Here is a 115,343-nt window from a genome sequence, read left to right as displayed (position 1 = left end):
CTTCGGCCGGCATTTCCCGGAGGAATTTGTTGAAGTTGTCTTGCATGACGGGCTTCGTCAGGTTTGTCCACATATCGCCTCCTTCAGCGGTTCGTTTGGACTCGTCTGAGGTATAGTAGTCCAGCATCGTACCCTGGAATGCGATACCCAAGAATAAACACAATTGTCTAATCGTTTGTTCGGGATGTGTAATAAGCTGTTCATAATTGAGCATGAAGAAGCGTTCAGGGGGTACCCGATCGCGGAGTTTCAGGCAAGTTTGCTGGTCATTATGCCACTGCTTGGCAATATGATAAGCATGTTTCTCCCCGACAATAGCCTTCTGAAACGATAACGCCACGTCCCGCCCATCACGATAAAGATAAATATACTTAAGGCCGTCCGATACTTTTTCTAATTCGTCTGAGAAGTACATGTTGCCCATGCTTTTGCAACACCAATGGGAAGCCCCGCATTGGCGGGCAAGAAATTCATAAATGTTTTTATTCAATTCAAAAAGGCTGAATTGTGTTGCCATCCGATAGATTTCCTCTTTGTCCAAACGGATACCCCAGTCCACAGGGTTGACGTGAATATAATCCACTGCGTCATCTACGAGCCGCTTGTAGGAAAGTACATCAAGCGGATGGTAATAAGGCAATAACGGAGCGAAATTGGTCAATAGGTGGGCTGGATGAGGAGAAACCAACTGGTCGGACTGGTTGAGAATCACCCGTAGTAAATTAGAGCCCGACCGTTGGGTACCGATAATTTGTATGCCTTGTATCTTCATCATCAAAAAATAAAATCTATAAAAAATCCTATTAAAATAAGATAGATCGGATTCAGCCTCCCGAAGGATAGCCAAGCAAACCCAATCAATCCAAATAAAACGGCAGGTAATGAAAAACCTGGCGTTGCCATCAATAGCTGTATGCCTGCTGCCATGATCATCCCGATCACTACGGGCCGGATACCCCTGAATACTGCTTTGATACGGCCATGCTGGTAATTGATATATTGGGCAAGAATGATCATAAGGCTAGCCGAAGGGAGAAAAATCGCCAATGTAGCCAATACCGCACCAAGGATACCAGCCACTTTGTAACCAATAAACGTGACACTCACGAGTATGGGGCCTGGTGTAATCTGCCCAAATGCAATGGCATCTACATACTCTTTTGTTTGCAACCAGCTCAGTTCGTCGACCAAAATCGCTTGCATATACGGTATAATGACCATACCCCCGCCAAAAAGCGTGAGGCTCATGCCGCTGAAAACAGAAACGATTTGCCAGGGTCCGTGGGGAGCAAACCGATAGCCACCAAATAAATACCCAAGGAAGACGACAGCCAGCAACAGGATAATAAGCAGGTTTACACCTAATTTGGGGACGATGTATTGTTCGGCAACGTGCGCGTCTGATGACGTTCGATAAACGGAATAACCAATGATTGCTCCTGCCAGAATTAGCGCGATGGATACGACAAAACCGCTGAAAACCAATGTGCTTACAAACGCCAATAAGCATAGCGCCAGCCCGGCGGCATCCCTATGAATCTGTTTTTTATACAACGTGAGTCCAGTAGACAGGATCACAGCTGCGACGGTAAGCAACACAAATGTATTGGAGCCACCCGTACCGAATTGCCCCCCTGCTTGATAGTACCAAGCGGCGATGATGACCATTAAGATGGTGGGTGGTGCCGCAATCGCAACAAAAAAAACACCTGCACCCAACCAGCCGTTTAGCCGGTAGCCTAAATAACACACTACATTGACGGCCATTGGCCCCGGCAAAAGTGTCGCCAAACTCATGGCATCCAAGATATCTTCGCTACTGAACAACTTTTTCTGAACAACCAAATAGCGCTCTACCATGACGACCAAGGCGGCATGGCCCCCGAAAGCCAGGGCACCCACTTTAAAAATACCCCACGAAAGTCGCAGGAGTGAATAGGTGGCTGCCTGTGCGCGATTATGAGTCATCAAATGGCTATTCATCCTTCATGCTTGTTAGTAAGGGCACTTCTTCAATGCGATAGGGATCCCCGCCTACACTGACTTTCCAAAGGAGGTTGCCTGCATAGTCGGAAAGCAAGAACAAGCGTGGGTCGGTCAAACAAGTCAACACCTTATCTTCGCCGAGAAGGGCCGAATTGCCTTTTACTGACGAGAAGAATGCAGGTGGATAGTTGATTTCCAGCATACGGCGATATTGCTTGGTTGATTCATTCAGCTTAAAAGACAACGTTCTTGATTGTTTGCGCTTTATCCCATTATCCAACAACATGAGCTCGCCATTGCGGTTCATGTGGGTATAATGCTGGGCGAAGAAAAAATCTGCTTCCTGCATGGGGAAATCCCCTTGCTGGCCGAATTTCCACACCACTTCCCCGGTCGTCTTATTGATTTTCCAAACCTGGTTCAAATCCCGGAATGACAGCAGGAAATACCCCTTTCCATCGTCATATAACGCATTGGCATGTACAAGGTCGTCTTTGTCTTTCAATATCGTAGGGTAATGCAATACATCAAGATGATCCAGTACCGACCATTCCCAGATTTTCTTACCCTGTGGGTTGAATACGACAATGCCATCTGCCTTGACTGTATCGCTGTGGCCGCCACCCACGGCGCTCAGGTCAAACACTTTGCGGTCAAAGGTAATGGCGTAAATATTACCTTCGGTATCTTTACGTACCTCATGATGCACCAGCTTGTCCATATCGCCCTCTCCTACCTTGAAATGCTTCAAGTATTCACCCTTTAGGTTTACTTCGACGATTTCGTCCCCACCTGATGACGGTATATCTTCCGATCCCACAATGCATAGTACAGTACGGTCTGGCGTCCACGAAGACACCTTTACACCTTTCGCAAAGGGCTCATACCACACCATGTCGCCAAGCCCATTGATGATAACCGCGGCACCGGGTTCGGTAAGTATTTGTGTGAGGAAATGCCGGGATTGCATGTCTTCCCTTAGCGAGTCGGCAATACTGTCCAATGTAAAATACGGCGTGGTATGGTAGATAGACTTGGTCTTAATGGCATATACCTTGCTCCAGTCTGTATGGGATCCCCGCTGCGCTTTCACCTGATAAGCATACTGGCGATCAGGCAATAGGTTGTACAAAATGATGGTTTGCTCAGCGCCATCGGGATAGCGATCCGACCATAAGGTATCCCTGCCGCCATCGAGCCAATACTTAACCTGCACGGCAGATGACTTGTTTGTCGAGACGTCAACCCGTACACGCAACCGATTTTCAGGTAGGTAGTGCAACGCTATCTTTTCGATATTCAATGGCTGCAATGCCTTGTAAAGGATTATGGTGCCGACAGCAATCAGCACCATAACAATAATATATACAACGGCAGGGATTTGTTTCATTCCATTATTGTCTTACCCTGCCTTGGTTAATGCCGACATTCAGTGACGTATTTGCCTGTATCTCCTGAATGGGATAGGGAAACAACGCATAATTAACTGCATCGGAATAGGTATTCTGATCCCGTAACAGCGGCCTGACACGCTCCTTGAACTTCAACAAGGGATCCGCACCGTTTGTCGCGCTGCGCCCCCAGCGGATCAAATCGTCCCGTCGGCGTCCTTCCATAAATAATTCCAGCCCACGTTCTTCAAAAATAAAATCCCGCAAAGCTTCCGTGGAAGAAAAATTCGACACATCTACCGATGAGGCATTGCTTCGTTCCCGGATCTCGTTGATCAAGGAGATAGACTCGTTATTGGGGCCATTTAACTCGTTAAGTGCTTCTGCCCTCATCAGCAGGATATCCGAGTAGCGGATGATGCTGACATTGTTGTATCCCGCATAGTTGTAATTGTTTGTATGGGGATATTTAAGGCCGTAGGTATATTGGGCTTGTATCGTATCGGGCAGGCTACCACCTTCACCGCCAAATTCTTTCGGCAGTGTGACGATCTGCCCATACAATGCTTTATAGGTACCCAGCAAGAGTTGCCGACGCTGATCCTGCGGGCTGAACTCTGCATAGAACTCCCGGTGTATGGGGAAATTGCCCCACCCCCGATTATAATCCCATGGCACCGATTGGATACCGAAGCTATTGGACAAAATACCATAAGATCCCGGCTCGCTGGAAGATTTCATCACAAAGATAAACTCATTGTCTGATCGGTTCATGTTATCAAACAAGGCAACCACGCCACCTTCGCTGGAAGCGCGTAGGTCGTAAATGCCGCCCGTGATAATCGTTGCACATTTATCGGCTGCTTTCTGCCACTCCCCCTGTCTCATGTACAACCTGGCCAATAGCCCTTGCGCTGCGCCTTGCGTGGCCCGACCATTCTGTTCCACCGGATAACTTGACGGGAGGTATTGTTCGGCAAATTCCAGATCGATGATAATCTGTTCTTCAATGGTGGACTGTGCTACCAATGGTGGATTCTCATCGGCTTCAACAAACTCCGCTGACGATTTGAGGTTCAGCGGCACGTCGCCCCATAGGGATGTTGCATCATAATAAGCCAGCGCCCGTAAAAACCGTACTTCCGCCAGGTGCTGCATTTTGACCTCGTCCGATTCGCCATTGCCTACGTAGTCGATTTTTCCAATGAGGTATTCCGATTCGTTGGCTCTGGAGATCAACCTGAAAATACTTGTCCATACATCATTGATGATGGAATTGCTGGCATCGTAGGTCAGCTGATCCAATTGGATACCTTGCCGGCTATCCGGTTTTGTGGTCACGATATCGGACGGATATTCAGTCAATTGGTGCAAGTAACCGGCATAGTACCCATTTCCCCCATTATCCCGAAGTGCGGAGTACACCCCGCGCACACCTTGCAGGCCGTTTTCAGGCTTGGTCAATGTCGTCTCGTCAAAAACAGAATAGGATTCCTCTTGCAAGCCGTTCTCACAGGCCACCGGCATGAGTGAGCAGAGCAAGAGTGCATATAAGGTTGGTTTTTTGTAGTGTTTCATTACTGTTAAATTTATAGGAGTTAAAAAGTCAACCTCAAACCAAAGATATACATTTTGGCAAGCGGATAGGCATTAAAATCAAGGCCTCTTCCCACATTTCTATTTTGTTGGTCATTGGTTGCCAAATTGCCAATTTCCGGATCCAAGCCCGTATAGGAAGTCCATGTATGGAGGTTTTGCGCATTGGCATAGACCTGTAATTGCGAAACACGGATTTTGGATAGCAGCTTGGATGGAATTTGATAAGCCAATGTTACGTTTTTCAAGCGCAAGAAATCAGAACTTTCTACAAACCGGGAATTCACCCATCCACCGTGGCTCGTACCATAAAAACCCCGTTGGGGTAGGGTACCACCTGGATTATCCGGCGTCCAGGTATCCGTTTCCGTTTCAGCTAGTACATTTCCAGTGGTCAGTGGATTCATCATGTCCAGGTTTTGCACATTGACCAGCTTACCTCCGGCCTGGCCCTGGAGTACCACGGTCAGGTCAAACCCTTTGTAACGCAAACTATTAGTCATGCCAAAAAAGGAAGTGGGCACACCCGTTCCCAGTATCACCCGGTCTTCCGTGTTGAGTATTCCATCACCGTTGACATCCACATATTTCGGATCGCCGACCTCGGCATTGGGGTGTGTAGTCGTCAATGCTGGATCATCAGGTAGCAGAATGCCATCATAAAGGTATCCATTTATGGATCCGATCGGCTCCCCTACCCGGATAATGAAGGGATCTTCGAAATTAGCAGCACCGTCAGGTTTTACCGACCCAACATAAATGTCGGCATCATTGCTGCCCAACTCGCGGACGCGATTGCGGTTATTGGAATAATTGAAGGATGTGCTCCATTCAATATGCTCATTCCGCACATTGACGGTTTGCAGTGAAAATTCCCACCCTTTATTGGACACCGCTCCGGCATTGCCCGTCCGGAATATAAATCCCGTAGAAGGCGATATGTTTCTATCCAACAAAAGATTATCCGTATACTTATCGTAATAGTCGGCCACCAAAACAATCCGGTCATTGACAAACCCGAGTTCGACACCCAAATCCAACGCCTTGGTGCTTTCCCATTTCAGATCGGGATTGGATAGCCTAACTACCGCTATCCCGTTGACCGAGGTGAGGCCATCTTCCGTATACCGGGTGGAATTGTTGCTCGCATAGGTAGCCAAGGAGATACCCGGACTGATCCGGTCGTTGCCGGTGAGGCCGTAGCTGGCCCGTAGCTTGGCTTGCGACAACCACGTTAGATCGGTTGCAAAGCTTTCATGTTTCACGTTCCACGCGGCAGCGACCGATGGAAAATAGCCCAACTTATTCGACCTGCCAAACACCGAAGAACCATCGATGCGATAGGTCGCCGTCAGACTGTAACGCGTATCGTAGTCATAGTCGACACGGCCAAACCAGCTCGCACGATTGGTACGGTTACGGGCTGAGTAGCTGCTAAAATTCTGGGCCGTACCCAGGTTGTTGTACCCCAGGTTGTCGCTGCTGAAGTTTGTAGCAGTAGTACCGTATTCAAAATACAGATAGGTCTGGTAATTATAACCAGCCAATAAACCGATATTGTGTTTTGCAAAGGTGCGGTTATAGCGCGCTGTAGGGTTGAAAATAAGTTCCTTGGAATCAAAAGAAATGATAGAACCCCTTCCGTTGGTTGCCGATGCATTGGGTACAGTGGAAGGTGCGAAATAAAATTGTTCTGTTTTATTGATGTCGGCCCCGAAATCCGCCTGCAAAAAGAGGTTGTGGATGGGCTCATATTTCATGGAAAAATACCCATTGGTACGGTAGCTGGTATTCTCCCGGTCTTCCGCTTCTATAAAATGTAATGGATTCTGTGCATCGAGGCGTGCGGATACTCCCGAGTCAAATGTGGATGCCGGATTGGCATGCAGCACCTGCTTCAGAAAACCGTTGATGGTTGAAGGTGCCAATGGAAGATCGTTTTGTATCCCATAGTTTCCAAATACACGGCCTGAAAGCGTGAACTGATCGCTGACACGATGGTCCACATTGATACGCGCCCCAATCCGGGAGTACTTGGAATGGGTGACGACTCCTTCTTGATTGAGGTAATCAAAAGAGGTATATACGCCGGTTCTGTCGGTTCCACCGATAAAATTGAGCGAATGGTCATTGACATGGCCAACCTGAAAAACTTCGTTTTGCCAATCGGTACCTAATATCCCTGCCTGCAATGAATCCAATCGACCTTCCGAATAAGGCGGTATTACGCCGTTTTGTTCGGATATCCGGTTACGCCGCAATGCATAGTCATATGAACCTAACAAATTGTAGCGATCAATGATACGCTGGTATCCGACGGAGCTGTTGATGTTCAAACTGCTTCTTTTATCGGTACCCTTTTTGGTCGTGATCAACACCACACCGTTTGCACCACGCGCACCATAGATGGATGTCGAAGCTGCGTCTTTCAGGATGGTAATACTTTCGATATCTTCCGGTTTTATCGTCATTCCGATGCCTTCCGACGACGGGAAGCCATCGATGACATATAGCGGCTCACTGTCTGCGTTAATCGAGTTTGTACCCCGGATACGGATAGATAAGCTAGCGCCTGGTGTACCATTATTCTGGCTTACCTGCACACCCGCGGCCCTTCCCTGAAGCATGTTTGCCACGGAGATGGAAGACCTATTTAAATCTTCTGCGTCTAACGAAACCGCAGCACCCGCAAAAAGGCTCCTGTCACGCGTACCATAGCCCACCACCACGACTTCATCTAATGTCTCTTGTTCGCTTTGCAGCGTGATGGTAAGTGCGTTGACTGAGGCGTCACCGGTTTGATACGTTTGCCGGGCATAGCCCACCCGCGAAAACACCAGCGAACTGTTTGCCGGAACCACGAGCGTGAACGTACCCGTTTCTGTTGATTTGGTTAGCGTCGACCCACCTGTTACGCCTACATTGACGTCACTAAGCAAGGTTCCGTTTTCATCGATGACAGTGCCGGAAATGTTGATTTGTGTCTGGGCGCTTACCAATAAGCTATTTCCCATCCATAGCAACAATAGTAGGCTTGTCAATCGGATAAACTTGGGTTTACAATTTACCATAGTTGTTCAATTTACATTAAGTACATTTGGAATTTAGGATTTTGTTGGTTCCATACCAACAATGAAGTACAAATTTATCGACCTAAGTCTCAAGTAAAATTCCTATAGTCCGTATTTTTTGTCCATTTATCCGAAAACCAAGGTGGACTACAGGCCAATTTTTCAGGAATATGGAAAAAAGGCTTTCAAAACGGTCAATTAACTTTGCCTCCAATATGAAAACAAACGCACCGATTATCCTATTCATCTTTACCGTTATTTTTTTTGGCTGTACGACAAAAGAACGAGCACAGCACGGCTTGACGTACAACGTAGAAATTCGCACGGATGCCAGCCAACAGTTGGTACCGGTTTGTTATGTCAGCTTCCACCTTTCGCGGGAACATGATTTAAACAAGAAAAATTGGAAACTCTATTTCAATTCATATAAAAAACCCCAGGTAGACAGCACGGATGCTGACCAGTTCAATATTGTCCATGTCAATGGAGACTTAAACTACATAGAACCTACTGCCCATTTCAGCCTGCAGCAGGATGCGGATAGCCTCACCATACCCATCCGGCAAGCACGGCTGCGGAATATCTCCGATTTTCCTACCGGCTTCTACTTGGTTTATGACGATAAACCGGATCAATATTATCCGTTCATCAACGAAAACCCGCTTTATGACCATATCGTTTTGCCTGAAAATGCGCTGGCTGAGGAAATTTACGAAAGCAACCAACGGCTGGCAGCCAATATACCAATCAAACCGGAAGATCAGCTCTTACCTTCTCCAAAGGCGATTAAATCCAATGAGCAATACTATACACTTACGGACGGTCTTTATATCATTGCAGACAATCCATTCATGGGGCAAGCCAGCTACTTGATTGATGAAATAAAGAAATATACCAATCTTAATCTTCACGTGATCAGCGACCCAACCAAGGGTGGCATCAAGCTGAAGTACTGGAATCTGGAAGAAGAAGCCTACCAGCTCCGAATCGAAAATACCGGTATCGAAATCACTGCGGGTACTGCTTCGGGAATGTTTTACGGCATACAGACACTGAAGCGATTGATTCTGGATCATTATCGTGATGGTAAATGCGTGCTGCCTGGCCTGGAAGTGGATGACAAACCCCGCTTTAAGCATCGATCAGTGATGCTGGATGTTGCGCGCAATTATTTACCGAAAGAAAAACTGCTGGAAGTGTTGGATATGATGGCGGCCTATAAAATCAACACCTTGCACTTTCATTTCAACGACGATGAAGGATGGCGGCTGGCGATCCCTGGATTGCCGGAGCTCACCGATTTTGGTGGATATCGGGGGCATACCACCGCACAGCAAGATTACCTCCCACCGTCGCACGGATCGGGGCCGGATTCGGCCTCAACGCGAGGCAGCGGGTTTTATACCCGGAAGGATTTCATCGATATCCTCACCTACGCAAAAGACCGCTTTATCACCGTCATCCCAGAATTGGAAACACCGGGGCACGCACGTGCTGCTATCAAATCGATGGAGCACCGATACCGCAAATACCTAAATTCGGATACCAGCAAAGCAATGGAATACCTGCTTAACGATGTAGGGGATCAGTCGGTATACCGCACCGTACAAGGCTGGAATGACGACGCCATCAATCCGGCACTGGAGTCCAGCTATCATTTTGTCGAGAAGGTAATAACGGAATTAGCATTGATGTACCAGGATGCCGGAGCGGAGCTCCGGATTATCCACATGGGCGGAGACGAAGTACCCGCAGGTGTATGGGAACGGTCAGCAGCTGTACGACGTTTTCTGGCCGACAACCGTTCATTTGACACCGCAGACGATCTTTGGGAATATTTCTATGGCCGCGTAGGCGGGATTCTGGCCAAGAAAGATATCCGGATGCAAGGATGGGAAGAAATCGGCATGAAACGCATAGATGTCAATGGGCGTAAGAAAATGGAAATTGTACCTGCACTCCGGAAAAACGGATACCTGCTGGATGTGTGGAACAATGTATACGGCACAGGGGCGGAGGATCTTGCTTATCGGCTGGCGAATCAAGGATTTGACATCGTATTGTCAAATGTGACTCACATGTATCTTGATTTGGCATCGACCAGAAGTTTTTATGAACCGGGCATGTATTGGGGTGGATATGTCAGCCCTGAAAAAATATTCGGATTTGTTCCGGAGAATTATTACCGTACGTTCTTGCGTGATGATATGGATCATCCCATCGATTCCGCCTCCCTGCGCGATAAGATAAGACTGAATTCGGAAGGACTAAAGCACATCAACGGATTGCAGTGTGCGCTGTGGTCGGAGACCCTCATCAATAAAGACAATTTTGATTATATGCTGTATCCAAAACTGATTGCGTTTGCCGAGCGGGCGTGGGCTCCGCAGCCTGCATGGGCTACGGCCCCGAACGAAGCATTCGAAACGCAATACAACGATGCCTGGAGCCGGTTTAATGCTATTTTATGGCACGATGAGTTGCCCCGTTTTGATCGGTATTGGAAAGCGATTCTTTATCGCATACCTGCGCCGGGCATCAAAATCGACAACAACCACATTCACGCAAATACGGAATCTGAAGCGTTGACGATACATTATACTGTCAACGGAGGTATTCCGTCAATCACAGATAAGGAAGTCAAAGGGCCATTGAAGGAAAAAGGAATCTACCGGTTTAAGGCATTCCACAAGAAGACAGCCCGTTCCAGTAGGATGATAGTAGTCAATAATTTATAAACGGCCGGTTAATTGGAGCGATATCTTTAAAAAACGCCTCCAATCCATGCAAAAAACAATTTAACATTTTTTAACGATGGATATTTAAATTTTATTGTATGTTTGCATCAACGGTCAACCGATAAAATAAAGAGGTTTCCCATCACAGACCCTGAAGATTCAGCATATCCTTGATGGAAACTGCGTACGACATAAAAATTGATGTTTTGACGATATATAGGTCTTGATAGATCGATAAGATTTTGGTTTGTTTTAATAGGTAGGAAGATGCCGATTACCGCCCTGGTAATCGGCTCTTCCATTTTTATGTCTTGTGGTGCCGTTAGATGATGGCTGTTTTATCGGCCAGCCATAGTCGTTCCTGTTCATCCAAATAAGGTGCAAGCCTTTCATATACCGTTGCGTGGTAGCTATTCAACCAATTGACATGCTTGGCATCAAGCAATGACTTGTCAATGAGCTGCGTATCGATGTAGCATAATGTCATCGTCTCGAAAGCCATAAAGGAACCAAACAAGGTATTCTGATGAGTGATGCTCAACACGAGATTTTCAATGCGGATGCCATACTCGCCTTCACGGTACAACCCCGGTTCGATGGAAGTGATCATGCCCGACTCGATTGGCACATCGATGGCTGCCGCATTAAACGTGTGCGGCCCTTCATGTACATTCAGGAAAAAACCAACGCCATGCCCAGTGCCATGCCCATAATTGCGCAGATGATCCCATAATGGTTTGCGTGTGATAGCGTCGATTTGGTATCCGCGTGTACCTTTGGGGAATAAGGTCGCCGCCCCTTCAATCATGCCCCGCAGCACCAACGTATAATCCGTCCGCTCCGCGTCTGTAACATGACCCAACGATATGACGCGGGTGATATCTGTGGTGCCTGTACGGTATTGCCCGCCGGAGTCGACCAGCAACAAGCCATCCGGTTGTAACGTGCTGTTGCTTGTAGGCGTAGCCTTGTAGTGTGGCAACGCACCGTGTGCCTTATATCCTGCTATGGTATCAAAACTCTCCCCGACGAACCCTTCCTGTGCTGCACGAAACTGGCGCAACTGCATAGCCAGGGAAATCTCCGAGATAGGCTCCCGGCCAATGGTTTCTTCCAGCCATTTGAAAAACCGGGTGAGGGCCACACCATCGTGAATCATTGTCTCGCGAGTATGGGCGATTTCAACCTCATTTTTTATCGCCTTGAACGAGGTAGTAGGATTCGTCTGCGCGATGACGGTGACCGCATCCGGCACCCGGCTACGCATGGCAAAGCAGGTGCGTTTGGTGTCGATGAGCAACGCATTGCCTCCGTCCAGATTGCGCAATGCAGTTTCCACCGATTCATAGTCCGCCAGCACTACGCCTGCAGCCTCCAATGCGGCCCGGTCGGCGGCCATTAGCTTCGTATTGTCGATAAACAACGTGGCCGCAGTGGCCGTTATCAGCGCAAAGCCCAAAACCACGGGATTACATGACACATCACTACCCCGGATGTTGAAAAGCCAAGCCAGATCGTCCAGCGATGAAATCAGGTGGGCATTCACCCGCAGCCGCGCCATCTCCTGGCGCAGGCGTTGCAGCTTGGTTATGGTTGATTCGCCGGTCACGGCCACATCCAATAGGTAGGCCGGCGCAGTAGGCAATGCCGGACGATCCTCCCAAAGCGGTGTCAGCAGATCCACCTCTCCTTTCACGAGTATCCCTGCGGGCATCAATTTATCTTGCACGGTGTTGGCCAACGCTACCGAGGCCAGCATACCATCGAATGCCACCACGGCTCCTTTTGGAAGCTGTTCGGCCAGCCAATCGGCATATTCGGGGGCATGCTGCACGACCAGTTTGACCAATTCGTATCCGCTGCCCGACAATTGTTCAGCAGCCTGAACGAAATACCGGGAGTCCGTCCATAATCCGGCAAATTCCTGCGTAATGGCCAGTGTGCCAGCAGAACCTGTAAACCCCGAGGCCCAAGCCATGCACTTGTAGCGATCGGGCAGGTACTCACTGATGTGCGGGTCGGACGAGGGAATGATATACGCATCGATATGTTGCTGTCTCATCAGGCCGCGGATAGCGGCCAGTTTTTCCATATGGGTCATGTTCCTTTACATTTTGAGGGATGCAAGTTACAAAACTTTCCGGTACGCAGATCCCGGGTGGGGTATTCGCTTAGCAACAGTATTTTATACGGAATGTTACATCCTTGTTGCAAACCTTTATATCGGCTGCACGTTCTTAACATATGAGTTTTATATTATTTGCACTACTTTCTACACCTTTTACCCAGCATATTATTCAAAAGGAATTGCTCGCCTACAAATGCAATAAGGTAATCCCCGCTGTTATTGAAAAGCAGGTATTGATTGCTTTATCCCATTATCCGGAATTGAAAGGCACCCAGATCCGCTTTACCTTCACCCGAAAACTGAAAGGCTCAATCATGGCAGCCCGGCCTGTACCGGGATCGTTGTTCAAAAAGCGTAAAAACCGCATATATGACATTTTGATCAATCCGGTTTTCAAACTTGAGCACAGTTTTGAAACTATCCGTCAAATTCCTGACAGTGTGATGGTCGGCTGGATAGGCCATGAACTCGGCCACATTATGGATTACGAAGGTAAGAGTACATGGAGAATCATGGGATTCGGACTTTCGTATTGGCTATCAAAAAAATACATCCGCAAAGCCGAACGTATAGCAGATGCTTTTGCAGTCAACCGTGGAATGGGCAGATACCTGCTGGCCACCAAATCGTTTATTCTGGACCACACGGAATTGCCTCAAGCCTATAAAGACAAAATTGCAAGCTTATACCTCTCGCCCGACGACATTGTTGAGCTGGTAGCCGAACTGGAAAAAGAAAATGAACACAAAAAAGAAGAAATACTTCAGGAAGAGGAAGAAGTGGTGCGCGAAGCCGATATGGAGTTGCGAAGCGGGGGTTAAACACGGGATAAGTTTTCAACAAAGGCTTCAAACTCCCTGAACTCTTCTTCTTTCATCACACGAGGTATCTTCGCCTGCCCACCCATCTTTTTTGTCGCCTTACTCCATTGATAGAAGACATCCGCCGGCACGATCTCAACCTCCACCCCTTTCAAGGCTTTGTTGCGAGCTACCTGATAGTTTTTATTGTTTCCTGCCAGTTCGCGGTCCAAAAAAGAGGTAACGGTTGCCGGTTCCATGGCTTTGTTTGTTCCAAGATACCATTTATTGATATAGTTTTCCCCTTTTCGGACAGCTGCCACGGTAAACTCCAGCACTTCCGCATCAAATTGCTCGCCCAGTCTTTTCATGGCGGTATTCATCTGATGTACTGAAAGTTGTTCGCCCACCACATTCAAAAAATGTTTGGTTCGGCCCGTAATGATGATCTCCGCCCTATCGATATCCGTGATCATCACCGTATCCCCTATCATGTATCGCCACGCACCCGCCACGGTAGAAATCAGCAGTACATACTGGACATTAGGCTGCGCATCTTCAAGCGTCAGTACCTCGGCGTCTTGTCTCACACATCCCTGTTCGTCCATGTTTTCTTCCGTAAACGGGACAAACTCAAAAAATACACCGTTGTCTACAATCAATGCCATGGACTGGGTATCCGGTCGTTTTTGTGTAGCCAAGTACCCTTCTGAAGCGAGGTACGTATCGATGTAGGTAAGCGGCTTGGCCACCAAGGTTTCGAAACTTTTCCTATAAGGTTCGAATGCCACGCCGCCGGAGGTATATACTTGGAGGTTGGGCCAAATATCGTGTATCGTGTCGGCTTTATTGTAGCGGATGATTTCCTTAAGCAACAATTCCGACCAGGAAGGGATGCCGGTCATGCTGCCGATGTCCCACCTCGGCGCATATTTGGCAATTTTTCGCACCCGTTCATCCCAGTTTTTCGTAGCAGCGATACGCGCACCGGGCTTATAAAATTGCCTGAACCAAAGCGGAATATTCGCTGCGCTGATTCCGCTGATTTCGCCTTCGAGAAATTCACCATTGGACGTCAATGCCGTACTGCTGCCCAGCATCATGATTTGCCTTTCAAAGAAATCGCCCGGCAAATCAAAATTCTTGAGGCTCATGATCTGTTGGATGCCTGATCGCTTAACTGCATCCAACATGTCATCTGTCACCGGGATAGCCTTGCTATTGGTCGTGGTACCGCTGCTCAATGCAAAATAACGTTGTCCGCCGGGCCATGTCACATTCTGGTGGCCTTCACGTAGGTAATGCCACCATGCTGCATATAATTTGTCATAGTCATAAATCGGGACAGCCTGCTGAAAGGCCTTGACTGGATCATCGCTAGCAAGAATCGCTTCAAAGTGATACACCTTACCAAATGCCGTGTGTTTGGCGTTATCCAGCAAGTGCAACAATACATTCCGCTGTGCTTTTGCTGGTAATGGGTCGTTACTTATGTAACCCGTCACGTCAATTGCTCGCTTAATTAATTCACCAATGATAGCCATTGTCATTTTCCTCCGCTTGTTGTAAGAAAACAGTACAACTGACTTTTTGTTGGCTCATTTATTTTCATGCATTTTTTGGCTATTTTAGCGCTGAAAATTGACTGCTGCTGATGAAACGAACATTACTCACATCCTTTGTTGCTTTTATACTCGCACTCCACGCCCACGCCCAAACGTTGCCCGCTAAAATTGCTGCCGCTTTCCGTGCATTTGAAACGCATGAAAGCCTGGCTAATGGCGTGGCCTCGTTCACCGTCATCAATGCCAAGACCGGCCAAGTGATCTTTGCTAAAAACGAACAAGTGGGCATGGCCCCCGCGTCTACACTCAAAACCCTCACCTCCGCGGCAGCGTATCATGTCCTCGGCCCAGCTTACACCTTCGAGACGACCTTGTCGTATACCGGCCAAATCGATGCCTCCGGCACCCTGAAAGGTGATATCATCATCCATGGTAGCGGCGATCCCTCACTTGGCAGCGACCGTTTTCCCCAAACAACAGACACCCTCTTGCTATCCGCATGGATACGGGCTATACAAGCCGCGGGTATCCGTAGTATCGATGGCATGATCATCGCCGATGACCGGCAATACAATGGCCATACGGCGCCGGGCGGCTGGACGTGGCAGGATATGGGTAATTACTATGGCGCAGGCATATCCGCACTCAACTGGCGTGAAAACGCAGTGGGTATTAATTTCATCGCCGGCCCCACACCCGATGCCCTTACCCGCATTGCCAATACGACCGCCGACATTGCCTATCTGCAACTCATCAATGAAACCACTACCGGAAACCGGGGAACAGGCGACCATGTATATGCGTTTTCCGCTCCGTATTCATCCCGCATATACCTCCGGGGTTCATATGGTATTGACCTCAAAAAGACGATTTATATCGCCCTCCCCGATGGCGCTTATGATGCTGCCTATCAGCTGCACCGCAAATTGGAACAGGCAGGTATCCAGCAGACCAGCACACCTGCTACCACACATTTACTGCTCCTTGCCGGGAGTGAAGTCCCCAGCGGCGGTTCCATACTGCATAGTCATCGATCACCTGCGCTTGGTGAATTGGTCTATTGGTTTAACCAAAAAAGCATCAACCTTTATGGCGAGGCGCTATTAAAAGCTGTGGCTGCCAAGACAGACGGCAAGACCGATACCCGTGACGCCGCGGAAATGCTACAGAAATTCTGGACAGCCAAATTGGGTATCCCGGCCGGGGAACTTAAAATCATGGATGGCAGCGGCCTTTCCCCTGAAAATCGTGTGACCACCCATGCTTTGGTTCGTATCCTTGCATTTGCAAAACAGGAACCCTGGTTCGCCAGTTTTTTTGAAAGCCTTCCCGTGTACAATGGCATGAAAATGAAAAGCGGCACCATTGGTGGCGTATTGGGTTATGTAGGTTATCAGACATCCAAAGACGGCACCCCTTTGGTTTTCGCGCTCCTCGTCAATAATTACCAGGGCACCGCAACCCCGATGCGGCAACGGATGTTTAAGTTGTTGGATACACTTAAATGAGCGCTTTTTCTTTTCATCCTTGTTCTTTGTTCTTTTTATCTTTCTTCTTCCATAAAGTATTACCTTTGCACTGGATTGCTGCTGCATAAACCAAAATAAGAAATGAGCAAAACGAATCGAAAGCAAGATGCCTTGGACTATCATTCAAAAGGAAGGCCAGGCAAAATCGCCGTTGTACCCACAAAACCGACGCAATCACAACGTGATTTATCATTAGCTTACTCTCCGGGCGTGGCTGAGCCCTGCCTGCGAATAGCTGAAAACAAGGAAGATGCATACAAGTACACAGCAAAGGGTAATCTGGTAGCGGTCATCAGCAACGGCACAGCCGTACTGGGGCTTGGAGACATCGGTCCTGAAGCCGGCAAGCCCGTCATGGAAGGCAAGGGATTGCTATTTAAGATTTTTGCAGACATCGACGTGTTTGACATCGAACTGGATACCAAAGATGTCGATGAATTTGTGCGCATTGTCAAGTGCTTGGAACCTACCTTCGGCGGTGTCAACCTGGAAGACATCAAAGCTCCTGAATGTTTTGAAATCGAACGCAGGCTCAAGGCAGAGATGAGCATTCCTGTCATGCATGACGATCAACATGGTACAGCCATCATCTCTGGTGCGGCACTCCTCAATGCATGCATCTTGCAGAAAAAGAAACTCGAAAAGGTCAAAATCGTAGTCAACGGTGCCGGTGCGGCAGCAATCTCCTGCACACGTATGTACGTAGCGTTAGGCGCCCGCAAGGAAAACATCGTGATGCTTGATAGCAAGGGATGTATCCGTCACGACCGCCCAAACCTGGATGCAACGAAGGCTGAATTTGCTACCGTACAAAGTATCGATACGCTGGAAGAGGCCCTCAAAGGTGCCGATGTATTCATCGGCCTATCTGTGGCTGATGTGGTGACGCCCGAGATGCTCAAAAGCATGGCTAAAAATCCCATCGTATTCGCCATGGCCAATCCCGATCCGGAAATCGAATATCCCCTGGCCATCGAAACCCGCAAAGATGTCATTATGGCCACCGGTCGCTCCGACTATCCCAATCAGGTGAACAACGTCCTGGGATTCCCCTATATTTTCCGGGGCGCATTGGATGTGCGGGCAACCACCATCAATGAGGAAATGAAAATAGCCGCAGTAAGGGCAATTGCCGAATTGGCCAAAAGACCCGTACCCGAAGCGGTAAACCAAGCATACAATACGCAAAACCTAAAGTTCGGACCAGAATACATCATCCCTAAACCTACAGATCCACGGCTCATTACCGAGGTGGCCCCGGCGGTAGCCAAGGCAGCCATGGATTCAGGTGTCGCACGGAACCCAATTACCGATTGGGACAAATATGCCGAAGAATTGCGCCAACGCTTAGGACAGGATGATCGCATCATGCGTAACCTCAGCGAAGCCGCCAAACGCAACCCCAAACGGGTAGTCTTTGCCGAAGCCGATAACTACAAGACACTCCGTGCCGCCCAGATTGTAAAAGACGAAGGCATCGCCATTCCTATCCTATTGGGCAATAGGCAAAAAATACAACAACTTATCAACGAAAACCTGCTGGAATTGGGAGAGGTCACTATCATCGATCCCCTGGAAGAGAAAGCAAATCCTCGCTTCCTGAAATACGTAGACTTTCTGTATACCAAACGCCAGCGCAGGGGCGTCTCCTACCTGGATGCCCAAAAACTCATGTTGGACAGGAACTACTTCGGTGCCAGCATGGTGCAATTTGGAGAAGCCGACACCCTCATATCGGGGCTTACCAAAAATTACGGGAACACCATCAGACCAGCGCTCCACGTCATCGGCAACCAGCCGGGCAGCAAGATTGCAGGCATGTATATGATGCTTACAGCAAAAGGGCCTGTATTTTTTGGTGATACCACCGTCAATGCTAATCCTTCTGCCGAAGAACTGGTCGCTATCACCTTGTTGCTCCATGACGCTGTCAAGAAGATGAATATATCGCCCCGCATCGCGTTGCTTTCTTACTCCAACTTCGGCTCGAACGACGGAGACGTGCCCCTCAAGGTACGTGAAGCGGTACGCATCCTGCATGAGCAATACCCCGATGTTTTGGTGGATGGTGAGATGCAGGCCAACTTTGCCGTGAACAGCGACCTGCTCGCTTCCAACTTCCCGTTCAGTGCATTAAATGGCAGTCCAGCTAATACACTGGTATTCCCCAACCTGGAATCGGGTAATATTGCTTATAAATTGCTTCAGGAAATCGGCAGTGCGGAGGCCGTAGGCCCCATCTTGCTGGGCATGAATAAACCTGTGCATGTGTTGCAATTGGATAGCTCGGTGCGCGAGATCGTCAACATGGTGACCATCGCCGTGGTTGATGTGCAATCACGGGAGCCCATTTCCCGCAAAAAGAAATAATATTGCGGCATGTACGAATACCTAAACGGCAAATTGGCTTACAAAGCGCCAACACACGTGATACTCGATGTCGGCGGAATCGGGTATCACGTGCATATTTCCTTGCATACCTATTCGCAAATCAAAGACCAGGAACAATGCAAGCTCTATATCAGCTTCCAAGTGCGTGAAGACGCCCATACGCTTTACGGATTTGCGGAAGAGCGCGAACGACGCTTGTTTGAACACCTCATCTCCGTCTCCGGTATCGGCCCCAACACGGGTAGGATGATTCTTTCATCCATTACGCCGGAAGAAATTCAAGCTGCCATCATCCACGGCAACGTGCCGCTCATTCAACGCATCAAAGGGATAGGGCCTAAAACAGCTCAGCGCATGGTATTGGAGTTGCAGGACAAGCTCAAAAAGCAGGGACCCGACGCACTGACTACGACGTATAGCCAACAAAGTGTACCCGATGAAGCGCTCAGCGCGCTGGTCATGCTCGGATTTGTGCGCACGCAGGCAGAAAAAATATTGACAGGCATCTTGCGGGAAAATCCCGACCTGACCGTGGAGGCACTTATCAAGGAAGCACTGAAAAAATTATAAGGAATTTTATATAAATTGGCAACGGAAAAGAACATCATCTCAGCTATTTAAAAGAATCTTACTTGAAAAGAACGATACCGCCTCGCTTTTTTTTGATGCTTTTGCTGTCTTTGTTGGCCATCGTGGGAAATATCACCGCGCAGACGCCTGTTGATTCATTGAAGCAGGATAGCATCAAACTCCGGTATCCGCTCCGCGATCTTCCTTTCCTCAATCTGTATCAAAAAAAAAGGCCGCTTGATCTCGGTGTGCCTTCCAACATCAGCCGCGAAATTATTTTCGATCCGGTAACCCGCCAGTACATCGTCCGTGAAAAATTGGGAAGCCGCCTCTACCGTCCCCCACAATACCTCACCATAGACGAATACCAGCAATATGAAAGCCAACTGCTGAAACGCAGCTACTGGCGTGAGCTATCGGATAAGCAGCTGACGGATTACCGCCAGGATCGTCTTATACCGACGATTTATGTGCAAAGCGAGGCGTTCGAGAAGATTTTCGGAGGCAACACCATCGATATCATCCCACGCGGCAGCGCCGATATCAGTATCATGGCGCAGCACAATAAGAATGCTAACCCGATGTTCAACGAACGGCAGCGTAGGCAATGGGGGTTTGACTTCGACCAGCGTATCCAGATGAACCTCACCGGACAAATCGGGGATCGCCTGAAGCTGACCACCAATTACAATACCGAGGCGCAATTTGATTTTGAAAACCAGATTCGCCTGGATTACACGGGAAAGGACGACGACATCATCAAGCGGATAGAACTGGGCAACGTGAGCATGCCGCTCAATACCACCTTAATTAGTGGCACACAGGCGCTGTTCGGACTCAAAACCCAATTGCAATTCGGGCGGCTGAACGTGACGGGTATCTTCTCCCAACAGCGGTCGCAACAGCGGGAAATCACTATCAAAAACGGCGCGCAGGAAAGTGAGTTTGCACTGAAAGCCGACGAATACGAGGACAATCAGCACTATTTCCTCGCACATTATTTCAGGGACAATTTTAACCGGGCGATGGCCCTGGCTCCCATCCTCACTACGGATGTCAATATCACGCAGATCGAAGTCTGGATAAGCAACCGCAGCAATTCCGTAGACGATTCCCGAGATGTGTTGGCACTGATGGACTTGGGCGAATACCAACCGTATAATACGATGCTCGTCAGCCAGGGCAACACGCGCTACCCTTCCACCGGCATTCCGGGCGAGCCTGCCCAATTTTATTCCAACACGCTGTTGCAGGTGCTACCTGATGGTGCGCGCTACACGCAGTCCAATGAAGTGCAACAGTTTTTCCAGGGCAGCGGTGCCAATGACAACTACGCCAAGCTCACTTATGCCCGCAAGCTACGCGAGGGCACCGAATACACCGTAAACCGACGGTTGGGTTTCATCTCGCTCAATATGCCCCTCAACAACGACCAGATACTCGCCGTGTCTTACCGCTACACCGCTGGGGGACGGGAATACCAAGTGGGCGAATTTTCAACAGACGTGCCGGTAAGTCCTTCGCAACCGCAGATGCTGGTAGCTAAGCTATTGAAGAATGAAATTCTGAAGACCAACCTGCCGATATGGGATCTCATGATGAAAAACATCTATTCCATCGGTGCATATGGTGTAGGTCAAACCAACTTCAGGTTCAATATCTTCCGCATCGAAGATGAAAGCGGTGTTGAGCGCCCCGTCATGTATGAAGGGCAAAACACCCAAAACAAACTATGGATACAGCTCACCGGGCTCGATAGGCTCAACCCGCAGAATGCTCAGCAGCCGGATGGCTTCTTTGATTTTCTTTCCGGCATCACCATCGATCCCGAGCGGGGCCGCGTCATGTTTCCGCTGGTAGAACCTTTCGGCAGCGATCTGGCCAGCCAATTTACCCCCGGCGCCGAACAGGTATTGATCGACAAGTATACCTACCAAGCCCTGTATGACTCCACCAAAGTACTCGCTCAGCAGTATTTTCCCAATCAAAACCGATACCTCATCAAGGGGTCCTACGAATCGGAGGTAGGCACTGAATTTCAACTCGGTGCCATCAACGTACCCCGCGGATCCGTGCAGGTATTCGCAGGTCCGGCGCCACTTCAGGAAGGGGTGGATTTCATCGTCGACTATGACATCGGAAGGGTACGTATCCTCAACCAGGCCTTGCTGCAATCGGGCCAGCCTATCCGCATCAAGATGGAAAACAATCAGCTATTCGGCCTGCAACAGCGCACGATGGTGGGCGGTAGGCTTGACTACCTGGTCAATGACAACTTGCAACTTGGCGGTACCATCATGAACCTAACCGAAAGGCCGCTCACCCAAAAGGTAAACATCGGTGAGGAACCCATCTCCAATACCATGTGGGGATTGGATGTCACGTACAATTCGCCCTCACGCTGGCTCACCCGTATGGTCGATAAAATTCCTTTTTTGGATACCAAGGAACCTTCGTCTATCTCATTCTATGGCGAATTTGCCCAGTTGCTACCCGGACATCCACGGGCATTGAACTTTGCCGGTACGCAGAGCGGTATCACCTATATTGATGATTTTGAAAACAGCCGTTCGTTTGTCGACCTCAAAGGGGCTTATAACTGGCAGCTTTCGGGCACGCCACAGCTTTTTCCGGAGTCCCAGCAACTAGACGATTTGCAATACGGTTTCAACCGTGCACGGTTGGCTTTCTACAACATCGATCCGATATTTTACCGCAACATCAACCTCACGCCCAGCAACATCAATAGCACCGAACTATCGCAGCATCGCGTGCGGGAAGTGCTCGAACAGGAAGTATTTCCCTACCGGGAGTCTACCACGGGCTTGCCGCTTTTCCTGTCAACGTTGGACCTCGCCTTCTACCCCACTATCCGTGGTCCTTATAATTATGCCCGGACGGGTCTCAATCCGGATGGCACGCTCGCCAATCCGCGCAGCCGTTGGGGCGGGATGTTCCGCAGGATAGATGCGCCCGACTTCGAGGCACAGAATATCGAATTCATCGAGTTGTGGATGATGGATCCCTTTCTCACCAATCCAGAATCGAGGGGAGGGGATCTGTATTTCAACCTCGGCAATATTTCTGAAGATATCCTGAAAGATGGGCGTAAGGCAATGGAAAACGGCATGTCGCCTTCGGGAGACCTCTCGCAGATTGACGAAACCAATTGGGGAAGGGTACCCCGCAATCAGCCAGTCATCCAAGCTTTTGATAATGATCCCGTAGCGCGTGCCCGTCAGGATATCGGACTGGACGGCCTCGATGATGTGGACGAACGCGGTTTCCATGGCGATTTCCTATCCCAAATGCAAGGCCTGCTCAATCCTACAGCCTCCCAAGAACTGGCCAATGATCCTTCGGGCGACAACTTCCAATATTTCCGGGGCCCCGAGCTCGACAACCAGAATGCTGGTATCCTGAAACGTTATGAGCGCTTCAATGGCCCCGAAGGAAATTCACGGACACCCGAGCAATCAGTTGGCGTAGAGACCTCCGCATCTACGCTCCTTCCAGACGGTGAAGATATCAACCGGGACAACAACATGAACGAAGCGGAAGAATACTATCAATACCGGATATCGCTCCGGCCACAGGATATGCAGGTAGGCCAAAATTACATTGCTGACATGCATACCACCGAAGTGGTGCTGGCCAACGGTCGCACGGAACAAGTAAGATGGTATCAATTCCGTATACCACTCGCCCAATACCAAGAACGTGTGGGCAATGTACGGGATTTCAAATCCATCCGTTTCGTCCGCATGTTTATGACCGATTTTGCCGATACTGCAGTGGTGCGCCTTGCACAAGTGCAATTGGTAAGGGGTGAATGGCGCAGGTACAATGCAGAAAATAATAATGCTAAGGTCATTGCAGACCCCAGCATGGGCAATGTACCCTTGGACAACTCAACCGTTGAAGTGGCGGCATTTAACATTGAGCAGAATGGCAACCGGCAACCCATCCCCTACGTGGTGCCGCCCGGCATCGAACGCCAGCTAGACTGGGGCAACCTCAACAATAATGTACAGCTCAATGAGCAGTCGTTATCGCTGGATGTCAAAAACCTCCGGGATGGCTACGGCCGTGCCGCATACCGCACAGCGACCAATGACTTCCGGGCATATGGCCGTTTGGAAATGTTTATCCATGCTGAGGGACAATACCTGCGCGATGGCGATTTCAGGGCTTTTATACGGGTAGGTACCGACGATCAGTACAATTACTATCAATATGACGCCCCGCTGAAAATCACCCCACCCGGCACCAATGATGCCGAGCTTATATGGCCCCAGGAAAACCGGATGAATATCCGTATCAGCATCTTCCAGGATGCCAAACAAGCTCGTAACCGGGCTACGCTTAATGGCCAGCCTTGGCCTGTGGACGTACCCTTTACCTTCTTCGACGGTGAAAACCGTGTGACCATCATCGGACAACCCGATATCAGCAAAGTGCGCTTCTATATGCTTGGCGTGATGAATCCCCTGCGTGGCACGGATGTGAGTACAGGCAATGACGACGGACTCGACAAATCGGGATTATTCTGGTTTAACGAAATGCGGCTTACAGACTTTGACAATAAAGGCGGCTGGGCGGCCACCGCCAGAATGAACGCGCAATTGGCCGATTTTGCGAATATTACGGTATCCGGAAGTAAGAGTACTGTTGGCTTCGGCTCCATTGAACAGCGGATTGGCGAACGTAGCCGTAGTGATGATGTGTACCTCGACCTGGTCACCAATGCCGAACTTGGCAAGTTTTTTCCCGTAGACTATGGCATACGTATTCCGCTCTTTTTCAGCTATACCCGGCAGGTGGGCACACCGGAATATAACCCGTTGATGCCCGATATCGAGCTCAATAGCGCGCTGGCCAATCTTTCACGCAACCAGCGCGATTCGTTGCTCCGTGTAACCCAGGACTTTACCACCCGCAGAAGTTTTAACCTCACCAACGTACGCAAGGTACGCACCGACATCGACAAGCCCGTACGTCCATGGAATATCGAAAATTTCAGCGCTACCTACGCATATTCGCAAAATTACCACCGCGATTACCTGACGGAAGTAGCCCTTCAGAAAAACTACCGTGCCGCACTGGATTATACCTTCAACGCCAACGACGATCTGACATTCGAGCCTTTTAAGAAATTCATCAAGAATAGGCACTTGGGCATCCTCAGCGATTTCAACTTCAATCTGATGCCGTCGCTGCTCAACTTCCGTATCGATGTCAACCGGATATACAACGAAAATACCTTACGGGTAAACAATTCGGCAGACAATTTCCTGCCAGCCATGGGCACCTTATACAACAAGAATTTCACGATGAATCGCATCTATGGCATCAGTTGGAACCTCTCCAAATCGTTGAAACTTGACTTCAATGCCACCAACTATGCCATCGTAGACGAGCCGGATGGGCGCCTGAATGGGTTAAAGCGCGATACCCTCTGGGAGAACTTCTGGCGACTAGGCCGTACCACGGACTACAGCCACATGATGAACATTACCTATACGCTGCCTATCAATAAGCTGCCGGGACTGGATTGGGTAAATGTGGATGCACGTTATGGTACACAGTTCAACTGGCAGACAGAGCCCCTTCTATCGATGCGGAGTGCGGATATCAGCATGGGCAACAGCATCCAAAACTCACGGAATATCCAGGTAAACCCCACACTCAATATGGCGGGACTCTACAACAAGTTTGGCTTTATCCGCAACAATAGCGGGCTGGATGCCAGCGGTGCGGCAGCATTTTTCACCGGCCTGCTTACCAGTATCAAAAACGTGAACGCGGCTTATACAAGGGTACAAAACACCTTCCTGCCCGGATACCTGCCGAAGACCAATATGCTGGGGTACGACTTTGATCACAATGCTCCCGGATGGGGCTTTCTCTTCGGTAGCCAGCGCGACATCCGCGAACGGGCCGCCGTAAACGGATGGATTACGACGGATACGCTGCAAACCCAGCTTTACATGACGTCATTGACGGAAGATATCTCCATACGGGCCATACTCGAACCGCTCCGCGATCTGAATATCGAGCTGACGGCCGTAAAGCTCAATAACCGGAATTACACCACCTCGTTCCAGTATTCGGCACAAGACAATGCCTTCCAAAGCCTGACCCCGGTCACTACCGGCAATTACAGCATCTCCTACCTGGCCATAGGCACCGCTTTCAAAGACCACGAAGCACTCTTCCGGGAGTTTGAACGCAACCGTCAGGCGGTATCACAGCGGCTTGGCCAGTTGAACCCCAACTCTTCCGGTGAAAACGATGGTTTTGCCGATGGCTACGGCAACACGGCCCAAGATGTCGTGGTCAATGCATTCCTTGCAGCATACCGCGGCCAAGATGCCGGGCGCGTGAAGCTGGGAAGTTTTCCCGAAATTCCGATTCCCAACTGGAATGTCACTTATAACGGATTGGGCAAGCTTCCGCTGTTCAGTGAAGTGCTTACCTCACTCACGCTTCGCCATGGCTATAATACGCGCTATTCAATCAATGGATATAACTCCTTGATACGGTACAATGAAACCAATGGTTTCCCTTCCGAACGGGATGTCAATGACAATTTCCTGCCCGAATTCCAGTTTCAGCAGGTATCTATTTTCGAACAGTTTGTACCCTTACTCGGCCTTGACGCACGGTTTAGAAACAACCTCACCGCCAACGCCGAATATCGCAGAGCCCGTACACTGAACCTCAGCCTGCAAAACAGCCAACTCGCCATGCTGAGCGACCAGTCCTTCATATTGGGCGCAGGCTACCGGGCCACTGGTTTCCAGATGCCCTTCGGATGGTTCAACAACTTCAAAATGAATAATGACCTGAATTTCCGGTTGGATGTTGCTATTAACGACCTCAAAACATTGGTGTACCGATCGGATGTCAACGAATCGGAAGTATCCGCCGGCAACAAAAGCATCTCCTACCGCCCGTCAGTGGATTATGTGATCAACCAGCGGTTCAATATCCGGGTATTCTTTGACAGCAACGCTGTACGCCCCTATACTTCCCAGACGTTCGCTACGTCGTATACCAATTTTGGCTTTAACCTGCGGTTGATGTTGCAGTAATCTCCCGTTCAATCATCATACTCACCCTGCAGTGCATACCATCCGAATATGCAGAGCCCGCCCGTGATGATTGGCATCAAGATAAACGTATAGATAATAGCAGGTACTAAGTCTTCCGACTTACCGCTGGTAAATTGTGGGATAGCTTGGCTTCCAATCAAATAATAACCAGCGGCTAATCCAAGGATGATCCAAACTACACCTAAAACTCGTTTGACCGTATTCATAGCTTATTGGACATTTTGGTTTTTATTCTTGAGGTAGCACAATCCAATCACAAAGCTAACGCCAGCAATGATAATAGGATACCATAGCCCTGCCAGGTAAGGTCTGTCGTGCGGGATTGCTGCCGATGTTTGCACAACTGCTGCATTGGCCACTTGCGCTTTCGTCACGAGGTAGGTGGCCACCGCAGGAAGCAAGCCGCCGAATATCCCATTGCCGATGTGGTAAGGCAGCGACATGGATGTGTAGCGAATCCGTACGGGAAACATCTCTACCAGAAAGGCCGCTATCGGGCCGTAGACCATCGTCACATAGAGCACCTGAATAAACACCAACAATGCTATCGAAAAAAATGTCCCTGCTCCCACGCGTACGGTTTGCTTGATGGTATCACCGGTCTTAGTCAATGTGGCCGTACTGCCATCGTCATACATTTTGACGACAGTTTCTTCCGCTATCCGCTGTTGGTCTACCAGTTCGTGCTTGTTCGTCACATCGGTGAGCTGGTAAATCCGGTCATAGATGGGCCGATAAGTCAGGATAGCCAGCAGCATACCCGCTAACATGATCGGTTTGCGTCCGATTTTGTCAGAAAGCCATCCGAATACGACAAAAAATCCCGTGCCTGCCAAAAGCGCGGCGCCGATGATGAAGTTTGTCTGGTCAAAGTCCACATGGCAAACATTCTGCAGGAAAGACAGGGCATAGAATTGTCCGGTATACCAAATGACTCCCTGTCCCATGGTTGCCCCGAATAGGGCAAGCAGCACAAATTTGAAATTATACTTTTTGCCAAAGGACTCCTTGAGCGGATTGCTGGACGTTTTTCCCTCGTTCTTGGCCTTCTTGAATAGCGGGGATTCGTCCATATTCCGGCGAATGAAATAGGACACCACCACCATAAGCGATGAAATCAGGAAAGGCACCCGCCAGCCCCAATCGTCAAATGCCTCGGCAGACATGCTGCTTTTGGTCAGCATAATGACAGCCAAGGAGATGAACAACCCAAACGTGGCGGTTGTCTGTATCCACGAGGTACGGAAGCCCCGCTTATGCGGTTCCGAATGCTCAGCCACATAGGTAGCCGCGCCACCGTATTCACCCCCGAGGGCCAACCCCTGCAATAGCCGCAGTACCAGCACCAGAATGGGGGCGGCAAACCCGATGGTCTCATACCCCGGTACCAGCCCGATGGCACACGTAGCCAGCCCCATGACCAATAGGGTGACCATAAAGGTGTACTTACGGCCAATGATATCGCCCAATCTTCCAAAAAACAAGGCCCCAAACGGCCGTACCACAAATCCCGCAGCAAATGTGGCTAGCGTGGAAAGAAAAGCTGCCGTGGGGTTGTCCGGCGGAAAAAACTTGGTGGAGATGACGATGGCCAAACTACCGAAAATATAAAAATCATACCATTCGATCAACGTGCCCAAGGAAGATGCGCCAATAACTTTCCATAGGTTTTTCTTGTCGGAAGACGCAACAACAGTTATCGTTTCTTGCATAAATTAGCAGTATTTCCAAATTGGTTAATAGCGCCCACTGCCGGGTCGACTGTGGCACTAAAGTAATCACTATTGTTGAATTTCCATTTAGAAATACCAAAAACTTTGCGTCACAGTGCTGACGCACTGTCGGCATCAAGAAACAATACAGCCCTCGGGTGTTCTCTTAAAACAGTAGCTGGGTGTGCGGCTGTGATTTCCTCATTTAAGGTATGGTATACTGCCGGGGCCTTATTGATACCGGGCACCATGCAATAGACATACTGCGCGGCCATTAATGCCGGCACCGTCAGCGTCAAGGCATACGTTGGCACCTCCTCCAATGCCTTGAAACAGCCATCATTTACCTGCTGTTGCCGACACGCCAAATCCAGGTCAACAATCTTGACCCAAGCTGGGTCATTAAAATCCGCAATATGCGGATCATTAAAAGCAATATGGCCATTTTCCCCGATTCCCATGCAGGCGATGTCGGTCGGGTATTGCTTCAGCAAATCGGTATACCGCTGGCATTCCCTTTGGGGATCGGTAGCATTTCCATCCAGGTAATTGACTGACCGGAAAGGCAGTTTCGCAAACAGCCGTTCTTTCAGAAAGTTGCCGAAGCGCTGGGATGCAGCTATCGGCAGACCGATGTATTCGTCCATATGAAAAGCATTCACACGGCTCCAATCCACCCTTTTATCCAGAACAAGGGCTGCCAAAAATTCGTTTTGGGAAGGAGCCGCGGCAAAAACGACGTTTACAGACTCCCGCCGCTGATCGAGGAGCTCATGCATATTGGCGGCCACAGCAGCAGCGGCTGCCCTTCCCAGTGACGGGCGGTCGTCAAACCTCGCGATGGTCAACGAATCAATTTTATTTATTGTCATTTCGTTCAAATGGTAATCTTTTCCTTAGTAATATCTGTGCTGGTACGTTCATCCCTATCATAAACGATACGGCCTTTGATAAGGGTCATCATGATATTGACGCCCTGATCAAAAATCACAATGTCTGCATCATTCCCGGGAACTAACGAGCCCATGTAACTATCCACACCGAGGATACGTGCCGGAGTTGCAGTCATCATACGTACGGCGTCGATGAGCGGGATGTCCGCAACCTCCGTAATGGTGCGTACTAATCGATCCGCCGTGGCTGTACTGCCTGCAAATGCACTCCGGTCAGGCAATTTAGCCACACCATCTTCCACCAGTACATCCATGCCATTGGTGGCGCTTCCAAGGATACTGCGCCCTTCGGGCATGGCAGCGGCACGCATCGCGTCCGTGATCAGCGCCGTGCGGTCAGCACCCTTGATTTTGTACACCAGCTTGAGTAATTCGGGCGGCAGATGGCGGCCGTCGGCGATGATTTCCACATCCATTTCATCAATAAGATAAGCACTTTCAATAATTCCACCATACCGAAAAGCATTTCGCCTCGTAACACCAGACATGGCGGAATACAGGTGTGTAACCAGCGAATAACCATTTTCGAACGCATGGACAACATCGTTGTACAATGCATCAGAATGTGCAATTGAGGGCAAAATACCACGCTCACGCAGCAATTGCCCAAATGGTAATGCCCCTTCTTTCTCGGGTGCCACACTCCACCGTTTGATTGACGGCGAACTTTCCAATATCTCGAAATATTCAGCTGGATCCGGATCCCGTATATACCGCGGATCCTGTGCGCCCCGTTGCTGCATGGAGAAATATGGTCCTTCGATATGCACCCCCAAGAACCTCGAACCGCGTACCGTGCTTGCCACAACCTGATCATACAGTGCCAGGGATCGGATAATTTCCGCTTTGGTACTCGTCAGTATGGTAGGCAGCATCGCTGTAGTGCCATACCGAGCATGGGTCTCTGCAACCTGCACAAAAGCATCCGTGCTACCATCCATGAAATCGGATCCTCCTCCACCATGCACATGGATATCGATAAATCCAGGTGCGATATAGTGGCCATTCGCATCGATGATCTGGGCATCTTCCATGTCAGCTTTGCCTTCACATACGGCCTCAATCTTGCCATTCCGTATGAATAGCTCCCCATTTTTAATCACACGGTAAGGGGTGATGATATGACCGTTTATAATCTTTATATCGTTTTTTGACATCAGTATTTTAACTATTGTTGTGCAATAGGACTTTTGCTTTTACCACTTTTTAAGCTTATGCCCCCACATTGCATAATAAATCAAGTACAGGTAACACGGCAACAGTATCCAATAGGCTTCCCGTAGACCGAACTTATCCGCGAAATAGCCATATACCAACGGCAGTATCGCATTGCCGCATAGCCCCATGATCATCAAGGAAGCACCCACCTTGGTAAAGCGACCCAAGCCATCCATGGCCAACGGCCAGATGCCTGCCCACGTCAGCGAATTCGGGATTCCGAGCATCACGATGAACCAAATGGAGACGTCTGTCTGATGCCCGAACAGCCTCACCTGCCCATGAGTAAAAACAATCAGCAACGAAAGTACCGCTCCCATAAAGGTCACGAGGCGCAGCATGTTTTTCTGGCTGATCCATCGGGGGATAACCGAAATACCGAGGAAATAACCCACAATGGCCATCCCCAACGTGTACGACGGGAAGACTTTCGCCTCAATCAGGGATATGCCCATTGAACCGGCATAGTTGATGACCGTATCAATGGAGATGACCTGTGCGCCCACGTGGATAAAAATAGCCACCGCCCCAAGCACCAGATGCGGAAACTGGAAAACGCTCGTTTTCCCGGTATTAGCCCGGGCAACGTCGTCTTGTTCCTCGGCCGTATCAATTTCGGGCAATGGGGAGTAACGCACGCCAATGCCGACCAGCAGCAATATACTACCTACAACGGAATAAGGTACGATCACCCGCCTAATCAGTTCATCGAGCGTAGCCGCACGCACCTCATCCGCCATGGATGCCAGGCTATCGAACAGCGCCTGGTCCGTGGGCCGCAAAACTGCCGCCGCAAACAGCAGCGGCGCGACGATTCCTGCAAACTTGTTGCAGATGCCCATGATGCTGATCCGCTGCGCCGCCCGCTCCTTCGGGCCAAGGATAGTGATGTAAGGGTTGGCAGCCGTCTGAAGGATTGCCAGCCCTACCCCGATGGTAAAGAGCCCCAGGAGGAATACCCCGTAAGTGCGTGTCATTGCGGCAGGCACAAAGATAAAGGCTCCCAGGCTCAATGCGAAAAATCCCACCATCATCCCCTGTTTGAACCCCACGGCTTTCAGCAGGTAGGATGCGGGTACTGACATGACAAAGTAAGCGATATAAAACGCAAAGGCCACGAGGTAAGACTGGAAATGGGTAAGTTCGCACGCTATCTTGAAATACGGAATGAGGATGGCATTTATCCAAGAGAGGAACCCGAAGATAAAAAACATTCCTGCAATGATGATGATCGATACCACGGTATCGCGACGCGACAGTGATGCTACACTTACCGCTGCCTGTGATGCTGCCATTTGTATGCGGTATTTTTCATTAAATCTTAGGCTCCCATCCCTTTTCGTATTCGCGGCTCCATAGCGCCTGGGCTTCCAGGTTGTCAAGGATATAGCCGTTTGACGGGTCAATATCCAATAGTCCACCACTGCGTTGAGCGATATTGCCCAATTGTACCAGCAACGTGCTAATATGCCCGCTTTCGATGTCTGAAGCGAGTTTTTGGCCATTTTTTATACCCTTGAAAAAATCCTGGATATGGATGGCATCCAGCGATTGCGACGGATTGGTACGGTTGCGGGGATCGATGGTTACTTCATTCTTGACATCTTTGACCAGCTTGTTTTCTAAATCATAGACTTGATAGGCATTGCCACCACCAATTTGAACCGATCCCTTTTCACCGTAGAAGACTACGCCTGTCGACTCACCTTCGTTCACACGGCCATTGCAGCTCCGGCCTTCCCATGCAATCATACCCCGCTGACCAAAATCCAGGGTAATCAGTTGTGTATCGGGTGCCTCCCAATCGTCTTGATAGCGATATCGGCCCCCGGTGGAAGTCACCCGCTCGGGGTAAGCTACTTGCAGCCCCCAGCGCGCAAGATCCACCATGTGGGTACCATTATTAAGCGCCTCGCCAGTCCCCCAGTGCCAAAACCAATGCCAGTTGTAGTGAATGAGGTTATCTTGGAATTCCCGGCGTGGGGCAGGTCCTTGCCATAGGTCAAAATCCAACCAATCAGGAACAGGCGCGGGCTTGCCGACACCGATAGAGGCTCTATTGTTTGTGTACCAGGTTTTGGCATAATAGGGTTGGCCGATAATCCCTCCATGAAGCGCTTCGATGGCCTGCTTGACATTGGGCCATGAGCGCCGTTGGTTGCCCATTTGGATGACATTACCGTATTTTTTGCTTGCAGCCATCAACAACTCTCCTTCGGCGGGATTGTGGCTGCATGGCTTCTCAAGGTATACATGTTTACCCGCTTTGGAAGCCAGGATAGCTGCCGGCGCGTGCCAATGGTCGGGCGCAGCGACGACGAGCACGTCTACGTCCTTATCGTCAAGTGCCTTACGGAAATCCGGTTGCAACTTAGGCTGGCGGGATTGGTTTTTGACGACATCCCTCAGGCATTTTTCAGCAGCACGGCGATCCACATCACAAATGTAGGTAACCTCACTATTTGGCTGGGAGGAAAAATTATTGGCCAGTGCAAATCCCCTGGAATTGACCCCCATCATCGCTACCTGGATCCGCTCATTGGCTCCGACGATACGTCGATAGCTGGTGGCAGATATGCCGTTGAAAATGCTACCGGCAGATAATGCCGCTACACCAAATGAGGCTTTCTTAAGAAATTCCCTCCTTGTATTATTTGTTTGTTCTTTCATTAGCTATGTAGTTATATATGCCTGTTTTCTGAAGTTTTTCCCGCAGCCAGTCCTCAGTCTACCTCCGACAGGGCAACCACTGCACCGCCTCGGGACTTGCTCACATCAGCCGCAGCCATAAACCGGTAAATTTCCAATGTTTCTTTCGCCGCTACCGGAGATTGGCCAGTGTCAAAAAAACGGATAATCTCACTCAATAAGCTATCATATCCCTTATAGGGCCCCAAAGTCAGATCCCCGTTTTCACCATATGCTGTACCACCATAGGTATGTTTACCCGTGCGATTGCCTCGGAATGTACCGATGCGGCCATCCGACCACGTACCAACTACCACATCAGTCCCTTCGGTATGCGTGCGCGTCACCTCTTTGCAACCGACACCCATTAGTGCGACTAAGGATTCCACGCCGTGGATGCCGTACCAAAAAAAATCGGAATGATGCGGTTCAAACGTTGCTGGGCTGTATGTATCGGCCCCCAAAATCTTTCCGATTTTGCCGTTGATGGCATCTTGGATGGTATCCATATAGCGCAAAGAAGATGCGGAAAATATCGGGACTCGCCGTGCCTCAGCCAGTGCATAGATTTTCCGGACATCTGCCAAGGATGCTGCGATAGGTTTATCTATAAAAACGGGCTTACCAGCCTCAATGACTTCCGTTGCCTGCGCCAGTCTTGGGTTGCCATCATTAGTCTCCAACAGCACATAGTCCACCTCCGCCAACAATGCGCTGACAGATTCAACGATTTTTACCCCATACGGCTGGATGTCCTTGATGTAGCCGGGAATACGGCTCGTACTGATCGCGATCGTACTCCCGTATGGGTAAGCGGCGGTGACCCGATAGCCGGAAGTACTTAATGCACTCGACGGATCGTTTAATCCCTCCGCGAAAGCCAAGCTATGCGATGTGTCCAAACCAATGATCCCAACACGCTTCGCCGACCCCAAAGGCTGCCTGCCGCCAGCCATCGCCGCGTCGATCCCCGCTCCGATACCGACCATCGCCAAAGATGTATTCGTAATAAATTTTCTTCTATTCATATACCCAATTTTTAATAGCCAGCCCTTTTCGGGTACGTACCCGAAAAACGGTAACGTACCCGCTAATTACGTAATTTCGTATTTCACTTCCAAATGATCTGAAAAATTTAATGTTAATTCTTATAAAACTCGAAATTCTCCTTGGTAATGATATCGATTGGCATATATTGGTTCTTAATGACCGTACTACCAGCCACGACATGCTGAAACAAAGCCATGAGACCTGCATATCCCTGTTCTTCCGGTTTTTGGCCTATCAAGAAATCAATCGTACCATCTTTCAGGTATTTTATATTCTCTCCCGATAAATCATAACCGATGAGGATCCGATGCGGTGATGCGTGCGTTCGAAGGTATGTGGCGACGCTCCGTACCCTCGAATTGGTCACAAAAAAGGCATCGATATCTGTATGGTTTTTCAGAAACGTATCAAGCGCAACGCTCACCGATTCATCCGTTGTGTTGGTAATATCCATCTTTTCAATCGCGATATGGTTCGCTGCGGTATTGCTATCCTCAATATAGTGGCGAAAACCATCTTCCTTCCTCAACAAGTGATGGTAGCTGTCTATTTCCCTGGAAATATTGATAATGAGTACTTTCCCCCGCTTCAATCCGAAACGAACCAATTGGCCCGCCTGGCACCCGCTTTGGTATAAATGGGGGCCTATGTAAGCAATGTTGTTCTTTCCCGGTATATCCGAATTGATAAACACATAGGGAATTTTCCGGCTTTGGCAGCGCGCCGCCAATTCAGTCGCCTCCTCGATGAATGAAGGAGCCATGACGATACCGTCATAGTCACCTTTGGCTATTTCATTCACGTTCTTGGTAAATGTCGCTTTGTCATTCAGATCGAACAGGTATTTGTCGAGCTGGATTCCATATTGTTTAATCTCCTGATGGGCGCGTTCTATGCCTTTCAACGAAGCATCCCAATAGTCGGTTTCGTTGGCATTAGGGATTAGAAACGCAAAGCGGTTTGTTTTTTTTGACGCAAGACGGCTGGCGAGGATGTTGGGTTGAAACCCAATCTCCTTGATAATCCCATTGATCTTTTCCTTTGTCGCTTCCGACACGCCCTTTCTGTTATGAATCACGCGGTCTACGGTAGCAATGGATACATTTGCTCGCCTGGCTATTTCCTTTACACCGGAAAGTTGGCTAACGCTAGGTTTTTCTTTCATTCAAAAATCGCTAAACTCCCAAAATAGTTGACCTAAATAATGCTCGCCGCATCGGCACTACAGCAACAAGCTGTACAGCGGTTGCTTTTTGAACCTCAATTATACATCAAAATTCGTAAATATACCTTTTTAAAATTAGTTTACTGCTCTCACAGCTATTGCGTCAAGATGACAAACACCAACGGTTTTCTCCGTAGTTTTGCACTCCATTTGTATGGATTTCAGTTCTCGTTAAGATTTGATTTATGGCAGAGGAATTATATATTGCCACAGGCAGCAAGGAGGAACAGTATCGATCACTGCTTCCACAGCTCGAAGCATTAGTTTCAGGAGAAACGGATCTTATTGCCAATATGGCCAATGTATCTGCCGTGCTCAAAACGCAATTCGATTTTTTCTGGGTAGGCTTCTATATCGTGCGGGACGCATCATTGGTGCTTGGCCCATTCCAAGGACCATTGGCCTGCACCCGGATCGCCAAAGGAAAAGGCGTATGTGGTACGGCTTGGGAACGCAAGGAAATAATCACAGTACCCGATGTGGACGCTTTTCCCGGTCACATAGCATGCAGTTCGCTTTCGAAATCTGAGATTGTTGTGCCACTCCTAAAAGAGGGTCAAGTGGTAGCCGTTCTGGATGTTGATAGTGAGTACCTTAATCACTTCGACGAGATCGATGCTGCATACTTGGCGCAAATTGTAGGCTTGCTTTCAAGCGAGGTTACTACGCTTGGTCTTAGAGCGTAATATCCCAAACCATCGCTTGCTTATCATCACTGACAGACACAAGCTGGTTTTTATAACCATTCCATGCCACGTCATTAATGGACAAGAGATGGCTATCAAACCCACGTTCAATACTGATCACCCGCAGTAACCGGAAATCCGTTCCCGACCAGACCTTGATGCTTTTGTCCCGGCTACCTGTCGCAAAAATAGGCAATGTAGGGTGGTATTTGATGGCGTAGACGGTAAAGAGGTGCGGTGTAAATGCCTTGGCAAGCGAAAATCCCCCGGTAGCGTCCAACACGTTCAACTGCGCATCGCGGCCGCCCGTAAGCAAATATTGCCCATCTGGCGAAAAGCAAAGCGACGTAACGGGCATGGTATGGCCAGGTAGCGCTTCCACCAACGAATAATCAAGCGCATTGTACAATTTGACGTTACCCTCCTTTGTTCCAAAGACCACCCATTGTTCGTCATTGCTGATGGCAATGGTTCGTACAGTCTGCTCGGCTACTTTAAAATGATACAAAAGGTTAAAGGTGTCCGTATTCCAAATAGAGACTGTACCATCTTCCGATGAAACTATCATTTCGGGTTTGGTTGTAAAAGTTTTGATATCGAAAACAGGCCGTTGGTGATATTGAAGCTTGGCCGCTAACCGCTGTGAGGCAGTGTCTACGATCAGGACGTTGCCATCCCGCATCCCGATAGCCAACAGCGGCGTATGCGCAATTAAATGAAGTACGTATACGGAAAACTGCACAGGGTACAAGATGCGATCGAACGCCATTTTCTCTAAATCCCACTGTACCACCCCCTTGTCATTGCCCGCTGTGAAAATGACATGAGGTTCACGGCCATTCTCCACGGCAAAAATCGGATTTTGGTGCCCCGACAACGTACCTGCTTTATGAATCTGAAGCTTATTCATGATGAACAAGGATACAGCAGCTGATTGGGCTTAAAATTATTGATGCCTGCTTTCCAGGTTTTTGGTAATGGTCTCCAGGGATACCGCCTTTTCCCGCAGCAATACCAGCAGGTGAAACAGCAGGTCAGATGCTTCATTGACGAAATCCACCTCCCTTTCAGCTAGCGCAGCTATCACCGTTTCCACCGCTTCTTCGCCAACTTTTTGGGCGATCTTATTCAACCCGCGTTCGCGCAACCGATTGACGTAAGAGTCTGCTGTCGGAAATTCGTAGCGGTTATTGATAATATTTACCAGTTCGAAGATAAAATTTTGGTTGTAATCCGTATTAAAGCAGCTTCGGCTTCCTGTATGGCAGGTCGGACCCTTGGGTTGCACCTTGATTAATAGCGTATCCCGATCGCAATCGATATGTGTGCCCACCACTTCGAGGAAATGACCGCTCTCTTCGCCTTTTGTCCACAACCGGTTCTTACTCCTTGAAAAAAAAGTAACGCGTCCATCGGTCTGTGTTTTCTCCCAAGCTTCTTGATTCATGTAGCCCAACATCAGTACCTCCAAGGTCTGCGCATCCTGTATGATGGCCGGGATGAGGCCTCCGCTTTTTTCAAAATCCAACATATCCAAAGAAATTACCTTACTTCAATCCCATGCCGCCGCAGTTCGTCCTTCAAGTCGGGAATCAGTATCTCGCCATAATGGAATACAGAAGCTGCCAGCGCTGCATCCACATTGCTTTGCTGGAACACATCCACAAAATGCTGCTTGCTGCCTGCCCCGCCCGAAGCAATCAGCGGTATGGACAAGTTATCATTAATTTTTTTCAAGAACACACAATCGAATCCATTTTTGGTGCCATCGTGATCCATGGAGGTCAGCAAAATCTCCCCTGCCCCCCGATCCTCGGCTTCCTTGATCCAATCTTCGGTTTCGATGTCGGTTTTCAAACGGCCACCATTGAGATGGACAAAGTTTTTGCCATCCACATGCCGCGTATCCACTGCGACCACCACAAACTGTATACCGAAAGCATCAGCCAATTGATTAATTAATGCGGGATTCCGTACAGCAGCCGAATTGATGGATATTTTATCCGCACCAGCGTGCAATAACACATCCGCATCGGCCAGTTCATTAATGCCGCCGCCGATGGTAAAGGGGATATTCAGTTGCCGCGCCACAGCCTTGACGAGTTCTGCCGTGGTTTTGCGCCGTTCGTGCGTAGCCGTAATATCCAGAAACACCAATTCGTCAGCCCCTTGCCTCGAATATTGCCAAGCCAGTTCCACCGGATCACCCGCATCGCGCAGGTCAACAAAGTTGACGCCTTTCACCGTCCGCCCATCTTTGACATCCAAGCAGGGAATGATGCGTTTGGCCAGCATGATTAGTTAAAAACGGATAAGGGATTTCAGGTTCCACTCCTTAATTTGCTCAATGGTAATGCGGTTCTCGTAGATAGCTTTACCTACTACGCATGCCTCCACCTTGATGGCATCCAACGCATAGATATCCTCCATTGAGCTGATGCCGCCCGATGCAATGAGTTTAATAATGGGCGAATGGTCCAGTAATTTCTGATACAGGTCTACCCCTGCTCCCCCCAGTTTACCATCTTTATTGATATCGGTACACAGAAAGCGGAAAAAGCCCAAAGAGAGGCATCTGTCAATATAATCCAGCAATTTCACGGGAGAGCTTTCCATCCAACCGGAATATTTGATCACTTCATCCAGCACATCAATGGCAATGACTACATGGTCGGCATATTTACGCTTGCCTTGGTTAAGTTTGCTGAGCTCATCCAAAAATTCGGGATTTGTGATCGCTTGCGTACCAATGACCACCCGATGTATCCCCGCATCCACCAATTCTTTCACCTTATCTATACTGCGTACACCGCCGCCATATTGCACCTTCATATCGGTATGACGGACAATATCCAACAGGTAGGTTTGATTGGAAAGATCACCTTTCGCACCATTGAGATCCACAATATGGACAAATTCGGTACCGTTGGATTGGTACTTTTCAATCATTTCTTCAAGGCTTACGCCATATATAGTGGCATCGTCGTAATTGCCTTCACGTAAGCGGACGACCTTTTTGTCCAATACATCTATTGCTGGAATGATATACATACTTTTTTTAAGGTTGATCGTTAATATAAGTTTGAAAAATTCAACAATAACTGTTCACCCGCTTCCCCGGATTTTTCAGGATGGAATTGTACCCCATAAAAATTCCTATCCTGTATGGCAGCTGAAAACTTCAGTCCATATTGAGCGGAAGCGGCTGTAAAAGTAGCATTATATTCAATAAAATAAGAGTGTACAAAGTAAAAGTAGGCATCTTTTTTTATATTGTCGAATATCGGACATCCATTTTCATGAAACACCTTATTCCAGCCCATGTGAGGCACCTTTTCAGCAATACGCTTGTCAAAATGCAACGTATTCAAGGAAATAATATCCAACAAGGGACTATCACCCTCCTCCGAATAGGCCGTCAGCAATTGCATGCCCACACATATCCCCAAAACGGGTTTCGTCAGCTGGCCAATCGAAGCCGCAAGGCCCGAAGCTGCTAATTTCCGCATCGCTGCCCCTGCGTGTCCTACTCCCGGGATGATGATACGGTCGTAGCCCGCCAATTCATCTACCTTATTGACCATTCCATAGGGGATATTCAAACGGTTTAAAGCAGCCGTAAGTGAAAAAATATTCCCCGCTCCGTAATTGATGATGCCTATCATTTTAGTATCATAAAACGCCTTTTGTACTGGGCAACTCCATGTGTTCCGCATCGCGCCTTACGGCCTTTTTGATGGATTTGGCGAACGCTTTAAAAATTGCCTCTATTTTATGGTGTTCATTTTCACCCTCGGCCTTGATATTGAGGTTACATTTGGCCGCATCGGAGAATGATTTGAAAAAATGGAAAAACATTTCCGTGGGCATATCCCCTATTTTTTCCCGCTTGAATTCAGCATCCCATACCATCCAGCTTCTCCCACCGAAATCGATGGCTACCTGTGCCAAGCAATCGTCCATGGGTAGCGTAAAGGCATAGCGTTCGATGCCTCGCTTATCACCCAGCGTCTTGGCAAAGGCCTCGCCCAAGGCGATGCCGGTATCCTCAATGGTATGATGCTCATCAATATGCAGATCACCCTTGGCATGTAGGGTCAGGTCGATCTGACCATGGCGGGCAATTTGATCAAGCATATGATCAAAAAAGGGCAACCCGGTATGGATATCAGCTTTCCCCTTTCCATCGAGATTTAGCTTGACATAAATGTCCGTTTCGTTGGTTTTGCGGTGGTGTTCGCCTACCCGGACGCCCAATTTCAAAAACTCGTAAATGGTTTTCCAATCCGGGGATTCCAATGCCACCACGGATTCATCAATTTGGAGAGCTTCCGAAGCACCAAGTGCATCGTTATTACGCAACCAGATGGCTTTAGCCCCAAGATTCTGGGCCAGCTTGACGTCATTGATGCGATCGCCAATCACAAAGGAATGGGCGAGGTCATACTTTTCCCTATCGAAATAGGCCGTCAGTAAAGCAGTACCCGGCTTGCGTGTAGGTGCATTTTCGTGGGGGAATGTACGGTCGATATGCTGTGCCGCAAACACGACGCCTTCACCGGCAAAAGTATCGATGACAAACTGGTGCACGGGCCAGAAATTTTCTTCGGGGTGCGAAGCCGTCCCCAATCCATCCTGGTTGGTCACCAACACCAATTCAAACCCCAGTTCGCTCGCAATGCGTGGCAAATAGTGCAACGCTCCCGGATAGAACTTCAATTTGGCGAAGGAATCAACCTGCTCGTCTTCCGGTTCGGTAATCAGCGTACCGTCCCGGTCTATAAAAAGTAGTCGTTTAATTGTATCAGGCATCGATTTATTATTTGCCTCTATCTATACCAAGGTCGTGTTGAACCTGCCAAACTTAGGAAAAATTGTTAATGCAATAAAACAATTTTATTCCTTTCGGCATGTACTTCCCTAACGATTCAGTTTTCCGGGTGATAGTGCGCCAGCGCTTCCACCAACAGGCTATTTTCTTCCGGCGTCCCCACGGTAATGCGCAGGCAGCCCGCGCACAACTCCACCTTCGAACGGTCGCGTATTATGATGCTCTTTTCCACCAAATACGTATATAAATGCCGTGGTTCGACCGTTTTCACCAATATAAAGTTAGCATCTGAAGGATAAACATGCACGACAAACTTCATTTGGCGCAATACCTCCGATAGCCGTTCCCGCTCAGCCACAGCTTCCCTAATCCATGCATTCACCGTTTCCACGTTATCCAAAGCCTTCAATGCCAATTCCTGTGTAGCCTGATTGATGTTGTAAGGCGGTTTTATTTTATTGAATACCTCAATAATTTCCTCACTTGCAAATGCCATCCCCAGGCGCAAGCCCGCCAAGCCCCAGGCCTTAGACAGGGTTTGCAGCACGACCAAGTTGCTATATTCCGTCAGCTCTTGGATAAATGTTTTCTGCCTGGAATAGTTGATATACGCTTCATCAATGACTACCAGTCCACCGAAATTCGCCAAGATGGTCTCCACATCTTCCCGATGCAAGGAATTGCCCGTCGGGTTATTGGGCGAACACAGGAAAATCATCCGTGTATTGGCATCAATGGTCTCTGCAATGCCCTCCAAATCGAGTTGGAAGTCTGCTGTAAGGTTTACCTTCTTGATCGCTACATCGTTGATATGGGCAGACACCTCATACATGCCATACGTAGGGGGTACCAGCAAGACATTGTCTATACCCGGGCGGCAAAACGCCCGGTATAGGATGTCTATCGCCTCATCGCTCCCGTTGCCGAGGAAGATGTTTCGGGCGGGGACACCCTTGATTTTGCTCAGTTTCAGCTTCAGCTGTTGTTGCAGGGGATCGGGATAGCGGTTATAATTTCGTTCCAACGGAGAGCCATATGCATTCTCATTGGCATCCAATAAAACAGAAGCCTCACCTTTAAATTCGTCCCGTGCAGAGGAATAAGGGATCAATTTCCGGATATTCTCCCTCAATAAATTCGTTAAATCAAATGAATTTGCCATTTATAACTTTCAACCTGAATTTTATACGCTATACCAATTGCCTTCCTGCGCTAATTGCGTAGCCTCAAATGCCGTTTTGCTTTCTTCCAATAAGGGATTCAGATCCTTATATCTCGCTGAATAATGTCCGATAAGCAATTTTTTGGCTTGTACCTGAGCCGCTATTTCCCCGGCCTGCAATGCCGTCGTATGAAACGTCTCCAGCGCCCTATCAAGCATATTATGCATAAACGTAGCTTCGTGATAGAGCAGATCTGTCTGCTGGATATAAGGGAGATAGCTTGCTGTCCTTACGGTATCCGAGCAGTAGGCATAGCTTCGCGGAATAGGCGATGCAAAAGTCAAGTCCTCCCAGCGGTATACCGTTCCATTGGGAGCCACGTAGTCATGCCCGCGTTTAATAAGGGGCAGATAATCATTGGGAATACCAAGCGCTTCCGTCTTTTCCCGATCAATTGCAGGCAGGCGCTTTTTTTCATCAAACCGGAAGCCCGTGCATGCGATACGGTGATCGAGTGGAAAGCTGCTCACCTGCACATGTTCATTCTCAAAAATCATTTCCATCGTTTGATCTTGTGTGGCATGCACATATAACGGATACCTCAATACGGTTTGGGAATGCAGAAAATTCAAGTCAATGATTTCCTTCAATGCAGGAGGACCATAGACATGTACCGCTTCCTTGCGCCCGATCAGGTGCATCGAAGAAAGGAGGCCAATCAGCCCCAGGTAATGGTCGCCATGTAAGTGACTAATGAAAATATGTTTAATGCGGTTGCTCCTGATGCCATACTTAATCAATTGTACCTGCGTACCTTCGCCGCAATCGACCAAGTACAATTGTTCATTGATATTGATGAGTTGCGCTGTCGGGTGGCGCCCGTATATTGGCGTGGCAGAGCTACTTCCTAAAATCAATACATCAAACCTCATCCCTCTTCTACGGCGCCCCTCAAATCCTTCTCCAGTTCTTTTGAAAATATGAGGTCTTCAGCATCAGCTGTATTTGGCGCCACCGTCAACACTTCGTCCAATTTACACATTGAAATCAGATTTTTGATTTGTTGGTTTGCACAGGCCAGGATAAATACGCCGCCCGCCGCTTTGCATAGCCGATGGGCCAGCAGCCCGGTACGCAAGCCCGATGAGTCGGCCTCCTTTACTTGGGACAAATCAAATACAATATTGCGTTGCCCACCTGTATTGCGCAGGAGAAATTCAGCTTTAATTTTTGGTGCCGAGTCGCCATCCAATACTTCCACGTGTGGCTGGATGACTACATATTTTTCGTGTTTATCAATTGTAAATTTCATGACGGCAATAACTTTTTTATAATACCCCTAATTACCTAACTGTTGGAGGGCAGCTGCGGTATTGCGTTCCACCCTTTCCAATACATCAATACCATCCGGGTATACAAATCGTTCCCCCGTAATGTGTTCGAAGAGCTCGATATACCTTTCAGCTATCGAAGATACAACTTCATCTGTCATTTCAGGAACTTTTTGATCTTCTTTTCCTTGAAAACCGTTTTCAATCAACCATTTCCGCACAAACTCTTTAGACAATTGCCGTTGCGGTTCTCCGTCTTGTTGCAGCTGTTCGTAACTATCCGCATAGAAATAGCGCGATGAATCCGGCGTATGGATTTCATCGATGAGGTATATTTTTCCATCCAGCTTACCAAATTCATATTTGGTATCCACTAAGATTAGCCCACGTTCGGCGGCTAATGCTGTACCGCGTTTAAAAAGCAGTTGGGTGTATTGTTCCAGTTGGGTGTAATCCGCCTCCGATACGATACCCTGTTTTAAGATATCCGCTCGCGAGATATCCTCATCGTGGCCGACGGCCGCTTTTGTAGTTGGTGTGATGATAGGCGCTGGCAAGCGATCATTTTCCCGGAGTCCATCGGGAAGCAATTCGCCGCAAATTTCGCGTTTGCCTGCCTGGTATTCCCGCCAAGCGTGGCCGGACAGGTAACCCCGGATGACCATTTCCACTTTAAACGGCTGGCATAAGCGACCAATGGCCACACAGGGATCAGGTACTGCCATGATCCAATTAGGCACAATGTCTTCCGTAGCCTTAAGGAATTTTGCTGCAACCTGGTTGAGTACCTGGCCCTTGTAAGGAATAGCCCGTGGAAGCACCACATCAAACGCCGAAATACGGTCTGTCGCGACCATTGCTAAGTATTTGTTGGCGATGGTGTATACATCCCGCACTTTACCCCGGTAAAAGGCTGTCTGGCCCTCAAAATGGAAATTTGTTTCTTTTATGGTATTCATTTTTCTGCTTTCGACTTTTCGGCGTCCAACTATCCGTTTTCGGACGCCCGACTTCTGACTCCTTTCAGACTCCCGACTAAATATCCCCGTACGCCTCCAAGATACGTCTCACGAGTTTGTGCCGCACGACATCCCCGCCGCTCAGGTAAATGATATCTATCCCTTCAACGTCATCCAGTAATCTCAGTGCAGTCTGCAATCCCGATTGTTGCTTTTTGGGAAGATCAATCTGTGTAACGTCTCCGGTAACAATAAACTTGGCCGTAGGTCCCATCCGGGTCAGGAACATTTTCATCTGCATATCGGTGGCATTCTGAGCTTCATCTAAGATAACGAAACAATTGTCCAGCGTACGGCCCCGCATGAAAGCCAGGGGAGCGACTTCTATCGTCCGGTTTTCCAAAAAAATCTTCAATTTTTCAGCCGGAATCATATCATCCAACGCATCGTAAAGTGGCCGTAAGTAGGGATCTACCTTTTCCTTGAGGTCGCCGGGCAGGAATCCCAGGTTTTCACCCGCCTCCACCGCAGGCCTCGTCAGGATGATGCGCCGTATTTCCTTATTACGCAATGCCCGTACAGCCAATGCCACTGCGGTATATGTTTTACCTGTTCCAGCTGGGCCAATGGCAAATAAGATATCATTCTTAATGATACTTTCCACCATCCGCCGTTGGTTCGCCGTCCGCGCTTTGACAACAATACCGTTGGGCCCGAAGACAATGGGCTCCCCACCGACATGGCTGCTTGCCACAGGATGATCCATTTTTTTGGATATATCCGACGATACCGGAGCCCCAAGAATCGTCTCCACATCGTTAGCGGTCAAGCTATTATATTGCTCAATATGGGCAATTACTTTGTCAAAACTTTCCTTGAACAAGGAGATTTCACGCCCATCCCCTAATAGTTTCACCTCGTTGCCCCTGGCGACAATCCGCAATTTCGGAAACTGCTTTTTGAACACCTCGAAGTGTTCGTTTTGCGCCCCCCATAACACGGCGGGGTTCACATATTCTAAGGTAATGTTTAATTCGCTCAAATTCTTCAGTTAGCTATCTGCTGCCAGCCATCGGCCACCAGCATTTCCCTTTTCTTCTATTTTATATCCAACTCCTGCTAGCATTCCCCTCATTCCGCTTCTTACTGCCCTCAAATATAGCGATAAATTGCAATTCGTATCGGCGAAATAAAAAATCTACTTTACGGACAATTTTTAAATGATGCCAAGTTTATCTAAGTTTGCATCGATTGCAATCAAGGCGGGTATGGGTGTCATTACCTTAACAACAGATTTAGGGAATAAAGATTTTTATCAAGCTGCACTTAAGGGCAGTATCATTAGCCAATTCCCTGCTGTGCAGTTGGTGGACATATCCCATGAAATCCCTCCCTTTGACATTCAGTATGCGGCATTCGTCTTAAAAAATGCGTATAGGTATTTTCCGGAAAACACCGTCCATCTCATTGGTATCGATTCCGTATTCAACCAGGACACCCGTTATCTTGCTTTACAGTACAATGGCCATTTTTTTATCGGTGCAGACAATGGTATTTTTTCATTGATATTGGAAGGGCCGCCTACAGACGCTGTAGAACTGAATATCATCCAGGATTTGAAGTACCTGCATTTTCCGCTGACCGATATTTTTGCCAAGGCGGCATGTCACCTTGCAAAAGGCGGCAGACTTACCGACATCGGAGATCCGGTAAATGCAGTAGTGGATCGCACCTTGGTACAGCCCGTAGTAGAAAAAGACAGCTTGCGAGGCAATGTTGTATTCATCGATTCATTTGGCAATGTAATTAGCAACATCAGCAAAGAACTATTTAACAAAGTACAGCGCGGCCGTAATTTTGTCTTATATTTCAGACGCAACGAGACGATTGACCAAATGAGCTGGCATTACAATGAAGTGCCTGAAGGCGAAAAACTTTGCCTCTTCGGCATCAGCAATTACCTGGAGATAGCCATCAATAAAGGCAATGCGAGCGGGCTGCTCGGGCTTCACAAAGGAGATATCATCCGCGTGGAATTTCGTAAATGAACACATATGATGAAGTTTTCCCCCATACGCCTCCTGTTAGCAAGTTGTGCCTTGCTGCTCACCTTTACCCCATCCATGGCCCAGCGCCAAGCGGCTGACACTTTGGGCTATGAAAACCAACGCCAAAAGGTAAACGAACTGTTGACCCAGCGCAGCCAGCGCTTTGGTCAATTTGACGAAAGCCTCAAAAGGCGCACCGGCATCTTTGGCCTGAAAACAAAAAAAGACATGCAGGCATCCATTGACATCCTCAAGCAAATTGTATTGATGGACAATGACATCTTCCGCGAAACAAAAATGCTGTTAGACTATAAGGACTTTGAAAAGTCGCAGATAGCCGATCAGGCGTCCGAATTTGATGGCCGTATCAATGGCTATATAAAGACCATCAGCAAGCTACAGCTTCAGCAGGAACAATTGGCCAGCGAAATCAATGGCCTCGAAAAAACCAATCAAATTTATGAGGGCATTGCCGTATTGCTGGGGCTAATACTATTGGGCGGTATCACGTATGTGTTTATCAACCGTCAAAAATTGACGAAAACGTGATATGCTAACGCATTATTGTCTATACTTTTGCCCTTATAGTTTTTAGTTATAGGACATGGCAAGACAACGGTTAAATAGTGGGGATACGCCATCGGAGGATCTACCCAAACCAAAGCTCACCAAGACAACGCTTAGGAAGGCTGCCAAGTTGCTGGCCTACCTCAAACCATACCGGATGAAATTCATCATCGGCATGGTCTTTTTGTTTTTATCCAGCTTGACAGCGCTCACCTTTCCCGCACTGTTGGGTGCCATGATCGATGCCGCCCAAGGCAAACAAGGTTATGCATGGATTCCGGCAGACATCCGCACCATCGGAATAATTGCATTCCTCATCCTATTTGCCCAATCGGTTGTGTCGTTTTTCCGGATACGCCTCTTTGTGGAGGTAGCCGAAAAATCCCTCGCAGATATCCGCCGTGATTCGTACTATACACTGATCACGCTGCCACTTGATTTCTTTGCCAACAGAAGAGTAGGTGAATTAAACAGCCGCCTTTCCGCCGACTTGGCACAGATACAGGACACCATGACGACGACGTTAGCGGAAATCATCAGGCAGGTTGTCCTGCTCAACGGCGGCGTATGCTTACTATTCATTGTTTCAGGCAAGCTCACCTTACTCAATCTAAGTATTTTACCTATACTGGTGGTGGTAGCCGTTGTCTTCGGCCGATTTATCCGCAAGCTATCGCGCAAAGCACAGGACAAGTTGGCCGAGTCAAACACCGTAGTACAGGAAACGCTTCAGGGCATCAGCAATGTGAAAGCATTCGTCAATGAAGCCTACGAAGCAGCACGCTATTCCAAGACACTCCAAGCTGTGGTCGATATCGCCGTCAAGGGGGCTACATACCGCGGCATCTTTGCGTCTTTTATTATATTCTGCCTCTTCGGCGCAGTAGTAGCTGTTATCTGGTATGGCTCGGCATTGGTGGCTTCGGGTGACATATCCGTCGGCGATCTGACCACTTATATCCTTTACTCCATATTTGTGGCAGGATCGATGGGCAGCTTTCCGGAGCTATACGCCAACATTCAAAAAGCGATAGGTGCCAGTGAGCGCGTCATCGAGATTTTGGATGAGCCGCAGGAGGATATCGGTTTATTACAGGAAGATAAAACCATCAAAAACCTGATAACTGGGCATATTGCATTTGAAAATGTTACGTTTACCTACCCGTCCCGGCGCGAAATCACCGTCTTGAAAAACGTATCATTCGAGGTACAGGCAGGCAAAAAGATCGCCATTGTGGGGCCAAGCGGTACAGGCAAATCTACCATCGCTGCCCTGATCTTGCAATTTTACAAGCCCGGTAGCGGCCGCATTTTATTTGATGGCCATGAAGCGGGCAGTTACCCATTGACTGATATTCGTCACCAAGTGGCCATTGTACCACAAGATGTATTGCTCTTTGGGGGTACTATTCGTGAAAATATAGCCTACGGAAGGCTGGATGCCGATGCGGGTGAAATCATTACTGCCGCCCAACGGGCCAATGCGCACGACTTTATCATGGATTTTCCCGAGGGATATGACACCGTGGTTGGCGAACGTGGCGTAAAATTGTCCGGCGGCCAGCGCCAGCGTATCGCCATTGCCCGGGCTTTACTCAAAGATCCCGCTATTTTAATTCTTGATGAGGCCACCTCTTCATTAGACTCCGAGTCCGAACGGCAAGTACAGCAAGCGCTGGAGGAATTGATGAAGAATCGCACGTCCATCATCATCGCCCATCGGCTTTCTACCATCCGGGAAGCCGATCAAATCGTCGTCGTCGAATGCGGCCAGGTGGTCGCTTCAGGCACCCATGAAGAACTTATGGACAAAGGCGAAGGATTATATCATCATCTCTATAAGCTCCAGCTGGCGGATAAATGGGCCACGTAAGAAAACTTTTTTTGCATGCCGTTGTTCTTAAGGTATAAAAAGTGAAAGCGAAACATAATTAAAAGGACAACAAGATGAACACAAAAAACAGTATCGTTACGTATGCGTTGGTAGGATTGGCAGCCGGTACCGTAGCTTGGCTACTGTTGGGCACAAAGGAAGGCCGCAAACAATTGGACCGCGCAAGTGATGGCATACGTGAGCTCTCCAGTTCCATCCGGAAAAGTACAAAAAAGAGCATACGCGAAGCCTCTAAATTAGCCAACCGCGCTGCCCATGAACTCGACGATTTACGTGCGCAGGCACGGAGCAAAGGCCAAGCAGCCATCCATAAGGCCGATCGATTGGCCAAGGATGGCATCGATAATGCAAGCAAAGCCGTCAAAACAGCGAAGCAGAAGGTCGAAGAGGAAATTTAGATTTCGCTTCTCCCACAAAAATGCCTTGCGAATCGTATCTTTGCGGGAATGAGTTTGCTCAAAGAGGTCAAATCCCTCGTCCACAAAGACGTCGTATTGGAATGGCGTTCCAAGTATGCCATCAATAGCATTTTACTTTATGTAGTATCCACGGTTTTTGTATGCTATCAAGCATTCAAATCCGTGGATCCTACAACATGGAATGCGTTGTTTTGGATTATCCTCTTATTTGCGTCAGTCAATGCCATCAACAAAAGCTTTGTGCAAGAGAGCCACAGCCGCCAGTTGTATTATTATACCTTAGCAAGCGCAAAGGCCGTTATCCTTTCGAAAATCATTTACAATATGCTTGTCATGCTATTGCTTTCAGCGATAGCCTATTTGGTATATTCCGTAATCTTCCAGAATCCCCTTGGTGATCCTACACTCTATTTGCTCACTGTCTTTTTGGGGAGCACGGGGTTCGCCTCCGTCTTCACCATGGTTTCAGGAATAAGCGCAAAAGCAGGCAACAACAGCACGCTGATGGCCGTGCTAAGCTTCCCTATCATTATCCCCCTGCTTCTTGTGCTTATCAAGGTTTCCAAGAACGCAATGGACGGCTTGGATCGCAGTGTCAGCTATGACGAATTGGTTGTACTTCTTGCCATCAACATGATCACCATTGCTATTTCTTTATTGTTATTTCCTTACCTTTGGCGAGACTGATTGGTGAGAGGGAGGAACAAGGATATTAGGAACAAAGACTTTAACGTTCATTTCCTATCTTTGCTCCTTAATCATTATATCGTTGTTCAATATCACTTTCAATGAAACACTATTGGTGGAAAATCCTGGGTATTTTGTTGCTGCTGTACAGCATTATCATGGGTATATTGGGCCCAGTACCGGCTCTTCCCATCGTGCACGAAACCATCCGCAATGTGTATTTCCACGTACCCATGTGGTTTACCATGTTTACCCTCTATTTCATATCGGTTGTCTACAGCATTAAATACTTAGCTGCTGGCAATCCACAACATGATTTAGTAGCCGTTGAAAGTGTCAATGTAGGCATCGTATTCTGCATATTTGGACTGGCCAGCGGTATGTTATGGGCCAATTTCACATGGGGCGATCCCTGGCCCAATGACCCCAAGCTTAATGGATCCGCCATTGCCACCCTAATGTACTTAGCCTATTTGGTGCTTCGCAATGCCCTGGAAGAAGAACAAAAGCGTGCGAAAATATCCGCTGTTTATAATGTCTTTGCCTTTCCCATCATGATTGTACTGATGTATATCCTGCCCAAGACGACCGATTCGCTCCATCCGGGCAGCGGTGGGAATGCTGGGTTTGGACAATTTGATCTCGATGGTTCAATGAAAGCGGTCTTATACCCCGCATCGTTGGGCTGGATACTCATCGGCACCTGGCTGATGACCTTACGGTTTCGCATCCGCAAATTGGAATACCAACATCAAGCCACAGCGGCATAAACTTTGGTATAATGACAATTGTAAAACGATTAAACAACAAAAATTGACAACGTTTATTGCAAAACACTATGAAAAAGATAATTCTTTCTTTGCTATTAGTTATCAATGGGTTAATATGTAGTTTTGCGCAATCAAACACCGGGGTCGAAATGGCCACGGGTTTACGCAGCTCAGGCAAAATTTATGTAGTGGTGACCGTATTGGTGGTACTCTTTTTAGGACTCGCCATCTACCTGTTTACCATCGACAAGAAACTTGCTCGCTTGGAAAAACAGCAAAAACACTAGTACATTCGTGAAACACCGTTAAGCTGCTTGTTCATTTAAAATTACCGATTATCTAATAATAACTATTGTTATGGCTAAGTCAATAGCAAAAACAGCGCAGGAACCCCATTTTTTTGACGATGTATCCGCATTTTTTGATCATGCAGCGCAATTCACGAAGCATTCCCAAGGCTTGCTCAACCAAATTAAGGTGTGTAATAGCGTTTATCGTTTTAGTTTCCCTTTCCGAAGAGGCGACACGTTAGAAGTAATCAACGCTTGGCGGGTTGAGCATTCGCAACACATGTCACCCACCAAGGGGGGTATCCGGTACAGCGAAATGGTCAATGAAGATGAGGTGATGGCGCTCGCTGCCTTAATGACGTACAAATGTGCCATTGTCAACGTACCATTTGGGGGCGCCAAGGGCGGAATTGCCATAAACCCGAAAAACTACTCCGTTGCCGAGTTAGAGAATATTACCCGGCGATACACTGTTGAATTGATCAAGAAGAATTTTATCGGCCCTGCTATTGATGTACCTGCTCCCGATTACGGCACCGGAGAACGGGAAATGAGCTGGATAGCCGACACCTATACGACAATGAATCCGGGGCAGTTGGATGCTTTCGGATGCGTGACGGGCAAACCGATTTCATTGCATGGCATCAATGGGCGCAAAGCCGCCACCGGACGCGGTGTGGCCATCGCCATACGCGAATGCGTGGATGTCACCGAAGACATGAAGGAAATCGGCCTTACGCCCGGCATCACAGGAAAAAAGGTAATTGTACAAGGGCTGGGTAATGTTGGATACAATACGGCAAAGGTACTGATGGAGTTTGGTGCTGTCATCGTGGGGATATGCGAGTACGATGGCGCACTGTACAATCCGGATGGCTTAGACCCGGATGCCATCCTCGAACACCGTAAAAATACGGGTTCGATATTGGGCTACAAAAAAGCTTCCAAAGAATTTAAGACATCGGCAGAAGGGTTGGAACAGCCTTGTGACATCTTGGTTCCCGCAGCATTGGAAAACCAATTGACCGAAGAAAATATCGGCCGCATCCAAGCTAAAATTATCGCCGAAGGTGCCAACGGCCCCACTACTCCCGGCGCCGAAGCTGCATTCGTCAAAAAGGGAGGGATTATTATCCCTGATATGTATTGCAATGCAGGAGGTGTGACGGTATCTTACTTTGAATGGCTGAAAAACCTGTCGCACGTGGCCTTTGGCCGCATGGATAAACGGTATGAAGAAATGGCCAACCTCAATTTAGTAAACACTGTAGAGGCCATCACGGGCAAGTCACTTACCCCAGCCCAACGGATGACCATTGTAAAGGGCGCAGACGAATTGGAGCTGGTCAACTCCGGGCTGGAAGATACCATGATACGCGCTTACCACGAAATCAGGGAAATTAAAAACTCAAACAAAGCCATCGATACGCTGCGGACTGCCGCTTTCGTAGGTGCCATTGATAAAATCGCCGGCTCTTACCAAAACCTGGGTATTTGGCCGTAATATTTTCAAGCTTAACGGGGTATCCAAAAAAACAAGTGCTTTTTTGGATACCCCGATAGCTTCATTTCGCTGTCCATTCCAGTATTCCACCACTAAACCTTCATGAATATTTTATCTGTTGCCGCCTGTTCGATAGCATGCATGCCTCGTCCTGATCCTTCGCCTATCTACTGCGACAAGTTTATAGCTGAAAAGTTAGGATTTTAATAAAAAAGGCATTAACTTTATTTCCGTAATCGTAAGATTGCTCAATTAAGGTCTTTCTACTCGTTCAAAAATAGTGTAATATTAGTTCACAGCTATGATAAGCGAAAAGCATTATTCAGCGATGTTTGAGGCTTTGCCTACACCATGCTTGATTCTGCTTCCAAATGCCCCCGTATTTACCATCATCAATGCGAGCAATACCTATTTGGCGCTGAGTGGTACTATCGAACGGGAAAAAATCGTTGGCAAAGGCTTTTTTGACGTATTCCCCCGCAACCCTTACGTGAACCAACACCAATGGCAGGCTACTTTTGACCAAGTCCTTCACGAAAAAAAAACCGATAAAGTAATAACACAAAAATATCCCTTTCCGTTGCCGGGATTATCCAATGGCGTCGATATCAAATACTTCGACGTACTGAATACCCCTGTGCTCGATGAACAGGGAGCAATCATGTTTATCATCCGATCGATGACGGATGTCACCGAGACTATACGGCATGAGCGCCTTCTCGAACAAACCCAGCAGATGGCCCGGTCTGGTAATTGGGAAGTAAGCATGGTGCATAGGACTGTTACTTGGTCACAACGGTTAAAAACGATCTTACAAGTGGATTCGGCATTCCAGCCCGATTTTGAATCCGCCTTGTCCTTTTTTGATACCATAAGCCGCAAGAGCATGTTGCGGGCTTTTCAGAAGGCTAATCGGCACGGCACTTCTTTCCGCCTTACGCTCCCTGTCATTACCGCCAAAGGCCGTGAACGCTGGTTGTCCACTGTAGGCAAAGCCGACATGGTAGACGGTGTATGCGTCCGGATTTACGGGATTTCAAAGGACATCACCGATAAACGGAACACTGAAAACGCATTGGTTTCATCTGACCGAAATTTTCAGAACCTCATCCAAACGATAGACGGGATTGTTTGGGAAGCAAGTGTAGAACCTTACGAGTTGACATTTATCAGTAAAAAAGTTGAACGGATGCTGGGCTACACCGCTAAGGAGTGGTTTTCCGAACCCGATTTCTGGATGAAACACATCCACGAATCCGACAGGGAGCGTGCGACCAAGTACCATCGCCAGCAGACAAAAAAACTAGCCAACCATACCTTTGATTACCGGGCAATCAAAAAAAACGGGGACACCGTCTGGATCAAGAATGTAGTATCTGTCATCTCAAAATCCGGCAAGCCAAGATGGCTGCGTGGTATCATGGTAGACATTACTGAAACCAAGCGCCTTGCCGACCTAGACCACCTCGAAAAAAATATATTAGAATTGACCACCCACCGGAATACGCCTGTCAAGTTGATTTTATCGGAATACCTGCTTGGTATCGAGGCGCTTTTTCCAGGCTTATACTGTTCTATACATCGGGTTCACGACGGCCGATTGTTCAACTGGGCGGCACCTTCGCTTCCACAGGCCTATTCAGCGGCCATTCACAATCGGCAAATAGGTGATAACACCGGATCATGCGGTACAGCAGCCTACCTGAAAATTCCGATCATCGTCAGCGATATCGCCACAGATCCGAAATGGTACGGTATCTCACAGGCGCCGCTCTCGCATGGCCTCAAGGCCTGTTGGTCGTATCCCATCATCGATTCCGAAGGCAGTGTAATGGCTGTCCTTGGCCTTTACTACAAGCAAATAAAAGCCCCAAACGCGGAGGAATTAGCAATCGTTGAGCGTACAGCCACCCTGTTGAAAATGATACTGGAAAACCGCCGGAATGCCGATTTGGCGCAGGAGGTTTCCGCCATGATTGATCAAGCGCAAGAATTGGCCCGTTTTGGCAACTGGCAGTGGGATGCCGAAACAAACCGTGTGCGTTGGTCAAGTGTCCTTCGTGATATTTACGGATTTGCCAATACCGATTATCATCCTACCTTTCAGGGATATTTGGCGGCCTTGCATAACGATGACAAGGCGCGGAGCATCGAAATCTTAAAACAAGTACGCAAAACCGGCAACGACAGTGTATTTGAAGAACGCATCGTACGTCCGGATGGTGAGACGAGGTATTTAAAAACGTGGGTAAGGTGTATGTTTGACGAAGAAGGGATACCGATAAAAATGATAGGTGCCTGTCTGGACATCACCGAAATGAAGCATAACGAGCTAAAACTAAAACAAATGCACCGGCAGCTGGAGAAACACCTTAGGGAAGTGGAAGAATCCGAAGCCAAATATAGCAACCTATTTCACCTCAGTCCACAACCCATGTGGGTATATGATTTGGAAACCTACCGTTTTTTGGATGTCAATGTTGCAGCCATCAAACATTACGGGTACACGCGAGAAGAGTTTTTCTCCATGACCATCAAGGATATCAAACCTTCCCAAAAGCGGCTGAAATTAGGGGGGAGCTATGAGTTTTCCAAAGAACACGACGAGCTCTTTAATCAAGACGTTTATATCCACCGCAAAAAGAACGGGGAAATCATCCATGTGGAAGTACAGAGTGTCATCATCAACTTCCACGGCCGGACAGCGGCGCTTATTTTGGCGCAGGACATCACCGAAAAGCTGAATCATATCGAAGCTATTGAAACACAGAACAGGAAACTGCAAGAGATTGCCTGGATGCAATCGCACGTTGTGCGGGCACCTTTGGCCCGTATTATGGGACTTGTCGATCTCATCCAGAATTTCCCCGAGTCCGGCGTCGAAAATGGCGAACTATTAGACTCTATAAATGGTTCAGCAATAGAACTGGATGATATTTTAAAAGCAATCACCAACAAAGCCGAGCAAATCAATTTCACCTAAAATCTTAGCTATACAATGGATCTGCATGTTATGGTTATTGATGACGACAAAATGTTTAACACGATGGCAAAGGTCTTGCTCAATGACACCGGCATTGCTGTTGAACCGGAGATTTGTACGAGTGGCGAGGAGGCGCTTGCGCGCTTAAAGCAGCACATTTCAAGAGACAAACGATTCTTGTTACTTTTAGATATCAACATGCCGATCATGAACGGATGGGAAGTACTGGACGCATTGAAAACACTCCCCTACGGCAATAATATCCGCGTGGTCATCGTTACTTCTTCCATCGATAAGGCTGATAAAGAACGTGCATTTACCTATGAACAACTTGCCGGTTACCTGGTAAAACCCATAAAACGGGAAGATCTTTCAGCACTAAAGACAGCCGAGCCCCTGGTGCATTTTTTTTCAGATTGATCGCCCATCGATTGGCATTCAGCGTTTCAATGCCTCCCAAAGAATTTCAACGGGATGATAAGCCTTTCTTCCTGCGCCATCTTTGATTTGGTGGCGGCAGCTTGTGCCGGGAGCGGCCACGAGCGCTTCGGCATGCATGCTCCTCACCGCAGGGAGCAACACCAATTCAGCCACCTTCATCGATACCTGGTAATGTTCCTTTTCATAGCCAAACGAGCCCGCCATACCGCAGCAACCGGAAGGAATGGTCTCTACCTCATAGCCACCAGGCAACGAAAGGATCTTGGCTGTAGTATCCACCAGATGGAAGGCTTTTTGGTAGCAATGGCCATGCAGTTTGATTTTACGGACCTCATCCGTAAATTGCGTGGAATCGATATTCCCATCCTCCATTTCCCGGAGGATAAATTCATCGATGAGCAACGCATGTTTAGCCAAACGGTAAGCAGATTCCACCCATTGCTTATCAACCAATTCGGGATACTCGTCACGGAATGTCAAGATAGCGGAAGGCTCAATACCAATTAATGGGGCTTCTGCAGAAATAAGGTCTTTGAGGTATTGGACATTGCGGTTAGCGATGTCCTTCGCTTTGCGTACCAACCCCTTAGAAAGATAAGTACGCCCACTTTCGATATGTTTGGCAAGCCGCACCTCATATCCCAACGTGGTGAGCAGGCGATATGCCGTTTGACCGATACCTACATCATTGTACTCCGTAAACTCATCACAGAATAAATAAACTGGCTTTTTTCGTTTAATGTGCCCATTATCCGATGGATGGATTGTCTGTTGCCGTTCAATCCATTTGCGTAGGGTGATATTGCCCACCTCAGGCAAGGATCGGTCCTGTGCGAAACCGATGACCCACTTCACCAAAGCAGCCAGCGCTTTGTTTTTAACTACGGCATTGTAAAGTCGTGGAAAAAACGAAGCCATTTGTTGGGACTTGGTAAAGTTGGCGATCAGCCATGTCCTGAAAGGCGTACCATTTGCATCGTGATAATGTTGCAAAAATTCCGCTTTCATCTTCGCAACATCTACGCCAGAGGGGCACTCCGTCTTGCAGCCCTTGCAGCTCAAACAGAGATCCATGACTTCCTTGATTTCCGGGTGGTCAAAGCGATTGGCTTTGGGTGAATTCGTAAGAAATTGCCTGAGCATGTTGGCCCGTGCACGGGTCGTGTCCTTTTCCTCACGGGTAGCCATATACGACGGGCACATCGTCCCGCCGGTGATATGCGTCTTACGGCAGTCGCCAGAGCCGGAACATTTTTCGGCTAAGCGCAATATGCTTTCTTGTCTGCTGAAATCAAATGTGGTATCCACCTTGATGGTCGAAGTATCCCGTTCATACCGCAGGAATTTGTCCATCGGCGGCGTATCCACAATTTTGTTCGCATTGAAGATGCCATGTGGATCAAAAATTTCCTTCACCTGTTTCAATAAGGCATATACCCTATTGCCCAACACGTTGCCGATAAATTCCCCACGTAGGCGACCATCGCCATGTTCACCGCTGAGCGATCCGTTATACTTTTTCACCAACCGGGCCGTTTCAGCGAGTACTGCCCGAAAGGTCTTACGGCCATCGGCAGTCTTCAGGTTGATCAACGGTTCCACATGCAATTCGCCTGCCCCCGCATGTGCATAGTAGGAAGCCTTCAGGCCGTGGTTATCCAAAATACCCTGTAAATCGGTGATATATGCCGGCAGATCCTCGGGAGACACCGCACAATCTTCAATAAGATTTACGGGCTGTGTATCGCCCGGCAGGTTGCGTATCAAGCCCAGCCCCGCCTTACGCACATCCCACACCAGGTTGGTTTGTGCACCAGTTATCAAGGGATAGGCATAGCCCAGGCCCTTTGCCGTTAAGTCAGCTTTCAAGGCTCCTGCCTTGCGCTCAACTTCGGCCAAGGTATCACCCCTAAACTCCACCATAAGCATCGCTTCCGGATCCCCCTCAATGAAAAACCGGTTGTATTGGTAAGTCGGGTGTCCCTTGGTAAAGTCCATGATGTATTTATCCACCAATTCAGAAGCTTCAGGATGATGTTGCAGTGCTATCAAATTGGCATGCAACGACTCAATAAGCGTATGGCAGTGGATACACAGCAGCCCGATTTCCTTAGGCGGTAGCGGCAGCAGGTTAAGCTTGGCTTCGGTGAGGATGCCCAATGTCCCTTCTGATCCGGCGAGCAACTTACAGAAATTAAACGGTTGGGAAGGATCGCTGAGTATATCCAATGCATAGCCTGTATTCCGCCGGGTGAGCGATGGCTTGGGGTAGCCGGTTTTGATAGCCTGCTGATTTGCAGGCGCCGATAGGAGATCAGCTATCCAACGGTAAATCTGCCCCTCACGGTTGTCCAATGTCAGCTTGCTGAACAATGCTTGCCCCTCCAACGCCTCGAATACCACTTCCGAACCATCGTCCAGCAATACGTTGGCCGATAGCAAGTGGCTGCGGGTATCGCCCCATACGATGGAATGGAGTCCGCAGGAATTGTTGCCTATCATCCCACCCACCATTGCCCTGCTGGCCGTGGAGGTCTCCGGGCCAAACATCAATCCATACGGCCGGAGGTAGGCATTGAGGTCGTCGCGTACGACACCGGGCTGCACACGTACCCAACGTTCTTCCTTATTCACCTCCAGCACACGGTTGAAGTGTCTGGATACATCCACCACGATGCCATGGCCTACTACCTGCCCGGCCAATGATGTGCCTGCTGTGCGCGGGATCAGCGTGACGCCGTGATTCGAAGCAAAGGCGATGAGCGCCTTCAAATCGGCAATGTCCATTGGGATTGCGACAGCCAACGGGCGCTCTTGGTACACCGAGGCATCCGTGGAATAGGCACGGAGTACCGTTTGGTGCTCCGCGCGTTCGTCATAGTAAAATGAACCTGCTAAGGTTTTCTCCAATTGGGATAATCCAGTCTGTATAGCTGCTGCTTTCATTTTCACGTGTTAAAGATACACATCAACCTTTATTAATTACGGCTTTACTAGCATCTTCCGTATGCCTTTTTTCATACTGGGCTTACGGCAAAGTCCGTGTTATGCTACTATCCTGTTATAATTAACACGGTAATCCATAGCAACATGACAAGCATCCCACCTGATACGGTTTTTGTATTGACATCACATGGCATAAAGCTATCATTTCAAAATGCCTTTACGCAAAAAATAATAGTACGGTGAGCATGGGTTTTTTAAAATCTTGCATGTGTGCAGTGTTTCTGCTCCATATGCTGGCTGGGTATGGGCAAAACCTGGAATTGACAGGCCGGGTCATGGACGCGCAGCATCGCCCACTTCCGCACGCCGCAGTGTCGTTGCTTCGCCTGCCGGACTCCAGCGCCGTCGTTCAAACCATTACGAACAACAACGGGACATTTGACATCACTTTCCGGGGCAACGGATCGTACACCCTCAAAATAAAGCATCTGGGCTACAAAGATTACTATAGCGCAACGCTGGTAACCCCTGCCACCAAACACATGGGTGATATTCCATTAGCCGCGGATATCACTACGCTGGCCACAGTCTCCATCACAGCCAAGCGGCCTACCGTGACGCAACAAATAGACCGGATGACCATAGACGTGGGTGGCAGCGTGCTTACCGAAGGCAATAGCGTATTTGAACTGCTGGAACGTACCCCCGGTGTGACGGTAGAAGGCGACGGGGATTTTGCCATCCAGGGGCGCCGGGGCGCCAAAGTGATGATCGATGGGCGGGCCACATACCTATCCGGCAGCCAGCTGGCATTGCTATTGCGCGGCATGCAGGCCCATGAAGTAGCCAAAGTAGAACTCATGGCCAGCCCTTCAGCCCGGCAGGATGCCGAGGGCAGCGGCGGCATCATCAACATTGTCACCAAAAACCAATCGCCATCCGGTATCGGAGGCGATATGTTTACACGGGGCTCCCATGGAAGGGAACCTCAATACGCATTGGGCGGAAATATCCATGCCAGGGCAGGCAAATGGGTTGCACAGTTGAGCGGCAGCTATGGCCGCGATGAAAACCGCTCGTCTGCCTACGATGAACGCACATTTTTCACTGAACAAGCTGTCGGATTGATCACCCGACAATGGGAAGCAAGCCGTACGGATCCGGGGAGAAATTATGGATTGCGTGCCGGCATCGACTACACGGCAGACAGCACCAGTTCGGTGGGCATTAGCTTTGATTGGATAAAGGGACGCTACCAAAGCTACTCCGATGCGTTCCTGCATTTCCTTGCGCCGGATGAAACCTTGCAACAACAAAACACGACACAAAACCATTTCGATGAAGGCTACAACAACCTGACATTCAACGCACACTACACCAAGCGCTTCCGGGACGATGGGCACACGCTCAACATCAATGTCGATTATGCGCCGCACGGCAATGACTATGACAATGGCTTCCATACGAACTACCACGATGCCACCGGTCTACCATCGGGCTATCCTGCTGCACGGCGCAACATACAGGACTTGGCTAACACGACTTATCTTGGCACCATCGACTATAGCCGCCCGCTGGGTGCAAACAGCAAACTAGAAATCGGGTGGAAAGGAACATATCTTTGGATAAACAACCTCGCCCTCAATGATACGCTCCAAGATGGCACTCGCTGGGTATATGATGCCCTTACCAGCAACCGCTTCCAGTATGGCCAGCATGTGGAGGCTGCCTACGCCATTTATCATACCTCCTGGAAGAAGCTGGGTATCCAAATGGGTATTCGGGGTGAATATACCGGCACCGAAGCCAGGCAGGTGACACTGGAATCGGTGGTCAAGCAGCATTATTTCGACCTCTTCCCCAATTTGTTCCTGAGCTATCCATTGTCGGAAAGGCACCAACTCCGGCTGGCGTACAGCCGCCGCATCGAGCGGCCGGGCGACCACGATGTCAATGCCTTCCGGATATATGCCGACCCGTTCAATTACTTCGAGGGCAATCCCTTTTTGGCTCCCTCGAAAACACATGCACTGGAATTGGGGCATAGCTTTGCCAACAAGTGGTTTACCACACTCTCGTTCAACCGAGGAAGCGATGTCATCATGGATATCACGGGCAAGGGCGAACAAAGCGGGCAGACGTTCAGCCGCCCGGAAAACGTAGGCCATTTTACCAACTATGGCATTAGCATGATGTACAACAGCCCTTTTACCGCTTGGTGGGAAGGTAGCCATTATGCTAATGCGTTCCACAACCGCTATGAAGGCTCGTTTCGCGGTACCGTGTTGGACAACGCCAGCTCCAGTTGGGCCATAAACAGTAGGCATACATTCAGGTACACCGCTTGGCGGGCAGAACTTATCGGATATTACCGATCAGGCATGGCATCCGGTGCTGTCCGCACTGCTCCGAACTATGGGTTGGACATCGGCGTAGATCGGTCGTTCTGGAATAAGCGTGCCAATGTAAAGCTATCGTGTACAGGATTGGTGCGCAATGCTAAGCCCGAAAGCCGTGCTTCTTTTGGCAGTATGGAAACTTATTCGTACAGCAGGCCGGACAACCGGCGGGTAACGCTATCCCTGACTTATCAATTCGGAAGCTGAGGAGCCATGGTCGCCGATGGAAGATTTATTTAATCAGTGTTTTATTTAAAATAAATCTAAATAATTCTATCTTTGTCGCGTTGCTGCTCCAGGCAGCGCATTTATCATGCTGAAACTCGATAAAGACGTGTTTGTAATCACTAAAAGTAGCTTTGAGCAACTGTATCTGCAACATTGGGAACGTTTGTACGTGTTTTGCTACAAGACCATTGAAGATGAGGAAACAGCTAAAGAGGTTGTCCAAGACGTCTTTAAATCGTTATGGGAGCGGCGCACTACCCTCCAATTGCATGAAGTGGAGCGTTATTTAATCCGTTCGGTAAAATTGAGAACCTACGAGCATATCCGTAACAAGGTCATCCGGACACAGCACCATGAAGTCCTTCTACAGCGTTCCGCGACCCACTATACCGATGACTATATCGGCACACAGGAGCTCTTGTCACGGATCAAACAACTGGTCAATACCTTACCAAAGCAATGCAAACACGTATTCCAGTTGAGCCGGGATCAAGGATTGACCAACCGAGAGATTGCCAGCCAGCTGTATATTTCCGAGCGGGCGGTCGAATATCACATCAGCCGCGCATTGCGCACCCTGAAGACCCACTTGTCCGATTACATTGGTTAAGCAAAGTTGTCATGCCATTGCTGGATTTTCTTTATCTTTGTGGGGCAACAGTTTGTCATGAATATCGATAAGGAGCTTCTGGAAAAATATCATTTGGGATTGTGTTCGCCAGAAGAGCAGCTTTTTGTTGAAAAATGGTTGGCCGATGATACACTGGATGTCGATTCAGCCCTCCCAATAACGAATCGAACAGCCGTGCAGCACGAGATATGGGCATCTGTACTTCCGCATATGGATACACCGGTCGCTCCATTGCCGGAAAAACGACCTAAAATCGTTTCATTAGTCTGGCGATTGGGTGGAGTTGCAGCATTGGCGGCGATGCTATGGAGTTTATGGCCCCGAAAGGCTGACCTCCAACGGGAAATGGTATTTGACAATTCGAAGAGTGTTTCCCCGCTTTGGATCAGGCAAGCGAATTATGACATCCTGCTCGGCGAAGCATCAAGCGCAAAAATCAATATTGGCACCGGGAAGCTGGAAGTAGCGGGAAACCTTTTATTCAAACCAAAACGCAACATTGAGATTCTCAAAAGCGGCGTGCCCATCCTGTTGAAACAAGGGGAAACCTATATCGTACTGGAATCCACTGATGCCGAAACACAGTTTATCTTCACCAAAAGTGAAATGACGTTTCTCCCGCCAGCGGTACAACGTAGGTTGAAACAGCAACTTAACCTTTCTTAACTCCGGGAGCCCCATGAGGAAATACGTCCTTTATTATGGTCTGCTGGCTTGTTGGTTTTTAGCCTGCATGCCTGCTCAGCATCCTGCTCACCACACCAAACAAACTACCGGAACCTATTCGCTGTACATGCTCACCAAGGATGATGGCAACTGTGTTGTCATTGCCAACAACCTCGAACAGGATAGCTTATCAGCTGAAGTGGACGGTATCCCCCTTTCTACGGAGACTTTTGACCGTTCCATGATGGTCAAAAACGGTCATTACTACCACATCGACAAGGCCATTGACCAGTTGGTGAAATATCGGCTGACCGCGGATAGCCTGCAAGCCCTTGCTACCTTACCAATGGCGGATAAGCACATTGAAAACAGTTACTGGAGCGATGATCATACACTGATACTTTTTACGCTTGATGACAAGACCTATGCTACGCTGGAATACCACGTCATTGATGTAGATGCATTCAAACTGATCCGTAGCGGTATCATAGACCTACCAAAGTCAATAGGCGATTATAACACGCTCTCCATTGGTTTCAGCAATTTCCGACAGCATGAAGTCATCATCGGCTATTGCTACCACCAATATACCGGGATCACGGAATACACGACCATCGACACGCTTTACACCGCTATCCTGGCCTATCCTTCTATGGCCTTAAAGGCCATCCACAAAGATGCCCGCTCTGCCTATCCCGGCGGAATCAATACGGTGCAAAGTTATAACTTCACGGATGAAAAAGGGGATTTCTATTTCATGAGTTGCCCCGGTATTGCACTCGGCAATATGCCAGACCTGCCAACGGCGATCTTTAAAATACCGGCTGCAGCGGATACGATCGATCCGGATTATTGGATCAATATCTCCGAGCAAATCGGCAACCATGCCTACGGCATGTGGTCAATCGGATACGGGAAAGCCATCATCCGGAGCGAACGGAAAGATAAGTACACGAATTTTTCTGATCACCACAGCACATACCAGTTTGAATACTATGTGGTGGATTTGACCAAGCAGTCACTTACCAAATTGGATTTGCCACTGGATAAGGGCACGCGCAAGGAATCGGTATTGGTCCAAGGCGACAAAGCCTATATTGCCATTGACGATGCCGCAGACAACCACCAGTTGTGGGTATATGATATCCCCTCGGGAGCCATCAATCCGGGATTAAAACTAACCGGGGGTACAGATTATATCCTGCGTGTAGATTTCCAATAATATTTCTTCTTTTTTTTCGTACCGGACTTCGGTAAAACTCGCCACGTGCTACATTTCCTAAACAAGTAGGTAAATATGTCAAAATTAAAGATAGCGGGATTAGCCATCGGGCTATTCATGTCTGTTTTTTTAGGTTATGCACAACAAGTCGGGCAACTAACGGGCCATATCGTATCAACAGCAAACCAAGGAATACCGGGAATTACCATTCAGATCCAACATCACACCTTGGGAACACTATCCGAAGAAGATGGTTCCTTTTCGCTCCACAACATTCCGTATGGCAAGCATATCTTGGAAATTTCAGGTGTAGGCTACCTCACCCAAACGCAGCAGTTGGTCATAGGGCCACAACCTATTGCAAACCTGACCATCATTTTGGAGGCCCAAAACAATGCACTGGAGACGGTAGATGTCGTCGGCAAAACAGCGAGCAAGCAACTCAAAGAGTCCGGTTTCCACGTCAATGCCATCGAAACCCGACAATATGCCAACACCACAGCCGACCTCAACCAGATACTGAATCGGAGCACGGGCATCCGCATCCGCGAAGCCGGAGGCTTGGGATCCAACTTCAATTTTTCCATCAATGGACTTTCCGGCAAAGCGGTAAAGTATTTCATCGATGGCGTACCGATGGAACTGCTTGGCAGTGCCATGAGCCTCAATAATATTCCCGTCAACCTGGCGGAGCGGCTTGAAGTTTATAAAGGTGTAGTGCCCGTAGACCTGGGTGCCGATGCTATGGGCGGTGCCATTAATGTAGTTACCAACCAACAAGCCCGGAACTTCTTGGATATCAGCCACAGCTATGGTTCTTTTAATACGAATCGCTCGGCCCTGCATGGGCAATATGTACATCCCGAGACGGGCCTGACCGTCCGTGGCAGTGGCTTTTTCAATTATTCGGACAACAACTACCTGATGAAGGAGATTGAATTGCTGGACGGTGCTATTCTGGATGGCGACCGGATTGTCGACGATAGCAAAGCCCAGTTTGTGCAAGGCACGGCCCGGCGCTTCCACGACCAATACCGATCGGCAATGGGGCAGTTGGAAGTGGGCGTAAGCCAAAAGAAATGGGCCGATGTGCTCTTCGGTAGTATTGGCTATACCACCATCGACCAAGATCTGCAAACCGGATTTGACCAACGCACCGTATACGGCAATGTAACCCGCGAAAGCAAAGCCTACAGCGGCTCGCTGCGCTACAAGAAGGATAACCTTTTTGTAGAAGGTCTCCATACCAACCTCTTTCTATCCTATTCGCACGATCATTTCATCACAGCGGACACACTGATGCGCCAGTATTTCTGGGACGGCACCTGGAAAAGCGGCCGTGCGACCGCCGAAATGGGCGGCATCCGATCGCTGGGCAACATCATCAGGCCACGTATCTACGGACGCGTCAATGCCAGCTACCTCCTCAATGAACAGCACAGCTTTAACGTCAACTACACGTTGGACAATGTCAAAAATGAATCCTACAATGCACTGATCACTTCCGGTGACGACACGCCCGGCATACTGCGGAAACAAATCGCCGGGTTGGCTTACCAGCAAACGCTTTTTCAACAAAAATGGGTCAACACCTTTTTTGTCAAACAGTATCTTCTTGGCATGGAGCAGGAAAAATACCGTGATGGTGCTTATGCAATGGCAGATACAAGTTTCGCCAAATACGGATATGGGTTGGCCAGCCGCTATCGGATTAATGACGCCCTGGGCATCAAATTTTCGGTAGAGCATGCGTATCGCTTGCAGGAAACGGAGGAAATGTTTGGCGATGGGCTCAACGTCCAGCCCAACCCTGATTTGCTTCCCGAAAGCAGCAATAACCTCAATTTAGGGGCATACTACCAGCGCCAAATCCAGCAGCACCAGTTTTTTGTAGAGGCGTCCGGTTTCTACCGGGATGCCAAAGACTTTATTTATACCGTGCCCGACCAACGTTCCAATGCACTCAAAAACGAAAATAAATCCAATGTGCGTGTACATGGTTTTGAAGCCGAAGCACGCTACCAGTATGGCAGCCTGCTGACTTTCAACGTCAATGCTACCTATGAAAACGCCATCAACACCACCAAATTCAGTCAAGGCGGAACCAGCGTACCCGAAGCTACGTACAAAAACAAGATCCCTAACCGGCCTTGGTTCTACGGCAATGCCGACCTCAGCATCGGGAAAGACAACCTACTTGGTAAGGATACCCGACTGACATTCAATTGGTACAGCCAATATGTGCACTGGTTTTACTTGACGTGGGAAAAATACGGCAACGTCAACGGCAAGTCAAACATCCCCACCCAACTGGTGCACAACGCCATGATTACCTATTCCCTGCAAAATGGCCGATATAACCTATCTGCCGAATGCCGCAACCTGACAGACGAACTGGCCTATGACAATTTCCGCCTGCAAAAGCCGGGCAGATCGTATGCGGTCAAGCTGCGCTATTTCATCCATTAAATGAGTCACTCAATCGTTCACTAATTAAATCATTAATATAACACGATAACAGCATGAACAAATTCATTTCAACCACATCTAAGGCCTTAATAGTGCTTCTATCTGGCTTCTTCGTTGCCGCCTGCAATGATGATGATGGCCCCACACCGACTCCCGAACCCGAAAGCGGACAGTATTCGCTCGTGCTCTGTGTAGGGAGCTGGCCCAATACAGCTTACTACATTGCCGATTTGCCGTCCCTTACCGAAGGACAGGTAAGTCTCGCAGGCAACGGCGCGGAAATGACCGGTAAGGTCTATGCACAAGACGTGATCCAACGGAACGGCTTCTACTATCACGCCAATTCCGGCAGTGGTCGCTTCGGCAAGTATCACGTTGAAAACGGTGCACTCGTCACTGACAAAGAAATCCCTTTCAGCTGGCTTGATTGGAGCTCCTATGCCTGGATTAATGACCAGACGTTGGTTATCTTTGGTACGGGCGACAACGAGGGCCGCTATGCAAAAGTCAACGTTGCGGACATGAGCGTCACCACGGGAACCCTTGACCTGGAGGGCTTCCCCGATGGTTTTGATACCTATAGCATCGGTTTTGCCGAATACCGTGACAACAAGCTATTTGTCGGATATGGTTTCATGTCTTCGGACTGGAGCTTATACCCGGATATGCCCGTATACCAGTCGTTGTATATCGCCGTCATCGATTACAACACCATGCAGACCGAAAAGACCCTGAGCGATACCCGTTCTACGACACCTGGCGGCCCCACGGTCTATGCACCCGCTTCCTTCATCGATGAAAACAATGATATCTATTTCATCACTGACCCGGTATACAACTACGATTACAACTCACCATCCATGGTGTATCGCATTAAAAGCGGCAGTACCGATCTGGATGCGGCGTATGCCTTCAATTTCTCCGCAGCTACGCAGAATGGTATGGGCCCTGCGATGTGGCATATCGGCAACGGCAAGGCCATCGTGCGTACCCGCGTTGCCGGCCAATCCATCGATGCCGAACATTCTTTCAGCGTCATTGATGTAAGGAATGGTAGCTTCATCAAAAAATTGGATTTGCCTGCTGACAAAGGAGAGCGCATGGTGCAAGCCGTCATCGTTGAAAACGGCAAGGCATATATTGCCGTCAATGCCGACCGCGACTTTATCTGGGAATATGACCCTGCTACAGACCAATTGAAACAAGGTGCCGAAATCGTGGGTGGTGTGGATTTTGTCTTGCGCTTAGAAAAGCTGAACTAATGCGTATCCGACGTAGCGCGATGGCTATCGTAAGCTGGCTGCACCGCTGGCTCGGTATCGTATCCGGGATGGCGGTACTCATCATCTGTATTACCGGATGCATACTGGTTTTCGAACAGGAAATAAACCAGCTGCTATACCCTTGGCTACGTGTAGAACAGCAGGCCGCCAATGACCAGCTGCCTCCATCTGAAATCAAAGCCCGCGTAGAACAGCAATTGCCCGGCACGGAAGTACATAGCCTTTGGTACTATGGCCTCGATAAGTCTGTAAAAATCAGCACCGAAAACAACGCTGTTGTCTACGCCAGTCCTTATACGGCCGAGGTATTAAGCACGGTCGAGCACGAGGATCTTTTCCATTGGATTGAACAAGGCCATCTCTATCTATGGTTTCCGCCAGCCGCCGGAAGGCAAGTAGTGGGCTGGTCCACATTTGTTTTTTTCGTATTGCTCATTACCGGACTAGTACTGTGGTATCCCAAACGATGGACCAAAAAGACGGTGGAAAGCAGCTTTACCATCCGATGGAAGGCCCGGCTTAAGCGGCTAAACTACGACTTACACAACGTACTGGGTTTCTATGCATTGATAATAGCGTTGGTGATGACCATTACTGGCTTGGTAATGAGCTTTCCTTGGATGAGACAAACAGTATTTTGGATGGCCGGAGGAACCCGCGTAGCGCCGCCAGCGGAAGTGGCCATCCCTCCTGTTGCGCATATGGCTACCCAATTGGATATGGCCCAAGCTGTAGACGCTGTATGGCTAAAAGTACGTAAAGAAATCGCCCGTCACAACCGGGAAGCTGTCATCGTACATTTTCCCCACGACGAGCAAGAGCCGATATATGCGTGTACGGATATGTATGGCGGATCTTGGCGCGACCTGCTGTTCGACCAGACGACCCTTCAACTGCTGCCGGACAGTCAACGCCCGATTGGCGAAGAACATATCTCGCGGTGGCTTATGCGTGCTAACTATGGTCTGCATGTTGGCGAAATCGGAGGCCTCACGACCAAAGTCATTTATTTTCTGGCCAGCCTCGTCTGCGCCAGCCTGCCTATCACCGGGTTTTATATCTGGTGGGGCAAAAGGAAAAAAAGAAAAAGAAAGCCGGGAAAAATGGCGATCAAGCAATCATTTCGTACTTATTTAAAGACATAAAGACTATAATTTGCCTCCTGGTCTATCGCCGGGAGGCTTTTTTTTGGCAGCAAGCGCTTGCAAAAGTCATCAATTTAATGCACCTTGTATCCGAATACTATCCTATTATTGGACCACGATGAAGAGAAGAAATTTCATCCAGCATGGGATGTTAGCTGTGCTGCCTTGTACAAGTGCGTTTAACTGCCTTCAGCGTTTCTTAGCAGCAAACGATTACCTGATGACGGTCAATGGCCCGATACCGCTCATGAAGGCCGGTTTTGTACTGCCGCATGAGCACATTCTGGTTGATTTTATCGGCGCCGACCAAGTGAGCCCTTCGCGCTATGTAGCAGACGAAGTGCATGATGCTGTTCTGCCCCATTTAAAACAAGCTCACCTCCACGGTGTACAAACCTTTGTGGACTGCACGCCCGAATGGCTGGGTCGTGATGTCAAACTCTTACAGCGGCTCTCAGACGCCTGCGGGATGCATATCATCACGAATACGGGCTACTATGGAGCAGCCAAGGAAAAATACCTTCCTCCTCATGCATATACCGAATCGGCAGAACAACTGGCCGCGCGGTGGACAACCGAGTGGAAGGAAGGCATTGGCGACACACCGATAAGGCCCGGAATCATCAAAACGGGGGTAGATAACTATCCGTTATCGGAAGTACAGCAAAAGCTGATCAAGGCGGCAGCGCTTACCCATCTTGAAACCGGACTGACGATTTTCGTGCATACCGGAGATGGGAAAGCCGCACTTGAACAGTTGAAGCTCATCGAAGGCGTGGGCGTAAAGGCCGACGCCTGGGTATGGACCCATGCGCAAAACGAATCGGACACGGCTATACACGTTCAGGCTGCAAAGGCCGGCGGTTGGATTGCTTTTGACGGGTTACATCCGCAGTTGGCAGACCGGTATGTAGCCTTTCTAAACGACATGAAAAAGCAGCAGTTGCTGCATCGGGTTTTATTATCGCACGATGCCGGTTGGTACCAAGTAGGTACTCCGCGCGGGGGAGTTTTCCGACCGTATATTTCCGTGTTCAACGATCTCATCCCCGCCCTGAAAAAAGCGCGGTTTACCGATAGCGAACTAACCCTGCTTTTTAAAACGAATCCTGCCAATGCATTAGCGGTAAAAGTCAGAAGAGCTTCTTATCCAACATAAAATATGCCTGATATCATCATCTACGGATCGACGGCAGGTTAAACGGCGATTGGATAACCATGCAGCTCAGGCAATCAGAATAAAAGAAGTAAGAATTCAATAAAAAACGCTTATTTTTCGCCCATGAAAGCACCTATTCATTGGATATTACTTCTTGTGGCTGCCTTTGTGGCCCATAGCCAAGAAACAATTGGCCAAGCCGCTTATTTCCCTCCGGCATCTACCTGGCAGCACCAGTCCCCGGCACGCCTGGGATTGGACGCACAGGCGATGGATCAAGCGGTTGAGTTTGCAAAAGGACATGAAGCAAAAACAGTTCGCGAAGGTCTATTGGGCCAAATTCAAAGCTTTGGAAGAGAACCATTAAGCGATCCGATTGGCCCGCTTCAAGATCGCGGCGGGGCTACCGGACTCGTGATTTATAAAGGCTATATTGTGGCTGAATGGGGTGATCCTTCCCGCGTAGACATCACACACAGCGTCACCAAAAGTTTCTTGTCTACCGTGGTTGGGCTAGCCGTTGATCAGGAGCTGATCGGCAGCACAACAGATACAATAGCCTCAGCGATCCCTCCGATAGAAATCTATCATGCAGAAGGCAAGACACCCCCTGAACTCATCCGTCCCTTTGAATCGGCACACAACCGCAAACTCACCTGGGAGGTGATGCTGAGGCAAACCAGCGATTGGGAGGGTACCCTATGGGACAAACCCGACTGGGCAGATAGGCCACAGGGCGATATCGATCAATGGAAAACCCGAGAGCGCCATGAGCCCGGCACGGTCTGGAAATACAACGATGTCCGGGTGAATGCATTGGCGCTGGCAGCTACCGCCATCTGGCGGAAGCCCCTCCCGCAAGTGCTGAAGGAATACATCATGGATCCGATTGGCGCATCCAATACGTGGCATTGGACAGGGTACCATAATTCATGGATTGTCCTTAATGGCCAGCTTATGCAATCGGTAAGCGGCGGCGGCCACTGGGGCGGCGGCCTGTTTATCAATGCATATGATATGGCACGGTTTGGTTTGCTCACCCTACACCATGGCAATTGGAATGGCAAGCAACTCATCAGTGAGCAATGGGTAAAACAGGCATTGACGCCCACAACAACCAATACAGGCTACGGGTATATGAACTGGTTTTTGAATACAGACAAAAAACTACTCCCCTCAGCCCCAGAAGGCGCTTGGGTACATATTGGCAACGGTACAAACATGATCTACTGCGATCCGGAACATGATCTGGTCGTAGTAGCCCGCTGGATCGAAAACAAAGAAATGGACGGTTTGATAAGCAACGTGCTCAAAGCAGTACGCTGACGGCACAGCGCTTTTTTCTCACAACCGCAAACAATTTACCGCTTCCGCTGTCTACGATACAAAGTTAGACTTAAGTTATCGAGGTATGAAGGCAAAAGTATATGCGTTGTTGGCGATTGTGATGTTATCATTCACATTCAGTACACCGGTAGCCGCCAAGGTAATGGACGAGCACCCCGGCAAGAAAATGGATATGACCGAGGCCGCAGCGGAAGCCAAACTGGCCGAAATGCGCGCACGGGTGGCCGAAATCAAGGCCATGGATAAATCGAACCTGAGCAAAGGGGAGCGCAAAGCTCTTAAAAAAGAGCTGCGTGATATGAACAAAAAGGCGCGTGCCTTGGGTTCAGGCGGAGTTTACCTGTCCGTAGGTGCTATCATTCTCATTATTTTGGTGCTAATACTCATTCTTTAGGCCGTCTACTCGGCATAGCATTAGAAAATGCGTAGCCAGCGCTACTTTGCAAAACAATTCCATTTCAACTTGCAAAGAAACTGGAATATTCACTACTTTTAGCCGTGACAAAAGTAAGTGAAAAGTAAGCTACGGCACCTTCCATACATAACCTGAGCCTCGCCAACGGTTTTTGAAAGGAATTACCGGGGCTAATACGACCTCTTGAACCATGAAAAAGACAATCCTTCTATTGGCGTTTGCGCTGGCAATGACCCATGCCCAAGGCATGCAACAAGAAACCGACAGCCTGAAAAATCTACTGTTGACAGCAAACGAAGACACGGCAAAAGTGGATATCCTGCTGCAATTTGCTCCCTATTGGACAGGATCCAAACCCGACAGCGCATTAATGATGGCGCAACGCGCCCTTGATCTATCCCGGAAGCTACATTATAAAAAAGGTGAAGCCAAAAGCCTGAACTACGTGGGGCTTGCATACAGTGTCATCGGCAATCTCCCCAAGGCGCTCAGTCACTACCTGGAGGCACTAAAATTGAACGAAGCACGCAATGACTTACTCGAGATGGCCAAAAACATGGGTAATATTGCTCAAATATATCACCTGCAAGGCGATGGTCGCCAACAGGTTGACTACCTGTTGAAAACCAAACATATACTGGAAACCATCGACAACAAAAACGTTTTGATTATCGCACTTGCCAACTTGGGCGGGTCTTATTTGGGCATCGAAATGTTGGATTCGGCGCGGATATACACTTCCCAAGCATTTGAGCTTGCGGAGCAGTTGCAAAATACATACGTAATGACCACCTGTATCGCAAACTTGGGCCATATTAATAAAGAGATGGGCAATCTGGACATTGCATTGGCCTATTACCGAAAAGCATCCGCTTATTACGAAACGCAGAATGAAGACGACGGATTCGCTCAGATACTCCTTGCCAAAGCGGAAATTTTCCGTGATATCAGTCAGGCAGATTCCAGTCTGCGGGATGCCAAGAAGGCATTCACGTTAGCTGCAAACGGTGGATTTATCTCGGAAATTTTGACGACCAGCAAGTTTTTGGTAGACCACTATAAGAAGACGGGGAGACTGGACAGTGCCCTCCATTACCAGGATCTATACGTCACCGCCAAGGATAGCCTGTTTAGCCAGGAAAAAATGAAAGAGATACAAGCACTTTCCTTTGCAGAGCAGCAACGCCAGGAAGAACTGGCCGAAATGAAACGTCTCGAAGAAGCAGCCAGAAAAAAAAATATACAAATGGCAGGTATCGCGGTATTTCTCCCCATCTTCTTTCTGTTCACCTTATACCTAAGCCGCACCAACGTCAAACCACGGACAATAGAGTTTTTGGGGTTGGTCATCTTGTTGTTGCTGTTCGAATTCATCAGTACCATCATTGGCCCATTGGTGGGGTATATGGAACACCTGACAACGAATTCCGTAGCAATGAATATGCTGATTCATATTGGCGTAGCGTTATTGTTGGCTCCCATCCGCAAACCTATAGATCGCTGGGTAAAAGCGAAGCTGTTGCATAAAAATTACCGAACTGCTCCCGTTGCTTCCCCCCTAAAATAAAAAATCCCTGTTTCACTGCTGAAACAAGGATCCGCCCCAATGGGGTTAGGGGCTATCAACCTAAACCTAATGCAAAGGTAGCAAATTAAATCCATACCCACCAATAGAACGATAAAATCCGGGCATGTTTAATGCCTGATATTTTTCCTGCCATTGTTATTTCGGTTTGTCTCAACGACTTAAAATATGCATCTTTACGGCGGTGTCGTGCTATACAGTAGGCAAAGCGGCATGACCGAAACTATTAGTTATTCAGCAATACTTAAACGATAAAATTTGTCATTTTCAAATCTAAATCTTGCCGAATCCTTATTAAAGGCGTTGGAGGCATCGGGATACCAGCAACCTACCCCTATTCAACAGCAGGCTATCCCTGCTATCCTTAGAAAACGAGACGTGCTTGCCTGTGCACAGACGGGAACAGGCAAGACAGCGGCATTTGCACTGCCAATCATCCAGCATTTACTGCGCTCCACGCCGAGTGCACCATCAATAGGACCACGAGCACTTATCATCGCTCCCACAAGGGAACTGGCTATCCAAATAGACGAAAACATAGCGGCTTACACGCGCTTCACATGCATAGGCCACGCGGCGGTGTTCGGCGGCGTATCGTTAAGTGGCCAAATCAGCGAATTGCAAAAAAAACCTGAGATGCTGGTTGCCACACCGGGTCGGCTACTCGATTTGCATGCACAGCGGGAGTTGTCTCTTCAAAATGTGGCTTTTCTTGTATTGGATGAAGCAGACCGGATGCTCGATATGGGCTTCATCAAGGATATCAAAAAAATTGTCAGCCTCATTCCCACCGACCGCCATACCTCGTTATTTTCAGCAACCATGCCCATTGACATAACGAACCTGGCAAATACAATGCTGAGCAATCCAGAACAGATCGCTGTGACACCCGTTGCATCTACGGTGGATAAAATTTCACAAGCAATCTACCCGGTTGCAAAAACGGATAAAGCCAATTTGTTGATTTACCTGATCTTAAAAGAAGATCATGCTGCAAACATCCTGGTCTTTTCACGGACGAAGTACGGGGCGGACAGAATCGCGAGAAAGCTTAAAAAAAATGGCATTTCTGCTGAAGCCATTCATGGTGACAAAAAGCAGCAGACACGACAAAACACACTGGCTGCCTTCAAAAGCGGGAAAATCCAAGCCTTGGTGGCTACCGATATTGCCGCCAGGGGCCTTGATATAGACCGCCTGCAGTTGGTAATCAACTACGACCTGCCCAATGAGCCGGAAACTTATGTGCATCGAATCGGCCGGACCGGAAGAGCTGGTGAAAGTGGTCGAGCGCTCTCATTCTGTTCTCCGGAAGAGGAGGAATACCTATCGCAAATTATCAAGTTGATAAAACAACAGATCCCTTTGGTGGCCGACCACCCATTTGTGGCCGTAAATGAGGAATCCCACCAGGATCAGGTGAACAAGCCCGTGCCCCCCAAACCGAAAAAAAAGAAAAAACGCAAACGGCCTAAGGCCCATACCCCCGCATAGACGGCGGCATAGCGTCTGAAGGGGGAACGTCAAACAGTTTCAATTGCACATCGCTTGCTTTTTCGTGACGTTCAGTTTCAGACGTTTCAAAATTGGATATGCCTACACCCAACAGACGCACTTTTCGATCGTGCAAATCCGCTTTAGCCACCAGTTGCTCCACCACCTGGAAAATATCGCCTTTGTCGGCGATGAGGACCGGAACCGTATGACTGCGGGTCATCAAGGCAAAGTCATGAAATTTGAATTTAACGGTGACCGTCCTTCCCTTCAATTGGGTGCTTTGCAGCCGGGAGGCCAACTTAGCGGTGAGCCGATCCAATGCTACCAGCATCTCTTCGACAACCGCGATATCTTGCTGATAGGTATCCTCCACACTTACGGATTTCGTCTCCCGATGGGATTGAACCTCCCGGTGGTCTATTCCCCGCACAATTTGGTAATAAAACCGTCCCGGCTTGCCAAAATGATGGATCATGGCTTCTTCGGAAAGTTTCTTAAGGTCGGCACCGGTATGGAAGCCCAACGCGTTCATTTTTGCGGCGGTGACCTTGCCCACGCCAAAAAACTGCTCTACCGGAAGTTTTTCCATAAACGCCTCGACTTTGGAAGGGCCAATAAAGGTAAGTCCGTCCGGCTTTTGCAGATCCGACGCGATCTTGGCCACAAATTTATTAACGGAAATACCCGCCGATGCCGTCAACTGCAACTCCTCGCTGATGGCCTGCTTTATCCGCTTGGCAATATCGATAGCAGAGCCTATGCCCTGCTTGTCTTCCGTGACATCTAAATAGGCCTCATCCAATGACAGCGGCTCAATGACATCGGTATAACGGCGGAAGATTTCCCGGATATGGCGAGATGCGGCTTTATATGCGTCAAAACGCGGGCGCACGAATAGCACTTCCGGACAAAGACGGAGCGCGGTTTTGGAAGGCATGGCCGATCGGATACCAAATTTGCGCGCTTCATAACTTGCCGTGGCCACCACGCCGCCACGCCCCTCAGGCGAACCGCCGACGACAAGCGGCTTGCCCCGGTATTCGGGGAAATCCCGCTGCTCTACCGAAGCATAAAACGCATCCATATCGATGTGAATGATTTTACGTTGTCTCGCCATATTTCCTTGTCCGTCGTATAGCTAAGATAGGAAATTATTTACTAAGTTTGATACGATACTTAACGTCATAAAGCTATGTCATCAAAAGAATCGTTTAACATAAACGGCGAAAATCTGCTTAAAAAAGTAAAAGAACTGATTGCCGAAGGGAACATCCGCAAAATCACGATTTCGGATAAAGCAGGGAAGGAAATCATGAGCTTTCCACTCACCATCGGCGTAGTAGGTACACTGTTCGCCCCGCTTTTTGCAGCGATAGGTGCCCTTGCGGCATTGATCGGCGAATGCTCCATCACCGTCGAACGGGAAGAACCCGCCGATGATGAGCCTCGTGTTTAATTGCTTCGCAATAAGTCATTACCTTCTTCTTACTTCCTCCATTATTAATGAAGGTTTGATAGAGGGTTAATAGGGGGTTGACAAAGGTTTGACAGAGGTTAAACCCTTATTAACCCTATATCAATACTTTGTTTGACCATTATCAATACTACTTTAATAGCGACCCAGCCATGAAGCAGGTAATAAGGAGGCACGCATATGAAAAAATTAATCCATCACTAACATTCACGTAATATCCAGGCTTTTACTTTGCATATAATATGGCATACCTGTTGGAAATAACGATTTGCGCCATCATCGCTTGCTTAGGTGGATTGTTGTATTTATTTACCAAGTACGTCGACGTACGATTTGAAGACAGGGAAGACTGCTAACGGAATTATGTATGAATAAACGGGATGTAGACCTCGTCATCATATCAGATGTACACCTCGGCACCTACGGCTGCCATGCAAAGGAGCTTTTGCGCTACCTGAAAAGCATTAAACCAAAACAATTGCTCCTTAATGGCGATATCATTGATGTCTGGCAGTTCAGCAAACGATATTGGCCCGAATCCCACATGAAGGTTGTTCGGAAAATTCTCAAATTCGTGGCCGAAGGTGTTCCGGTAACGTATTTGACCGGCAACCACGACGAGATGCTCCGCAAATTTACGGACTTCCAGTTGGGATCGCTTACATTGACCAACAAACTTTCGCTACAAATCGGCAAAAAAAGGGCCTGGATTTTTCATGGCGATATCTTCGACGTGACCATGCAGCATTCCAAATGGCTTGCCAGGTTAGGGGCTATCGGATACGACAGCCTCATCTTATTGAATAGCTTTGTCAATTGGATGCTTACCAAATTCGGTAGGGAAAAGATGAGCCTATCTAAAAGGATAAAAAACAGCATCAAAAATGCAGTGAAGTTCATCAACGATTTTGAAGTGACCGCAGCCGAATTGGCCATGGAAAAAGGATACCAATATGTCATCTGTGGTCATATCCACCAGCCTGAAATCCGGCAAATCGAAACAGAAAAAGGCACCGTGACTTACCTGAATTCCGGCGACTGGGTGGAAAACCTTACGGCATTGGAATACCATCGCAATGCCTGGCAGATATACCGTTATCAAGCGGCCGATTACGTGGCGGCCGATATCGACGCCGATAACGCTGAAAATGATGACCTCGATGGCAAACTAGACGTCAAGCGGTTGCTTGATCTGTTTAAATCCGAGCCGACAGTTTGAATGGATGGCTGAAAATCCAAATCGTCTTCTTATTATTGTAGCGTCGATGTGGCGCATGCAATATGATTAATCAATTTCGGAAATACACGCCTTTAAATATTTTTTTGCTGTCTATCATCGGGCTTGTCCTTTGCCTTGGTGTATTCACACATCTACCGGACAACCTGATGCCGATATTCTTCGAACCTGCTATAAGCAATTTTACGGGTAAACTGTCTGCTGAAAATATCTCGCCGCAGGCCAACGTAATCCTTACATTGGCACTCACAATCATCCAAGCCCTGCTCATCAACACGGTTGTCAACCATTTCAACCTTGTAGGACGCTCCAGTTTCTTAGCTGCCTTGATGTACATGACACTTGCCAGCCTGATATTGCCTTTCCTGGTATTATCGCCCATTCTAATCTGCAATTTTCTCACCATCTGGATGCTTGATAAACTGCTCAGCATCCATCGCCGTACAGAAATAAAGTCGCTCATGTTTGATTTGGGCATGATCGTGGCGCTGGGCAGCTTGGTTTATTTCCCTTTTATCATCATGCTGCTGCTACTTTGGTGCAGCTTGATCATTTTCCGCCCATTCGACTGGCGCGAATGGCTGGCAGCACCTATCGGCTTTACGACAGTATATTTTTTATTGGGTGTGGTCTATCTCTGGCTGGATAGGATGGATGCATTTTATGAAATCTGGCTGCCGCTGACCTATCCGTTTCCCACATCGTTGCACATCGACATTTATGATTACCTTGTACTGTTTCCCGTGGTGATCATCATGATATTGTTTTTCTTCTCCCTACGGCAAAATCTCTTTAAAAGCGTTGTACATATCCGCAAATCTTTTCAATTGCTATTTTGCATGTTTGTGCTGTCCATCATTTCATTTTACCTTAACGCGGATTTGGCTGTCAATCATTTTTTGCTGGCCGCACCCCCAATAGCCATATACATGACTTATTACTTCAATTATGCGACCAGGCGATGGTTTTACGAAAGTGTATTTGGTTTGCTATTGCTCACCATCATTTATTTTCAGTTTTTTTAATCGGCTTGCAAGCTTCTAACCGATTTACAAACAGCGTTTTAACCTTTTTTAACAAAAAGGATGTCCCTCGGCAATTAAAATTTAGATAGCTTTGCATACTTTTTTAGCGGGATAATCCCTGTGGATGCAGGTTTGACCAACAAACAGTAGATTACTTAGTTACCGCATTTATTTAGTTGTTTGTATCAATTTTAACAGATTTACATGAAGTTCGGTGTGGTTATATTTCCAGGTTCCAACTGCGATGAAGATATCATTTATGTGCTGGAACACATAATGGGCCAGGAGGTCGTGCGTCTTTGGCACAAAGATCATGATTTGCAGGGATCCGAATTTATCGTACTGCCCGGGGGCTTTTCCTACGGTGATTACCTACGGTCAGGTGCAATAGCACGTTTCTCGCCGATTATGCAAGAAATCATCGCTTATGCAAACAAAGGCGGTTACCTATTGGGCATCTGCAATGGTTTCCAAATCCTTGCGGAAGCAGGGCTGGTACCAGGCGCATTATTGCATAATAAACGACGAAAATTTATTTGCGAGAATGTCTACTTAAAGGCACAGACCACAAATTCCCTGATTACTGCTCAACTGGATCTTGACCGCGCATATAAAATCCCAGTTGCCCATGGCGAAGGCAATTATTTCGCGGACGCGGATACACTGAAGTCCTTAGCCGACAACGACCAAGTGTTATTCCGATATTGCGATGCCGCGGGCAACATTACCGAAGCGGCAAATCCCAATGGCTCTATAGAAAATATCGCAGGCGTATGCAACCGTACACGGAATGTATTCGGCATGATGCCTCATCCCGAACGAGCAGCAGACTGTGTATTGGGAAATGAAGACGGATTGGGCATTTTTGAATCCATTCTTCATACTGCACTATCGTAATCAGGTTTAACTTAGCACATGCGGCACCGCATCCCAAAGCACTCTTATCGTACCATGCATCATCTATTAAAAGTTATTATTTTCCCCACTCTTTTCTTAACTGCTACTTTGGCATATGCGCAACGCTCGACTACTAGCTCACCGTACTCGCGATTTGGGCTTGGAGAAATCCGTGGAGACCTTTTACCACAAACCCGTGCTATGGGAGGAATCGCTACCGGTATCCGCTACTTAAGTGGCTATGGCAATATCAATGTTGGCAATCCGGCCTCATACTCCGCGTTGCAGCTTACTACGGTAGACGTAGGCGTATTTGGCAATATTACCCAACTCAGCCGGAGCCAGCTTTCGGAAAATTCATACAACTTTTCGCTTAGCCACATCAACTTTGGCATCCCGCTGGGACGTCCGGGAGGAATCAGCTTTGGCATTATGCCCTTTTCCGATGTCGGTTTCAGCTATGCTATTCCCGGCACCATTGACACGACCGCCATCCGTACAGTATATGCAGGGGCAGGTGGTACAACGAAGGCCTATTTGGGCTATGGTATAGCCATCACCAACAACTTCAGTGTCGGAGCCAATGTATCGTATATTTTCGGCACATTGGAGAACATAACTTCGGTTGAATTTCCGGATGATATAGGTGCATTAAACATACGAAAAGACAGCAGCCAATATGTCAATGGATTCAGCTTTGACTATGGTGCCCAATATTTCCAGCCCTTAGGCAATAATGTGAGCCTCACGGTCGGTTATACCGGAACTGCCGGCACCCCGCTTAATACCAGGGCTTCCCGTGTGGTCACCCGTACGCCGACCAGTGTTGAAGACGACGTCGAAAACTTACCTGTGGACTCCATAGACACCTATGAAGGCCAGAAAGAACGGATTACGATGCCCATGAAACACAGCTTGGGATTCAGCGTAGCTAAGGGAACCAATTGGTTAGTAGGAGGCGAGGTGAACTACGCCCAATGGAGCAACTTCCAAATTGGCGATCACCATCCCAATCTCACCAATAGCTATGGTTTTGCGGTAGGTGGGCAGATTACACCGGACATCACGTCTGTCAATTACTTCAATGTTGTCGACTATCGGTTGGGCTTTAAGTACAATAAATCGTACGTCAACGTTGAGAACCAAGACATCAAACAGATGGCGGTGACCGTAGGGTTTGGTTTCCCACTGCCCGCATTGTTTAGCGGCGCATTTTACAAGATCAATTTTTCCTCTGAGTTGGGGCAGCGGGGTAGCCTGTCCAATAACTTAGTACGCGAACGGTATATTAATTTCAATTTAGGGTTTACCCTTAACGAACGCTGGTTCATACGCAGGCCTTATGATTGATGGATAGAACCTTCACCTCATGCTAGCTGGTCATGAATGCATTTAGCAACAGGAATTTCCGCTTTGCCGTAGCCGTACTCATGGGTATGGTGATCGTTGCTTCCTGCGAAACCGATTTAAAGGAGGTCGACCGTATTGCTGCCATCCAAGCCGAAGAGCCTGTGGATATCTCACAGGGTGTAACCGTCGTTTACAGCGACTCCGCCAAAGTGAAGGCAAAAATGACCGCCCCTGAAATGAGGCATTACAATGTGGAAGAACCGTATTATGAATTCCAAAAAGGGGTAACCATTATTTTCTTTGATGACAACGGCGCAGAATTGCAACGTATCACATCAGACTATGCCATCCAAAAAGAGGTGCAAGAGCTTACCGAATTTAGGGGAAACGTGGTCATCACACGCGCTGATGGATCAATCATCAAGACCGAGGAACTTATTCATGACCAAAAAGCCAATACATTTTACAACCACGTGGCCATTGAAGCATATTTCAAAGACGGAAGGGGAAATTTCATGGGATCTTCCTTCCAATCGGACGGCAATTTTGAAAACATCGAAGTGCAGAATTCTACGGGATTGTACCTATTCGAAGATGGGCAAGGCCCGGCATTCCGGCAGTGACGATTTATCGAAGTTTTTATTCTTTTTTTGATAAAAGTCGTATCTTGCGCCTCATTTTGAAAAAAGGTGGAGGCAACCATCTGAAAACAAGGATTTGACATAATAAAATAACAGCTTAAAAGAAACAGTTTTATACAGGCTATGGGATTTATGAATTATTTGCGTAACCGTGCGGGAGTGATTATCGTTGTTTTTATCGGTTTCGCGATTTTTGCGTTTTTGTTGGGAGACGTGATTAACTATGGAACACCATTCTGGGCACGCCATCAAAACCAAGTTGGCAGCATCAATGGCGAATCTATCGATATCAATGACTTCAACGCACAGGTGGACCAGACCTCGGAAATGTTTCGCCAGCAAATGGGTGGAGGCACATTGAGCCCCCAAATGAAGTCATGGGCGGTGCAACAAGTATGGGGCCAATACCTCAACCGTGAGTTATTAAAAAATGAGGTAGAACGAATTGGCCTGTCCGTAGGGCGCACCGAGCTGAATGACCTTGTCCAAGGTGATAGCCCTGCCATGCAAATCCAGCAAGCCTTCCGAAATCCGCAGACCGGACAATTTGACCGTACCCAACTCACCAGCTTCATTTCACAGGTGGGTACGCTGCCCCAAGGCCATGAGGCGCACGGCCAATGGGAAGCCTTGTTGCAAAATATCATTGATGAGCGCCTAAGCGCCAAATATACCAACCTCATCAACAATAGCATTTACGTTACTTCATTAGAGGCCACGGAGGAATACAACCAGCGCAACAAGCTGGCCAACTTTGAGTACGTGCTCTTGGATTACAGCACTGTAGCCGATAGCGCAGTCAAGGTTACTGATCAGGATTACAAAGAATATTACAACGAGAATAAAGGAGTGTTTAAGAATCCTGAAGAAACCCGTAACATGGAGTTCGTCGTATTTGACGCAAGCCCTACGGCACAGGATACAGCGCGGGTGAAGGCCTCTATTGAAGATTTGAAGGCGCAATTGGCCGAATCTACCACAGATTCTTTATTTGCCGCTGTAAACGCTGACACCAAATATCCTTATATCTTCCGCAAGCAGGGTGAATTTCCACCTGCTTTAGACACGTTGGTATTCAATGCCCCTATAGGCACGGTTGTGGGTCCGGTACGTTCTAATGGGGGATTTGAAATCGCGAAGGTCATTGAAACGAAGGTCGGCCCCGACTCGGTAAAAGCCAGCCATATCCTGCTCAATCCGGCAACGGAAGGTGGTATGGATAAGGCTACAGCGAAAGCCGATTCCATTAAGGGGCTCATTGAAAAAGGAGAAAGTTTTGCTGCATTGGCCGTGCAATTCAGCGTCGATGAAGGCAGCAAAATCAACGGTGGCGAACTGGGCACCTTCGGCCGTGGCCAAATGGTTCCCGCCTTTGAAAATGCCGCTTTTGATGCCCGCAACGGTGATGTGGTCGTGGCCACCTCCCAATTTGGCATCCATATCATCAAGATTGAAAATCAAATTGGGTCTTCCCGTGTAGTGAAAGCAGCCATCGTGGACAAGCAGGTAAACAGCGGCCAGGAAACCATGGATGCCGCCTACGGTAAAGCTACCCAATTCTTTGGTGCAATTAATTCAGCCAATTTCCAAGAGACTGCCACACAGCAGGGCCTATCTGTTTTGCAAGCCGATAATGTCACTGCAATGGAAACGATGTTGTCGGGCACTGAAGTGCCACGCGAACTTGTACGCTGGGCATTTGAAGCCGATAAAGGGGATATCAGCGATAAAGTATACGAATCCGAGACGAAATACATCGTCGCCAAGCTTACAGATGTCCATAAAAAAGGCCAATTGCCCCTGGAAGCGGTAAAGGGTGATATTGAAAGCATTGTGCGCAATCGGGTAAAAGCCAAACAGCTGATTGCACAGGCCACTGAAGCTGCCAACGGAGCTACCGGCCTTGCTCAGGTTGGCCAGAAATTAGGTAAAACACCTACTTTGGCAGAAAATATTGTGTTCGCAAATCCGGTAATACCGGGAGTAGCCCAGGAAAATGCGGTTGTGGGTACTGTCTTTGGATTACAGCCCAAACAACCCTCAAAACCCATACGCGGCTCGCAAGGGGTATACATCGTAGAGGTCACCGGTTTTGTCAATCCAGCAGCACCAACAGACCTAAGCGCCCAAAAACGCCAGATCACGCAATCGCTGGCACAACGCACCTGGTCCATGGCTTTCCGCGCATTGCAGGACAAAGCAGACATTGTGGATAACCGCGCGAGGTTCTTTTAACACATCCGCACCAAACGTTATTTTTCGTAACTTTGTATCCGGATAACGGCAGACGTTATCCGGATTTTTTTATGGTTATGGAAATACAGGAAACTATCGTCAATAAAGTTGCACAAAGTGGCTTGGTCACCGTAGACCTTGCCCATTTTGCTCCACAGGGCGATCGGGTACTTTACGATATCAAAGACAACCTATTCCAGGGCCTCATCCTACGGGAAAAGGATTTTAGGGAGTTTGTGAAGGCACACGACTGGACACAATATACCGGAAAATACGTCGCCATCACCTGCACAGCGGATGCCATCGTACCCACCTGGGCGTATATGCTGTTGGCCAATCGCTTGGAACCTTATGCCAAGGACGTTGTTTTTGGTGATTTGACAACATTGGAAAATGTGTTGTATGAAAGGGCATTGGAAGATCTGGACGTGGAAGCATATCGGGATCAGCGGGTGGTGGTCAAAGGATGCGGCGACATCCCGATTCCCGAATCTGCCTTTGTCAAATTTACCGTCTTATTAAGCAAGGTTGCCAAAAGCATCATGTACGGTGAGCCTTGTTCCACGGTACCTGTATTCAAGCGCAAGGCATAGCATATAGTCAAAAACGGCATTTTATTTGCACGGAATAGCGCATGAAGAAAACGCTCGCCTTTATTTGCTTCTGTTTTGGCGCGGCGCTGTTGGCCAATGGGCAATCCCTCCCTTACCTCAAGGAATCCGCTTTTCAAGCAGGTGAGGAATTGCGCTATCGGCTACGCTATGGAGTAATATCCGCCGCTGTAGGTACATTGACTGTTGAAGACTCAGAAATCAAGTTTAGCAGTCCCCACAGTTTTCACTTATCGGCAAGGGGGCGCACGTCCAACGCGTTCAGCATCTTTTACACGGTAGACAACCGTTACGATTCGTATATCGATTCCCGGACATTTTTGCCCCACTATTACACGGAAAACATCCGGGAAGGCAATTACCGTCGTACGGATATCGTCCGCTTTGACCACCGAAACCGCACGGTGCAAGGCAATAAAGGTACGTTTAAAAGCAAGTCTGCCCAGACATTCGATTTACTGTCTGCCTACTACTTTTCGCGCAACCTTGACCTGGCTAACGTCAAGCCCGGGCAGTCTTTTACGATGACGTATTTCCTGAATGACGAAATTGCCACATTAGGCATTGAGTACGTTGGTATTGAAAACATCAAGACCCCCTTAGGCACGCTCGAATGCTTGAAATTCAGTCCTGAGATCACGCCAGGTAGAATATTCAGGAAAGATAGCCGCCTCTACCTATGGGTGACGAATGATGGGAACCGCATTCCGGTAAAAGCCCAAGTGGAAATATTGATAGGCTCGGTCACGTTGGAATTGAATGAAGCCACTGGGCTGAAGTATCCACTGGGGCAAAAGGTGAACGGCATATCCAAATAATAGAAGTTAATCGACCATGATGATTGAAGTAGGCGCTGTATTGGTAAGCGAGGAATTGATTAAAGAGGAATTTGTGTGCAACCTCAGCAAATGCCGAGGAGCCTGCTGCGTGGAGGGTGATGCCGGTGCTCCATTGCAACAAGACGAATTGGCTGTGCTTGCAGCCATCTATCCAACGGTGAAGCCCTATATGACGGAAAAGGGAATCGCCGCCGTTGAGGAGTTCGGCACACATGTAGTTGACGCTGACGGCGATCTCACGACCCCTTGTGTGGATGGTCATAAGGAATGTGCCTATGTAACTTGGGAAAACGGCATCACCAAATGCGCCATTGAAAAGGCCTATGAAAAAGGCGAAATAAACTGGAAAAAACCCATCTCCTGTCACCTATATCCCATCCGTACGACGGTGTACCCCGAGTTTGACGTGCTGCATTATGACCGTTGGCACATTTGCCATGCAGCCTGTGCGCTTGGCCGCGAACTTCAGGTACCCGTATATGCCTTCTTAAAAGAGCCCCTCATCCGCAAATACGGGCAGGAATGGTACAATGAGTTAGAAGAATCGGTAGCGCTGCTATAGGTTATTCTGAAAATATCTTAGTATCTTGCGCCGATTTATTCAAACAGGTTTTATCCGTGGCTGCCGACCATTTTTCATGCTCAAACTAAGCGAAATACAAAAACCCATTGCCCGGGAACTGGCAATTTTCGAAGATAAATTCAAGGAATCGATGCGCAGTTCGGTTCCATTGCTCGATCGCATTACGCACTACATCGTCAAGCGTAAGGGCAAACAAATGCGACCCATGTTTGTATTTTTTTCAGCAGGGCTCTGTGGTACCATCAACGATGCTACACATCGGGGAGCTGCCTTGGTCGAACTCTTGCATACTGCTACATTGGTGCATGACGATGTGGTGGACAATGCTAATGTACGCCGGGGCTTTTTTTCGGTGAATGCATTATGGAAAAATAAGATTGCCGTATTAGTGGGCGATTTTTTGCTTGCTAAGGGATTGTCGCTTTCCATCCGCAACAGTGATTTTAACTTACTTGAGGTAGTCACCCATGCCGTCGAACAAATGAGCGAGGGTGAATTGCTCCAAATTGAAAAGGCCAGGCGCATGGATATCGAAGAGCCGGTGTATTTTGAAGTCATCCGGCAAAAAACAGCCTCGCTGATTGCCTCGTGTTGTGCCTGTGGTGCTGCATCTGGTGGGGCCGATGCGGCAACGATCAACCAAATGCACCTTTTCGGCGAAAAAGTGGGTATTGCTTTCCAAATCAAAGACGATCTGTTTGATTTTGGCATCGATGATGTAGGAAAACCGTTAGGCAACGACATTAAAGAGAAAAAGATTACCCTGCCATTGATTTACGCTTTAAAGCAAGTAGGCAAATCGGAAAAGCGCTATATCATCAATTTAGTGAAAAATCATAATGAAGATCATCAAAAAGTGAGTGAAGTGATTGCCTTTGTCAAGACAAATGGTGGCATGGAATACGCCACTTCGCAGATGTTCGCTTATCAACAGGAAGCATTTGATATCCTCTCCGGTTTCCCCCCAAGTGCATATCGTGATGGACTGGAACAACTCGTGAGGTATACAACAGAACGAAACAAATAACATAACATGAGCAACGAACTACTATTCTTTGGTGGCTTTTTACTTTTCATCATACTAATGCTGGCCATCGATCTGGGCCTTTTTAGCAAAAGCAACAAGCCGGTAAGCTTAAAGCAGGCTGCGATCATGAGTGCGGTATGGGTAAGCTTTGCGCTCGGTTTTTATGTCGTACTGCGCATTTGGGGACACGAGTTGCATGATATCCAAGACTTCGATCGATTAGCTGAAATCACGAAGCGCCACCTGCATAATATTCGCCTCATACCGGGCGACTTTGTTGCCGGCCTGGAATTGTACAACAAGAACCTCGCCCTCGAATATATCACTGGATACGTAGTAGAATACGCTTTATCCGTAGACAATATCTTTGTGATGGTCTTGATTTTCACCTCATTTGGTGTGCCTGCACAGTATTACCATAAGGTATTGGTTTGGGGTATCATTGGTGCTATCGTGCTGCGTTTCCTATTCATCTTTCTGGGAGCAGCATTGATCAGCCAGTTTGGGTGGATACTTTATTTATTTGGTTTTTTCTTGGTGTATACCGGGGTAAACATGTTTTTGCATCGCAGCGAAGAGGATGAGATTGACCCGCAGAACCATAAGGTCGTCAAATTTGCTTCCAAGTATTTTTCCGTCTATTCTACATTTGTAGGCGGCAAGTTCTTTCACAAAGAAGCAGGCAAGAAATACATCACGCCGCTTTTCCTGGTGTTATTGGTCATTGAATTTACCGACCTGATATTTGCTGTAGATTCCATCCCGGCAATTTTTGCCGTCACCAAAGATCCGTACATTGTCTTTTTCTCCAATATTTTTGCCATCTTGGGTCTGCGTTCCATGTTTTTCCTGCTGGTCAATATCATCCATAAATTCCATTACCTCAAAACGGGACTTTCCTTTCTTTTGGTATTTATCGGGGCTAAGATGTTGTTGCACCACTGGTTGGACGAGTGGGGTTTCACCACATCCCATTCGTTGATCGTGATCGTCTCGATATTGGCTATTAGTGTGATTGCGTCACTTATTTTTCCAAAAAAAGGAAAAATAACCGCTTAAAACAGTAAATTCGTAACCAAAATCTAACCAACAGTATGCTTAACGGTTATACCATGAAAAAATACGGCTTCCTACTGCTTTTCTCTTACTTGCTTTGCTGCCAACGTTTAGCTGCACAGCAACAGTTCGACTTAGAAACTGTATTTAGGCAAATCAATGCAGAAGTACTCAGCCACTCGGAAGCTTATACACGCCTCGGTGAATCCATCCAGCAAATTGGCCACCGCCTTACCGGCTCGCCCAATGGCTCCAAAGCTGAGCAGTATGCTTTTGATTTGCTGAAAGCTTATGGATTTGAAGATGTTGCTTTTCAGCCATTCACCGTTAATGGCTGGGCACGCGAAAGTCTCGACCTACGTATCGGATCGTCCGGAAATATGCAGCCCGTAAAAGCCGTAGCATTAGCCAGTACCCCCGCATCAGCCAGCGCCGCAGGTGAATTGGTGGATATGGGTAATGGCCTCGAAAGCGACTACACGGCTAATCCTGACAAGGCCAAAGGAAAAATTGTACTTGCAGCATTGAACCTGCTTCCAGGCTCTCCCGAGGGCGCCAAAAACCTACATCGCTCTGCCAAAGCCGCGTTGGCGATAAAATATGGAGCCAAAGGTATCATTCTATTCAATAGCGTAGCGGGTGGCACGCTGCTTACCGGCACGGCGTCTATTACAGGCGATCTGCTCACGATCCCCGCGTTATGTGTGGGTCTTGAAGACGGCAATATGCTCAAAAGCCGTATTGCCGAAGGCAAGCAGGAAGCCGCCATTGAGATGAAAAATAAAGCCGGCAAGATGCAGGCCCGTAATGTCGTCGCGCGGATTACCGGCAGCGAATATCCGAATGAAAAAATCGTAGTAGGTGGTCACCTGGATAGTTGGGATCTTTCACCCGGTGCCGTAGACAACGGCTTGGGAGCCTTCTCGGTAATTGACATGGCCCGTACATTCAAAGCGCTGGGCATTAAACCAAAGCGTACCATTGAGTTTGTGCTGTTCATGGGTGAAGAGCAGGGATTACTTGGCTCCAAGGCTTATGTACAGCACGCTGTAAGTGCTGGCTCACTCGATCAAATCCGTTTTATGCTCAACTTCGATATGACCAATGATCCCAAGAGCTACCATGCTACCCTCGAAGGAAGCCGGACACTATTTGAAGAAATCGGCCGTAGTGCATCAATGGTGGACACTACATTTAAGGGCACTTTTGCTGCAAGCGCAGGGTTATACAGTGACCACCAGCCGTTTATGTTACAGGGTATTCCCACAGGAGGGGCTGGCGGTGCCCTCAGCCGTGAAGCGCTCAATTGTTATCATGCCGATTGTGACATCTTCGCGCTGATAAACGAACAGCAAATGAGGAATACTGTCCGTTTTTCCAGCATGTTGATTTACGGATTAGCGAATGCCGATGCAATCCCTGTCAAGCGGATGTCAGATACGGACATAAAACAGTTAATGCTTGACAATAACCTGGAGGAATCCTTGCGCTTGGGCGGTGACTGGCGGTGGGATTAGAACAACACGTCCCTTATAGCGGGTACCCTGTCAAATACACTTTTGGCATACGTACATAGGGGCATGATGTGAAGGTTATTATCCCGTGCAAACGCTACGCCCGCCATTACCAGTTGTTTGCCTACCCCTTTACCGGAAAAATCAGGGTTTACCTCCGTATGGTCAATGATAAATTTATCATTGCCAGCCCATGTATACGTCATTACACCGGCTTCTTCACCATCGATTATTGCGCTGAATTGCCCCTTTTTGCCATTATCGTCCCGTTGGATTTCCATGATGTTGCTACTCAATATAAGAAGTTCCCGTATTTTGGAATAAAAATGCCCATTTATCAGTCTGCTCGGAAATAATCATCGCTGTGGGTTTGCCTGCTCCGTGGCCTGCTTTGGTTTCGATGCGTATCAGCACCGGATTCGAGCCGGTATGATATTCCTGTAAGCGCGCGGCAAATTTAAAAGAGTGGGCGGGCACCACACGGTCATCGTGATCCGCCGTGGTGACCAACGTGGCCGGATATGCCGTACCTTCCTTCAGTGCCTGATAGGGCGAATATGTATATAAGTACTTAAACATCTCTTCGTTATCATCAGCCGTACCGTAGTCATATGCCCAGCCTGCACCGGCCGTAAACTTATGGTACCTCAGCATATCCATTACACCCACAGCAGGGAAAGCCACCTTGAATAACTCCGGACGCTGCGTCATGGCCGCTCCAACAAGCAATCCGCCATTGGAACCGCCAGCAATGCCCAATTTCTCCGATGACGTGTATTTTTCGCTGATCAAATATTCAGCCGCTGCAATAAAATCATCAAATACATTTTGCTTTTGGAGCTTGGTACCTGCCAGGTGCCATTTGTCACCATATTCCCCGCCGCCCCTCAAGTTAGCCACGGCATATATACCTCCCTGTTCGAGCAGGATAATGTTTGACGTGCTGAATGAAGGCGTAAGACTGACGTTGAACCCGCCATAGCCATATAATAGCGTCGGGTTGTTGCCATTCAATTCCACTCCCTTTTTATGGGTGATGATCAGGGGTACCTTGGTGCCGTCTTTTGATGTATAAAACACTTGCTTGGATTCGTACTTTGTCGGATCAAAATCCACCCCTGAAGCCTTATACAATTCCGATTTGCCTGATGTAATGTCATACTTAAAAATCGTAGGTGGATACACATACGAAGTAAAGGAATAATACAGTTCCTTGTCTGCTGTCTTGGCACCAAATCCGCTCGCCGATCCGACATCTGGCAACTCAATGGTACGCTCCAGCTTACCAGCCCTGTCATACTGCTGCACCAGTGACGTGGCATCTTTGAGGTAATGGGCAAATAACTTACCCCCACCGGTTCCCGGATTAAGAACATTTTCAGTTTCCGCAATCAAATCCACCCAATTTTCAGGGCTGGGATTGCTGGCATCCACGGTCACGATCTTGCCGTTTGGCGCATTGAGGTTGGTGTAGATAAACAGCTTATCACCATCGTTGTCAATAATGGCGTGGTTTTTCTCGAAATCGCCTACCACAGTCACGATCGCACTTCCGGGTTTGGTCAGATCCTGGATATATAATTCACCACCACTGGTGGTATTGGCCGCAGAAATAATGAGAAAACGCTCATCTTCGGTAAGGTATCCTCCGATATAACGTCGTGGAGTTTTTGGCCCGCCAAATACCAGCGTATCGGTGCTTTGGGGTGTATTCAATTGGTGGAAATAAAGTTTGTGCTGATCGGTAATGCCCGAAAGCGCGCTTCCTTCTTTAGGTTTGTCATAGCTGCTGTAGTAGAGCCCTTCATTACCCCGCCAAGCGAGGCCGCTGAACTTTACATCCACCAGCGTGTCTCCTATCACCGTCTTATCTTCCGCGCGGACAGTCACAACTTTCGTCCAATCGGACCCGCCTTCGGACAGCTGATAAGCCACCAGACTTCCGTCCTTACTAAACGCAATGCCAGCCAGGGAAGTGGTGCCATCTGTTGAAAATTTGTTGGGGTCAAGAAAGACCTCCGCCTCCCCTTCTTCTCCTTTTTGGCGGTACAAGACACTTTGGTTTTGCAGGCCGTCGTTTTTATAAAAGTACGTATAGTCCCCCTCTTTGAATGGAGCGGAAAACTTCTCGTAATTCCATAATTTCTCCAACCGCTTATAAATAGCATCGCGGAAGGGAATCTGTCCGAAGTAATTGTTTGTAACTTCGTTTTCCGCTTCCACCCAGGCTTTAGTATCGGCTGCGGTATCATTTTCAAGCCAACGGTATGGATCGGGTACTTGTAACCCAAAATGATTGTCTACCACGTCACCTTTTTTGGTCTCCGGGTAGGGCAACAAGGTAATAGATGGAGCAGGGTTGATGGCCTTTTGGTCTTGGCAGGCTGTTACCAGTGTGGCCAGCACAAGGATGTGGATATTTTTGTTCATACGGAATGGGTTAAATCTATCATTTATTCTGCTATCGCAAACTTAGCTAAAATGCGCAACATTCACGAACACTTTTTTGAGCGCCCCCATCTTGGTCAATCTTTTTGCGTATGCCCCCATTTTTAGCTATGTTTGGCTGCACATGGCAATCCGCGACAAGATATATTTTGCTTCTGATTTTCACCTGGGTGCTTATCCCCGTTCGGCAACGCGTGAGCGGGAGGCCAGGATAGTCCACTGGCTGGAGGTTATCAAAGCCGACGCAAGTGAGCTCTACCTGATGGGTGATATCTTTGATTTCTGGTTCGAGTATGCTACCGTGGTACCCAAGGGGTATATCCGCTTTCTTGGCAAGTTGGCAGAATTAGCCGACTTAGGTGTGAAAATCACGCTCTTTAAAGGCAACCACGATATGTGGATGTTTGGCTATTTAAAGCATGAAATCGGCGCTGACATCGTAGACAACGAATTAATTATCGAGCGTAAAGGAAAAACATTTTACTTGCATCATGGCGATGGATTGGGGCCTGGCGACAAAAAATATAAATTGCTGAAGAAAATATTCAGAAGTCGCGCATGCCAATGGCTGTTTGCCCGGTTGCACCCCAACTTGGGAATAGGCATTGCACAACGGTGGTCCGCCCATAGCCGCCTTGCGTCGGGGGAGCACGAGGTATTCAACGGAGAAGACAACGAGTGGCTCGTGGTGTATGCGAAGTCCATCCTTGAAAACCAACATTACGATTATTTCGTCTTTGGACACCGCCATCTTCCTCTGGAAATTGACTTGCCCAACGGCAGCAGGTACATCAACCTTGGCGAATGGATAAACCATAATACCTATGCGGTATTTGATGGCCAAAACCTGGGATTAAGAAAATGGTTAACCTCATTGTCATAATTCATGAACTGGATAATCCTTATCATCGCAGGCCTCTTCGAAGTAGGCTTTACAGCAAGTCTCGGCAAAGCAAAAACCACCGCCGGCATGGAATCTGTTTGGTGGTATGGCAGTTTTGTCTTCTGCCTTACGATGAGTATGTCGCTGCTGATCAAGGCCACGCAAACATTGCCTCTTGGCACGGCCTATGCTGTGTGGACCGGCATCGGGGCGGTGGGTACCGTGTTGGTAGGAATTATTTTCTTCAAAGAACCGGCCACGCTTTGGCGCTTGATCTTCATGGTTACCCTTATCGGCTCCATCATCGGGCTTAAAGTGGTGTCCCCGCATTAAGCCTGAAGCCACCACATTTTCCCCGCCCAAAAAAATCGGTAAAAAAACGTACTTTTGTACACATTTTTGTGATTTCGTTTTCCTGTCCTATCGCATTGCCTACATGACGCAAAGCGCGGAGACAAGAGATGTAAATGCTAAACACCGTACATATGTTAGAAAAGTTAAAAGCCATAAAAGATCGTTGGGAAGAGGTGGAGCGTGAATTGAGCAGTCCGGACGCCATCAATGATATGAAACGATTTGCCCAGCTCAATAAAGAATACAAGGATTTGGGACGAATCGTGGAGCAATACCATATCTACAAAAATATCGTTAGCAACATCGAAACCAACAAGGATATCCTTGCCAATGAAAAAGACCAGGAGTTGCGTGAAATGGCCAAAGAAGAGCTGGACATACTCTTGGAACAAAAGGAAGTAAAGGAAGAAGAAATCCGTTTGATGCTTATCCCGAAGGATCCCGAAGATGCTAAAAATGCCATCCTCGAAATCCGTGGCGGTACCGGGGGGGATGAAGCGGCCCTATTTGCTGGCGACCTCTACCGGATGTACACCCGCTATTTTGAAACGAAAGGATGGCGGGCCGAGGTCATGGACGTGACCGAGGGAACGGCAGGCGGCTATAAGGAGGTTATCCTCAAAGTTACCGGCGAAGACGTATATGGCCAATTGAAATATGAATCCGGCGTACACCGTGTACAGCGTGTACCGGATACCGAAACCCAGGGTCGCGTGCATACATCAGCCGCATCAGTGGCCGTGCTTCCCGAAGCGGAGGAAGTGGATGTAGAAATCAATCCTGCAGATGTGGAGATGCAGACTTCCCGATCGGGCGGTGCCGGTGGACAGAATGTGAATAAGGTGGAGACCAAAGTGCAGCTCACCCATAAGCCTACCGGTATTGTTGTGGTCTGCCAAGTTGAGCGTTCGCAATTGGCCAACCGTGAATTGGCCATGGAGATGCTTCGCTCAAAGCTCTATGAGCTTGAAGTGCAGAAAAAACATGGTGATATTGCGGCCAAGCGGAAGACCATGGTCTCCACGGGCGACCGATCTGCCAAAATCCGAACCTATAATTTCCCACAAGGCCGGATGACCGAACACCGCATCGGACTCACGATGTATAACCTCCCTGCCATCATGGACGGTGATATCCAAGAGATTATCGATGCACTCCAATTTGCTGAAAATGCCGAGAAAATGAAGGAGGGAGCGACACTTTAAATATTTTGAAAAAAATGTTTGCAAATAGAGAAAACACGCTATATTTGCAGTCCCGAAAGGGAAGCAGGTTCGGTAGTTCAGCTGGTTAGAATACATGCCTGTCACGCATGGGGTCGCGGGTTCGAGTCCCGTCCGGACCGCTGAAAAACAAAAAAGGGTATCCAAGATGGATGCCTTTTTTTGTTTTTGTTAACCCGAGAGGGGGATACCCAGCGAAGCATAAAATAAAAATTATGAAACCAATACTTATTTTAGGCGTTCTAACCGTGGCGATAGCCTGCAACAATACGCAACAATCCGGACAAATGAAGTATAAAACTACGGGCCATATCGAGCGCCTTGACCCGGCATTGGACGCCATTATTGACACCAACGCAAAAGCCGAAATCATTGCGGAAGGCTTTGATTGGAGTGAAGGACCTCTATGGGTAGAAAGCAAACAAATGCTGTTGTTTTCAGACGTGCCTGCAAATACGGTTTATAAGTGGACAGCAGAAAACGGCACGGAAGTCTATCTACAACCAAGTGGCTATACGGGAGCAGCGCCCAGCCAAAGCAAGGAACCGGGCAGCAATGGGTTGCTGCTGGACAATGGCGGCAATCTTGTGCTGTGCCAGCATGGCGACAGGCGGATGGCCAAGATGGAAGCCCCTTTGGACAAACCGGCAGCTGCGTTTATTACCTTGACCGATAGGTATGGCGGCAAGCGCTTCAGCAGCCCAAATGATGCCGTGTATAATCGGTCCGGCGAACTGTTTTTTACGGATCCACCTTATGGACTGCCTGCGCAAAATGACGATGATCCTGCAAAAGAAATTGCTTTTAATGGGGTTTATAAGGTAAAGCCGAATGGTGACATCGTATTGCTGGCCGACAGCATTACACGGCCGAACGGGATTGCATTCTTCCCCGGTGAAGAAAAATTATTGGTTGCCTGTTCTGACCCCAACGCGGCCAACTGGTACATACTTGATGCCGGTGATACACGAGCAACTCCCACCTTATTTTACAGTGCCACCAACGAACGCAACGGATTAAATGGCCTACCCGATGGATTGAAGATCGCTAAAAACGGAACCGTATTTGCCAGCGGCCCCGGTGGTATCTGGATATTCAACCCCGATGGGAAAGTGCTGGGAAAAATACGATTAGAAGAAGCGGCATCCAATGTGGCCCTATCTACCGATGAAAAAACAATTTATGTGACCAATGATACCTACGTGCTGCGGATCAAACTAAAAACCTAAAAGATATAGTCCGTGCTCAGGAAGTTGGAATCGTGATCCCTGACGATGGTATTGAACAGGTGTTTATTCGATTCCGTCACCTTGGTCGCTACCAACGAGCGTATAGAGAATGACCGCAAAGCGTCAAATACCGAAAGTGTGCCTTCCGCGCTATCTTTTCTTCCCGTAAACGGAAAAACGTCAGGACCACGCTGCGCTTGGCAGTTGATATTTACACGGCTGACAAGGTTTACAAAAGCATCGATGAGTTTGGCTACTTCCATCGGATCTTCACTGAATATGCTCACTTGCATGCCATGCGAAGCATTTACCTGGTAATTGATGGGCTCTTCAATGCCATCGAATGGCACCACTGGAATCACGGGTCCAAACTGTTCTTCATGATATAGCCTCATCTGCTCATTGACGGGATATACTACAGCCGGAAATACAAACGAAGCTTCGCTATACCCGCCGTTTTCATTGATGACCTGTGCACCCTTTGCAATAGCGTCATCTATGCACTCCCGGAGATAAGCCGGCTTGGTAGGCTCGGGAAGTGGGGTTACTTTCACATCTTTTTCCCACGGCAATCCCGGTTTCAGCGCAGATACAGCCGCATTTAATTTCGCGGTAAACTCAGCCGCTACTTCATGCTGCACAAATATCAATTTCAGTGCGGTGCAGCGTTGCCCGTTAAATGACAGCGCTCCCAATATACATTCGTTTACCGCCACATCCAGGTTTGCATGTTTGGTGACTATTGCCGCATTTTTTGCATCCAGGCTCAATATCGCACGCAAGCGGTTGACTTTGGGATGTAATTTCTTGAGCCCATTGGCGACTTTACTCGAACCGATAAACGCCAGCACGTTGACCTTGCCGCTCTCCATAATAGGTGAAACAATTTCTGATCCTTTGCCGTACAACGTATTCACCGTTCCTTTGGGAAAAGCTTCTTTAAACGCATTAAGCAGTGGATAATGTGCCAGAACACCATGCTTCGGTAATTTAAACAGTATGGTATTGCCCATGATAAGCGCCGGTATCAGTGTCGTGAATATTTCGTTCAACGGATAGTTGAACGGCCCCATACTCAATACCACACCCAGTGGTGCCCTTCTTATCTGGGCAATTGTACCTTCAGCCTGTTGAAAGCGGGACGACTCGCGATCCAAGTCCTTCAGCGCATCAATCGTATCGTTGATGTAATCAACCGTACGGTCAAACTCCTTAGTGGCGTCGGGGAGTGTTTTACCGATTTCCCACATCAGCAGCCTAATGACCAATTCGCGCTGTTGGATCATCAGGTATACAAATCGCTGCATGCAATGAAGCCGTCCTTCCACGGACATCGTAGGCCATTCACCAAGTCCGTTGTCATAAGCCGCTACAGCGGCATCCAGCGCTTCCATTGCTTCTTTTGCTGTGGTGTCCGGTATGCTGCCGAGCAGTTTTCGTTCGAGCCCCTTTTCAGTAGGTATACATACCGGAGAGTAAATATTGGCGACGGCACCATTCCACGGCACCAACGCTCCATTTAGTAAATATTCCCGCTGATGGATTTCAGGGACGTTATATTCTGTTGGTATGTTGCTCTCCGTTTTAAATATTCCGGACAAAGCGCCTGCCGTGGCATGTTGTTGTTCCATGATTTGATGATTTAATTAAAAGAAGCCCTGTATTGTCGGCCTGCTTCTTCATTGTATTTTCCGTATTCCAAACTTAGCTAAATTCGCTTTTATATGCAATACAATCGCGTTGCATATAAAAGCGGTTTATCGGTCTCTCCGCTGCCGCTGAGACACAATTACTCATTCAACCCGCGGATTCGCTCAATCGGGTTCGTTCTTCACTCACTATAAACCATGGGAAAGGAATCGCTTATTATTTTCGTCACAGAAATATACCTGTTAGTTATGCGTCTTATTAATCAATTATTAGTTATCACGGCGGTTGCGATGGCCACCCTGTTGGGTAGCGGCTGTGAAAAAGGGGATATTGGTCCACAGGGTCCGGAAGGCGTAGAAGGAGAGAAAGGCGATAAAGGTGACAAGGGCGAACGGGGCGAAACCGGGCCGCGCGGCACCACTGGCGCACAGGGTGCAACCGGCCCAAGGGGACCTCAGGGACCCAAAGGAGATAAAGGCGATCCGGGCAATGCCAATGTCAAATCCCGCACATTTACCGCTTCCCAAATTACCTGGAGAAATACCACGCTATTTGGCACCAACTATGTCACCGCTTCACTTGACATACCCGAGATTACTGCGGCAATCGTAAACAATGGTATAGTGATGGTATATGGAGGTTTCTTTTGGGGAGAGCCTTGGAGTGCGTTGCCCGTTTCCTACTTTGAAAGCGGGCGAACGGTAAATTTTTCCTACGGTGTAAAAACAGGCGGTGTGACATTGCGAATGCACTATTCAACCAATACGGCACCTACGGCACCAGGCATTCAGTTTAAGGTTGTCGTCGTTGAAGGGCAGGCCATGGAGGCCGCAAGGCTTCAGCAAATTCCTTTCGAAAACTATGACAAAGTAGCCACATTTTTTGGTCTGGAACTGTAATCCACCACATTGCTGCTCAACTCCTCCCCGATTATTCACTACCAAGGTGCATTCCATCGGGAAGGAGCATAAAAAGTGGCTTACGAATGGCTTTTCATTTTATCCGTGCGTGTCCGCAGGAGTTGTATCACTTTGTCAGAAGCTTGTTTGAACGCTACGTCAATGTTGTCTGCCGTTGCGGTCACTGCCTCCGGATTTAAGCTTTTAATACGTACCTCTATGGTACAGCGCTTGTCGTCACTCCCCTGCTTGCCGCTGTTTTCATCAGCGAGAAAGACTTCCAGCCGGGTAATGAATTCGGCAAAACGTGATAACGAATCGTTTAAGCTTTCTGTAATCTTGTTAATGAAGCTGTCGCTTACCTGAATGTTCTTGTCGGAATTAACTTGTACCGTCATAACTTGTTTTTTTGCGATTATACGAATAAGAATCTTATTTGGCGCCGCTATTCTTCACGGCACGGTCAAAAAAAGATAAACAATCCCTATCTTCGTCTTGTTTGAAATTTTGTTATGCTACTACCCATTGGAGATGAAAATCACGACCGGAGATCGTTCCCGTTTGTCAATTATTTACTGATCGGTTTAAACATTTTTGTCTTTGTGTATTTCCAGGGTCTCGGCTACAACATCCAATTCACCTTTTCGTATGCGACCATCCCTGCGGAGATATTGACTGGAAAAGATTTGGTGACAGAAAGCCAGCTTGTGGTCGATCCGATTTCGGGCAAATCGTTTGAGATGCCCGGATTGCAGCGTACCGATATACCAGTCTTTCTGACGCTTATTACGGCCATGTTTATGCATGGCGGGGTAGGCCATTTAGCAGGAAACATGCTTTACCTTTGGATATGCGGAGACAACGTAGAAGATCGGCTGGGCCATTTCCGGTACCTGATTTTCTATTTATTATGCGGCATATTGAGCGGCCTGAGCCACGTATTCGCCACGCTGTTTTTTGGGCAGAATCTATTGACCCCATGTTTAGGTGCATCGGGTGCTATTTCTGCCGTTCTGGCTGGGTATATGGTGCTTTTCCCGCATAAACGCATTACCATTTGGATGTTTTTTTTGGTTTTTTCCGTCCCTGCCATTGTCGCTATTGGCCTGTGGTTTTTGTTTCAAGTAAGCAATGGGCTCGGTGCTTTGGGTGGCGAGCAGGCTGGTGGCGTTGCCTATGCAGCCCATATCGGCGGGTTCATCGCCGGGTTGCTGTTGGTCAATCGTTTCAGGCTACCGACTCGCCGTTAGCCCAGCATCGCAACGGCGACTGCCAGCATTAGCGGAAAATGTTTTCGCAATTCATCAAGGGCTTTGGCGATAAGGTTATAGGTGGATTTGAGGCTCAACGACATAATATCCGCGACCTCTCTGAAACTCATCTTGCCAAAAAAACGCAAGAATATCGCCTCGCGCTGCCGCTTGGTTAGCTGACGCAGCGCCTGCTGAAGTAGGGCCCGCAGCTCGATATCGGCTTGGTGTTTAATCAGGGTCTGTTCAATGGAATCTTCGGCCGCACGCCGATCAACGGTGGTTTCATGAACCTGCACCGTCCGTTGCTGCTTTGAGATGGCATCGATCAGCCGCCGCCGCAGGGCTTTAAAAAGGTAATGACGAATATTATCCGTATCACCTAAATGGGCTCTTCTTTCCCAGATGTAGATAAACAACTCCTGGACCGCATCGGCCACTAAGTCTCCGTCGTCAACCAGCTGTTTTCCAAAACTGTATAACGCGCGAACATGCTGCCGATAGATCGACGCAAAACTGGAAGGATCTCCAGCCTTAAAACGGCTCCATAATTCAATGTCATTGAAACTCCGATCGGCCATGATTGAAATACCGCGAGTTTTTAATTAGGCTACGAAATTATTGATCAGTCCTTATTACTTCGCGACAAAGGTAAAGAATTAAATAAATGAACATTTTTTTATTTTTTTTAATTTTTTTTGATGGACTTTTCTGTATTCCTCCCTTATGTAGATAAAAGAACCAATTTAATCAGGTTATGACAACTGCAAAGAAAGCGAATTGGGTAGGGAAAGTGCTGATGCCTATCGGTGATGCTTCGGAGACCGTGGATACACTGTATCCGTATTTCCGAATAGGTGAGGAAAATTATGAAACCGTTGTAGCCGGGCCCGAAGCGCGCACTTATGCCATGGTGCTACACGAAATTCCGAAACGAAAGGACGTAAAGTGGGACATTACTGAGGAACGTCCCGGATATCATATCGAGGCCACCGTGGCATTTAAAGACGTAGACCCGGAAGCGTATGACGGGATTTTCATTTCTGGCGGACGGGCGCCGGAATACATCCGATACGACACGGATCTCATTCGAATTGTCAGGCATTTCTTTGAGCAAAATAAACCCGTCGGCGTCGTGTGCCACGGCATTGAAATCGTCAGTGCAGCCGGTGTGATCCATGGCCGCACCGTGACCACTGTAGCCAAATGCGCGTTGGACGCAAAACAGGGAGGAGCAACCTACGTCAATCAACCGGTCGCGGTAGATGGCAACCTCGTAACCACCCGGACATGGCATGATTATGCCGAATGCTTGCCGCAATTTATGCATCTACTACGCAATTACACGCAAAACTTCCGCTAATTTCGTGTTATGGACTATTCGAAATATCAAGCAATCGATTTTATAAAAGACGAATCCTTCCAAGAATGGTGCTTGCATCCCGAGGGAGAACATGCCCATTTTTGGGAAAACTGGGCAAGCCAGCACCCGGATCAACAGGGAGAAATCCATAAAGCGAAGCAACTATTGGCAGCGTTTCAGGGCTTGGGCGAGGAACTGTCCGATTCGAAGATCGATTTGATGTGGAGCACCATTCAGCACCGTACACAAGAAACGACGGTAATCACGCTGCCAAAAACACGACAATCAACAATCAGACGCTGGAGCCGAATAGCGGCGCTTTGGGCAGGTGTCATCATGGCGATTTCGATAGGTATTTATTGGCTAGCCAATCAGACGACTACCGTATCCTTTACTACGGCTTATGGCGAAGTGAAATCTATCGCCCTGCCGGACGGTTCGCGTGTGGTGCTCAATGGAAATTCGACATTGAACTACCAAGAAAAAGATTTTGACGCAGCCACCCGTGTAGTAAGCCTGGTAGGTGAAGCCCATTTCAGCGTCATACATACCCCAGACCACCAGCGATTCCTCATTCAGACAGCCGATGAAATGGGTGTAGAAGTACTGGGCACCAAATTTACGATGACTAACCGACCGATGAAGAAACAGGTCGTGCTGGAAGAAGGTAAGGTAAAGGTGAGCAATACAGCAGCATTCAATGAAGTAGATCACGATGCGGTGTACATGCAGCCCGGGGAATTGATTGTATGGGATGCGCAAAAGAGCGCGTGGCATAAAGAACAGGTGGAGGAACCCAGCCGATATGGCTCATTCAGGGATCACAGACTCATCTTCAAAAAAACGCCTTTACAGGAAGTGGCGCGTATATTAGAAGATAATTATGGATACCGTGTCGTCTTTGACGACCCAACACTCGCAGGAAAACATTTTACGGGCTCCTGCGCTGCTAATGAAATCTCACTACTGTTGCGCTCCATTGGCAAGGCCTTTGGTGTCAATGTCCAGGAGCAGGACCAACACGTGACGATAGGAAATACCAATTAGATCGAAATAACCAACGGTTTGGCAGTAATTGGCCAAACGACCGCCATGTGGTCGTAAGGGATGATTTTGCTGCTTAATCACAAAATAAAATGAAAATAACCAATTAATTACCAATTAATTACAAAGCAACAGATTGAATGTTGAATGTAAACTTAACTAATGTAAATCTAAATGTGTAGCACTATGCAAAGAACTACTTGTATCTTTTGGCTGGCCGTCTTTATCGCATCGGCCGCGCCCAGTAACGATGCCAAAGGACAATCCATGGCATCGATCTCCGGTAGGCAGCACCGAACGGCTACCACGATAGACAGCCAAGCCCTTATCGGTGTACTGACTAAACTGGAAACTCAATTCGGCGTCAATTTCAACTATGACAACGATTTGCTGGAAAACATCAAGGTGGCTTTTGACGAAACGAAGATGCGCACCGTCCCACTCCATCAACTTCTCGGGGAACTGCTGGACCCTGCCGGGCTACGATTTGAGCGGACAAATGGACAACACATCATCATTATGAAAAAACAGGTTACGAAAGGTAAGTCGGCCGGTGACAATAAGGCTCTTGCCCGCGATGGGAGACCAATTGGGCCTATGCAACAAACGATTAATGGCACAATCACAGACGAAAATGGCCTACCATTGGAAGGTGTGAGCATCCTTCATGCTGAAAGTGGTGTCACCACAAAAACGGCGACAAATGGTTCATTCGTGCTGTCACTGGCCGAACGGAGCGGCCTGCTCACCGTTTCGTTTATCGGATACGTGAGCCAGCAAGTAGCGATACCAGCCTCCGGCAATCTCATTATTCGTATGGAACCTGAAGTAACAGCACTCACCGAAGTGGTTGTAACGGGCTACTCCAAAGAGCAAAAGAAAGACATCATCGGTTCGGTATCCATCGTTGACACCGAAAACCTGCTATCCATCCCCTCGGGCAATGTGAAAACGCAGCTACAGGGCAATGCAGCAGGTGTGACGGTAAGCTCAAGCGGGTCGCCCGGAAGTGGCGGCAAGGTACGGATACGAGGTTTTGGCTCCTTCGGCGGATCAGACCCGTTATATATCATAGACGGCGTGCCGGCATCACAAAGCGGCGTAGACAACCTCAATGCCAACGACATCGAATCCATGCAGGTGCTCAAAGATGCCGCATCGGCGGCCATCTACGGTGCCCGTGCAGCAAATGGTGTCATCATCATCACCACCAAAAACGGGAAACCCGGAAAAACGAAATTGAGCTTCAACTCCTATTATGGTGTCAATTTCATTTCGAAAAGCGATTTTCCGGATGTATTAAATGCCCAGGAAAACGGCGAGCTGTACTGGAAATCCATGATCGGTGCAGGCCGGCAAGTCGGTGATCCCGATTGGGGGCATCCACAGTACGGCAATGGCCCTGAGCCTGTCATCCCGGAATACATCATGGTTGTAAACAATGGTGCCCGTATCGGCGGTGCGGAGCTTGAAGCCCTCAAGCATGGAAATGCCAGCCAACAGGCATTATTTGCCGCATTGGTAAATCCGGATAGCTACGACTTTGCCACGCACCAAATTGTCCGTTCGGCAAACACCAACTGGGCCGAAGAAGTATTTAAACCCGCAGCGATACAGACCTATCAAGTCGGGTTGAGTGGTGGCGGCGAAGCGGGTAATTATGCCATTGGCCTAAACTACTTTAATGAGGGTAACACCGCTTCGGAATACAACAAATTTGACCGGTATACGCTGCGGGCCAATACCCAATTCAATTTGGGGAAACGGGTGCGTGTAGGTGAAAATGTACAACTTGCCTACCGGACCAACGACGCATCGAGCATCTGGGCATCGACCGTCATGACCATGCATCCACTGGTGCCCGTATGGGATGAGTTTGGCAACCCTGCCGGCAATGCCGCGCCAAGTACAGGAGGCGAACCCGAATTCAGCACCAACCCCGTCACCCAGCCGTGGCGCAACCGTTTCGACAAGTCGAATCGGATTGGCATACTGGGCAATGTATTTGCAGAAGCCGAAATTTTAGACGGCCTTTCGCTCTACACCTCTTTCGGCGTCGATTATGCCAACTCAAGGACGCTAGACCTAACCCAAGTGACCTATGAGCACGCGCAGAATACCAATCCACCGAATTCCCTGATGGAAAGCAGGAATACGGATAATACCTGGACTTGGACAAATACGGCAAACTACAATAAATCTTGGGGTGACCACACGTTTAAGGCATTGGTAGGCTCGGAAGCCATCAACACATTCGGCAACAGTTTATCCGCCACCCGGTTGAACCTTGAAATCGACGATGACGAAGACTTCCTGGTCATCTCGGCAGGTACGGGTGCACAGACGAATTCGGGATCGTTTTCCCGCAGTTCACTGTTTTCGCTCTTCGGTCGTTTAGACTATACATTCAAGGATCGTTATTTCATTAACGGCACGCTCCGCCGGGATCAATCTTCCAAATTCGGCAGGAACTACCGCACCGGCTATTTCCCCTCCGCAGCGGTGGGCTGGCGGATAAGTTCTGAATCGTTCATGGCAGACGCCACTTGGCTTGATGACCTGAAACTAAGGGCCAGTTGGGGCGTCATCGGCAACCAGAATGGCCTGGACAACAACAATCAATATGATGTGTACGTGACATCCGATCCGAATTCATATGGCATATCTGGTGATAATGGCTCGCGCATAGTGGGCTTGGTTCCCTCACGAATTGGCAACCCGGACACGCGTTGGGAAAAAAGTGCGACGCTCAACCTTGGGTTTGATGCGACGTTGCTGCGCTCGACATTGGACATCAACTTCGACTGGTACGTGCGTAGAACGACCGATCTCCTGGCCGTAAATCAGGCCCCTTTTACCGGACCAAGCATCACCCAACCGTCGGTCAATGTAGGTGAACTGACCAATAAAGGCATCGACCTTGGAATTACCAAACGCAGCAGGCCCGGCAATTTCCAATACACCGCATCGTTGATTTTCTCCATGTATCGGAACGACGTTATCCGTGTACTGGACAATCCCTTGGCTGTGTTGGCTGGCGGCAGCACACGTATAGGCAACGCGGTATTGACACAGGCAGGCTATCCCATCTCCAGCTTCTACGGCTATCAGATTGACGGTTTTTTCAATACGCAAGAAGAGGCTGAGGCTTATGCCGCCGAATACTCGACCTGGCTGACGCCTGAAGTCGGCAGGTGGCGCATCAAGGACATCAATGGTGATAAACGCGTTGATGGCAACGATCGGACCATACTGGGTAGCCCGCATCCCGATTTCCAGACCAGTCTGAATCTTTCGTTGGCTTATAAAAACTTTGACTTCAATTGCTTCTTTTTCTGGAATCAGGGTGGAACGGTTTTCAACTATACCCGCTACGTCATCGATTTCCATACCTTCACCACCAATCGGAGCACACGCATGCTTTATGAATCGTGGACACCCGAACTCGGGGATCGTGCCAAACTTCCCAAGCTCGACCTCAATGACAGCTATTCGTCTTCCAACATCACGGATTACTTCCTCGAAGATGCGTCTTACCTTCGGATGAAAACGGTACAACTCGGCTATACGCTGCCGAAGGCGTGGAGTAGCCGCATCGGCATGGAGAATTTCAGAATTTATGTGCAGGGACAAAACTTACTGACCATCAGCAAATCTACGCTGATGGATCCCGGATACGCACAGGCCAGCGGCGGCGACACCTCCATGGGCGTGGTCAACAACTATGTCCCTACCCCGAAGCAATTCATCTTCGGACTATCGGTGAATCTTTAATAGACAACGTAAACACAAAAGAAATGAAACGATCAACAATATATACATTCTTGGGTGTACTGACGATTTCGGTTACATCGTGCCAAGATGAATTTCTCTCACAGAAGCCGGTAGGTTCATTCAGTGTGACCAACGTCGCTACCCGCAGTGGCATCCAACAAGCACTTATCGGAGCGTATTCGCAACTCAACGGGACGCGGGATTGGGCGGCCTATGGCATGGCCACGCCCGGTATGGCCATGGCCGAAATGATGGGTGGCAACGCCCACAAGGGATCGACGCTGACCGATCAGGCCTGGATGAACTTCATGGTACGCTACGAAGTGAACACCAACAGTTCAGGGGTCAATTTCAGGTACCTGTATAATGCTGTTTTCCTTTGCAATACGGTATTGAATTTGCTTCCACAAGTCGCTGAGCTAACACCTGAGGAAACCGCTCAGATTGAAGCGGAAGCACGCTTTCTCCGCGGACATTATTATTTCCTGCTGAAACGATGGTATAAGCATATTCCATGGATCGAATCCATCAACGAATTCCGCGTACCCAATACCGACGAATCCGGCAATTATGTCAATACCTGGCCTCAAATCCAAGCGGATTTTGACTTTGCACGGAAAAACCTGCCCCAGACCCAACGTGACCTGGGCAGGCCGAATAAGTGGGCTGCCGAAGCGTATTACGCAAAAATACTGATTTACAGAGGAAGTGAGGGAGACCTCCCCACAGGCTTCGACGAAGCCTTACAGGTGTTGAATGACGTGATGGCCAACGGCATCACCGCCAGCGGCCAAAAATACCAGTTGGAAGAAAATTTTCACTACAACTTCGACGTCACCCGGGAAAACGGCCCGGAGAGTGTCTTTGCCGTACAACATTCAGCAAACGACGGCACGAACAGCATTGACAACGGCAACCAGGAAATCCGCGGTGCCTCTGGTAAAAATCCACAATCGCCGGGATGGGGCCGTGGATCAGGATTCTATACGCCCTCGCAATGGTTTGTAGACCATTTCCGTGTAGACGACAACGGCCTCCCCTACCTCGACATGTACGATACCAATCCCAACAGCGTAAAAAACGACGACGGATTGCGATCGTCAGATCCCTTCGAACCAGAAACGGCCCCGCTCGATCCCAGACTGGATTGGAGCGTAGGCCGTCGGGGAATCCCTTTCCTTGACTTCGGTATCAACCCCGGTGCCGATTGGGTATACACCCCCATCGAATCCGGTCCTTACATCCAAAAAAAGGGTCATATCCGCAACGATCAGGACGGCATTTACGTGATGCCGGGACAAGCATATAATGCCCTTAACGTCAATATTATCCGCTATGCCGATATTATTTTATACGCTGCGGAGATGGAAGCGCGTGTAGGAAGCCTGGAGAAAGCCCGGGAATACGTCAATCAGATTCGCACCCGTATGGCACAGAATTCGGGAAGCCCCGACCATTGGGTACAACGTATCGACGGAACGGGGTCAGCGGCCAACTATAAAATCGGGCTGTATCCTGCGGGCCATCCAGCCTTTGCCAATCAAGAGGTGGCATTGCGAACCATCCTTTTCGAACGGAATCTCGAATTGGGGTTGGAAGGTGGCCACCGCTTCTTCGACCTCATCCGATTCGGGCTTGATGAAGAATTATTGAATGAGTATATACGACACGAAGCCCCGAAGCGCTCCATCATCCAAGGGGCGGTATACTCGCGGATGCCGGACATGATCCTACCCATTCCTCAGACCGTCATCGACAACAGTATGGTAGATGGGGTGCCTACATTGAAGCAAAACCCCGGTTATTGATATGAGTCGCTATCCCTCTTTCGTTTGGTCCCTGGCAGCTGCCGTACTCATGGCATGCTGCCAAGGGCCATCCATTTTGAAACCCGGCCATGATTACCTGGAGTGGGAAGCTTACGCAGGCGCTAAAGACGGTAACCGCTATTCGGCCGGCGACCAAATTACGGTGGAAAACGTGGCCCAGTTGGAGGTAGCGTGGACATTCAGCACAGCGGATAAGGATCCGAGGAACCGGAGCCAGATCCAGTGCAACCCCATTGTAGTGGATGGCGTACTATACGGGTTGAGCCCAAAATCAAAACTATTTGCACTCGATGCCGCTAATGGTACATTGAAATGGATGTTCGATCCCGAACGTGTGGATACAGCCGAAGCAGAACGGTCGTTTTACCAAGTTATCCGAGGCGTGATGTATTGGGAAGATAGTACACAGGCTGATAAACGAATTTTTTATGGGAGCGGTCCATATGTCTATGCAGTGAACGCAAACAACGGCCAACTCATCCAATCCTTCGGGAAAGATGGTAAAATAAATCTACGGGAAAACCTTGACCGAGAAGGTTTGGAAAATGCATTTTTGGCCAGTACGACGCCAGGAGTGATTTACAAAGACTTAATGATTCTGGGAACGCGGGTGAGCGATGCGCCCGGCCACATCCGGGCATATGATGTACGAACAGGCGAACGAAAATGGATTTTCCACACCATACCGCACCCCGGGGAACTGGGCTACGATACTTGGGAAAACCCCGATGCATGGAAAACTTTCGGTAAGGTAAACAGTTGGGCAGGCATGGCGCTGGATGAAAAGCGAGGGATCGTTTATATTCCTACCGCTTCCCCAAGCATCGAGTACTATGGTGCCAACCGGAAAGGCATGAACTGGTTTGGCAATTCCTTAATCGCACTGGATGCCAATACCGGGCAGTATATCTGGCACTACCAATTTGTCCATCACGACCTCTGGGACCGCGATCTACCGGCCAATCCCAATCTGGTTACCTTAAAAATTGGAGGCAAAGAAGTAGATGCCATCACCCAAATTACCAAACACGGATATGTCTTCGTTTTCGACCGTGTAAGTGGTAAGCCCCTTTTTCCCATCAACGAAGTACCGGTGCCTACCGACGGGTTGCCCGGCGAAAAACCTTGGCCCACGCAGCCGATTCCAGTAAAGCCAGAACCTTTTGCCCGGCAGCAATTCGAGCCCGAGGATGTGAGTGACCTCACCCCTGAAACCCACGCGTACTTAATGGAACGGTACCTAAAAATCAAGCATCGCGCAAAATTTTCGCCACCCAGCATGGAAGGTACGTGGGTATTTCCGGGATTCGATGGCGGTGGCGAGTGGGGTGGCGCAGCGATAGATCTCGAAAGCCAGATCATGTATGTCAACAGCTCGGAACTGCCTTGGAGTCAGGTGATGGCGGAAATACCCGTCGGCGCCAATAACGGCAACGGCACCGTTCCCGAAGTAGGGCGTTCGGTATACCTGACGAATTGTGCGACCTGCCACGGGGCGTCCTTAGTGAGTCCGGATCCCTCCTTCCCTACACTCAAAGGGATTGGCCGTAGGCTGAAAGAGCCGGAAATCCATCAAGTGATTGACAATGGGCGCAACATGATGCCGGCCTTTAAACACCTCAATGAAGGAGAAAAACGAGCACTGGTCAAATACCTCCTCGCCCCAGATCAGGCAGCCAACATGGATACGAGCACATCTCAAAAGGCCTCCGATCGGGAATCGCCGCCGCCGCAGCCTTCGACAGCCCCGCAAACGCCCTATGTCAGCACAGGCCTAGTCCGTTTCCTTGATCAAAACGGTTATCCGGGTATCAAACCGCCGTGGGGAACGCTCAACGCTATCGATCTCAACAAGGGCGAGGTGCTTTGGAAGGTAACGTTGGGCGAACATCCAGAACTCACGGCAAGAGGTATTCCGCCTACCGGAACCGAAAATTACGGTGGCCCGCTTGTCACAAAAGGGGGAATCGTATTTATCGCCGCTACACAAGATCGCAAAATCCGCGCATTTGACAAACGCACCGGAAACGTGCTTTGGCAGCATGATCTGCCCGCAGCCGGATTTGCTACGCCCGCCTCCTATTCCGTAAATGGCCGCCAGTACGTGGTCATCGCCTGTGGAGGCGGGAAAGTAGGATTGCCGTCTGGCGATACGTATATATGCTTTGCTTTACCTCGTCACTTATAATACGCAACATGAATACAACAATCCGTATCAAATTGTCATTGATGATGTTCCTCCAATTTTTTATCAAGGGGTCATGGTTCGTCACGGTGGGAACATTTTTAATCAAGAACCTACAAGCGTCGGGTACGCAGGTCGGATTGACCTTCATGGCCCAATCCATCGGTGCCATCCTTCCTCCTTTTTTGATTGGCCTGCTTGCCGATCGCTATATCGCCGCACAACGGCTGTTGTGCATCCTGCATATCATTGGAGGCATTTTGCTTTGGTGTGCTGGATCGACGGACGTATTCGGCAATTTTTACATCATTATCCTGTTATACATGATGGTCTATATGCCGACGATGGCATTGATCAATACCATTTCCTTCCGGCAAATGAACAATCCGGACAAAGAGTTTCCGCCAATACGCGTTTTTGGAACTTTGGGATGGGTCGTCGCGGGACTCATTATCGGCTATACGGCATGGGAACAAAGCGGACAGTTACCCAATACCTTTAAAATGGCGGCTCTTGCTTCCGGAGGCATGGCCGTTATGACATTTTTTCTACCCGCCACGCCGCCGCTAAAAAGAGGGGGGCAAGTATCATTGGGTGATACGCTTGGGTTGGATGCCCTCCGATTACTCAAAGACCGCTCTTACCTGGTTTTCTTTTTAGCTTCCATCGCACTATGCATTCCGTTAGCATTCTATTACAGTTTCACCAATCCATTTTTCAATGAAATCGGTGTCAAATCGGCGGCTGGAATCCAAGCAATGGGCCAAGTGTCCGAATTGCTGTTCATGCTACTGATGCCCTTCTTTTTCGTACGTCTGGGTGTCAAATACATGTTGGGGCTCGGCATGCTGGGCTGGGCCATACGTTACGCGTTATTTCGATTAGGGTACCTGTCGGGGAGTGAATGGCCGTTGATTGCAGGTATCCTCATCCATGGCATTTGTTTTGATTTCTTTTTTGTAACCGGGCAAATCTACACCAATAACAAGGCGGGCGACCAATTCAAAAATGCAGCCCAAGGGCTGATTACATTGGCAACTTACGGCGTGGGGATGATGCTGGGATCCGTATTGGCCGGTTTTATCGTAGATGCCAATGTCACGGAGGATGGATTCCACCATTGGGAAACCATTTGGATGGTACCTTCGCTGATCGCAGGTTTGGTGCTCGTCTTATTCCTCTTTCTTTTTAAAACCCAAAAAACAACAAATCTTCCAACTAAATCATAATTATGAAAACGTTCAACTTATCAATAACCTTGTTTATCAGCTTATTTACCGGATTACAGGGATACGCACAACCTGCCGAAAACAACTATCCCGAAGAAACGATCGGCTGGAAACTGGCGATGCAGGCCTCGACGTATCGACCGCTTACCTTTGCCGAAACATTGGACAAGGTGATCGCTTGTGGTTTGCGATACGTCGAGGCATTCCCACAGCAGCAAATTGGTGGTGGGATACCGGGTGCTACTGATTTCCGAATGGATGCGCAGACACGCCGACAGGTCAAGCAAATGCTTGAGGACAAAGGCATAAAACTAATAGCCTACGGCGTGGTAAATCCTGCTACCCGTGAAGAATGGTCCCAGTTGTTTGATTTCGCCAAGGATATGGGAATCGAAACCATTGTCTCGGAACCCAAAGTGGAGTCTATGCCTTTATTGGATGAATTGACAGCGGAATATGGAATAAAGGTAGCCATACATAACCACGCCATTCCGAGCCCTTACTGGAATCCAGAAACCGTACGCTCAACGGTTATTGACCACAATCAAGCCATCGGCGCTTGTGCCGACATCGGCCACTGGATGCGTTCAGGACTAAGCCCACTCGAAAGTCTCAAATTATTGGAGGGCAGGCTGATATCAATACATATGAAAGATCTGAACGCTACCGGTGACCCCGATGCACATGATGTGTGGTGGGGGCAGGGCAAAGCAAACCTGAAAGCCGTAATCCACGAAATGCAGCGGCAATCTTTCCGGGGAGTGATTGCTGTGGAATACGAATACCGGCGTAACGATCCCGCGTTTGACAGCGTACCCGCCATCCGGGAAAGCGTAGCCTATCTTCGGTCCACCCTACTCCAATCCCTGCAAAGCCGCTGAATTCCTCAGCAGCAACGCATATTGGAAATAGTCCGTGGTGGTTTCATGTTCAGATTTAGGCATGAAGTCGGCTCCTACCTTGATTATTTTAATGCTGATCAATTTCTGAGATGCAAGGTACGGCGATCCGTTAGCGTTCAGCTTAAACAGTGTGGTACTATTAGGCAGGGAAGCAGCCTTTAAGTCTTTGATTCCTTTGACCAGTATAAGCGGTCCGTCCGAATTGGCGATCCCGACGCGCTCATTATCCGGCGTGGGCATACCCAAACCTTTTGGCAAGTACATATCGCTGTCCAGTGCAAATCCAGCAATGCTGCATACGGGGTAGTTAGCTGCCTTCAACCGCTGGGCGAAGGGGCGCTCCATACCCACGGGGTCGGATTGCAGTACATGGAAGAAACCGAAAAACCCATAGAACTTTTCACGCTGCAACCCTTTTGCTGCCAAGATGTTTACAAAATTGACCATCATGGCCGAATCCCGCGGTATGCCAGACACCGTGTCATCGATGTCCTTGTCTATCCCCAATACGGATATTTTCAGCGAGTCGTCCAGTTGCTGGTTGAACTGATGAAGCCGGCTCCATTTGTCATAAAGCTCACGGCTTGCCTGCTGTGGGATTCGTGTTCTATAAGCGTTGACAAAATTTTTAAGCAATAGCGTATCCTGCTCCGGCGCCGCCAAAAACCGATTCAATAGCCCAGCAGTGGCACTATCCACCTCCGCCAAGTAATACCGAATACCATATTGTTTGTTAAGCGACAAGAATAGCTGTTCATCTGCCAGCTGATTGCCTGCAAAGCCGTGGTTTTCTCCAAATAAATATACGGTCGATTCGTCATCAAAGGTGCCGGAAATCGGCATTTCATGCTGGTCGAGGTAGCGAACAAACTCGTCATCAACGGAACCGATAAAGGCATTATTGCTGATAAAAAAATAAGCTACAACGAGCAGGGCGATGCCCAGCACGCCTGCAATCAGGTACAAAACAACTTTAAAAAAGGTTTTCACAACGAGCTACCAAAATGACAAATACGATTATTTACGTAGGCGAAAATACGCAAATCATCGGTAGAAGCGTCAGAAAACAGCAACTTACATTTTAATTGTAATAAAAGTTGTTACGATTAAAAACAATACGTAGCTTTGCAATGATATGAACAACACCCGGTTTGCGACGGTAGTACACATTTTGGCCATGCTGGCCGATAATGAAGGCGAATGGTTGAGCTCCGATTGGATTGCAAGCAGCATCAACATCAATCCAGTGATGGTAAGGAAAGAATTGGGTTTACTGCAAGAACGGGGGTTGGTCGTCACCCGCAAAGGCAAAGAAGGCGGTTCCATGCTACAAAAAAACAGTGCGGAAATTTCATTGGCTGATGTCTATGCCCTGGTAAAAAATGCCGACGTACTGGGCAAGAAAAACCTCCATACCAATCCAAACTGTCCGATTGGAAAACAGATCAATAGCGAATTAGGCGGGCTTTTCGCAAAAACAGACGGATTGGTTTCGGCTTACCTCCAAGGGATCACGTTGGATGAATTCGTCAGGCAATTCCGTTGATTTTTTTTGAATATAAATGTAACAAAAATTATTACAATAAGTATGGCAAAAATAGGAATAACAGGTGCGACGGGACAACTGGGTCGTCTGGTCGTAGAACAATTGAAAGCAAGGACAGCCACAGACCTCGTAGCATTAGTGCGAAGCCCCGAGAAAGCGGCTGACTTGGGTATTGAAGCCCGCGCGTTCGACTACAATGAGCCTGCGTCACTTGTCGATGCACTGCAAGGAGTAGAACACTTGCTATTGATATCTTCCAATGAGATCGGCCAGCGCAAAACACAGCATGAGCATGTTATCCAAGCTGCACAGCAGACCGGTGTTACCTGGATCGTGTACACCAGCGTACTACGCGCCGACACCTCTACACTGAGTTTGGCGGCAGAGCACTTAGCGACCGAAGAAGCACTGAAAACATCGGGTATTCCCTACACGATACTACGCAACGGGTGGTATACCGAAAACTATGCCGGTTCAATCGCCGGAGCAATCGCTAATGGCTCCTTCATCGGCAGTGCCGGTGTCGGTAAAATCGCTTCCGCTACTCGTGCCGACTATGCCGAGGCCGCTGCTGTGGTATTGACCAGCGAAGACCACCAGGGCAACGTGTACGAACTGGCAGGCGACGAAGCCTACACGCTGGCGGATCTCGCAGCTGAAGTATCCCGGCAGACGGGAAAAGATATCCACTACAATAACCTTCCGGAAGGCGAGTACGTCGAAGCCTTGAAATCGCTTGGTTTGCCCGGCGGGTTAGCCCATGCCATTGCCGGTTGGGACGTGAGCACTGCTAATGGCGATCTGTTCGACGACAGCCACACGCTCTCCCGGTTGATTAACCGCCCAACTACGCCACTGGCAGCGTATGTAAGGAAAACCATATCAGTGTCTGCATAGGCTCACGCGTATATACGGCATTTAACAAATATTAACATTTCGCCCTATAACAAAACGGCACCGTATACGTTTAATAATTAGTTAGTAAAAATTGTCTTTTCATAATTTAGGTTTATAATTGGTTAGTTTGAAAAGCCCCGATTCTCCCCGTTTCGGGGCTTTTTCTATTGTGTACTGTTTTTCATCAGAATAATTTGCTTTTTAAAGGCCATGAAGCTTGCATGAATTACTCATATCCTTCTGTGAATGGCAATTCATGCAGGGTTCATTCGATTTTTATTCGACACTTAAAAACTAAATTATTAGTTTTGTATACAGATTTGTAAGACAAACAAACATCACATTAAGCGTACGCGATATGAAACATCATCGATTTGCCTGCGTGGTCTTCGGTTTTACCATGCTTTTCTCAGCCCCCCAGCAAGAGGAAACCGTAAACGAAACGAAGCAAATAGACTTAAATTCGGGCTTCTACATCCAGGAACAAAACTATGCGAAACTGGCACGAAAAGCCCTTGAACTGGGGTTTAAATTGGTGTCCTATGAAAACACAGACAACACCAAAGAGCGCGAAATGGGATAGGCAGACAATCTTTACAACAAGACATTCAAAATAGACAGCGATGCCAAAGTATTGGTGCTTGCCGGGATGGATCACATTCTTGAGCAGCCTACTCCAAGTGGCCAGCCTCTCGTTCGCTAATCAGCCCAGCACAAAATTTAGATGACCAGATCAAAAATTGTAAATCACACTCGCTTTACGTATATTTCCTCTATAAATTAAAAACACAAAACAAACCACTCTCTGTACTAAAGAGAGATATAAAAGAATTTCCTCTACGAGCTTAAAGACTC

At 48.3% G+C, this 115,343-nt stretch carries 92 protein-coding genes and 1 tRNA gene (1 of these 93 running past the window's edge); 59 read left to right on the top strand and 34 right to left on the bottom strand.

What is annotated here, in order from left to right:
- The 5 genes in view from BMW65_RS18005 to BMW65_RS17985 are tightly spaced (at most 20 nt apart) and all read right to left on the bottom strand, a layout consistent with a single transcriptional unit that may run on beyond the window.
- Positions 1-775, bottom strand: the 5' portion of a protein-coding gene (locus BMW65_RS18005; protein WP_090607489.1) for a sulfotransferase family protein. Its footprint begins 236 nt before the window's first position; 775 of the gene's 1,011 nt are visible here — the first part of the coding sequence; the start codon lies at positions 773-775; the stop codon falls past the left edge of the window.
- Entirely contained in the window at positions 775-1,968 is a 1,194-nt protein-coding gene (chrA, locus tag BMW65_RS18000; RefSeq protein ID WP_177181201.1) for a chromate efflux transporter, read from the bottom strand. The genes BMW65_RS18005 and chrA overlap by 1 nt, the downstream gene beginning before the upstream one ends.
- 7 nt (positions 1,969-1,975) lie before the next feature.
- Positions 1,976-3,376 (bottom strand): aryl-sulfate sulfotransferase, encoded by a 1,401-nt coding sequence (locus BMW65_RS17995; RefSeq protein WP_090607486.1) that lies wholly within the window; start codon positions 3,374-3,376, stop codon positions 1,976-1,978.
- A 4-nt stretch (positions 3,377-3,380) separates the two neighbouring features.
- Positions 3,381-4,955, bottom strand: a complete 1,575-nt coding sequence (locus BMW65_RS17990) for a RagB/SusD family nutrient uptake outer membrane protein (RefSeq protein ID WP_090607485.1) — start codon at positions 4,953-4,955, stop codon at positions 3,381-3,383.
- Positions 4,956-4,975: 20 nt separating this feature from the next.
- On the bottom strand, positions 4,976-8,044 hold the full coding sequence (locus tag BMW65_RS17985) for a SusC/RagA family TonB-linked outer membrane protein (protein WP_090607483.1): 3,069 nt from the start codon (positions 8,042-8,044) through the stop codon (positions 4,976-4,978).
- A 215-nt stretch (positions 8,045-8,259) separates the two neighbouring features.
- Between BMW65_RS17985 and BMW65_RS17980 the strand changes: the two genes are divergently transcribed.
- Positions 8,260-10,782, top strand: coding sequence for a family 20 glycosylhydrolase (locus BMW65_RS17980; RefSeq protein ID WP_177181200.1), 2,523 nt, complete (start codon positions 8,260-8,262; stop codon positions 10,780-10,782).
- A 322-nt stretch (positions 10,783-11,104) separates the two neighbouring features.
- Here BMW65_RS17980 and BMW65_RS17975 read toward each other — a convergent pair whose 3' ends face one another.
- Positions 11,105-12,883: an aminopeptidase P family protein gene (locus BMW65_RS17975; protein ID WP_090607481.1), complete on the bottom strand. Its 1,779-nt coding sequence runs from the start codon at positions 12,881-12,883 to the stop codon at positions 11,105-11,107.
- 143 nt (positions 12,884-13,026) lie between these two features.
- On the opposite strand from BMW65_RS17975, the gene BMW65_RS17970 reads away from it, so the two are divergent.
- Positions 13,027-13,731, top strand: a complete 705-nt coding sequence (locus tag BMW65_RS17970) for a hypothetical protein (protein WP_090607479.1) — start codon at positions 13,027-13,029, stop codon at positions 13,729-13,731.
- Here BMW65_RS17970 and BMW65_RS17965 read toward each other — a convergent pair.
- On the bottom strand, positions 13,728-15,260 hold the full coding sequence (locus BMW65_RS17965; RefSeq protein ID WP_245747680.1) for a GH3 family acyl-acid amido synthetase: 1,533 nt from the start codon (positions 15,258-15,260) through the stop codon (positions 13,728-13,730). The two genes, BMW65_RS17970 and BMW65_RS17965, sit on opposite strands and share 4 nt — an antisense overlap.
- 104 nt (positions 15,261-15,364) lie before the next feature.
- Between BMW65_RS17965 and dacB the strand changes: the two genes are divergently transcribed.
- The 4 genes from dacB to sov all read left to right on the top strand — a co-directional run bounded on the left by dacB (position 15,365) and on the right by sov (position 26,862).
- The gene (gene dacB / locus BMW65_RS17960; protein ID WP_090607476.1) at positions 15,365-16,783 is read left to right on the top strand and encodes a D-alanyl-D-alanine carboxypeptidase/D-alanyl-D-alanine endopeptidase; all 1,419 of its coding nucleotides are present in this window, start codon (positions 15,365-15,367) and stop codon (positions 16,781-16,783) included.
- Positions 16,784-16,885: 102 nt separating this feature from the next.
- Positions 16,886-19,174, top strand: coding sequence for an NADP-dependent malic enzyme (locus BMW65_RS17955; protein ID WP_090607474.1), 2,289 nt, complete (start codon positions 16,886-16,888; stop codon positions 19,172-19,174).
- A 9-nt stretch (positions 19,175-19,183) separates the two neighbouring features.
- On the top strand, positions 19,184-19,765 hold the full coding sequence (gene ruvA, locus BMW65_RS17950) for a Holliday junction branch migration protein RuvA (RefSeq protein WP_090607472.1): 582 nt from the start codon (positions 19,184-19,186) through the stop codon (positions 19,763-19,765).
- A 95-nt stretch (positions 19,766-19,860) separates the two neighbouring features.
- Complete coding sequence (gene sov, locus BMW65_RS17945; protein ID WP_090607471.1) at positions 19,861-26,862, top strand: T9SS outer membrane translocon Sov/SprA; 7,002 nt, start codon at positions 19,861-19,863, stop codon at positions 26,860-26,862.
- 8 nt (positions 26,863-26,870) lie between these two features.
- Here the strand turns inward: sov and BMW65_RS17940 are convergent, their stop codons facing one another.
- The 8 genes from BMW65_RS17940 to BMW65_RS17905 form a co-directional block, all read right to left on the bottom strand.
- The gene (locus tag BMW65_RS17940; protein ID WP_090607469.1) at positions 26,871-27,089 is read right to left on the bottom strand and encodes a DUF6814 family protein; all 219 of its coding nucleotides are present in this window, start codon (positions 27,087-27,089) and stop codon (positions 26,871-26,873) included.
- 3 nt (positions 27,090-27,092) lie between these two features.
- Complete coding sequence (locus BMW65_RS17935) at positions 27,093-28,595, bottom strand: MFS transporter (RefSeq protein ID WP_090607468.1); 1,503 nt, start codon at positions 28,593-28,595, stop codon at positions 27,093-27,095.
- Positions 28,596-28,705: 110 nt separating this feature from the next.
- The gene (locus BMW65_RS17930) at positions 28,706-29,467 is read right to left on the bottom strand and encodes a glucosamine-6-phosphate deaminase (RefSeq protein ID WP_090607466.1); all 762 of its coding nucleotides are present in this window, start codon (positions 29,465-29,467) and stop codon (positions 28,706-28,708) included.
- Between the two features lie 5 nt (positions 29,468-29,472).
- Positions 29,473-30,705, bottom strand: a complete 1,233-nt coding sequence (nagA, locus tag BMW65_RS17925) for an N-acetylglucosamine-6-phosphate deacetylase (RefSeq protein WP_090607465.1) — start codon at positions 30,703-30,705, stop codon at positions 29,473-29,475.
- A 39-nt stretch (positions 30,706-30,744) separates the two neighbouring features.
- Entirely contained in the window at positions 30,745-32,061 is a 1,317-nt protein-coding gene (locus BMW65_RS17920) for a sugar MFS transporter (protein ID WP_090607463.1), read from the bottom strand.
- Positions 32,062-32,080: 19 nt separating this feature from the next.
- Complete coding sequence (locus BMW65_RS17915; protein ID WP_090607462.1) at positions 32,081-33,436, bottom strand: Gfo/Idh/MocA family protein; 1,356 nt, start codon at positions 33,434-33,436, stop codon at positions 32,081-32,083.
- 53 nt (positions 33,437-33,489) lie between these two features.
- Positions 33,490-34,482: a Gfo/Idh/MocA family protein gene (locus BMW65_RS17910; protein WP_245747678.1), complete on the bottom strand. Its 993-nt coding sequence runs from the start codon at positions 34,480-34,482 to the stop codon at positions 33,490-33,492.
- A 113-nt stretch (positions 34,483-34,595) separates the two neighbouring features.
- Positions 34,596-35,669: a LacI family DNA-binding transcriptional regulator gene (locus tag BMW65_RS17905; protein WP_090607459.1), complete on the bottom strand. Its 1,074-nt coding sequence runs from the start codon at positions 35,667-35,669 to the stop codon at positions 34,596-34,598.
- 245 nt (positions 35,670-35,914) lie between these two features.
- On the opposite strand from BMW65_RS17905, the gene BMW65_RS17900 reads away from it, so the two are divergent.
- Positions 35,915-36,415 carry a GAF domain-containing protein gene (locus tag BMW65_RS17900; RefSeq protein ID WP_090607458.1) on the top strand — a complete coding sequence of 167 codons (501 nt, stop codon included), beginning with the start codon at positions 35,915-35,917 and terminating at the stop codon, positions 36,413-36,415.
- Here BMW65_RS17900 and BMW65_RS17895 read toward each other — a convergent pair.
- From BMW65_RS17895 to BMW65_RS17845, 11 genes are all read right to left on the bottom strand, one after another.
- Complete coding sequence (locus BMW65_RS17895; protein ID WP_090607456.1) at positions 36,405-37,325, bottom strand: WD40 repeat domain-containing protein; 921 nt, start codon at positions 37,323-37,325, stop codon at positions 36,405-36,407. The two genes, BMW65_RS17900 and BMW65_RS17895, sit on opposite strands and share 11 nt — an antisense overlap.
- A gap of 36 nt (positions 37,326-37,361) precedes the next feature.
- Positions 37,362-37,946, bottom strand: coding sequence for a bifunctional phosphoribosyl-AMP cyclohydrolase/phosphoribosyl-ATP diphosphatase HisIE (hisIE, locus tag BMW65_RS17890; RefSeq protein WP_090607455.1), 585 nt, complete (start codon positions 37,944-37,946; stop codon positions 37,362-37,364).
- 11 nt (positions 37,947-37,957) lie between these two features.
- A complete protein-coding gene (hisF, locus tag BMW65_RS17885) occupies positions 37,958-38,710 on the bottom strand; it encodes an imidazole glycerol phosphate synthase subunit HisF (RefSeq protein ID WP_090607454.1) in 753 nt (250 codons plus the stop codon).
- A gap of 6 nt (positions 38,711-38,716) precedes the next feature.
- Entirely contained in the window at positions 38,717-39,466 is a 750-nt protein-coding gene (locus BMW65_RS17880; RefSeq protein WP_090607452.1) for a 1-(5-phosphoribosyl)-5-[(5-phosphoribosylamino)methylideneamino]imidazole-4-carboxamide isomerase, read from the bottom strand.
- Between the two features lie 20 nt (positions 39,467-39,486).
- Entirely contained in the window at positions 39,487-40,080 is a 594-nt protein-coding gene (gene hisH, locus BMW65_RS17875; RefSeq protein ID WP_090607450.1) for an imidazole glycerol phosphate synthase subunit HisH, read from the bottom strand.
- A gap of 7 nt (positions 40,081-40,087) precedes the next feature.
- The gene (hisB, locus tag BMW65_RS17870; RefSeq protein ID WP_090607449.1) at positions 40,088-41,227 is read right to left on the bottom strand and encodes a bifunctional histidinol-phosphatase/imidazoleglycerol-phosphate dehydratase HisB; all 1,140 of its coding nucleotides are present in this window, start codon (positions 41,225-41,227) and stop codon (positions 40,088-40,090) included.
- Positions 41,228-41,343: 116 nt separating this feature from the next.
- The gene (gene hisC, locus BMW65_RS17865) at positions 41,344-42,408 is read right to left on the bottom strand and encodes a histidinol-phosphate transaminase (protein ID WP_090607447.1); all 1,065 of its coding nucleotides are present in this window, start codon (positions 42,406-42,408) and stop codon (positions 41,344-41,346) included.
- Positions 42,409-42,429: 21 nt separating this feature from the next.
- Positions 42,430-43,341 (bottom strand): ribonuclease Z, encoded by a 912-nt coding sequence (locus tag BMW65_RS17860; protein WP_090607445.1) that lies wholly within the window; start codon positions 43,339-43,341, stop codon positions 42,430-42,432.
- Entirely contained in the window at positions 43,338-43,721 is a 384-nt protein-coding gene (locus BMW65_RS17855; RefSeq protein ID WP_090607444.1) for an STAS domain-containing protein, read from the bottom strand. Before BMW65_RS17855 ends, BMW65_RS17860 begins: the two co-directional genes overlap by 4 nt.
- Before the next feature lie 27 nt (positions 43,722-43,748).
- Complete coding sequence (locus BMW65_RS17850; protein ID WP_090607442.1) at positions 43,749-44,699, bottom strand: phosphoribosylaminoimidazolesuccinocarboxamide synthase; 951 nt, start codon at positions 44,697-44,699, stop codon at positions 43,749-43,751.
- A 76-nt stretch (positions 44,700-44,775) separates the two neighbouring features.
- Entirely contained in the window at positions 44,776-45,741 is a 966-nt protein-coding gene (locus tag BMW65_RS17845) for a PhoH family protein (RefSeq protein WP_090607440.1), read from the bottom strand.
- Between the two features lie 226 nt (positions 45,742-45,967).
- Between BMW65_RS17845 and BMW65_RS17840 the strand changes: the two genes are divergently transcribed.
- From BMW65_RS17840 to BMW65_RS17795, 10 genes are all read left to right on the top strand, one after another.
- Positions 45,968-46,747 carry an SAM hydrolase/SAM-dependent halogenase family protein gene (locus tag BMW65_RS17840; RefSeq protein ID WP_090607439.1) on the top strand — a complete coding sequence of 260 codons (780 nt, stop codon included), beginning with the start codon at positions 45,968-45,970 and terminating at the stop codon, positions 46,745-46,747.
- 6 nt (positions 46,748-46,753) lie between these two features.
- Positions 46,754-47,296 carry a hypothetical protein gene (locus BMW65_RS17835; protein WP_245747677.1) on the top strand — a complete coding sequence of 181 codons (543 nt, stop codon included), beginning with the start codon at positions 46,754-46,756 and terminating at the stop codon, positions 47,294-47,296.
- A 55-nt stretch (positions 47,297-47,351) separates the two neighbouring features.
- Entirely contained in the window at positions 47,352-49,187 is a 1,836-nt protein-coding gene (locus BMW65_RS17830) for an ABC transporter ATP-binding protein (protein ID WP_090607435.1), read from the top strand.
- A gap of 74 nt (positions 49,188-49,261) precedes the next feature.
- Positions 49,262-49,606, top strand: coding sequence for a hypothetical protein (locus tag BMW65_RS17825; protein WP_090607434.1), 345 nt, complete (start codon positions 49,262-49,264; stop codon positions 49,604-49,606).
- Positions 49,607-49,654: 48 nt separating this feature from the next.
- Positions 49,655-50,314, top strand: a complete 660-nt coding sequence (locus BMW65_RS17820; protein ID WP_090607432.1) for a heme exporter protein CcmB — start codon at positions 49,655-49,657, stop codon at positions 50,312-50,314.
- 101 nt (positions 50,315-50,415) lie between these two features.
- Positions 50,416-51,084, top strand: a complete 669-nt coding sequence (gene ccsA / locus BMW65_RS17815; protein WP_090607431.1) for a cytochrome c biogenesis protein — start codon at positions 50,416-50,418, stop codon at positions 51,082-51,084.
- A gap of 68 nt (positions 51,085-51,152) precedes the next feature.
- Positions 51,153-51,371, top strand: a complete 219-nt coding sequence (locus BMW65_RS17810) for a CcmD family protein (protein WP_090607429.1) — start codon at positions 51,153-51,155, stop codon at positions 51,369-51,371.
- Between the two features lie 70 nt (positions 51,372-51,441).
- Positions 51,442-52,878: a Glu/Leu/Phe/Val family dehydrogenase gene (locus BMW65_RS17805; protein WP_177181199.1), complete on the top strand. Its 1,437-nt coding sequence runs from the start codon at positions 51,442-51,444 to the stop codon at positions 52,876-52,878.
- A gap of 301 nt (positions 52,879-53,179) precedes the next feature.
- Positions 53,180-55,861 (top strand): PAS domain S-box protein, encoded by a 2,682-nt coding sequence (locus BMW65_RS17800; protein WP_090607428.1) that lies wholly within the window; start codon positions 53,180-53,182, stop codon positions 55,859-55,861.
- Between the two features lie 15 nt (positions 55,862-55,876).
- Positions 55,877-56,281: a response regulator gene (locus BMW65_RS17795; protein ID WP_090607426.1), complete on the top strand. Its 405-nt coding sequence runs from the start codon at positions 55,877-55,879 to the stop codon at positions 56,279-56,281.
- 18 nt (positions 56,282-56,299) lie between these two features.
- Here BMW65_RS17795 and BMW65_RS17790 read toward each other — a convergent pair whose 3' ends face one another.
- On the bottom strand, positions 56,300-59,248 hold the full coding sequence (locus BMW65_RS17790; protein ID WP_090607425.1) for an FAD-binding and (Fe-S)-binding domain-containing protein: 2,949 nt from the start codon (positions 59,246-59,248) through the stop codon (positions 56,300-56,302).
- A gap of 266 nt (positions 59,249-59,514) precedes the next feature.
- Between BMW65_RS17790 and BMW65_RS17785 the strand changes: the two genes are divergently transcribed.
- The 12 genes from BMW65_RS17785 to BMW65_RS17730 all read left to right on the top strand — a co-directional run bounded on the left by BMW65_RS17785 (position 59,515) and on the right by BMW65_RS17730 (position 75,291).
- Positions 59,515-61,854, top strand: coding sequence for an outer membrane beta-barrel protein (locus BMW65_RS17785; protein WP_177181198.1), 2,340 nt, complete (start codon positions 59,515-59,517; stop codon positions 61,852-61,854).
- Between the two features lie 106 nt (positions 61,855-61,960).
- Positions 61,961-62,485 carry an RNA polymerase sigma-70 factor gene (locus BMW65_RS17780; protein WP_090607421.1) on the top strand — a complete coding sequence of 175 codons (525 nt, stop codon included), beginning with the start codon at positions 61,961-61,963 and terminating at the stop codon, positions 62,483-62,485.
- A 57-nt stretch (positions 62,486-62,542) separates the two neighbouring features.
- Positions 62,543-63,172, top strand: coding sequence for a hypothetical protein (locus tag BMW65_RS17775; protein WP_090607419.1), 630 nt, complete (start codon positions 62,543-62,545; stop codon positions 63,170-63,172).
- Positions 63,173-63,185: 13 nt separating this feature from the next.
- On the top strand, positions 63,186-64,394 hold the full coding sequence (locus tag BMW65_RS17770) for a hypothetical protein (protein WP_143053919.1): 1,209 nt from the start codon (positions 63,186-63,188) through the stop codon (positions 64,392-64,394).
- Positions 64,395-64,469: 75 nt separating this feature from the next.
- Positions 64,470-66,863 (top strand): TonB-dependent receptor, encoded by a 2,394-nt coding sequence (locus BMW65_RS17765; protein WP_177181197.1) that lies wholly within the window; start codon positions 64,470-64,472, stop codon positions 66,861-66,863.
- Positions 66,864-66,916: 53 nt separating this feature from the next.
- The gene (locus BMW65_RS17760; RefSeq protein WP_090607416.1) at positions 66,917-68,125 is read left to right on the top strand and encodes a DUF4374 domain-containing protein; all 1,209 of its coding nucleotides are present in this window, start codon (positions 66,917-66,919) and stop codon (positions 68,123-68,125) included.
- Positions 68,125-69,291 carry a PepSY-associated TM helix domain-containing protein gene (locus BMW65_RS17755; protein WP_245747676.1) on the top strand — a complete coding sequence of 389 codons (1,167 nt, stop codon included), beginning with the start codon at positions 68,125-68,127 and terminating at the stop codon, positions 69,289-69,291. The genes BMW65_RS17760 and BMW65_RS17755 overlap by 1 nt, the downstream gene beginning before the upstream one ends.
- 118 nt (positions 69,292-69,409) lie before the next feature.
- Complete coding sequence (locus tag BMW65_RS17750) at positions 69,410-70,450, top strand: phosphotriesterase family protein (RefSeq protein WP_090607414.1); 1,041 nt, start codon at positions 69,410-69,412, stop codon at positions 70,448-70,450.
- Positions 70,451-70,573: 123 nt separating this feature from the next.
- Positions 70,574-71,776, top strand: a complete 1,203-nt coding sequence (locus tag BMW65_RS17745; RefSeq protein WP_090607412.1) for a serine hydrolase domain-containing protein — start codon at positions 70,574-70,576, stop codon at positions 71,774-71,776.
- Between the two features lie 85 nt (positions 71,777-71,861).
- Positions 71,862-72,191 carry a hypothetical protein gene (locus BMW65_RS17740; protein ID WP_090607411.1) on the top strand — a complete coding sequence of 110 codons (330 nt, stop codon included), beginning with the start codon at positions 71,862-71,864 and terminating at the stop codon, positions 72,189-72,191.
- A gap of 211 nt (positions 72,192-72,402) precedes the next feature.
- Positions 72,403-73,779 (top strand): tetratricopeptide repeat protein, encoded by a 1,377-nt coding sequence (locus tag BMW65_RS17735; RefSeq protein ID WP_090607409.1) that lies wholly within the window; start codon positions 72,403-72,405, stop codon positions 73,777-73,779.
- A 276-nt stretch (positions 73,780-74,055) separates the two neighbouring features.
- Positions 74,056-75,291 carry a DEAD/DEAH box helicase gene (locus BMW65_RS17730; protein WP_090607408.1) on the top strand — a complete coding sequence of 412 codons (1,236 nt, stop codon included), beginning with the start codon at positions 74,056-74,058 and terminating at the stop codon, positions 75,289-75,291.
- Here BMW65_RS17730 and dinB read toward each other — a convergent pair.
- Positions 75,269-76,411, bottom strand: coding sequence for a DNA polymerase IV (gene dinB / locus BMW65_RS17725; RefSeq protein WP_090607406.1), 1,143 nt, complete (start codon positions 76,409-76,411; stop codon positions 75,269-75,271). The genes BMW65_RS17730 and dinB overlap by 23 nt on opposite strands.
- Positions 76,412-76,486: 75 nt before the next feature.
- Here dinB and BMW65_RS17720 point away from each other — a divergent pair, with 75 nt between their 5' ends.
- The 13 genes from BMW65_RS17720 to BMW65_RS17660 all read left to right on the top strand — a co-directional run bounded on the left by BMW65_RS17720 (position 76,487) and on the right by BMW65_RS17660 (position 89,786).
- Positions 76,487-76,750, top strand: a complete 264-nt coding sequence (locus tag BMW65_RS17720; RefSeq protein ID WP_090607404.1) for a DUF4342 domain-containing protein — start codon at positions 76,487-76,489, stop codon at positions 76,748-76,750.
- Between the two features lie 385 nt (positions 76,751-77,135).
- The gene (locus BMW65_RS17715) at positions 77,136-77,987 is read left to right on the top strand and encodes a UDP-2,3-diacylglucosamine diphosphatase (protein ID WP_090607402.1); all 852 of its coding nucleotides are present in this window, start codon (positions 77,136-77,138) and stop codon (positions 77,985-77,987) included.
- A gap of 62 nt (positions 77,988-78,049) precedes the next feature.
- Complete coding sequence (locus BMW65_RS17710) at positions 78,050-79,030, top strand: DUF6427 family protein (RefSeq protein ID WP_090607401.1); 981 nt, start codon at positions 78,050-78,052, stop codon at positions 79,028-79,030.
- A gap of 204 nt (positions 79,031-79,234) precedes the next feature.
- Complete coding sequence (gene purQ / locus BMW65_RS17705) at positions 79,235-79,927, top strand: phosphoribosylformylglycinamidine synthase subunit PurQ (RefSeq protein WP_090607399.1); 693 nt, start codon at positions 79,235-79,237, stop codon at positions 79,925-79,927.
- A gap of 201 nt (positions 79,928-80,128) precedes the next feature.
- Positions 80,129-81,277 (top strand): BamG family beta-barrel-assembly machinery protein, encoded by a 1,149-nt coding sequence (locus tag BMW65_RS17700; protein ID WP_090607398.1) that lies wholly within the window; start codon positions 80,129-80,131, stop codon positions 81,275-81,277.
- 32 nt (positions 81,278-81,309) lie between these two features.
- Complete coding sequence (gene lptC, locus BMW65_RS17695) at positions 81,310-81,900, top strand: LPS export ABC transporter periplasmic protein LptC (RefSeq protein WP_090607396.1); 591 nt, start codon at positions 81,310-81,312, stop codon at positions 81,898-81,900.
- A 150-nt stretch (positions 81,901-82,050) separates the two neighbouring features.
- Entirely contained in the window at positions 82,051-84,153 is a 2,103-nt protein-coding gene (locus BMW65_RS17690; RefSeq protein ID WP_245747675.1) for a peptidylprolyl isomerase, read from the top strand.
- A 77-nt stretch (positions 84,154-84,230) separates the two neighbouring features.
- The gene (locus BMW65_RS17685) at positions 84,231-84,746 is read left to right on the top strand and encodes a DUF2480 family protein (protein WP_177181196.1); all 516 of its coding nucleotides are present in this window, start codon (positions 84,231-84,233) and stop codon (positions 84,744-84,746) included.
- Positions 84,747-84,787: 41 nt separating this feature from the next.
- The gene (locus BMW65_RS17680; protein ID WP_090607393.1) at positions 84,788-85,582 is read left to right on the top strand and encodes a DUF3108 domain-containing protein; all 795 of its coding nucleotides are present in this window, start codon (positions 84,788-84,790) and stop codon (positions 85,580-85,582) included.
- A gap of 19 nt (positions 85,583-85,601) precedes the next feature.
- Positions 85,602-86,165, top strand: coding sequence for a DUF3109 family protein (locus tag BMW65_RS17675; RefSeq protein ID WP_090607721.1), 564 nt, complete (start codon positions 85,602-85,604; stop codon positions 86,163-86,165).
- 76 nt (positions 86,166-86,241) lie between these two features.
- Positions 86,242-87,213, top strand: a complete 972-nt coding sequence (locus BMW65_RS17670; RefSeq protein ID WP_090607391.1) for a polyprenyl synthetase family protein — start codon at positions 86,242-86,244, stop codon at positions 87,211-87,213.
- 6 nt (positions 87,214-87,219) lie between these two features.
- A complete protein-coding gene (locus BMW65_RS17665; RefSeq protein ID WP_090607390.1) occupies positions 87,220-88,272 on the top strand; it encodes a TerC family protein in 1,053 nt (350 codons plus the stop codon).
- 53 nt (positions 88,273-88,325) lie between these two features.
- Positions 88,326-89,786: a M20/M25/M40 family metallo-hydrolase gene (locus BMW65_RS17660; RefSeq protein WP_090607719.1), complete on the top strand. Its 1,461-nt coding sequence runs from the start codon at positions 88,326-88,328 to the stop codon at positions 89,784-89,786.
- Here the strand turns inward: BMW65_RS17660 and BMW65_RS17655 are convergent.
- Both BMW65_RS17655 and BMW65_RS17650 read right to left on the bottom strand, forming a co-directional pair.
- Positions 89,783-90,064, bottom strand: a complete 282-nt coding sequence (locus BMW65_RS17655; RefSeq protein WP_090607717.1) for a GNAT family N-acetyltransferase — start codon at positions 90,062-90,064, stop codon at positions 89,783-89,785. The two genes, BMW65_RS17660 and BMW65_RS17655, sit on opposite strands and share 4 nt — an antisense overlap.
- Positions 90,065-90,071: 7 nt before the next feature.
- Entirely contained in the window at positions 90,072-92,213 is a 2,142-nt protein-coding gene (locus BMW65_RS17650; protein ID WP_090607389.1) for a prolyl oligopeptidase family serine peptidase, read from the bottom strand.
- Positions 92,214-92,355: 142 nt separating this feature from the next.
- On the opposite strand from BMW65_RS17650, the gene BMW65_RS17645 reads away from it, so the two are divergent.
- The 5 genes from BMW65_RS17645 (at position 92,356) to BMW65_RS17625 (ending at position 95,920) form a co-directional block, all read left to right on the top strand.
- Positions 92,356-93,114, top strand: coding sequence for a UDP-2,3-diacylglucosamine diphosphatase (locus BMW65_RS17645; RefSeq protein ID WP_090607715.1), 759 nt, complete (start codon positions 92,356-92,358; stop codon positions 93,112-93,114).
- Positions 93,115-93,117: 3 nt separating this feature from the next.
- Entirely contained in the window at positions 93,118-93,447 is a 330-nt protein-coding gene (locus tag BMW65_RS17640) for a DMT family transporter (RefSeq protein WP_090607387.1), read from the top strand.
- 152 nt (positions 93,448-93,599) lie between these two features.
- Positions 93,600-94,673 (top strand): peptide chain release factor 1, encoded by a 1,074-nt coding sequence (prfA, locus tag BMW65_RS17635; RefSeq protein WP_090607713.1) that lies wholly within the window; start codon positions 93,600-93,602, stop codon positions 94,671-94,673.
- A 66-nt stretch (positions 94,674-94,739) separates the two neighbouring features.
- Positions 94,740-94,813 (top strand) — tRNA-Asp (locus tag BMW65_RS17630).
- Positions 94,814-94,906: 93 nt separating this feature from the next.
- Entirely contained in the window at positions 94,907-95,920 is a 1,014-nt protein-coding gene (locus tag BMW65_RS17625; protein ID WP_177181195.1) for an SMP-30/gluconolactonase/LRE family protein, read from the top strand.
- Here BMW65_RS17625 and BMW65_RS17620 read toward each other — a convergent pair.
- On the bottom strand, positions 95,917-97,551 hold the full coding sequence (locus BMW65_RS17620; protein WP_090607384.1) for an NADP-dependent glyceraldehyde-3-phosphate dehydrogenase: 1,635 nt from the start codon (positions 97,549-97,551) through the stop codon (positions 95,917-95,919). The two genes, BMW65_RS17625 and BMW65_RS17620, sit on opposite strands and share 4 nt — an antisense overlap.
- Positions 97,552-97,818: 267 nt before the next feature.
- Here BMW65_RS17620 and BMW65_RS17615 point away from each other — a divergent pair, with 267 nt between their 5' ends.
- Positions 97,819-98,469, top strand: a complete 651-nt coding sequence (locus BMW65_RS17615; protein WP_143053918.1) for a collagen-like protein — start codon at positions 97,819-97,821, stop codon at positions 98,467-98,469.
- A gap of 80 nt (positions 98,470-98,549) precedes the next feature.
- Here BMW65_RS17615 and BMW65_RS17610 read toward each other — a convergent pair whose 3' ends face one another.
- A complete protein-coding gene (locus BMW65_RS17610) occupies positions 98,550-98,867 on the bottom strand; it encodes an HPF/RaiA family ribosome-associated protein (protein ID WP_090607381.1) in 318 nt (105 codons plus the stop codon).
- Positions 98,868-98,981: 114 nt separating this feature from the next.
- Here BMW65_RS17610 and BMW65_RS17605 point away from each other — a divergent pair, with 114 nt between their 5' ends.
- Positions 98,982-99,719, top strand: a complete 738-nt coding sequence (locus tag BMW65_RS17605; protein WP_090607379.1) for a rhomboid family intramembrane serine protease — start codon at positions 98,982-98,984, stop codon at positions 99,717-99,719.
- Here the strand turns inward: BMW65_RS17605 and BMW65_RS17600 are convergent.
- Entirely contained in the window at positions 99,716-100,300 is a 585-nt protein-coding gene (locus BMW65_RS17600) for an RNA polymerase sigma factor (RefSeq protein WP_090607378.1), read from the bottom strand. The genes BMW65_RS17605 and BMW65_RS17600 overlap by 4 nt on opposite strands.
- A 176-nt stretch (positions 100,301-100,476) precedes the next feature.
- Between BMW65_RS17600 and BMW65_RS17595 the strand changes: the two genes are divergently transcribed.
- The 7 genes from BMW65_RS17595 (at position 100,477) to BMW65_RS17565 (ending at position 112,024) form a co-directional block, all read left to right on the top strand.
- On the top strand, positions 100,477-101,082 hold the full coding sequence (locus BMW65_RS17595; RefSeq protein ID WP_090607377.1) for a DJ-1/PfpI family protein: 606 nt from the start codon (positions 100,477-100,479) through the stop codon (positions 101,080-101,082).
- Between the two features lie 9 nt (positions 101,083-101,091).
- Complete coding sequence (locus BMW65_RS17590; protein WP_090607375.1) at positions 101,092-102,129, top strand: FecR family protein; 1,038 nt, start codon at positions 101,092-101,094, stop codon at positions 102,127-102,129.
- A 183-nt stretch (positions 102,130-102,312) separates the two neighbouring features.
- Positions 102,313-105,900, top strand: coding sequence for a SusC/RagA family TonB-linked outer membrane protein (locus tag BMW65_RS17585; RefSeq protein WP_177181194.1), 3,588 nt, complete (start codon positions 102,313-102,315; stop codon positions 105,898-105,900).
- A gap of 23 nt (positions 105,901-105,923) precedes the next feature.
- Entirely contained in the window at positions 105,924-107,708 is a 1,785-nt protein-coding gene (locus BMW65_RS17580; protein ID WP_090607373.1) for a RagB/SusD family nutrient uptake outer membrane protein, read from the top strand.
- A gap of 1 nt (position 107,709) precedes the next feature.
- The gene (locus BMW65_RS17575; protein ID WP_090607371.1) at positions 107,710-109,917 is read left to right on the top strand and encodes an outer membrane protein assembly factor BamB family protein; all 2,208 of its coding nucleotides are present in this window, start codon (positions 107,710-107,712) and stop codon (positions 109,915-109,917) included.
- 8 nt (positions 109,918-109,925) lie between these two features.
- Positions 109,926-111,143, top strand: coding sequence for an MFS transporter (locus BMW65_RS17570; protein ID WP_090607370.1), 1,218 nt, complete (start codon positions 109,926-109,928; stop codon positions 111,141-111,143).
- Between the two features lie 2 nt (positions 111,144-111,145).
- Positions 111,146-112,024, top strand: coding sequence for a sugar phosphate isomerase/epimerase family protein (locus tag BMW65_RS17565; protein WP_090607368.1), 879 nt, complete (start codon positions 111,146-111,148; stop codon positions 112,022-112,024).
- Here BMW65_RS17565 and BMW65_RS17560 read toward each other — a convergent pair.
- A complete protein-coding gene (locus tag BMW65_RS17560) occupies positions 111,998-113,035 on the bottom strand; it encodes a hypothetical protein (RefSeq protein ID WP_090607367.1) in 1,038 nt (345 codons plus the stop codon). The genes BMW65_RS17565 and BMW65_RS17560 overlap by 27 nt on opposite strands.
- 145 nt (positions 113,036-113,180) lie before the next feature.
- Here BMW65_RS17560 and BMW65_RS17555 point away from each other — a divergent pair, with 145 nt between their 5' ends.
- The 3 genes from BMW65_RS17555 (at position 113,181) to BMW65_RS17545 (ending at position 115,071) form a co-directional block, all read left to right on the top strand.
- Positions 113,181-113,591: an Rrf2 family transcriptional regulator gene (locus BMW65_RS17555; RefSeq protein WP_090607365.1), complete on the top strand. Its 411-nt coding sequence runs from the start codon at positions 113,181-113,183 to the stop codon at positions 113,589-113,591.
- Positions 113,592-113,633: 42 nt separating this feature from the next.
- Complete coding sequence (locus tag BMW65_RS17550; RefSeq protein ID WP_090607364.1) at positions 113,634-114,488, top strand: SDR family oxidoreductase; 855 nt, start codon at positions 113,634-113,636, stop codon at positions 114,486-114,488.
- Between the two features lie 358 nt (positions 114,489-114,846).
- Positions 114,847-115,071: a hypothetical protein gene (locus tag BMW65_RS17545; RefSeq protein WP_090607362.1), complete on the top strand. Its 225-nt coding sequence runs from the start codon at positions 114,847-114,849 to the stop codon at positions 115,069-115,071.
- The last annotated feature ends 272 nt before the right edge of the window (positions 115,072-115,343 follow it).

The sequence above is a fragment of the Parapedobacter koreensis genome, assembly GCF_900109365.1.
Lineage (GTDB): Bacteria > Bacteroidota > Bacteroidia > Sphingobacteriales > Sphingobacteriaceae > Parapedobacter > Parapedobacter koreensis.
This window is presented reverse-complemented; position numbering and strand designations above follow the sequence as displayed.

Excerpts from the sequence above, each read along its gene's own strand:
- hisIE (WP_090607455.1), bottom strand. The coding sequence starts at position 37,946 with ATGTTGGATTTTGAAAAAAGCGGAGGCCTCATCCCGGCCATCATACAG.
- BMW65_RS17710 (WP_090607401.1), top strand. The coding sequence starts at position 78,050 with ATGATTAATCAATTTCGGAAATACACGCCTTTAAATATTTTTTTGCTG.
- hisC (WP_090607447.1), bottom strand. The coding sequence starts at position 42,408 with ATGGCAAATTCATTTGATTTAACGAATTTATTGAGGGAGAATATCCGG.
- BMW65_RS17825 (WP_090607434.1), top strand. The coding sequence starts at position 49,262 with ATGAACACAAAAAACAGTATCGTTACGTATGCGTTGGTAGGATTGGCA.
- BMW65_RS17785 (WP_177181198.1), top strand. The coding sequence starts at position 59,515 with ATGTGTGCAGTGTTTCTGCTCCATATGCTGGCTGGGTATGGGCAAAAC.
- prfA (WP_090607713.1), top strand. The coding sequence starts at position 93,600 with ATGTTAGAAAAGTTAAAAGCCATAAAAGATCGTTGGGAAGAGGTGGAG.
- lptC (WP_090607396.1), top strand. The coding sequence starts at position 81,310 with ATGAATGCATTTAGCAACAGGAATTTCCGCTTTGCCGTAGCCGTACTC.
- hisB (WP_090607449.1), bottom strand. The coding sequence starts at position 41,227 with ATGCCTGATACAATTAAACGACTACTTTTTATAGACCGGGACGGTACG.
- BMW65_RS17760 (WP_090607416.1), top strand. The coding sequence starts at position 66,917 with ATGAACAAATTCATTTCAACCACATCTAAGGCCTTAATAGTGCTTCTA.
- BMW65_RS17655 (WP_090607717.1), bottom strand. The coding sequence starts at position 90,064 with ATGGAAATCCAACGGGACGATAATGGCAAAAAGGGGCAATTCAGCGCA.
- BMW65_RS17755 (WP_245747676.1), top strand. The coding sequence starts at position 68,125 with ATGCGTATCCGACGTAGCGCGATGGCTATCGTAAGCTGGCTGCACCGC.
- BMW65_RS17905 (WP_090607459.1), bottom strand. The coding sequence starts at position 35,669 with ATGAAAGAAAAACCTAGCGTTAGCCAACTTTCCGGTGTAAAGGAAATA.
- BMW65_RS17550 (WP_090607364.1), top strand. The coding sequence starts at position 113,634 with ATGGCAAAAATAGGAATAACAGGTGCGACGGGACAACTGGGTCGTCTG.
- BMW65_RS17545 (WP_090607362.1), top strand. The coding sequence starts at position 114,847 with ATGAAACATCATCGATTTGCCTGCGTGGTCTTCGGTTTTACCATGCTT.
- BMW65_RS17590 (WP_090607375.1), top strand. The coding sequence starts at position 101,092 with ATGGACTATTCGAAATATCAAGCAATCGATTTTATAAAAGACGAATCC.
- ccsA (WP_090607431.1), top strand. The coding sequence starts at position 50,416 with ATGAAACACTATTGGTGGAAAATCCTGGGTATTTTGTTGCTGCTGTAC.
- hisH (WP_090607450.1), bottom strand. The coding sequence starts at position 40,080 with ATGATAGGCATCATCAATTACGGAGCGGGGAATATTTTTTCACTTACG.
- sov (WP_090607471.1), top strand. The coding sequence starts at position 19,861 with ATGCTTTTGCTGTCTTTGTTGGCCATCGTGGGAAATATCACCGCGCAG.
- BMW65_RS17615 (WP_143053918.1), top strand. The coding sequence starts at position 97,819 with ATGCGTCTTATTAATCAATTATTAGTTATCACGGCGGTTGCGATGGCC.
- chrA (WP_177181201.1), bottom strand. The coding sequence starts at position 1,968 with ATGACTCATAATCGCGCACAGGCAGCCACCTATTCACTCCTGCGACTT.
- BMW65_RS17980 (WP_177181200.1), top strand. The coding sequence starts at position 8,260 with ATGAAAACAAACGCACCGATTATCCTATTCATCTTTACCGTTATTTTT.
- BMW65_RS17595 (WP_090607377.1), top strand. The coding sequence starts at position 100,477 with ATGACAACTGCAAAGAAAGCGAATTGGGTAGGGAAAGTGCTGATGCCT.
- BMW65_RS17895 (WP_090607456.1), bottom strand. The coding sequence starts at position 37,325 with ATGAATAAGCTTCAGATTCATAAAGCAGGTACGTTGTCGGGGCACCAA.
- BMW65_RS17990 (WP_090607485.1), bottom strand. The coding sequence starts at position 4,955 with ATGAAACACTACAAAAAACCAACCTTATATGCACTCTTGCTCTGCTCA.
- BMW65_RS17600 (WP_090607378.1), bottom strand. The coding sequence starts at position 100,300 with ATGGCCGATCGGAGTTTCAATGACATTGAATTATGGAGCCGTTTTAAG.
- BMW65_RS17915 (WP_090607462.1), bottom strand. The coding sequence starts at position 33,436 with ATGAAAGAACAAACAAATAATACAAGGAGGGAATTTCTTAAGAAAGCC.
- BMW65_RS17975 (WP_090607481.1), bottom strand. The coding sequence starts at position 12,883 with ATGACCCATATGGAAAAACTGGCCGCTATCCGCGGCCTGATGAGACAG.
- BMW65_RS17640 (WP_090607387.1), top strand. The coding sequence starts at position 93,118 with ATGAACTGGATAATCCTTATCATCGCAGGCCTCTTCGAAGTAGGCTTT.
- BMW65_RS17940 (WP_090607469.1), bottom strand. The coding sequence starts at position 27,089 with ATGAATACGGTCAAACGAGTTTTAGGTGTAGTTTGGATCATCCTTGGA.
- BMW65_RS17555 (WP_090607365.1), top strand. The coding sequence starts at position 113,181 with ATGAACAACACCCGGTTTGCGACGGTAGTACACATTTTGGCCATGCTG.
- BMW65_RS17605 (WP_090607379.1), top strand. The coding sequence starts at position 98,982 with ATGCTACTACCCATTGGAGATGAAAATCACGACCGGAGATCGTTCCCG.
- BMW65_RS17610 (WP_090607381.1), bottom strand. The coding sequence starts at position 98,867 with ATGACGGTACAAGTTAATTCCGACAAGAACATTCAGGTAAGCGACAGC.
- BMW65_RS17585 (WP_177181194.1), top strand. The coding sequence starts at position 102,313 with ATGCAAAGAACTACTTGTATCTTTTGGCTGGCCGTCTTTATCGCATCG.
- BMW65_RS17685 (WP_177181196.1), top strand. The coding sequence starts at position 84,231 with ATGGAAATACAGGAAACTATCGTCAATAAAGTTGCACAAAGTGGCTTG.
- BMW65_RS17690 (WP_245747675.1), top strand. The coding sequence starts at position 82,051 with ATGAATTATTTGCGTAACCGTGCGGGAGTGATTATCGTTGTTTTTATC.
- BMW65_RS17735 (WP_090607409.1), top strand. The coding sequence starts at position 72,403 with ATGAAAAAGACAATCCTTCTATTGGCGTTTGCGCTGGCAATGACCCAT.
- BMW65_RS17790 (WP_090607425.1), bottom strand. The coding sequence starts at position 59,248 with ATGAAAGCAGCAGCTATACAGACTGGATTATCCCAATTGGAGAAAACC.
- BMW65_RS17565 (WP_090607368.1), top strand. The coding sequence starts at position 111,146 with ATGAAAACGTTCAACTTATCAATAACCTTGTTTATCAGCTTATTTACC.
- BMW65_RS17700 (WP_090607398.1), top strand. The coding sequence starts at position 80,129 with ATGGGAGGAATCGCTACCGGTATCCGCTACTTAAGTGGCTATGGCAAT.
- BMW65_RS17645 (WP_090607715.1), top strand. The coding sequence starts at position 92,356 with ATGGCAATCCGCGACAAGATATATTTTGCTTCTGATTTTCACCTGGGT.
- BMW65_RS17850 (WP_090607442.1), bottom strand. The coding sequence starts at position 44,699 with ATGAATACCATAAAAGAAACAAATTTCCATTTTGAGGGCCAGACAGCC.
- BMW65_RS17810 (WP_090607429.1), top strand. The coding sequence starts at position 51,153 with ATGAAAAAGATAATTCTTTCTTTGCTATTAGTTATCAATGGGTTAATA.
- BMW65_RS17995 (WP_090607486.1), bottom strand. The coding sequence starts at position 3,376 with ATGAAACAAATCCCTGCCGTTGTATATATTATTGTTATGGTGCTGATT.
- BMW65_RS17780 (WP_090607421.1), top strand. The coding sequence starts at position 61,961 with ATGCTGAAACTCGATAAAGACGTGTTTGTAATCACTAAAAGTAGCTTT.
- BMW65_RS17745 (WP_090607412.1), top strand. The coding sequence starts at position 70,574 with ATGAAAGCACCTATTCATTGGATATTACTTCTTGTGGCTGCCTTTGTG.
- BMW65_RS17970 (WP_090607479.1), top strand. The coding sequence starts at position 13,027 with ATGAGTTTTATATTATTTGCACTACTTTCTACACCTTTTACCCAGCAT.
- BMW65_RS17575 (WP_090607371.1), top strand. The coding sequence starts at position 107,710 with ATGAGTCGCTATCCCTCTTTCGTTTGGTCCCTGGCAGCTGCCGTACTC.
- BMW65_RS17835 (WP_245747677.1), top strand. The coding sequence starts at position 46,754 with ATGATGAAGTTTTCCCCCATACGCCTCCTGTTAGCAAGTTGTGCCTTG.
- ruvA (WP_090607472.1), top strand. The coding sequence starts at position 19,184 with ATGTACGAATACCTAAACGGCAAATTGGCTTACAAAGCGCCAACACAC.
- BMW65_RS17770 (WP_143053919.1), top strand. The coding sequence starts at position 63,186 with ATGAGGAAATACGTCCTTTATTATGGTCTGCTGGCTTGTTGGTTTTTA.
- BMW65_RS17880 (WP_090607452.1), bottom strand. The coding sequence starts at position 39,466 with ATGTATATCATTCCAGCAATAGATGTATTGGACAAAAAGGTCGTCCGC.
- dinB (WP_090607406.1), bottom strand. The coding sequence starts at position 76,411 with ATGGCGAGACAACGTAAAATCATTCACATCGATATGGATGCGTTTTAT.
- BMW65_RS17715 (WP_090607402.1), top strand. The coding sequence starts at position 77,136 with ATGAATAAACGGGATGTAGACCTCGTCATCATATCAGATGTACACCTC.
- BMW65_RS17680 (WP_090607393.1), top strand. The coding sequence starts at position 84,788 with ATGAAGAAAACGCTCGCCTTTATTTGCTTCTGTTTTGGCGCGGCGCTG.
- nagA (WP_090607465.1), bottom strand. The coding sequence starts at position 30,705 with ATGTCAAAAAACGATATAAAGATTATAAACGGTCATATCATCACCCCT.
- BMW65_RS17570 (WP_090607370.1), top strand. The coding sequence starts at position 109,926 with ATGAATACAACAATCCGTATCAAATTGTCATTGATGATGTTCCTCCAA.
- hisF (WP_090607454.1), bottom strand. The coding sequence starts at position 38,710 with ATGCTGGCCAAACGCATCATTCCCTGCTTGGATGTCAAAGATGGGCGG.
- BMW65_RS17920 (WP_090607463.1), bottom strand. The coding sequence starts at position 32,061 with ATGGCAGCATCACAGGCAGCGGTAAGTGTAGCATCACTGTCGCGTCGC.
- BMW65_RS17930 (WP_090607466.1), bottom strand. The coding sequence starts at position 29,467 with ATGACAATAAATAAAATTGATTCGTTGACCATCGCGAGGTTTGACGAC.
- BMW65_RS17855 (WP_090607444.1), bottom strand. The coding sequence starts at position 43,721 with ATGAAATTTACAATTGATAAACACGAAAAATATGTAGTCATCCAGCCA.
- BMW65_RS17805 (WP_177181199.1), top strand. The coding sequence starts at position 51,442 with ATGGCTAAGTCAATAGCAAAAACAGCGCAGGAACCCCATTTTTTTGAC.
- BMW65_RS17750 (WP_090607414.1), top strand. The coding sequence starts at position 69,410 with ATGAAGAGAAGAAATTTCATCCAGCATGGGATGTTAGCTGTGCTGCCT.
- BMW65_RS17955 (WP_090607474.1), top strand. The coding sequence starts at position 16,886 with ATGAGCAAAACGAATCGAAAGCAAGATGCCTTGGACTATCATTCAAAA.
- BMW65_RS17795 (WP_090607426.1), top strand. The coding sequence starts at position 55,877 with ATGGATCTGCATGTTATGGTTATTGATGACGACAAAATGTTTAACACG.
- BMW65_RS17800 (WP_090607428.1), top strand. The coding sequence starts at position 53,180 with ATGATAAGCGAAAAGCATTATTCAGCGATGTTTGAGGCTTTGCCTACA.
- BMW65_RS17910 (WP_245747678.1), bottom strand. The coding sequence starts at position 34,482 with ATGAATAGAAGAAAATTTATTACGAATACATCTTTGGCGATGGTCGGT.
- BMW65_RS17965 (WP_245747680.1), bottom strand. The coding sequence starts at position 15,260 with ATGACAATGGCTATCATTGGTGAATTAATTAAGCGAGCAATTGACGTG.
- BMW65_RS17900 (WP_090607458.1), top strand. The coding sequence starts at position 35,915 with ATGGCAGAGGAATTATATATTGCCACAGGCAGCAAGGAGGAACAGTAT.
- BMW65_RS17670 (WP_090607391.1), top strand. The coding sequence starts at position 86,242 with ATGCTCAAACTAAGCGAAATACAAAAACCCATTGCCCGGGAACTGGCA.
- BMW65_RS17840 (WP_090607439.1), top strand. The coding sequence starts at position 45,968 with ATGGGTGTCATTACCTTAACAACAGATTTAGGGAATAAAGATTTTTAT.
- BMW65_RS17650 (WP_090607389.1), bottom strand. The coding sequence starts at position 92,213 with ATGAACAAAAATATCCACATCCTTGTGCTGGCCACACTGGTAACAGCC.
- BMW65_RS17620 (WP_090607384.1), bottom strand. The coding sequence starts at position 97,551 with ATGGAACAACAACATGCCACGGCAGGCGCTTTGTCCGGAATATTTAAA.
- BMW65_RS17830 (WP_090607435.1), top strand. The coding sequence starts at position 47,352 with ATGGCAAGACAACGGTTAAATAGTGGGGATACGCCATCGGAGGATCTA.
- BMW65_RS17820 (WP_090607432.1), top strand. The coding sequence starts at position 49,655 with ATGAGTTTGCTCAAAGAGGTCAAATCCCTCGTCCACAAAGACGTCGTA.
- BMW65_RS17665 (WP_090607390.1), top strand. The coding sequence starts at position 87,220 with ATGAGCAACGAACTACTATTCTTTGGTGGCTTTTTACTTTTCATCATA.
- BMW65_RS17860 (WP_090607445.1), bottom strand. The coding sequence starts at position 43,341 with ATGAGGTTTGATGTATTGATTTTAGGAAGTAGCTCTGCCACGCCAATA.
- BMW65_RS17740 (WP_090607411.1), top strand. The coding sequence starts at position 71,862 with ATGAAGGCAAAAGTATATGCGTTGTTGGCGATTGTGATGTTATCATTC.
- BMW65_RS17935 (WP_090607468.1), bottom strand. The coding sequence starts at position 28,595 with ATGCAAGAAACGATAACTGTTGTTGCGTCTTCCGACAAGAAAAACCTA.
- BMW65_RS17675 (WP_090607721.1), top strand. The coding sequence starts at position 85,602 with ATGATTGAAGTAGGCGCTGTATTGGTAAGCGAGGAATTGATTAAAGAG.
- BMW65_RS17775 (WP_090607419.1), top strand. The coding sequence starts at position 62,543 with ATGAATATCGATAAGGAGCTTCTGGAAAAATATCATTTGGGATTGTGT.
- BMW65_RS17625 (WP_177181195.1), top strand. The coding sequence starts at position 94,907 with ATGAAACCAATACTTATTTTAGGCGTTCTAACCGTGGCGATAGCCTGC.
- BMW65_RS17720 (WP_090607404.1), top strand. The coding sequence starts at position 76,487 with ATGTCATCAAAAGAATCGTTTAACATAAACGGCGAAAATCTGCTTAAA.
- BMW65_RS17660 (WP_090607719.1), top strand. The coding sequence starts at position 88,326 with ATGAAAAAATACGGCTTCCTACTGCTTTTCTCTTACTTGCTTTGCTGC.
- BMW65_RS17765 (WP_177181197.1), top strand. The coding sequence starts at position 64,470 with ATGTCAAAATTAAAGATAGCGGGATTAGCCATCGGGCTATTCATGTCT.
- dacB (WP_090607476.1), top strand. The coding sequence starts at position 15,365 with ATGAAACGAACATTACTCACATCCTTTGTTGCTTTTATACTCGCACTC.
- BMW65_RS17580 (WP_090607373.1), top strand. The coding sequence starts at position 105,924 with ATGAAACGATCAACAATATATACATTCTTGGGTGTACTGACGATTTCG.
- purQ (WP_090607399.1), top strand. The coding sequence starts at position 79,235 with ATGAAGTTCGGTGTGGTTATATTTCCAGGTTCCAACTGCGATGAAGAT.
- BMW65_RS17985 (WP_090607483.1), bottom strand. The coding sequence starts at position 8,044 with ATGGTAAATTGTAAACCCAAGTTTATCCGATTGACAAGCCTACTATTG.